Here is an 87861-nt window from a genome sequence, read left to right as displayed (position 1 = left end):
CCCCACTTATCAGAGCCAAGCTGTACATGGGCGCCATAGTCGCCAAAGAGCGCAACCCCGACGTGAAAGCGCTGTATGAACGACTACTGGCACGCGGCAAAGCCCGAATGAGCGCCTTGGGCGCTGCCATGCGCAAACTGCTGCAGATCGCCTATGGCGTGCTCAAGACGCAGCGACCTTATCAACCACGACAGGCCCTTTAGAGGACCTGTTGTGATTGATGGGAGAGATGGTATCTACATCCGGTCCCTAGGCGCTGCGCTAGGCCAGGCGCAGCGGCAGGTGCAGGGTGATGATCACCTCGCCCGCGCCATTGGCGAAGCGCGCCTCGCCACCAAAGCTTTCGCTGAGCGCCTTGACGATGGGCAGTCCCAGGCCCCAGCCGCGCTTGTCGCTGCGGGTGGAGATGAAATAGGGCGTGGCCAGGTTGGCCAGGACCTCGTCGGGAAACTGCCCCAGGTTGCGCAGCTCCAGCATGACCTGATCGCCAGCCAGCCATTGCCGCACCTGGATCGGCGTTCCCGTGTCGCCATGCTTGGCGGCGTTGAGCACCAGGTTGTCGAAGATGCGCAGGAAGGCGTATCTGTCCCACAGCACCTCCAGCTCCGGGTTCTCCAGTTGCAGCTCGAGGTGATTGCCGAATTGCAGCCGTAGATTGGCCGCGGCGTCGTTCAGCAGCGGACCCAGCACCAGCGGATCGCCGCTGAGACGGACACCGCCGCCCAGGCTCATGTGGCTGATGTCCAGCACGTCGGTGATCATCTGGTTCATGCGCTGCAGGTTGTCGTGCAAGGTCTGCAGCAGATCGTCGGTGCGTCGCGCCGGGCTGCGCTGCATCAGGTTGACCACCATGGTGGCGGCCGTCAGCGGCGAGCGCAGGTCGTGGTTGAGCGATCTCATGAAGCGTTCCAGCATGACCTTTTCCGCCTGCAGGTTCTCGCTGCGGGCGATGGCCGAATTGCGCTGCTGCTCCATGTGCCCGACCCGGGAGCTGGCCTTGAGCAGGGCGCCGACGGTGGCCAGCACCTCTTCCGGATTGATCGGGTGGGTCAGGTAGGCCTGGGCCCCGGTGTTGAAGCCCTGGGCCTTGTCCTTGCCGGAGACGAAGGTGGCCGAGATGTTGATGATGGCCGGCAGCCGACCCCAACCGCACCTGTGCTCGATGGCCTGGATCAGCTCGAAGCCGGTGGTGTCCGGTAGATTGACGTCGATGATCACCAGTTCGACGGATTCGTCGATCAGCGCCAGGCCAGCGGCTCCGCTGGCCGCTTCCAGCACTTCGTAGTGGGTCTGGCTGCCGAGGATCTTGCGCAGCACATAGCGATTGGCCTCGGTGTCATCGATGATGACGATACGGCGCTGGGCACTAGTCATCGGACAGGCTCCGCGCCAGCGCACAGACCTCGGCCAGCAGCCGCTCGGCGTGATCGGGGGCGTGCTTGAATAGGATGGCGTGGCAGTAGTCCTGCAGGCGTTGGCGACCCGCCTCGTCCAGGGGCTGGGCGGTGTTGATCAGCACCCGTCGGTGCATGCTCCAGTCCATGCTGGCGAGCAGATCCTCACCGTTGATGTCGGGCAGGTCGAGGTCGAGGATGATGATGTCCGGGCGTACCGCATTGAGCCGATCCAGGCTGCTGCGGGCGCTGTCGGCCTCCAGCAGCACGGGATTGAGCCGTTCGAGGGTACGACGGACCAGATAGCGATCCCCTTCGTTGTCTTCGATCACCAGCACGGTGAGGCCGCTGAGATCGGGTTCCGGTTCGGCAGCGCGGTGACTGGCGTAGTGGCGCGGCAGGCGCAGGGTGAAGCGACTGCCGCGGCCGACCTCGCTGTCCAGGGACAGCTCGCCGCGCAGCAGCACGGCCAGGCGCTGCGCCAGGGGCAGACCCAGGCCGGTGCCTTCGATATGGGTCAGGTGCGGCGAGCGGATCCGCTCGAATTCCTCGAAGATCTTCTGCTGATCCGCGGCGGCGATGCCGATGCCGCTGTCTTCCACCAGGAATTCCAGGCTGGCGTCGTCCGGCTGGAACACCTGGATACGCACCTGGCCCCGAGGGGTGTACTTGAAGGCGTTGGAGATCAGATTGCGCAGCACCTGGAACAGCCGGCTCTCATCGGTATCCAGCAGCACCTCGGCGGGCGGCGGGGCGACGCTGAAACTGACCTGGGGATAGCGCGGCGCCAGGGCGGCGGCGAACTGTTCCAGGCGGTCGACGAAGGGCCCCAGCGGGAAGGGCTGGGGCACGATGGTCAGGCGACCGGACTGCACCTCGGCCAGGGCCAGCAGCTCGCTGACCAGATTGGCCAGTTCCAGCGCCGCATCGCTGATGAAGCGCACCTGGCGCTGCTGTTCGGCATTGAGCGCCCCGTCCACGCCGCTGGCGAGCAGCTTGGCGACGTTCTCGATGATGTTGATCGGGGTGCGGAATTCATGGGTCATGTTGGAGAAGAAGCGCGTCTTCGCCTCGCTGGCCTCCTTGAGTTCCTGGGTGGCCTTTTCCAGTTCGGAATAGAGCGCCACCACCCCCTGATTGGTGTTTTCCAGTTCCTTGTTGGTGACCTCCAGTTCCGACTGGCGCAGTTGCAGTTCGGTGTTGGTCAGCAGCAGTTCTTCGCTCTGCAGGCGGATCTGCTGATAGGGATCCGGTGGCGGACTGCCTTGCAGGTCGGCCGTCAGCGCCTGGAGCAGGTCAGCGTGGGGAAAGGGCCGTGGCGCCTGGTACTTGCGGGCGGTGATGCAGGTGCCGGCGGGGGAGGTCTGGATGTCGAAGTCGTCGAACAGCCGCTGGGCGCCGCGCAGGCCGATACCCATGCCGGTGTTGGAGCGATAGCTGCCCGCGCGGATGGCGTCCATCTCGGCGATACCCGGGCCCTGGTCGACCGCACGCACCTCCAGGCCGCGCAGGCGCTGGCCGTCATCTCGCAGCAGGGCGAAGTCGAAATGCCCGCTGCCGGCGTACTGATGGATGTTGCGCGCCAGTTCGGAGACCGCGGTGGCCAGACGGATCTGCTCCAGCACCGGCCATTCCAGAGCCGCGGCCAGGCGCTTGGCGGCCTGGCGGCAATGCACGATGTCCTGCTCGCTGCGCAGGGCGAGGGTCAGCAGGGGCAAGACGTCAGACATGCTTGAGTACCAAAACGGTGGCATCGTCGGCGGAGCGCCGGAAGTCGCGATGCAGAAGGGCGGCGATCAGCGCCGGATGGCGCGCCCCGAGCCCGGAGTGCTCGCCCAGGCCTACCTTGGACGTCAGTCCATCGGAGTTCAGCACCAGCAGGGTGCCGGGTGTCCAGGGGTAGGTATAGGTCTGGATCCGTCCGATCCGGTAGCCCAGGGTGCCATTGTTGGACACCAGGCTGCGCGAGGTGTTGCCGAGCAGGCGCCCGGCGATGTTGCCGATGCCGCAAAAGCTCACCTGGCCCTGATCGGGGTCCAGCTCGGCCAGGGCCAGGGCGGCGCCACGGGTGTCCATCAGCGCCTGGTGCAGGTTCTCCATCAGTCGCTGCAGCGGCAGGTGCGCGCCATGGCGCAGGAACAATTCTCGCGCCCGGCGACTGGCCGTGGCGGCTTGCCGGCCGTGTCCCAGGCCATCGCAGACCAGCAGGCGGCGCCCGCTGACCGCCCAGGTGTCGCCGCAGACCTCTTCCTCGGGATGCGGCGTGCACAGGGCGCCATGCTGCAGCCGGCTGCTGGGCGTGCCCGCCAGATGAAAGCGGGCCAGCACCACGGTGCCCTGACCGGGTCGCGAATGGATGTCGAACACATCGGCCTGCCGGCGGATCGCCCCCAGGCCGGCACCCAGCGTCGCGGCCGTGCTGTAGTGATCGCTCAGGCAGCGGGCGACGTCGTGCATGCCCGGGCCGCGATCCACCGCCAGGACATCGAGCACGCCTTCGCCGCTCAGGGTGGCCAGGAGTTCGCCATGTCCGGCATGCCGAACCAGGTTGTAGCCCAGCTCCTGGGCGACGATGGTCAGGCGCCCGAGCAGGGTTTCATCGGTGGTGACGGTGCCGGCCAGGCGGACCAGGGCGCGCCGGGCGGCATCTACATGGACCGTGGTGGTCACCGGCAGCACCAGGCTGCACGGCTGGTCGTTCATCGCCACTTCCAGAGCTCGACGGTGGTGCCCTGGCCGGGCTGACTCTCGATGTGGAAGTCGTCCACCAGCCGCCGCGAACCGGAGAGCCCCAGACCCAGGCCCTTGCCCGAGGTGTAGCCGTCGACCATGGCGCGGTCGAGGTCGGCGATGCCCGGACCCTGGTCACGGATCACCAGGCGGATCGCCGGCTTGCCGGCGCGCAGTGTCTCCTCGATCAGGCATTCGCCGCCCAGTCCGTAGACCAGGCCGTTGCGCGCAATCTCGCTGGCCGCGGTGACGATCTTGGTCTGGGAGATCAGGCCCAGGCGGATGGCTTCGGCGACCTTGCGCACCTGCTGACGGATCAGCACGATGTCAGTCTCCTGGCGGAGTGGAAGCGTCTGTGTCTTCGCCACCCTCTGACTCCTCCAGCGATTCGTCCGCGGCGACCATGGCTTCCAGCCGGCGCATGCCCTTTTCCATGTTCAGCGCCGTGGCGATGCCCTCCAGCGACAGCCCCAGTTCCACCAGGGTGATGGCCACCGCCGGCTGCATGCCGACCACGATCACCTTGGCATCGAGGATGCGCGAGACCTGGGCGATGTGGGACAGCATCCGGCCAATGAAGGAGTCGACGATTTCCAGGGCCGAGATGTCGATGAGCACGCCCTTGGCCTTGTGGCGGACGATCTTCTCGGTGAGGTCTTCCTGCAGGTCCAGCGCCAGCTGGTCGTGCATGTCCACCTGGATGCTCAGCAGCAGGAAGGGGCCGAGCTTGAGAATCGGAATCCGGTCGATCATGGCGCGCTCCTAGCCCTTGGCGGGGGCGGCCAGGCGCACGCCCTGCTGGCGCAAGGCCAGGCGGAAGGCATCGGCCAGCGACGCCTTGGTGATCACATCGCCCAGGTCCACGCCCAGATGGACGATGGTGGCGGCGATCTGCGGGCGGATGCCGCTGATGATGCACTGGGCGCCCATCAGCCGGGCGGCGGTCACCGTCTTGAGCAGGTGCTGGGCGACCATGGTGTCCACCGTGGGCACGCCGGTGATGTCGATGATGGCGAGGTCCGATTCGGTCTGGACGATCTTTTCCAGCAGCGACTCCATCACCACCTGGGTGCGGTTGCTGTCCAGCGCGCCGATCAGCGGGATGGCCAGGATGCCGTCCCACAGTTCCACCACCGGGGTGGACAGTTCCAGCATGCTTTCCTGCTGCTCGCGGATCACCGTCTCGCGACCGTTCACATAGCTTTCCATGCTGTACAGACCGAGGTCGTCGATCAGCCGGGTGGCGGCCCAGATTTCGGCGAGGGGATCGTCGCATTCGTTCTGGATCAGGGTGAACAGCGGCTCCTTGAGCGAGAAGACGAAGGTCGCCGTCTGCGACGGCGTCAGGCCGGCACGACTCTGGTCGAAGGAAAACCGCTCCAGCAGCGCGCGCACCGGCTGCCAGTGCGGCTCGCGCAGATCCCCCAGGCCCTGGGCGGCGGCCACGGTGATGCGCCGCAACAGCTCGGCGGAGTTGGCCAGGATGGTGGTTTCGTCGAGCAGGTCGATGCGCATGCCGGCCGCGCGCTGGGCGCCGATCCAGGCGTCGAGCAGCGCCCGCTCGTGGGTGCGCAGCAGCTCGACCAAAGCGGTACTGTACATGGGGGTTCCTAGGTGACGAAGAGGGCGGCTCAGGAAGGGCCGACCGGACGAAGAGGGTGTGGGAAAGAGATGGCAGGCGCGAATGGGGACCCGGCGCTACGGCCAGGTCCCCGAGAGATCACATGTCCATCTTTTCCTTGGTGATCTTGCCGGTCTTGGCGTCGGCATGGAAGTCATACTTCATACCATCTTTCTTCATGCCTTCGCCTTCCCACTGACCGTCATCGGCTTCGATCTTGGTGATCGAGGTGTAGCCCTGCTCCATGAGCTTGGACTTGACGTCGTTCATGGGCATCCAGTCGGCGCCGGGCTGGTCGGCCAGGGCCGCGGTGCTGGCCAGGACGGAACAGGCAAACAGGGAAGCGAGCAGCTTGGATTTCATCGCGAGACCTCGTCGTGGTGGTATGTCCTGACCTTGGACCACCACCACGTGCGACAGATCCGTCTGGCCCAGGCGTTAGACTGACGATTCTTCGACCAGGTGTGGCAACAGCCCGGCAGGGGCCTTGGCGCTCTTGGGCTTGGCTTTGCGCGACTCATAGGGGCGGCTGGCCAATCGCCAGAGGTCCCGCCAGCGTTCGGCGAGGGCGGTGGGCTTGTCCAGATAGAGACGCAGGCCCAGGGAAAAGGCCTTCAGCTGCAAGCGCTCGCGCTGCTGGGCCAGGCTCTCGCCAATGGCCAGGCGGGTATTGCTGGCGCCGAACAGCGTCGGCTCGCTTTCCAGCAACAGCTGCATCACCGCCAGGTCGTGATCGTCGCCCAGGTATTCCGACAGACGCTTGAGGCTCTTCTGGCGCGTCTTGAATTCCGCTGGCCAGGCCGCGGCGAGCAGCTGGGTGTGATACCAGTGATCCTTCACCCGCTTGCGCCAGTCGTGCAGGGTCTCGTCGGTGGGCTTGTCGCGGGCGGTCTTGAGCGCCTGACGCCCGGCCTTGTAGTTGTCTTCCAGGCCACGGGCGAACAGCCCGAAGCCCTTGCCGGAGAGCTTCCAGCCAGCCACTTCCTCGCGCAGGGCGGTCAGTTCCTCAAGCAACTCGGGATGGCCGCTGGCTGCGGCGATCTGCTGGTCGGCGCGCTCCTGTAGGCGCTGGCGCACCCGCTTCATGGCCGGCGAAGCGAACCTCTTGCGGTCGGACTCACCCAGCTTGTCCCAGCTTTCCACCAGGGCGGCGCTGTCGCGTAGCGACGACAGCTGGCGGCCCAGGTCGCGCAGGCGCCGATTGCGACTGGCGAAGGCGCGCTTGCCCAGGGCGCCGTGCAACAGCCGCAAGAGGGCGCGTAGTTCCTTGAGTCGCTTGCGCGTCTCGTGGACGCCTTTGGGGGTACCGCTCGCCAGGGACGTCTCAGCCTGTACCAGACGATCCGTCACCACGCGGCGGACTTCCTCGTCAGCTGCTTGCCGCGCATCGAAACGAAAGGCCATCGAAATCTCCTCAATAGGTGGACTGCAGACCCGCGCTACGCGGGAGCGTAACGGTAAGAAAGACCTCCACGACAGCGGGAGATGCCAAATTTCATCTAAACGTCATATTTCCTTCATGAGATCTAGCAGCGGGCACCGCCTGCCGCCTGGCCGGTCAGAAGGGCTATAGTTGCCCGACCACCAGAGCGAGGAGATCCGGATGTTCGAAGCCGCCGAAAACGAACACCTGCTCGACGAGGCCACCTACGACGCCAAGCTGCCCAAGCTGCGCGAAGCGTTGCTGGCCGCCCAATACGAACTCAAGGCGCAGGGCCGTTTCCCGGTGATCGTACTGATCAATGGCATCGAGGGTGCGGGCAAGGGCGAGACGGTCAAGCTGCTCAACGAGTGGATGGATCCGCGCCTGATCCGCGTCGAGACCTTTCTGCAGCCCACCGTCGAGGAGCGCCAGCACCCGCCGGCCTGGCGCTACTGGCAGCGCCTGCCGGGCAAGGGTCGGACCGGCGTCTTCTTCGGCAACTGGTACAGCCAGATGCTGCATGGGCGGGTCAACAAGGCGCTCAGTCGCGTCGAACTGGATGCCGCCATCGGCCAGGCGGAGCGTTTCGAGCGGATGCTCGCCGACGAGGGCGCGCTGATCCTCAAGTTCTGGTTCCATCTTTCCAAGCCCCAGCTCAAGCAGCGCCTGAAGCACCTCAAGAACGATCCTCGCCTGGGCTGGAAGCTCAGTCCGCTGGACTGGCGCCAGGCCAAGGTCTACGACCGCTTCGTCAAGGAGGGCGAGCGGGTGGTGCGGCGGACCCATCACGACTACGCCCCCTGGCACGTGGTGCCCGGTTTCGACGAGCGCTTTCGCAGCCTGACCGTCGGCACCGTGCTGCTCAAGGCGCTGCAGCGCGCCCTGGCCAACAAGCCGCGCAAGCAGCGCCGGGCCGCCGCCGTGCTGCCGCCGCCGGTGGATGGCCGCGGCGTGCTGGAGGCCATGGACCTGAGTCAGCGCCTGGACAAGGCCGATTACGAAGACCAGCTGCTCGCCGAGCAGGCCCGCCTGGCGCGGCGCCTGCGCGACAAGAAGTATCGCCGTCATGCCCTGGTGGCGGCCTTCGAGGGCAACGATGCCGCCGGCAAGGGCAGCGCCATCCGCCGCGTCACCGGCGCCCTGGATCCGCGCCAGTACCGCATCGTCCCGGTGGCCGCGCCCAGCGACGAGGAACTCGCCCAGCCCTATCTCTGGCGCTTCTGGCGGCACATTCCGCGGCTGGGCAATTTCACCATCTTCGATCGTTCCTGGTACGGCCGGGTGCTGGTGGAGCGGGTCGAGGAGCTGACACCGGTCGCCGACTGGCAGCGGGCCTATGGCGAGATCAACGACTTCGAGGAGCAGCTCCACGACGCCGGCATCGTGCTGGCCAAGTTCTGGCTGGCCATCGACCAGGACACTCAGCTGGAGCGCTTTCGTGCCCGCGAGGAAACGCCCTTCAAGCGATTCAAGATCACCGAGGACGACTGGCGCAATCGCGACAAGTGGGACCTCTACAGCCAGGCCGTCAACGACATGGTGGTGCAGACCAGCACCGCCATCGCGCCCTGGACGCTGGTGGAGGCCAACGACAAGCGTTTCGCGCGGGTTAAGGTGCTAAGGACACTCAACGAGGCGCTAGAAAGGGCGTATGACAAAGGTTGAAAGGCTGCTGCCTGTGGGCTAGGCGCTTCGCTTCATACCTATCTCACGACGTTTATCGTAGACGTGCAGGCGCGGAGAATGCGCCCCTTTCCAGAAGGGTGAGCGGAATCGTTGCGTAGGGGGTTGAGCGGCATGGATGCCGCGAGAGTCGCGAGGGCCATGGATGGCCCTTCGTGGCGTGCCCCTGGAGCGGCGATGGAGCGAACGAACCCCGGCGCAGCCGGGGCCGATGGAGGGGCAAGCGTTTTTGGTTACTTTTGCCGCGACTGGCAAAAGTGACTCGCCCGGGTGGGCGAAATTAAAGGCTTCAGCAGGCACGCTAATCAGCTGAATAGCGCAAGCCAGGCAACCACCAAATCCTAGAAACGAAAAAGCCCCGCCGAAGCGGGGCCTTTCTGCAACCGGATCAGTCGTTAGACGACTTGAACCTGGTCAGCTTGCATACCCTTCTGGCCTTTGACAGCCACGAAAGTGACCTTCTGGCCTTCGCTCAGGCTCTTGAAGCCGGCGCTTTCGATGGAGCGGTAGTGCACGAACAGGTCGGCGCCGCTTTCCGGGGTGATGAAGCCGTAGCCTTTCTCATCGTTGAACCACTTGACGGTGCCATTTTCACGATTGGACATGAGTATCTCCAGGTGTAGGGGGAACAACCACGTTAGCGAGACATTCGCTAGCGGGACTGTAATGCGAGAGTGAGACGAGCCAGGAGATGAAAATGAAGCAACATCAAGCAGGTATCGAGTAACTATTGCAGTAGCAGTGCCCACACCATACTCGCTTTCGCGAGCTTGTATAGCCCTGATTCGCATATTTGTTGACCAGTGGCGCTGCTTGCGCTGCCAGGGCGTCTCACTCAGGCTACGGATTCCCCTGCTCGAAAGAGACTCCGCATGGACAAGCTGCACCGGATCAAGGGGGCCTGGCCCTACCTGATCGCCGTCTTTCTCAACGCCTTCGTCGATCTTGGCCACAAGATCGTCATCCAGAACACCGTGTTCAAGGTCTATGACGGTTCCACCCAGGTGGTGCTGACCGCCCTGGTCAACGGCATGATGCTGCTGCCCTTTATCCTGCTGTTCAGTCCCTCCGGCCATGTAGCCGATCGCTTCGCCAAGGTGTGGGTGCTGCGACTCGGCGGCTGGGCGGCGGTGGCCATCACCCTGGGCATCACCCTGGCCTACTATGCCGGGCTGTTCGAACTGGCCTTCGCCATGACGCTGTTGCTGGCCATCCAGGCGACCTTCTATTCGCCGGCCAAGTACGGCTACATCAAGGCGCTGTTCGGCAAGCAGCGGCTGGCCGAGGGCAATGGCCTGGTGCAGGCCAATTCCATCATCGCCATCCTGGCCGGCACCGTGGTCTTCACCGCCTTCTTCCAGCTGCACCTGGGCGAGGGCCATGCCACGCCCCATGCGATCCTGCAGGACATCGCGCCGCTGGGCTGGCTGCTGGTGCTCTGCAGCCTGGCCGAGGTGGCGTTGCTCTATCGCCTGCCGCTGCTGGAAGAGCCCAAGCCGCGCGAGCCCTTCGACTGGCATGCCTATCTGCGGCTGCAGACCGCCCGGCGCAACCTGGCGGTGATCGGCGAGAATCCGGTGATCCGCCTGTCGATCATCGGCCTGGCGGTGTTCTGGTCGGTGGGCCAGGTGCTGCTGGCGAGCTTTCCGGCCTATGCCAAGGATCACCTGGGCATCGACAACGTGCTGCTGTTGCAAGGCATCCTGGCCTGCGCCGGCATCGGCATCGCCTTGGGCTCGGCGCTGGCCAGCCGGGCCTCCCGCGGGCGCATCGAGACCGGGCTGATCCCGGTGGGCGCCCTGGGCATCGCCCTTGGCCTGTGGTGGCTGCCGGCGCCCAGTTCGGCGCTGGTGCATGCGCTCAATTTCATTTTCATCGGGCTGATGGGTGGGCTGTTCATCGTGCCGCTCAATGCTCTGATCCAGTTCCATGCCCGTGAGGACCAGCTCGGCACGGTGCTGGCGGCCAACAACTGGGTGCAGAACGTCGCCATGCTGAGCTTTCTGGTGCTCACCGCGGTGATCGCTCTGCTCGGCCTGGACAGTCGCTGGCTGTTGCTGCTGATCGCCGCCGTGGCGCTGATCGGCGGCGCCTACACGGTGTGGAAGCTGCCCCAGAGTCTGGTGCGTTTCCTGCTCGGTCTGATGGTCACCCGGCACTACCGCATCCAGGTCCAGGGCCTGCAGAACCTGCCGGCCCAGGGCGGGGTGCTGCTGCTGGGCAATCACATCAGCTGGGTCGACTGGGCCATGGTGCAGATCGCCAGTCCGCGCCCGGTACGCTTCGTGATGCTGCGCGCCATCTACGAGCGCTGGTACCTGAAGCCCTTTCTCAAGGCCATGGGCTGCCTGCCCATCGCCCAGGGCAGCGGCGCCGGCGCGGCGCTGGAGCAGGTGGCCGGGCTGCTGAGCGCCGGCGAAGTGGTCTGCCTGTTTCCGGAAGGGGCGATCAGCCGCACCGGTCAGCTCGGCGAATTCCGCCGCGGCTATGAAAAGGCCTGCGAGCGGGTCGGTCCCGAGGTGCAGATCGTGCCCTTCTACCTGCGCGGCCTCTGGGGCAGCCAGTTCTCGCGCTCTTCCAGCAAGCTCAAGGAGCTGCGGGACAGCCCGCTGCACCGCGAGGTGGTGGTGGCCTTCGGCAAGGCGTTGCCCAAGGACACTCCGGCCGATGTGCTCAAGCGGCGGATCTTCGAGTTGTCGATTCGCTCCTGGGAGCGCTACATGCAGGGCCTGCCGTCGCTGGCCGATGCCTGGGTCGCCAGCGTCAAGCGCCGGCCCAATGGCCTGGCGCTGATCGACGACCTGGGCGCGCCGCTCAAGGCCGCCCAGGCGCTCACCGGCGCCGCCTGCCTGGCGCGGCGGATGCGCAAGCGGCCCGAGGCCAATCTCGGCCTGCTGCTGCCGACCAGCAGCGGCGGCATGCTGGCCAACATGGCGGTGCTGCTGGCCGGCAAGACCCTGGTCAATCTCAACTACACGGCCACGCCCGAGGCGCTGGCATCCGGCCTGGACCAGGCCGGTATCCGTACCGTCTACACCTCCAAGCGCTTTCTCGACCGCCTGCGCAAACGCGGCCTGCCGGTGGACGAGTTGCTGGCCGGACGCGAGGTGGTGGACCTGGAAGAGCTGCGCGCCGGCATCGGCAAGGCCGAGCTACTGGCCAACTGGCTGGCGGTCTGGCTGTTGCCCACCGCCATGCTGCAGGTGCTGGTGAGCCGCGCCCACGATCCCGCGGCCACCGCCGCCATCCTCTTCTCCAGTGGCAGCGAGGGTACGCCCAAGGGGGTGATGCTCAGCCACAGCAACCTCATGGCCAATCTCAAGCAGACCTCGGACGTGCTCAACACCCAGGACGACGACGTCTTCATGGCCTCGCTGCCGCTGTTCCACGCCTTCGGCCTCACCGTGACCCAGTTCCTGCCGCTGATCGAGGGGGTGCCGGTGGTCTGCCAGGCCGATCCCACCGACGTGGCCGGCATCGCCAAGGCGGTGGCCACCCATCGCGCCACGGTGCTCTGCGGCACCTCGACCTTCCTGCGGCTGTTCGTGCGCAACACCAAGGTGCATCCGCTGATGCTGGAGAGTCTGCGCATCGTGGTGGCCGGTGCCGAGCGCCTGGATCCGGCGGTGCGCGAGGCCTTCAAGCTCAAGTTCAACCAGGACATCTACGAAGGCTACGGCGCCACCGAGACCGCGCCGGTGGCGTCGGTCAACCTGCCCGACGCCCTGGACGTCAGCTACCTGCAGGTGCAGCGTGGCGGCAAGCTCGGCACCGTGGGCATGCCGCTGCCAGGGACCGGCTTCAAGATCGTCGACCCCCAGACCCTTGCCGAATTGCCCACCGGCGAGGCGGGCATGGTGCTGATCGGCGGACCGCAACTGATGCAGGGCTACCTGAACGATCCCGAGCGCACCGCCAAGGCGATCCGCGAGATCGACGGCGAGCGCTGGTACGTGACCGGCGACCAGGGTCGGCTGGACGAGGACGGCTTTCTCACCATCGTCGACCGCTATTCGCGCTTCGCCAAGATCGGCGGCGAGATGGTCAGCCTGGGCGCCGTGGAGCAGGCCCTGGCCAAGGCGGTGGCCGATCCGGAGATCGAGCTGCAGGCGGTCAATCTGCCGGATGCCAGGAAGGGCGAGCGCATCGTGGTGCTGCATACCGGCACCCTGGACGGCGCGGCGGTGGAAAAGACGCTGCTGGCCCAGGGGGTGAGCGGACTGCTGCTGCCCTCGGCTTGGCTGGCGGTGGACAGCCTGCCGAAACTGGGGACCGGTAAGGCCGACGTGGCCGGCGCGAAACGTCTGGCGCAGACGCGGTTGAGCGAGGCGGGGGAGGCCTAGGCGATAAATCGTCCATCCGGCGCCGGTGAACCCTAAAGCCTGACGCCGTTTGGCCGATCATGAGGAGGCTAATCTTTTTTTCGAGGTCTTCCCGGTGAAGCTACGCTCCCTCAACATCGCCCCGCGGGCCCTGGTTGCCTTTGGTTTCTTCGCCCTGCTGGTGATCGGCCTCGGGCTGTTTTCCCTGGGCCAGAATCGCGTCATCAAGGAGGGCGAGGAGCAGATCGTCGGCAACGTGATTCCCAGCGTCCAGGTCATCGGCGAGATCCGCGCCGACCTGCTGAGTCTGCGCATGCACAACCAGGGCCTGATGCTGGCGACCTCCAACGCCGAGACCCAGGCCGTGCACAAGGCCATAGACGCGGCCAAGGCCACCCTGGAGCAGCACGTGCGCCAGTTCGACGCCCTGCTGCTGAGCGACAACGGGCGTGAGGTTTACACCCGCTTGACCGGCCAGCTGACCACCTACCTGGACAACCAGAACCGCTATCTCAAGGCGCTGGACGACCAGAACGACGCCGAGTTGCTCAAGCTCGCCGGTCAGGACGGCGAGATGGCCCGTAGCGGCAATGCCCTGAGCGCCACCGTCAACGAACTCGCCGGGCTGGTCGATGGCAAGGTCACGCGTCTGGCCGCTGCTTCCATGGCCAGCTACCACAACGCCATCGCCATCACCGTGGCGGTGATGGTGGCGGCCCTGGCCGGTACCCTGCTGCTGGCCTGGCGCTTCACCCGCAGTCTCACCGGGCCGCTGGAAAAGGCCCTGGCGGTGGCCGAACGCATCGCCGCCAATGACCTCAGTCGGTCGGTCGAGCAGGACGGGCGTGACGAACCCGGCCGGCTGCTGGCGGCCATGGCGCGGATGCAGGACAACCTGCGCGGCACCCTGGAGCGGCTGACCCTGTCGTCCACCACCCTGGCGTCTACCTCCGAGGAGATGTCGACGGTCACCGAGACCGGCCTGCGCGGCATTCAACGGCAGAACGACGAACTGGCCCAGGCCGCCACCGCCGTCAACCAGATGACCGCTGCGGTGGAGGAGGTGGCGCGCAATGCCGCTGCCGCCAGCGCCGCCGCCCAGGATTCGCGCACCTCGGCCGATCTTGGCCAGCGCCGGGTCGAGGAGACCCTCACCACCATTCACGCGCTGCACACGGCGGTGACCTCCAGCAGCGGCGAGATCGACGGCCTGGCCGCCCAGGTGCAGCGCATCAGCGGGGTGCTCGACGTCATCCGCGGCATCGCCGAACAGACCAATCTGCTGGCGCTCAACGCCGCCATCGAAGCCGCGCGGGCCGGCGAGGCGGGCCGCGGTTTCGCCGTGGTGGCCGACGAGGTACGCGCCCTGGCGGCCCGCACCCAGCAATCCACCGGTGAGATCGAAGACATGATCGGCGCCATCCAGGGTGGCGCGGGCAAGGCGGTGGACGCCATGGCCACCAGCAATCAGCAGGCCGGTGCCTGCCTGACGGTGGCCGCGGCCGCCGGCGAGGCCCTGGCCGAGATCGGTCGCCACATCGTGCAGATCACCGAGCGCAACCTGAGCATCTCCGCTGCCACCGAAGAGCAGGCCCAGGTGGCCCGCGAGGTGGATCGCAACCTCACCAGCATTCGCGACCTGTCCACCCAGAACGCCGCCGGGGCCGGGCAGACCGCGGCCGCCAGCACCGACCTGGCGCGTCTGGCCGGTGACCTGAGCGGTGCGGTGCGACAGTTCCGCTTGTAGGCAGCACAAGACAGCGCAGGCGTGCCCCGCCTCAGCGGCGCGGTGCGCTCAAGGCACCAGCGCCAGGGCCGTGCGCAGATCGACCACCAGGACATCCAGATAGCCACCCTGCAGCGCACCGCGGATGGCGTTGACCTTGCGCAGGCCGCCGGCCAGGCCCACCACGCGGTCGATCTCCAGCAGTTGCGGCAGGTCCACCGCGACCACGGTCTCTTCACTGTCGTCCAGCACCGGCCGGCCCTGGGCGTCGAAGTACCTGAGGCAGATGTCGCCCACCGCGCCGCGGGCGGCCAGCACTTCCAGCATGGCCTCGCCATGGTAGTTGCCGCTGTTGCGTAGGAGCTGCGAAGGCTCCAGCTCGCCGATGCCGACCAGGGCCACGGTGAGCCGGGCGAAGCGTTCGGTGACCTCGCGTACCTCGTCCAGTTGCAGGATGCGCTGGCGACTCTCGGGTGACTGCTCGATGCTCTGGGACGGCAACAGATAGGCCGGGCAACCGAGCAGATTGGCCAGTTGCTGGGTCAGCAGGGTGGCTTCGAAAGCCCCTTTGTTGCCGACCCCGCCGAGCAGCTGCACCACCTCGGTCGCGCCCTGGCGACTGCTGCCCCGGTGCATGTGGCCAACCATGGCGCGGATGGTGGAGCTCCAGGAAGAGATGCCGATGTGGTCCTTCTCGGTGACGCTGGTTTCCAGGTAATGGGCGGCGGCCGAGCCGATGGCCTGCTTGATGGCCTCTTCGTCATCGCCGGTGGGCTCCACCACGATGGCCTGGCGGATGCCGTAGCGCTGCTGCAGCTGACGCTCCAGTTCCAGGTGGAAATTGCGTGGTCGCTGCACCGAGATGCGCACGATGCCTTCCTTGAGCGCTCGGCTCAGGGCGCGGCTGACGAAGGATTGCGACAGGTCGAGCTGTTCGGAGATCTGCGACTGCTTGAGTCCCTCTTCGTAGTAGAGGGAGGCGATCTTGGTCAGCAGGCGTTGTTCTTCGAGGTTACTCATCCAGATTCCCGGTACCAGCGGCTAGGTCGCGCCCAGGGTCGCCAGGCCGGCCTGGCCATGACGAACCGCCGAAAAGCAGGCACGTACCTGTTAGAAAGGCGCATTTTCCCGCTATTTTCCCTCAGCCTCTCGCTGGACGCCAAGGCTTTTGCGGCCTGGGCGCCCAGGGGGCGATCTCAGGACATGATGAGGCCACCGTCCACATTGATCGCCTGGCCGGTGATGTAGGCTGCGTCCGCCGAGGCCAGGAAGGTCACTAGGCCGGCCACGTCGGCCGGGGTGCCGGCGCGCTTCATGGGGATGTTGCCGACCCATTCGGTCATCAGCTCGCCCTGGCCATAGCGCTTTTCCGGGGTGGAGAGGATCTCGCCCCAGACCCGGTCGTTGTAGTCCCACATCTCGCTTTCGATGATGCCTGGGCAGAAGGCATTGACCGTGATGCCATGGCGTGCCAGTTCATGGGCCAGGCTTTGGGTGATGCCAATGACGCCCATCTTGCTCGCCGCATAGTGAGGCGTGTAGATGAAGCCCTGGCGACCCTGGCCGGAGCTGGTGTTGATCAGGCGTCCACCACGCCCGGCGGCGACCATGTGCCTGGCCGCCTCGCGGCAGCACAGCCAGACGCCGGTAGTGTTGACCTGCAGGATGCGGTCGAAGTCTTCCCGCGGCATGCGATCGAAGGCGTCGATGGTGATGATCCCGGCGTTCTGCACCGAGACGTCGATGCGGCCGAAGCGGGCTTCGGCCTGGGCATAGAGGTCGGCCACCGCCGCCTCGTCGGTGATGTCCACCACCAGCGGCAGGACTTCGGCCCCAGTATCGGCCACCAGCCGTGCAGCGGTCTCATGCACCCGCTCGGCATTGGACACCAGCACCAGATTGGCACCCTCACGACCGAAGCGCTCGGCGATACCCTCGCCGATGCCCCGGCAACCGCCGGTGATGACCACGGTTTGATCTGCGAAGCGACGTTCCACGTGAAACCTCCTAAAGTCTGGCGGCAGCCCGGCGCAGGCTGGCTGTGCCGAATCGCCAGCGACGTGTTACCAGCAGACGAAACCACCATCGACGATGAGATCCACCCCGGTACAAAAGGATGCGGCCGGGCTGCAGAGGAAGATCGCCGGACCGACCATTTCCTCCACCTCGGCCATGCGGCCCAGCGGGGTGGTCTGCTCGAAGATCTTGACCTGGTCGGCCACCTCGGGACGGGTGTTCATCGGCGTGGCGGTGTAGCCGGGGCTGATGCAGTTGACGCGGATGCCGCGCTCGGCCCACTCCATCGCCAGGCTCTTGGTCAGGTGGATGACCCCGGCCTTGGAGGTGTTGTAGTGGGCCTGCAGGAGGCCGCGGTTGACGATGCTGCCGGACATGGAGGCGATGTTGACGATGGCGCCCTTGCCGCGCGGCAGCATGACCCGCGCCTGGGCCTGGCAACTGAGCATCACCCCGGTGAGGTTGATGTCGAGCATGCGCTGCCAGCGCTCCAGTTCCAGCTCCTCGGCCGGCTGGGCGTTGGCGATGCCGGCGCTGTTGACCGCGAGACTCAGGGGGCCGAGCTCGGCCTCGGTACGGGCCACGGCGGCTTCCAGGTCGGCGGCGCTGGTCACCGACCCTTCCAGGGCCAGGGCGCGGCGGCCGTGGGCCTGTATCCGCGCGACGGTACCGGCGAGGTCGCGACTGCCGGGCAGGTCGAAGCAGGCCACCTGGGCGCCGGCCTCGGCCAGTCCGACGGCGATGGCCTGGCCGATGCCGCTGCCGGCACCGGTGACGAAGGCGGTCTGGCCGCCGAGATCGAAGAGACGCATGGGAAAACTCCTAGTCAGGCGGTCGCCAGTTCCATCACGGCCACCGGAGTGGCCTGTTCACGTTCGAGAATGCCCATCTGCTGGCCACGGCTCATCACCATGACCCGATGCGACAGGCCGAGGACCTCGTCGAGGTCCGAGCTGACCACGATCACCGCCATGCCGGTGGCCGCCAGTTCGGCGATCACCTGGTAGATGGCGGCGCGGGCGCCGACGTCGATGCCGCGGGTGGGCTCGTCGAGGATGAAGACCTTGGGATTGCGCGCCAGCCACTTGGCGATGATCACCTTCTGCTGGTTGCCGCCGGACAGGGCGGCGATGGCCTGCTCCGGCTGGCCCTTGACGCCGAGCCGCGCCACCGCCTTGCGGGCGAAGGCGCGCAGGCCGCCGGGCGAGACCCAGCCGCCACCGGCGAGCAGGTCGGTGTTGCCATAGATGAGGTTTTCCTCGATGGCGTGATCGACCACCACGCCCTGCTGCTTGCGATCCTCGGGCACCAGCACGATGCCGGCATGGATGGCGTCGTAGGGACTGGCGAAGCGGCAGGCCTGGCCTTCCAGCACCAGTTCGCCGGTGACCTGTTCGGCCGCGCCGGCGATGGCGCGGACCAGCTCGGTACGCCCCGCGCCGACCACCCCGGCCACGCCAAAGACTTCGCCCGCGCGCACGCTGAAATCGATGTGCTTGAGCGGCATCTCGCGGCAGCTCAGACCCTTCACCCGCAGCACCTCGCGGGTAGCGGGCGCTGCCATGGCCGGGAAGATGCGTTCCACGCTGCGGCCGACCATCTCTTCCACCAGTTGCCGCACCGGCACCTGGGCGGTGGCGTGCAGGGCGATCTGGCGACCGTCGCGCAAGACCAGCACCCGGTCGGCGATGCGCGCGATCTCTTCCAGGCGATGGCTGATGTAGATGAAGGACACGCCCTCGGCCTTGAGCCGCTCGACCTGGGCGAACAGCAATTCGGTCTCTTCGCCGCCCAGGGCCGCGGTGGGTTCGTCGAGGATCAAGAGGCGCGCCTTGAGGGTCAGCGCCTTGGCGATCTCCACCAGCTGCTGGGCGGCCACACTGAGGCCAGCCACGGTGCGCGTGGCGGGTACCTTCACGCCCAGGCGATCCAGCTGACGCTGGGCCTCGGTTTCCATGAAGGCTCGATCGATGCGGCCGCCGCGCATGGGCAGGCGACCGACGAACATGTTCTCGGCGATGGTCAGCTCCGGCAGCAGGCGGATTTCCTGGTGAATCAGGCCGATGCCGGCGGCCAGGGCGGCGCCGGGAGAATCCGGAGCGTAGTCGCGCCCCAGCCAGGTCATGCGCCCACCGGTCTCGGGCGGCACCAGGCCGGCGATGATGGACGACAGGGTGGACTTGCCAGCGCCGTTCTCGCCGAGCAGGGCCAGGACTTCACCGGGCTGGATATCGACGTCCACCCCGCTCAGCACCTCGATGCCGGCGTATTTCTTGCCGATGTTTCTCAGGCTGAGGGCGGCGGGCTGTTCCAGGGGCATGGCGGCGGACATGGGGCCTCCGAAGGGGGGGGCTGAACCGGTGCCTCCATTGCAAGGCACATAAGGCATGGGCTGGATGCGGCGGGCGCTGCCCGCCACTGGCCAGTCCTACTGTTACGGATGGTTCTCGATGAAGGGGGCGACGTTATCCTTGGTGGTCAGGATCGCCTCCTGCAGCTGCTCCTTGGGTACCTGCTTGCCTTCCTTGAGCGCCACCGCCGATTCCAGGGCCAGGCGCCCCATCTTGCGGGTCTGCTGGGTCATGGTGGCGGACAGGGTGCCGGCGGCCACCGCCTTGAGGCCGGCCACGTCGCCGTCGAAGCCGACGATGGTCACCGGATGGTCGAGGTTGGCGACCTTGACCGCCTGGGCAGCGCCAAGGGCCATGGCGTCGGCGCGACCAAAGAAGACGTTGATGTTGGGGTCACGCTGGAGCATGTCCTGGGCCACGGCGAAGCCCTTGTCCTGGGCCCACTCGGCAGGCTGCTGGGCAACCACCTTCAGCTCGGGAAACTTGGCCAGGCCTTCGGCAAAGCCCTTGGCGCGATCGTTTTCCGGCGTGGTGCCGATCTGGCCCTGGAGGATGGCTACGCGGCCCTTGCCTTCGGTGACCTTGCCGACGTATTCGGCCAGGGTGCGGGCGGCGGCGACGCTGTCGCTGGCGATGAAGGTGTCACCCGGGGCATCGGGGGCGTTGCGGTCCACCGCCACCACCGGGATGCCAGCGGCCTTGGCTGCCTTGACCGGGACGCCGGCGGCGGTGGCGCCGGCTGGGATATAGATCAGGGCGTCGACCTGGCGGGTGATCAGATCCTGGATCTGGTTGACCTGGGTCGCCGAATTGCCTTGGGCGTCCACGGTGATGACCTTGATGCCCTTGGCCTTGCCCTCGGCCTCGACGGCCTGCTTGATCTGGTTGAAGAAGTCGGCCTGCAGGTTGGCCACGGCCAGCCCCACGGTGAGTTCCTTGGCCTGGGCATTGAAGGCAGCGGTGCAGGTCATGGCGGCGAACAGGGTACTGAGCAACAGCTTCTTGGGGGTCAGCATGGATGGCACTCCGTTGTTATTGTTGTACTGCGGTGACGAGACGAAGCAGAGCAGACCTAGCGCTGCCCGTTACGGCGGCGCAGGGTGTCCAGGGTGACGGCCAGGGCGATGACGATGCCGATGATCACCTGCTGCACGAAGGGCGAGACCCCCAGCAGATTCAGGCCATTGCGCAGCACGCCGATGATCAGCACGCCCACCAGGGTGCCCCCGACGCTGCCGACGCCGCCGCTGAGGCTGGCACCGCCGATCACCACCGCGGCGATGGCATCCAGCTCCATGGACAGGCCGGCGCTGGGCTGGGACGAATCCAGCCGCGCCGCCATGGCCACCGCGGCCAGGCCCGCCAGGGCGCCGCTCAGGGCATAGATCCAGATGGTGAGGGTGCGCACCTTGATGCCCGACAACCGCGCCACCTCGGCGCTGCCGCCCATGGCATAGAGATTGCGGCCACCGGCGCGAAAGCGCAGGAACACCCAGGCCACCAGCAGCATCAGCAGGAAGAGGCCGACGGTGACCGACAGGAAGCCGAAGTGCCGTACCGTGGCCAGGCTGGTGAACCAGTCCGGAAAACCGACGATCTGGCGGCCGTCGGTAAGGATGTTGGCCAGACCCCGGGCCACCGACATCATGGTCAGGGTGGCGATGAAGGCGGGCAACCGTGCCTTGGCGATGAGCATTCCCGACACCAGGCCGCACACCAGACCGCCGAGGATGGCCGCGGGAATCGCCAGGCCCAGCGGCCAGCCGATGTCCTGATAGAGCCAGCCCAGCAGCATCATGGAAAAGGCCAGTACCGAGCCCACCGACAGGTCGATGCCACCGATGACGATGACCAGGGTCATGCCGATGGCCAGGATGCCGAGTACCGTCACCTGATCGAGGATGTTGAGGGCGTTGCGCACGGAGAAGAAATACTCCGAGGCGAAGGAGAACACGGCGATCAGCAGCGCCAGACCGATCAGCGGACCGCCGACGTTGCGGGGCAGGCGTAGCGCCAGGCGGGCGAGTGGCTTGGCGGGTGGCGAGGCGGCCGGGGCTTTGGCGTCCACGAGCTTCTCCTGGGGTTATTGTTCTTGTGTATGGCTCGCCTGAATATTTATGCGTGCCTGATTTTTAATTCAGACTCCGCCTGTTCCAAGTGGAAGTCAAGCGCCTTTTCATCGCCACCTTCTGAACGCGATGGCCTCGGCAATCCCGCATCCAGCCGCGCATCCTACCTGCTCGACAAGGTGATGACGTCGTTCCGTCGCTATTGACGCCCCCCCGGATTGAGGTCTAAATGATAAATAAATTTTCAGTGACGAATAAATATTCATAAGACGCCCACTGAAACTTCGGCAGGCGTCTGCTCCACTGCAGCTTCGGATACCCGAGGGGGTCGCCTGATGAATCCGTTCCAGTACGACGTCGCGCAGATTCGCGAAAAGGCCCGGCTGATCCGCCGGCGCGTCATCCAGCTCAACGCCGGCTCGCCTGCCGGCGGCCATACCGGGGCGGATCTGTCGGAGACCGACATCCTCGCCACCCTCTATTTCCGCCTGCTCGACGTCGCCCCGGAACGCCTCGCCGATCCCCAGCGCGATATCTACATCCAGAGCAAGGGCCACGGCGTCGGCGGCCTCTACTGCTGCCTGGCCGAAGCCGGCTACTTCCCGCCGGAATGGCTCGACACCTACCAGCACTTCGATTCCCACCTGCCGGGTCATCCGGTACGGCAGAAGACCCCCGGCATCGAGCTCAACACCGGCGCCCTCGGCCATGGCCTGCCGGTCGCCACGGGGATCGCCCTGGCCGCCCAGCGCGATGGCAGTCCGCGCCGCGTCTATGTGCTGACCGGCGATGGCGAACTGGGCGAGGGCTCCAACTGGGAGTCGGCGCTGACCGCCGCCAAGTATCGGCTGGACAACCTCACGATGATCGTTGACCACAACCGCCTGCAACTGGCCGGCCCCACCGCCGAGATCCTGCCGCTGGAGCCCCTGGCCGAGAAGTGGCGCGCCTTCGGCTTCCATGTGGTCGAGTGCGACGGCAATGACGTCGCCCAGCTGGTAGAGGCCCTGGAGGCCCTACGCGAACACCGCGGCCAGCCCCAGGTGCTGATCGCCAATACCGTCAAAGGCAAGGGGGTTTCCTTCATCGAGGGCAAACCCGAATGGCACCACCGGGTGCCCAAGGGCGACGAGATCGCCGCTGCACTGGAGGAGCTCGACCATGGCCACTGATACCCAGACCCCGGGCGAAGCCCATCTCGCCAGCATCATGGTCGAGGCCTTCATCGCCGCGGTGGACGCCGGCGTCGACCTGGTCCCGGTGGTCAGCGATTCCACCTCCACGGCCAAGATCGGCCCCTTCGTCAAACGCTTCCCGGAGCGCCTGGTCAACGTCGGCATCGCCGAACAGACCCTGGTCGGGGTGGCCGCCGGCCTGGGCCTCGCCGGCAAGGTGGCGGTGACCTGCAACGCCGCGCCCTTTCTGATCTCCCGCGCCAACGAACAGGTCAAGGTGGACGTCTGCTACAACAGGTCCAACGTCAAGATGTTCGGGCTCAACGCCGGGGCCAGCTATGGTCCCCTGGCCAGTACCCACCACAGCCTCGACGACATCGCCGTGATGCGCGGCTTCGGCAACGTGGAAATCTATGCCCCGGCCGACGGCGCCGAGTGCCGGCAGATCGTCGAGCACGCCCTGGCCCACGACGGCCCGGTCTATGTCCGCCTGGATGGCAAGGCGCTGCCCGATCTGCACGGCCCCGACTATCGCTTCGTCCCCGGTCAGGTCGACGTGCTGCGCCAGGGACACGACGTCAGCCTGGTGGCCCTGGGCTCGGTGGTCCATGAGGCGGTGGACGCCGCCCGTTTGCTGGCCGAGCAGGGCATCAGTGCCCAGGTGATCAACCTGTCGTCGATCCGTCCGCTACAGCGTGAAGCCCTGCTGGAAGCCCTCTGCGCCGCCCGCGACGGGGTGGTCACGGTGGAAGAACACAATGCCAACGGCGGGGTGGGCAGTCTGGTGGCCGAGGTCATGGCCGAGGCCGCCCTGGGCGTGCCGCTGATCCGCCTGGGCATCGCCGATGGCGAGTATGCTGCCGCCGGCGCGCGCGGGCCGACCCGCGCCAAGCACGGCATCGACGCTGCCGGTATCGTCGCTGCGGTGCAGCGCCTGCGCTGATACGCCGGCGCCTAGGACAAGAACAACAACAGGAGCTGCCATGGCCGCCGAACCGCTGATCCTCGCCCTCGACGAGGGCACTACCAATGCCAAGGCGATCCTGGTGGATCGCGCCGGGCGGGTCGTGGCCCGCGGGTCCCGGCCGCTCACGGTCGAGCATCCCCAGGCGGGCTATGCCGAGCAGGATCCCCTGGCCATCTGGCAAGCCCTGCAGGGCGCCATCGGCGATTGCCTGGCCCAGACGGATGCCCCCCTGGCAGCCATCGCCATCAGCAATCAGCGCGAATCCGCCCTGGCCTGGGAGCGCAGCAGCGGCCAGTTGCTCGGTCCGCTGGTGAGCTGGCAGTGCAAGAGATCCCAGCCGCAGTGCGAAGCCTTGCACGCCGCCGGTCACGGCGAGACGATCCTGCAGCGCAGTGGCCTGGCGCTGGATCCGATGTTTTCCGCCGGCAAGTGGCGCTGGCTGCTCGAGCAGATCCCCGACGGCACGGCCCGCGCCGCCGCCGGCGAGATCTGCCTGGGCACCGTGGACAGCTGGCTGCTCTGGCAACTCAGCGGTGGCACGAGCTTTCTCATCGACGCGGCCAATGCGGCCCGTACCCAGTTGCTTGACCTGCGCGGTGGTGACTGGGATCCGCAGCTGCTGGGTCTGTTCGGCATTTCCCGGGCGGCGCTGCCGGAGATCCGCTCCAGTGCCGGCTGCTTCGGCGAGACCCGTGCCCAGGGTCCGTTACCGGCCGGTCTGCCGATCCTGGCAATGATCGGCGATTCCCATGCGGCCCTGTTCGGCCAGGGCGGTTTCGTCCCGGGCAAGGTCAAGGCCACCCTGGGCACGGGTTCTTCGCTGATGACACCCATCGCTGAGCCGGTGGTGTCCGCCCATGGCCTGGCTACCACCCTGGCCTGGCGCCTAGGGGATACCCCGACCTTTGCCCTGGAAGGCAACATCGTCCACACCGGCGCCGCCGTGGGCTGGACCGCGCGCCTGCTGGGCGGGGCCGGAGAGCTGGAGACCCTGGCCGCGGAAGCCGCGGCGCTGCCGGACAACGGTGGCGTCTATTTCGTCCCGGCGCTGGGAGGCCTGGGCGCGCCGCACTGGCGGGCCGAAGCCCGTGGGCTGTTCTGCGGTCTGGCCGAGAACTGCGGGCGGGCGCACCTGATGCGCGCGGCGCTGGAAGCCATCGCCTACCAGATCCGCGACGTCTTCGACGCCATGCAGCAGGACAGTCCGGCGCCTTTGGACGAACTCTGGGTGGATGGCGGCGCCACGCGCAACGAATGGCTGCTGCAATTCCAGGCCGATCTCTTGCAGCGGCCGGTGATCTGCAGCCTGTCGCCGGAGGTCTCGGCGCTGGGCGCCGCCCATCTGGCCGGCCATGCCCTCGGCTGGTGGCAGGACGCCGCGGCCCTGGCCGATCTCGAACGGCCACGTCGCCGCTATGAGCCGCGGGCTAATGCCGTACCCGAGCTCTACGCCGGTTGGCGCCAGGCCCTGGCGCGAACGCTGCTGTAGAGACCGTAGGTTGGGTTGAGACGACTCCATTGGCGAAGCCCAACAACAGGGATTCGATCCGGGCACCGTTGGGCTTCGCTGCGCTCAACCCAACCTACGACGGCCCGTACCGCCTGGCTCAGGTCGGCAGGGTCATGAAGATCTGGGTGCCCTGACCGGGGCGGGAGACCACGCCGATGCGACCGCCGTGCTGGCGGATGATTTCCTTGCACAGGGCCAGGCCCAGGCCGGCGCCGCCCTTCTGGCTACCGATCTGCACGAAGGGCTCGAACACTCGGCCCTGCTGGGCATAGGCGATGCCTTCGCCATTGTCCTGCACCGCCATCAGCAGCTGATCGTTCTGGCGCAAGGCCTGGATGACGATACGGCCGCCGGCCGGGGTATGGCGCAGGGCATTGCTCAGCAGGTTGTCGAACACCCGGCCCAGTTGTTTGGGATCCAGGCTGACCCGCGGCAGCGGCGTGTGCAGCAATTCGACGGCCAGCTCGACATCGCGCTCGCGGGCCTCGTCGGCATGACGACCACGGGCTGCCTCCAGCAATTCGCCGATTTCGCTCGGCAGCTTTTCCGGGCGCTGCAGGCCGCTCTGGTGGCGGGAATAGTCCAGCAGGTCGTTGATCAGCTGCACCAGGCGATGGGTTTCCTCGTCCACCGTCTGCAGCAGAAAGGCCTCGCGGGAATCCGGCGCCACCTTGAGGCGTTCGCGTAGCAGACCAAAGGCCATGTGCATGCCGGTGACCGGAGTGCGCAGTTCGTGGGAGGCGCGCAGGACGAATTCGTTACGCACCCGATCGAAGGCGCGCTGCTCGGTGACATCGCGCAGCACCATGAGCGCCCCGACGCTGCGGCCGTCGGCGTGGTTGACCGGGGTCAGACTCCAGGCCAGCAGCCGCACCTCGTCGTCGACGCGGATCTCCAGGTCCTCGGGCGCCGCATCCAGGGCGCCACCGGCCAGCACCCGTTGCACGCTCGCCTCGATTTCCGGGCGTTCCAGGGCGGCGATCAGGGATTCGCCCAGGTGGTTCTCGTTCCAGCCCAACTGGCGGCAGGCCACCGGGTTGGCGTGCTCGATGTTGCCCTGGGGATCGAGGATCACCAGGCCGTAGTCGATGCTGTCGAGCACCGCCTGCAAGCGCCGTTGCCCCGCCACTAGAGCCTCGACATTGGTCTGGCTGAGACGGTGCAGGGCCTGGGCCATGTTGCCGAAGCGACGACTGAGCAGGGTGAATTCGGCGATCTGGGAGGTGGGCAGCTGGACGTCGAAATTGCCCTGGCTGATGCGCTCGGCGGCCTTGGCCAAGCCGTCGATGGGACCGGTGAAGCGCCGGGCGATGCCGTTGGCGGTCACCACCCCGGTGACCAGGATGGCCACGCCGATCAGCGCTAGTAGCATGGCGATGATCACCGCCCGGTCATGGGCCTCGTCTTGCATGCGCTCCAGGGTCACCACATAGCTTTTCTGCAGGTCGTAGATGCGATTGCGCAAGGCGTCGAGGGTCTGCTGGAAACCCGGGTCGGCGCGCAACTGGTTGTAACCGCCCGGCGGCGACCGCAGGTAATCGGCGAAACGCTCATAGCGTTGCTTGACGTCTTCCAGCACGGCCAGCTGTTCGGGCTTGTGCATCTCGCCCTGGACCAGTTGCAGATTCTGCTCGAAGCGTTGCTGGGCGGCGACCAGGGATTGCTGATCCGGGGCGCCATCGAGCATCTGGAACAGGCTGTTGCTCAGCTCCTGACGCATGTTCAGCGTCAGGTTGATGAAGTCTAGGTTGCTGCGGGTCTGGACGCTCTGCTCGCGGGCCAGATGCAGGACACTGACCAGGCCCACCAGCAGCCCGATGAGGGCCACGGCGATCAGCGCGGAGATGCTGAGAAAGAGGCGGGTGTGCAGCTTGATCGGCAGTTTCATAGCCCGTACTGCTTACGTTTTCGATAGAGCGTGGAGGCGTCGATGCCCAGGGTCTTGGCGGCCTGGTCGAGGGTCTCGCTGGTGGCCATCACCGCGGCGATGTGGGCGCGTTCCAGGGCTTCCAGACTCAGCGCTTCGCCGACCCGCGGCGCGCTGGCGGCGCTGCTGGTGGCCGGGCTGTCACCCAGGCCCAGGTGATTGACGTCCACCAAATCCTGGCCACAGATGATGCTGGCCCGTTCGATGACGTTGCGCAGCTCGCGGACGTTGCCCGGCCAGCCATAGTTGCGCAGGGCGTCCAGGGCCGCCTCGCTGAAGCCGTGGGCAGGACGGTTGTAATCCTTGACGAAGCGGGCGAGGAAGCGCTCGGCGAGATCGACGATGTCTTCCTTGCGTTCGCGTAGCGGCGGCAGGGTGAGCACGATGACATTGAGACGATAGAGCAGGTCTTCGCGGAATTCGTTTTCCGCCACCATCTGTTCCAGGTTGCGGTTGGTGGCTGCGAGGATGCGCACGTCGGCACGGCGCGTCACCGGATCGCCGACGCGCTCGTATTCCTTGTCCTGGATGAAACGCAGCAGCTTGGGCTGCAGGGCCAGGGGGAAGTCACCGATTTCATCGAGAAAGAGGGTGCCGCCATCGGCCTGGCTGACCCGGCCGAGGGTGCTCTCGCTGGCCCCGGTGAAGGCGCCGCGGGTATGGCCGAACATCTCGCTTTCCATCAGGTCGGCGGACAGCGACGGGCAGTTGATGGTGACGAAGGTCTTCTTGGCGCGCCGACTCCAAGCGTGGATGGCCCTGGCCAGTTCGCCCTTGCCGGAGCCAGATTCACCGAGGATCAGCACGTTGGCGTCGGTGGTGGCGACCTGCCGGGCGGTTTCCAGGATGCTCATCATTGCCGGGCTGCGCGAGTCCAGGCCGGCGCTGGACTTGCGCACCTCGCCTTCGAGGGCTTCCAGGCGCGCCGAGAGCTGGCGGAATTCCAGCTGCTTGGCCGCGGCCATGCGCAACTGATCGGGGCTGCAGGGTTTCACCAGGTAGTCGGCGGCGCCGGCTTGCATGGCGTCCACCGCGGTATCGATGGCCGAGTGGGCGGTGACGATCACCACCCGCATCCAGGGCGCCTGGATACGCATCTGCTGCAGCACGTCCAGACCGTTGTCCGCACCCAGGCGCAGATCGAGAAAGCAGAGATCGTAGACCTGCCGCAAGAGCAGGGCTTCGGCCTGAGCCGCGCTGTTGGCCGTGGCCACGCTGTAGCCAGCGTCTTCTAGACAGAAACGAAAGGTCCGCAGGATGGCGGCTTCGTCGTCCACGAGGAGGATGCGACCGCTGGTTTGTTCCATGACGGGAAAACTCCGGGCCCAAAGGGCCGAAACGCACTAAAGGGCAGGGCTGGCAATTAGTCCATGATACATCGTGCAAGTTGCAATCCGCTGGGCCACTAGGCGATTCATCGAAGCCACCAGTGATGTCGTGCAGAACGCAACCCGATGGGCTGAACAGGGGAAAAATCTGCTTTTTTGGCCGGGTGACAGGAAGCTCATGGCCACTTTTGCCGCTGCGCCTGGTAAACGAACAACCGGCCGCCCTCCAATACCCCTCTGGCCATCATGCAAAACGCAATGCTCCAGACGTTGCACCTTGCAAGGTGCATGTGTGGCTACACCCGATGAAAAACATAAGTCATTGTTTTATAAGATAAAAAAGCTTTTCGAAAAGCTGGCACGCAGTCTGCAATCTCCTTGGCAAGCCGGCCTTAGGGCCAACGGACTGCAGGAGAGACCCGATGATCAGCCAGACCCTTCGCAAGCACTTGGTAGGTACTGCGCTCTTCGCTTGCTTCGCCAGCGCTGCCGTCGCTGCCCCCCAGGGCCAGGACGTCAGCCGCGAACAGGCACTCATCGCCTCTACCCGCATCGCTGCCCAGGCCATGGTGCCTGCAGCCAAGCCGCTGGCAAGTCAAGGTCGTGGGGAACTCAAAGCCATCCCGGCACAGTCCAACGGTGACCGTCTGGTGAAGCAGACCCGCTGGGTATTCTGAGGTCATGACCATGATGTGGATGCTGCTGGTGATTGGGTTGTTCGCTGCAGTGATGGTCATGAGCATCGGTATGTTGCTCAGTGCTTTGATGATGGGTCGTGCGCTCAATCAGACGCACAACCTCAATGGTCTGGATCTCGATCTGACCGCTGTGGAACCATGGATGGCGAGTCTGGATACCCAGGATTTCGCTAATAAAACCAATGCTCGCTGGACAGGTGCTGTCGTCCGCTGAGTGCACTTGTAATACATAGGAGAAACACCATGCTGAGCTGGGCTATCACTTTCCTGATCATCGCGATCATCGCAGGCGTCCTGGGTTTCGGTGGCATCGCCGGTACCGCCACCAGTATCGCCAAGATCCTGTTCGTGCTGTTCCTGGTGTTGTTCGTGGTGTCGTTCTTCATGGGTCGCCGTCGTCCCTGACGCCAGCCCCATGAGCAAGACAGGCTGCCGGTCGTGACGACCGGCGGCTGAGGCTCTGTCATCGGATTGCAGCTTTAAGCCGATTCAATGAGCAACCTCGAAGTCGTCTCCTAACCCGAGACGCAAGGGCCACATGGTCGGGACGCTCTGCAGTTAGGGAGGGTTCCAAGAGTACAGGGAGTACTTTCGCACTCGTAGCGGACTGGGCTGGTTACGACCACACCCCTGAATTCGACCGGTTTCGTCGTCAACGAAACCCGCCGACGTCAGGGGTGTTGTCGTTTCAGAGCAAGGAAAAAACGACCGGGCGGAACGTACTCAGCCCTGCCAGAAGGCATCCCACCAGGTGCGCTCACCGCGAGCGTCTTCCAGGACGACGGTACAGGTGGTGCCGGCTGCGAGCAGCAGCCCCTCCGGTAGCGGATCCAGAGCGATGCGCACCGGTACCCGCTGGGCCAGGCGTACCCAGTTGAAGGTGGGGTTCACGTCGGCGGTGAGTTCACGGCTCTGGGGATTGTCGCGGTCGTAGATACCGCGGGCGATGCTTTCCACATGGCCCTGCAGCGTCTGGCCGCTCATCAGCCGCATCTCGGCAGCGGCGCCCACCCGTACGTGGGGCAGCTTGGTCTCTTCGAAGTAGCCATAGACCCAGAACGAGTGGGCATCGATGACGGCCAGCTTGGGCGCGCCGGCAGCGGCGTAGTCGCCCTTGAACACCGACAGGTTGGTCACATAGCCATCGACCGGCGCCAGGACCCGGGTGCGCTTGAGGTTGAGGCGTGCCGCTTCCAGCTGGGCCTGCGCCTGGCGCAGATCGGCCTCGGCAGCCAGGGCGGCGGCGCTGGCGTCTTCGCGGTTCTCGCGGGAAACCACCAAGCTGTCGATGTCGGCACGGCGCCGGGCATTCTGCTGGCGCATGGCGAGGGTGGCCTTGCGGGCGGCGACCGAGGCCTCGGCCTGGTGTACGGCGATCTCGTAGTGCTCCGGATCGATCTGCAGCAGCAGGTCGCCCTTATTGACCCACTGGTTGTCGCGCACGGCGATCTCGGTTACCAGGCCCGCCACGTCGGGCGCGATGGTGATGACCTCGGCGCGAACCCGGCCGTCACGGGTCCAGGGGTCGTTCATGTAGTGCACCCAGAGCAGCCGCCCTAGGATCAGTGCCAGACAGACCACCAGCAGGGTAAAGAGCACGCCGAAGAGTTTCTTGAGGATCATGGCAGGAGTCCTAGTGTGGTGGTTCAGGAGTTCGCACAAGAATTGGCGAGTGATTTTTAGGTCTGGGCTAGGCGCCGCGACGAGTCATAGCAGGGCTATGGCGAGGAGTGGCAACGACGTCCGGGCCGAAAAAGCGCCGCCAAAATTGTGTAGATAACTTCTGGAACACCACACTAGCGATAAACGCACAGCGCCAGGGCGCAGTAGAGGCAGATGAACAGGGCCAGGCGCAGCAGCGCCGGATGCCAGACGACGTGATAGAGGCCGACCGCGGCCAGCACCCGGTCAAGCGCCCAGGCGAGCAGGGCGGCGACCAGGAACAGCACCGTCACGGTGGGCAGGTAGAGGCCATGGAAGGCGATTTCACGGGGCATGGGAGATCTCGTGATAGCGGGCCAACGGCCCCTGGGGATCGAGCAGGGCGCTGCGGATGAAGTGCAGATCGCTCTGCACCTGGCGCAGGGGCGACTCGTCATAGGGCAGTTCCGGCGGTTCGGCCACGGCTGCCACGGTGGCCAGGGCAGCGTCCACGGCAGCCAGGGCCCGACGCAGGTTTTCCGCTCCGGGCTTGAGGAAGAGGCGCACCAAGGCGCGACCGAGGACGCGGATGGCCTGGCGCCAGGCGCTGTGCTCGGCATAGCGGGGCGCCCCAGGCAGGCGTAGCTGCAACTGGCGCAGCTCGATCACCGCGTGACCGATTTCCAGTACGCAGAAGGCCCAGCCGATCAGGCGCCGCTGCGCCTCGCCCCGCCCGGCGCTGACGCCATAGGCCTGGGTGAGCAGATCGCGGGTCTGGCCCTCGAAGGCCGGCGCCAGGTGTGGCAGGGGGGCGCTGACCGCCCGCACCAGCTGCTGGCGCAGGTCACGCTCCAGGCGGCGCCACAGCCAGGGGCTGTTGGGTGGCAGCAGCACTGCCGAGACCGCCGCGGTGATCACCATCGACAAGACCACGGCGATGCCGTTGTTGATGAAGGCGTAGGCGTCGTAGACCGGCGGATTGTCGGGGATCGAGGTGAAGCAGAAGAACACCAGGCAACCCAGGCCATAGCCCATCCAGCCCGGCCGCAGGGAAATCCAGGTGCCCAGCATGAACACCGGTGCCAGGGTCAGCAGCAGCAGCGGCAGGCCGGTGATCCAGGGAAAGACGAAGAAGGTCAGGAAGAAGCCCAGCACCACGCCGCCACTGGCGCCAACGGCCATCTGCAGGGCGGTGCGCTTGGGATCGGGCGAGGCCGAGGCCAGCGCCGAGACCGCCGCGGCGTTGAGCGCCAGCATGCCGCCACTGGGATAGGCGCTGGCGATCCAGAACGCGCCCAGCACCAGCACCAGGAAGGCGCTACGGATGCCAGTGACCGCTGCGCCCAGGGCGTTGGCCTTGGCCACGAAGCGCGGCTTCCACTGCTCGCGACTGTGCCGCGGCGCCGCCAGGGAAGCATGGGTCTGCAGGTAGTCATGCCATTCGCCGGTGAAGCGGAAGAGCAGCTCTACGGCCGTCTCGAAGTCCCGCCGATCCAGCTCGCTCAGGAGCGGCAGCTCGGCGCGCAGGGCGCGAATGCGCGGTCGCAGGGCCTGGTGCAGGGCGTCCAGCCGGGCGGCAGCGGCGGGCGCGGCGCTGTCGCTGAGGGACTGGCCCCGCCACTCCTCGAAGAGGTCGAGCAGCGGCGCCCAGAGGCGTTCCAGCGCTGCCAACGGCGCCGCGGCTTCACGCTCGCGCAGCCGCATCAGCAAGCGGCTCAGCGCATGCAGGCGGGTGGTGAGACCCATGAATTCGGCATTCAGCCGCGCCAGACGTCCGCTGCGCATGCGCATGTGCGGATCTTCGAAGGCCGAGGCGCTGCGCAGGCTTTCCAGCCCTACCGCCTCGGCCGCCAGGCGCACGCCCGCGGCTTCCAGGGTGGCGCGGTCGAGGCGGCCACGCAGGACATCGGCGGCCAGCCCGGCGAAGCCGCCCATGCGCCGATAGAGGGTCGCGCGCATGGCCGTGGCGCTGGTCTGCGGAAAGACCGCGGCGCTCACCGCGCCGCTGCAGAGCACGCCCAGGGTGATGGCCAGTACCCGCATCACCGCCGACATGAAGGCGGTATCAGCGTTCAGGGCGGCGGGAATGCCGATCAGCGCGGCGGTATAGCCGGCCAGCATGCAGGCATAGCTGCGGAAGTCGCGGTAGCGCGCCGATCCGGCTACGCAGAGCCCAATCCACAGGGCCAGGAAGATCAGGAAGGGCACCCGTTCCTGGGCGAATAGGGCGATCAAGACCAGCATCACCGCCAGCCCCAGCAGGGTGCCCATCACCCGGTAGAAGCTCTTGGCCAGCACCTGACCGCTCTGCGGCTGCATGACGATGAAGACGGTGATCACCGCCGAACTCGGATGCGGCAGTTGCAGGCGCATGGCCAGCCACAGGGTCAGGCTGGCGGCGAGCAGCACCTTGGCCTGGTACAGCCAGAGGCTGCCATCGCTGCGCGCCCAGGCGCCCAGGGCCTGGCGCAATGGCGAGTGGGTGGCCGCGTGGGTACTCACCGCGCGGCCCGCTCGACGGCCACGCGGGCCGGCACCAGATCCTGGTCGGCCGGCCCGCGTTCGAGGTCCGCGCCGCCGCCGAGGGCGACCAGGGCGCCGGCCTGGGCGGCCAGGCGCAGGGCGTGTACCTGGGCGGTGACGCGCTGCTGGGCGAACAGCCGGGTCTGGGCGTCGAGTACGTGCAGGTAGTCGGTCAGGCCGCGACGGAAAGCCTCGCGGGCGATGTCGTAGGTGCGCTGGGCTTCCTGGCTGGCCTGGTCGGCAAGGGTGGCCTGCCTGGCCGCCGAGTCGGCTTTGATCAGGGCATCGGAGATGTCCTTGAGGGCGTCCACCAGGGTCTGGTTGTAGGCGCTGACGGCCAGGTCGTAGGCTGCCGATTCCGCGCCGAGGCGTCCGCGCAGGGCGCCACCGTCATAGATCGGCAACGAAAAGGCGGGGCCGATGAAGGAGCCGGTCTTGGCGTGGGTCAGCATCTCGCTGAGACGGCCCAGGGTGAGGAACTGGCCGACGTTGGCCACCAAATCGATATTGGGATAGAAGCTGGCGCGGGCCACGTCCACGCCCTTGGCCGCCGCGGCGATCTGCCAGCGGCGCGCCACCACGTCGGGACGCTTGCCGACCAGTTCCAGTGGCAGTGCACTGGGCAGGCGCGGTGCGGCGCCCAGGGTCAGTCGCGGTCGCTGCAGGCGGGCGCCGGCACCCGGGCCCTTGCCCGCCAGGGCGGCGAGCTGGTTGCGATCCAGCGCCAGGGTCTCGTCCAGGGCTTCCAGCTGACGCTCGGTCTCGGGCAGCAGGGCACGCGCCTGGCTGACCTCGAACTGGGTGCCGAGGCCACCGTCCAGCTGGCGCTGGGCCAGGTCGGCCAGGTGCCGCTGCTGTTCCAGGGTGGCGGCGAGGATGTCGCGCTGGTCATGGTGCAGGGCGAAGCCGATATAGTTGCGGACGATGTTGCCGGTCAGCTCCAGCTCGGCGGCGCGTACCTCGGCGGCGGCCTGGTGGGCCTGGTCCAGGGCCTGGGCGCTGGCATCACGCTCGCGACCCCAGAAGTCCAGGGCGTAGCTCAGACCCAGCTCGGCATTGTTGTTCCAGGTGGTGCGATCGGCCAGCTCGCCAGGACCATAGAAACCGTCGGTGGGCCAGCTGTAGCGCTTGAAGGCGCCCTTGGCCTCCGCCTGCAGGGCCTCGCGGGATTCGGTCAGGCCGGCCAGGGACTCGGCGCGGCGCACCCGGGCGGCGGCCGTGGCCAGACGCGGGTTATCGGCCAGGGCACCGCTGATCCAGGCGTCCAGCTGGGGATCGCCATAGGCGCGCCACCACTGGCGCTCGGGCCAGGTGGCCTGCCCGGCGGCAGCGCGGATGGCAGCGTCGGTGGCCAGCGCCTGATCGTCGAGGCGCTGCGCCTGGGGCGCGTTGTGACCGGTACCGATGCAGCCGGCCAGCAGGGTCGCCAGGGCGACCACCGTGAGCGCAGGCCAGGCTCTGCTAGAGAAAGGCGACACTTGGGGGTCCGTTTGCAACAGGGCCATACTCCGGATTCGCGTCAGAGAAGCGCGGCGGGTCGGCGGGATGAGCTGGAACTGAAGAGGACGCCAGCGGACAAGGAGGCCGCTGGGGTTACCATTAGGCTGCTAACGATTCTATAAAATTCCAGGAGGGTCGATTAGCGCGCCAACCGGCGAATCTTTGTTTCACATACTGAAATAATGTGGAAAATGGCGCTTTCGTCAGACTGTCGAGGCGGCATGGACACCCTGCACAACATGCGCGTTTTCGTCGCCGTGGTGGAAAGCGGCAGCTTTACCGGCGCGGCCCAGACGTTGCAGACCACCACCGCCCATGTCTCCCGGGCGGTGGCCCATCTGGAAACCCATCTGCGTACCCGCCTGTTGCACCGCACCACGAGACGCATCGCCCTGACCGAGGCCGGCCAGCGCTACCTGGCGCGTTGCGAGCAGATCCTCGCCTATGTCGAGGAAGCCGAAGCCGAGGCCGGTCATGCCCAGGCCCGGCCCGAGGGACGGCTGCGGGTGCACAGCATGACCGGCATCGGCCAGCACTATGTGATCCGCGCCATCGCCGGCTATCGCGCCCTGCATCCCGAGGTGCGCTTCGACCTGACCATGGCCAACCGTATCCCCGATCTGCTGGAGGAGGGCTTCGACCTGGCCATCGTGGTGGCGGCCGAGTTGCCCGATTCCGGCTTCGTCTCCCAGCAGATCGGCCACACCTACAGCATCCTCTGTGCTTCGCCCGCCTATCTGCAGGAACACGGCCAGCCGCAGACGCCGGCGGAGCTGGCCAACCACGCCTGCCTGAGATTCATCAGCCCGGTGGTGTCCTTCGACCGCTGGCACTTCGAGGGTCCCAACGGCCCGGAAACCTATCGCATCGGCGAGACCCCCTTCCAGGTCAATGTCGGCGACGCCATGACCGAGGCCCTGCGCCAGGGCCTGGGCATTGGTGTGCTGCCGCTCTATTCGGCAGTGGACGGCCTGCGCGATGGTAGCCTGGTGCGGGTGCTGCCGGCCTATCGCCTGCAGCGGCTCAACGCTTATGCCCTCTATGCCTCGCGGCAGTACCTGGATGCCAAGATCCGCACCTGGGTGGCCTATCTGCGCGAACAGATCCCCGGTGCGCTGGAGGCGGACGAGGCCTTCGTGCGCGCTGTCAGCGAAGTCGTCGGACAATCGCATTGAGCTCGACGGGGCGCTTGGACTAAGCTCGGGAGAGACCCGGCTGCGTGCCGGATCATAGTTAGTAAGCTATTGAAATATCGCCCGGTATTGCGGTCCTGAGGGCGACAGGACGGCTGCTCGACGGCACGCTCCACTCGCGTCGAGGTCCATGTCCCGAAGTCGGTGGCCATGCCGACGGACCGCCGTGCAGGACGGCCGGATCACGCAGGCGGTCAGGGACCGCCGTCAGTACCACGGGAGTCCAATGAGCGCCCCAGCAGGACCCACTCTGAGATTCGCCGACCAGCCGCTCAAGGGCATCGCCCTGATCTGTCTCGCGGTCTGGCTGTTCGCCTCCCACGATGCCCTCTCCAAATACCTGTCCGGCTTCTATCCGGTGGTCATGGTGGTCTGGGCCCGCTACCTCTCCCACACCCTGCTGATGATGGGGATCTTCATCCCACGCTCGGGCTTGGCGGTGATCCGCACCAAGCGGCCGGGATTGCAGGTGCTCAGGGCGCTGTGCCTGATCGGCTGCAGCCTGTTCTTCACCACCGGGCTGCGCTACCTGCCCATGGCCGAGGCCACCGCGGTCAACTTTCTCGCCCCGCTGATGGTGACGGCGCTGTCGGTGCCGCTGCTCAAGGAAACCGTGACCCGCAGCCAGTGGGCGGCGGTGCTGGCCGGCTTCATCGGGGTGCTGATCATCGTCAGGCCGGGCGGCCAGCTGTTCACTCCGGCGGTGCTCTTGCCGGTCTGCTCGGCGGTGTGCTTTGGCCTCTACCAGCTGCTGACGCGCCTGCTCAGCGGCATCGACAGCCCCACCACCAGCAACTTCCTCACCGGCATCATCAACACCCTGGTGCTGAGCAGCGTGGTGCCCTTCTTCTGGGAGATACCCACCCTGGGCCACGGCTTCATGCTGGCCCTGCTTGGCTTCTTCGGCATGTCCGGTCATCTGCTGCTGACCCAGGCCTTCCGCTACGCGCCGCCGGCGTTGCTGGCGCCCTTCAGCTATGGCCAGATCGTCACCGCCGGCATCATCGGCTATTTCGTCTTCGGCCATGTACCGGACAGCGGCGCGCTGATCGGCATCCTCATCATCTGTGCCAGCGGCCTGGCGGTGGCCTGGCAGCAGAGCCGCAAGGCGTCCAAGGCCAAGCAGGCCCGGGCGGTGCCGGCAGCGCAGCCCGAGGCGCTGCCGGAGGTGGTGGCCGATGCCGCCGCGGGCACCCCGGCTCAGCGCAGCCCGTAGTCGGCGATGATCCCGACGAGGATCGCCAGACCCGCCCAGTGGTTGTGCAGGAAGGCCTTGAAGCACACCAGGGGATCACGATTGCGGGTGACGTGGAATTCCCAGGCGAAGCAGCCCGCCGCCACCACCAGGCCCAGGTAGAAGGGCAGGCCCAGGCCGAAGCGACCGCCGGCCAGCGCCAGGCAGAGCAGGGTGAGGCCTTGGAGGGTGGCGATGATCACCCGGTCGGCATCGCCGAACAGGATGGCGGTGGACTTCACGCCGATCTTGAGATCGTCCTCGCGGTCGGCCATGGCGTAGTAGGTGTCGTAGCCCACCGTCCAGATCACGTTGGCGACGAACAGCAGCCAGGCCGCCGCCGGCAGCTCGCCGGTCTCGGCGGTGAAGGCCATCGGCATGCCCCAGGAGAAGGCCGCGCCCAGCACCGCCTGGGGGTAGTAGGTGTATCTCTTCATGAAGGGGTAGAGCGCCGCCACGCCGAGGGCGCCGAAGGACAGCCAGACGGTGGTGGCGTTGGTGCAGAGCACCAGGCCGAAGCTGAGCAGCACCAGCACGGCGAAGAACAGCAGGGCTTCCTTGGGCGAGATGCGCCCGGTGGCCAGGGGGCGATTCTTGGTGCGGGCGACGTGGCCGTCGAAGTTGCGGTCGGCGAAGTCGTTGATCACGCAGCCGGCCGATCGCATCAGCACCACGCCGAGCACGAAGATCAGCAGATTCTTCAGGCTCGGCACGCCCTCGGCGGCGATCCACAGCGCCCAGAGCGTGGGCCAGAGCAGTAGATAGATGCCGATGGGCCGGTCCAGTCGGGTCAGCTGGACGAAGTCCCAGATGCGCTCGCGACGGGGGCGCGTGGCGATGACCCGGGCACTGGGCTCGGGGCCGCGGGGGGCGGCAGGACGGCGATCACGGGGGCGGGAGGCGTGCTTTTTCATCGGACGACTGCGTGGCGAAGGGCCCGACGATTATAGGGGCCCCGTGGCGCCAACGCTGCCACGCTGATGATTCGGCTAGCCTTCGCGCCTGGCGTGGGGCCAGAAGGCCGGCAGGAAGACCTCGCCCACCAGGATCGCCAGGGGGCCGCGCCTGAACACCGAGCGCCGGGCCCAGCAGGGTGTTGCTGCCGCCCCTGCGGGCAGCCAGGTCAGCGGATAGCGACAGGCCTCCAGCGGCCCGCGAACGAAGGCCGGCGCCTGGAACAGCCAGTGGCCGAGGGGCCGCTCGCCCAGTGCCGCCAGATCGAAATCCGCCGCTTCCAGGGCCGTGCGCGCCGCCACGCTGCGGGCGAAGACCCAGGCCTCGCCGCCACCGCGCAGCCAGACCTCGCGCACCCAGCCGGGGCTGGCCGCCGGGACCTCAAGCGCCTTGCTCTCGTCCAGGCGCAGGGGCTGCCAGCCCTGGGCGATCACCTCGACGGCGAAGCGCCCGCCACTGAGGGCGGTCAGCCGTTCGGTGAGGGAACCGCGGTCTGCATAGAGCCAGCCGAGCGGTGCCTCCCGGTAATCCGGCGCCTGGCTGGCCGCCACGTGGGTCAGCCAGCGCGGGGCGCCGTCACAGGCCCCAGACATTACCCAGGGTGCTCAGCAGGGAGGGCTGGGTGCCTTGCTTGCCGAGATAGCCGAGGATCACCTGGGCGAACTGGCTGGTCATGCCGCTGTTCATGCCCAGGGCGTTGAAGGTCTTGTCGACGTCCTGGCGGCTGTCGACATTGCCCAGCAGGCTGCCCAGCGGACTCTGCTTGGCGTCCTGGCCACCCCCGCCGAGCAGACTGCCCAGCCCACCCAGTTGCGCCAGGCCGCCGGTGGCGTTGGCGCCGGCCAGCTGGTCCAGTCCCGGCACGGCTTTGGCCAGTTGGCGATAGTCGTTGCCCACCAGCTGATTCTTGGCCAGGCCGAGCAGGGCGCCGGTGCCGCCCACCGCCTGCTGCGGGGTGACATTGAGCTGGGTGGTCAGGGCCTGCAGCAGGCCCTGGGCCTGGGGCGTGGCGGCCGCCGCGGCGGTGGCCTTGGCGTTGTTGTTGCCATTGGCGCTGTTGTAGGCGTTGACGGCGTCGTTGAGGTTGAAGGCGAAGACCGGGCTGGCGGCGAGCACCAGCGGCAGGGCGAGAACGGACAGACGCATGGGCGGACTCCAGCAGCTTGCGTGAAAGGTCAGAGAATAACCCGACAGCGATGACCACCGCCTGAACGACGTCCCTGCAGGGAGCGGACGCTACGGTTATCATCGCCGTTTTGCCGGGAGAACACCGATGCTCAACGGGTTGTGGCTGAGCTTCTTCATCGTCGCCGGGATCAGCGCCTTCGGGCAGTGGCTGGTGGCTGGCAACGCCGGGGTCTTCGCCGCCATGGTGGAGAGCCTGTTCGCCATGGCCAAGCTGTCGGTGGAGGTCATGGTGCTGCTGTTCGGCACCCTGACCCTCTGGCTCGGCATCCTGCGCATCGCCGAGAAGGCCGGACTGGTGGACGCCCTGGCGCGGTTGCTCGGCCCGCTGTTCGCCCGGCTGATGCCAGAGGTGCCGCGCGGTCATCCGGCACTGGGGCTGATCACCCTCAACTTCGCCGCCAATGGGCTGGGCCTGGACAACGCCGCCACCCCCATCGGCCTCAAGGCCATGCGCGCGCTGCAGGAGCTCAACCCCAGCAGCACCACCGCGAGCAATGCGCAGATCCTCTTCCTGGTGCTCAACGCCTCCTCGCTGACGCTGCTGCCGGTGACGGTGTTCATGTACCGGGCCCAGCAGGGCGCGCCGGACCCGACCCTGGTGTTCTTGCCGATCCTGCTGGCCCACACCTGCGCCAACCTGGTGGGGCTGTTCTCGGTGGCCTTCATGCAGCGGCTGAAACTCTGGGATCCGGTGGTGCTGGCCTGGATCGGCGGGGGCGCCCTGGCCTTTGGCGTCTTCGTCGCCTTTCTCTTCACCCTGACCGCCACGGCGCTGGCCGGACTGTCATCGCTGCTCGGCAACCTGACCCTGTTCGGCATCATCCTGGCGTTCATGATCCTGGGCGCCCTGCGCAAGGTGCCGGTCTACGAAGCCTTCGTCGAAGGCGCCAAGGAAGGTTTCGACGTCGCCAAGTCGCTCTTGCCGTACCTGGTGGCCATGCTCTGCGCGGTGGGGGTACTGCGCGCCTCCGGCGCCCTGGAGGCCATCCTCGAAGGCATCCGCCATGCGGTGACCTTTCTCGGCTGGGACACCCGCTTCGTCGAGGCCCTGCCCACCGCGCTGGTCAAGCCCTTCTCCGGCAGCGCCGCCCGCGCCCTGCTGATCGAGACCATGCAGACCCATGGCGTGGACAGCTTTCCGGCGCTGGTGGCGGCCACCATCCAGGGCAGTACCGAGACCACCTTCTATGTGCTGGCGGTGTACTTCGGTGCGGTGGGCATCCAGCGCGCCCGCCATGCGGTGGGCTGCGCCCTGCTGGCGGAATTCACCGGGGTCACGGCATCGATCCTGATCTGCTACTGGTTCTTTGGTTGAGCCTTGGGCTCCATGTCGACCATCCAGTCGTTTTGCACCATGCGCCGCTGACGGCGCGAGGTCAGCTGCTGGGTCTGCCAGTCCTCGGCGATCAGCGCACAATAATTGCCGTCGTGCTGGCCCAGGCGAAAGCGCCGGCGCACCCCGATGGGATCGTGATCCGAGCCATAGAAGGCCACCGCACGGATCTCCAGGCCCTCGAACACCCAGCCCTCGGGCGGCCGGTGGTTGTCCAGGGTCAGGCCGTTGTGCTCGGCGGCGCGGCGGATCAGGCCCTGGAAGGTGCCGATGTGGGTGAAGTCGCCGGTGTTGAGCGGTCCCTGGTGGGTCGCCTCGCCCAGCACCAGATCGGGATCGAAGTCATCCTGGCCGCTCTCGCGGATATCGGTGACATCGGTGTAGAGCGTCTCGCGGTTGGTCTTGAGGATCACCGTGAGCTGGTTGATGAACACCGGCTCGGCGCTCATGTTCGACAGCAGGCAAAGGGCGCCCACGCCCTTTCCAGCGCCGCGGTTGATGATCAGCCGCGGCTGGCGCTGGCGCTTGTAGTTGTTGAGCAAGAGCTGGGCATAGAGCACCCAGACGCCCAGGGTGCAGCACTGGGCGAAGAGCGTGAGGACTTGAGAGTTGTCTTTCAACCACTGGAACATGGGGGCACTTCACGGCAAGGAATGACCATCGGAAAGACCGTTCGGGTTCCAGGTTCCACCGCTTCGCTGGCCAAAGGATCGCGCTGAGAACATCGCCACAGCTCGGGCGTCCAAGCCTGAGAGGTCATCACGCCAAGGAAAATCGCCATGCTGCGTCTATCGCTACTCTGCTGTACCGCCCTGTTGAGCTCGGCTGCGCTGGCCGAACCCCTGTCCTGCGACCAGCTCAAGGCCGAGATCGAGGTCAAGATCCAGTCGGCCGGGGTGACCGCCTATACCCTCGAAGCGGTTCCCAACGCCGAGGTACGCGATCCCAACATGGTGGTGGGCAGCTGCGCCAACGGTACCCACAAGATCCTCTATCAGCGCAACGACTGATCCTCGGCCCGGAGGACGGACCGTTCATCCGCTGGATGCTTGTACAGTTGCGCTTGGCTTAGTACTGTTTGCGCATACAGTATTTAGCCAAGAGGGTAATGCCATGTCGCCGTTCGCCCGGATTCGCCAAGCTCTGTCCCTTGCCCAGCCCGCGCCGCGCTGGATGGAACGCGAGGATTTCCTGCGCATGAGTCGCCAGCTGCGCGAGCAGAAGGGTCGCCCGGTCGCGCGTCGTAGCCAGGATCGCGATCAGGATGATTGGGTCAGCGTACCCGCCTAGCGGGTCCTGGGCTGACCCGCTCGCTCTTCCTGGCGACGGGGGTCAGAAGGGCGAGCAGATGCCCCGCTGGGAGCTCACCAGTTCGCGCTGGTCGTCGTAGAGGGTGATCTCGCCCTGGCCGAAGGTGTGTTCGGCCGCCAGTCGATAGCGCCGGCCGGCCTGGAAATCCCCATAGTCCAGTTCCAGATAGCATTGGATCTGCAGAGGTTCGTTCCAGCCGAAACGTGGTCCGAAGCCACTGCCGCCATAGAGTTCGTAGCGATAGCTCACCTTGAGGCTGTGGCTGCCGGGGGCGAGCTGGAAATAGCGGCCGTCGTCGAGACGTCTGCCATCCTGGGACTCGGCCAGCAGCGAGGCGCCTACCGCGGGTTCGCGCAGCTCCAGATCGACCCACGCCTGCTGGGGATCGACCGGGGGCAGCGGCGTGGTGCAGCCGCCGAGCAGCAGCAGCAGAGGAAGCAGCAGGCGCAGACGCATGGATGGCGACTCGCGGCAGGGAGATCAGCCGAGTCTACACGTCGCCGCAACGACTGGCAGTGCTGCGCGCCACTTCCTGGTTGCGTTCGTCATAGAGGCGCGCCCAGGGTCGCCAACCGGTCTGGCCGGCTTCCAGGCGATAGCGCTCGCCCGCGGCGAAGGCCCTGTAGTTGAGGGTCACCAGGCAGGTGCGCGCCAGCGGATCGGCCACCTGGGCGCCGATGTTGGTGGGCTGCACCTCGAACTGGTAGCGTACCTGCAGATCGTGGTTTCCTGGCCAGACCTGGAAGTAGCGTTTGTCTTCGAGATCCTTGCGATCGGCGCGCAGGGCTTCCAGCTTGGCCTTGCCGTCGCTGTCCAGATCGATCCAGGCCTGCGCCGGATCGGGCTTGGGCAACGGCCACAGGGAACAGCCCCCCAGGAACAGCACAGGCAACAGCAGGCACAGTCTACGCATGACGGCTACAACTCCGGGCAGGGAAGGGTGCGCCACCCAGTCAGGCACCCTGCCTGCGCAACGCGCGAGCCGTTGGCTGGCGCTGCTGTCCCTCTTGATCGGACTGAGCGGTTGTACCTCGGTCGGGTACTACGCTCAGATGGTACAGGGCCAGTGGGCGCTGATCCGTGATCGCGAGCCCATTGCGACGGTCGTCGCAGATCCCGCGCGGCCCGTCGCCCTGCGCGAACGCCTCGCTGCCGCCGCGGGGGCTCGACGCTTCGCCAGTGCCGAATTGGCTCTACCGGACAACGCCAGCTATCGCGGTTTCGTCGAACTCAAGCGACCCTTCGTACTGTGGAATGTCTTCGCCACCGCCGAATTCTCCACCCGACCCACCACCCACTGCTTTCCCATCGCCGGTTGCGTGGCCTATCGCGGCTACTACCGGGAAGCCAAGGCCCGAGCTGAGGCGCAGCGGCTGCAGGCGCAGGGTCAGGACACCTACGTCGGCGGCGTGCCGGCCTATTCGACCCTGGGCTGGTTCAGCGATCCGCTGCTCAGCAGCATGCTGCGCTGGGATGACGACCAGGTGGCGGCGACCATCTTCCACGAGTTGGCGCACCAGCGCTTCTATCTGCCCGGCGATACCGCCTTCAACGAATCCTACGCCACCTTCGTCGAGGGCGAAGGTCTGCGACAATGGCGCGCCAGTCGTGGCCTGCCGCCGCCGGAGGCGGGGCGCGAGGCCCGCTATCAGCAATTTCGCGCTCTGCTGCTGACTACCCGCGACGACTTGGCCAGGCTCTATGCCCAGCCGTTGGCGCTGGTGGCCATGCGTGCGGCCAAGGCCCGGCGTTTCGCTCGATTGCGTGCTGACTATCAGCGCCTGCGCGCCACCCCGGCCTGGCGTGACGAGCGTCGCTTCGATGGCTGGATGAGCCAGCCACTCAACAACGCGCGGCTGGTGCCCTATGGCCTGTACGAACAGTGGGTGCCGGCCTTTGCCGCCCTCTATCGGCAGCACCCGGGCAACTGGCCGGCGTTCTTCCACCGGGTCCGGCTGCTGGGCGAACGCCCGGCGGTCGAACGTGAGCAGGCGCTCAAGGCGCTGCTCGACCAGGCAACACCGCAGCCCTAGCGCGGTGCCCGCCAGTTGGACCAGGCGGCGACCAGACCCAGCGCTGCCGCCAGGGCCAGTCCCAGGCGCGGGGCCAGGCCGCCATCCAGATGCAGCAGCAGCGCCAGGGCCGCGGCGCCCAGGGCCATGCCAGTCTGCCGGGCGGTAGCCTGGACGCCGCCGGTGGCACCGTTGCGACCGAGCGGGGCAGCGGTCAGCATGATCCTGTTGTTGGGCACCTGGAAGAAGCCGAAGCCAACACCCCCGACGATCAGGCAGGGAACCAGCAGCGTGGTGGAGTGTTCCAGCGGCATTACCGCGGCCGCCGCCAGCCCTAGGGCGATCCCCAGCCCCCCGAGCATGCACAGCCGCTGCGGCGGATGGCGGTCGGCCAGCCGCCCGGCCACTTGCGCCGAGACGGCCACGGTGAGCGGCCAAGCCAGCATCAACAGGGCCACTTGCAAGGGCACCAGTCCGAGCTGGTGCTGCAGATAGAAGGGCAGGGCGAGAAAGCAGAGCATCTGCGCGGCAAAGGAGCAGACCGAGGCCAGCACCGAATGGCGCATGGCCGGCAGCCCCAGCAGGTCCACTGGAAGCAGGGGCGCCGGCAGGCCGCGCTCGCGGCGCACCAGCAGCACCAGGCTGGCCGCGGCTAGCAACAACAGGGCCACCCCCTGCAGCGGCGCGCCGCCGAGCCGCTCCAGACCGCCGATGCCGGCGCAGAACAGCAGGGCGTTGAGCAGCACGCTGACGGGATCGAGACGGCGTTGCGCGTGGGGGCTGTCGGGCAGGTTGCGCACTAGTAGGCCGACCAGGATGGCCAGGGGTACGTTGATCGCGAACAGCCAGGGCCAGCCGCCCAGCGCCAGGATGGCCGCGCCCAGGCTGGGCGCGGCCGCCGAACCCAGGGCTACGCACAGGGCGTTGATGGCGATGCCCCGCCCGAGGCGGGCGCGTGGATAGGACAGCCGCACGATGCCGGCGCTGACGCACATGATGGCGGCGGCGCCGACCCCCTGCAGCGCTCGGGCAGCCACCAGGCTGGCCAGATCCGGCGCCAGGGCGCAGCCCAGGGAGGCCAGGCCGAAGATGCCGACGCCAGTGGCGAATACCGGACGCAGGCCCAGCCGCTCGGCCACCGCGGACAGCGGAAACAGCAGGGCGACCAGGCTCAGCTGGTAGGCGCTGACGATCCACACCGCCGCGGCGGCGGACACATCCAGGGCCTCGGCGATGCTAGGCAACGCCAGGTTGGCGATGCCGCTGTCCAGCACCGTCATGCTGATGGCCAGCAGCAGGGCGGCGACCGCCCGGTAGCGTCGGGGTCGCGGCAGGCCATCGGCGAGGGGGGCGCTGGTAGTCAATCCTCGACCTTCACATGCTGGTCGCTCTCGCCGAGCTTCCAGTAGCCGGCGGCCTTGACCCAGTCCCGCGGCAGACCCTTGGCCAGCAGCGCCTGACGCGCGGCGCGGGCCTGGGTCGCCTCACCGGCGATCCAGGCATAGCCTTCGCCCGCGGGCAACTTCAGCTGCTCCAGGGCCTGCACCAGGGCATCGGCCTCGGTTTCGCGATAGACCCAGCGGATATCGGCGGCGGCGGCGGTAGGCAGGGCGATTTCCAGGCCGGGACGGGCCACTTCGGCGATGACCTGCACCTTCACCCCTGCGGCCAGTTGTTCGAGGCGCCGGGCGATGGCGGGGAGGGCGGTCTCGTCACCGGCCAGCAGGTACCAGTCGAAGTCCTCGGGCGGCACCAGGGCGCCCTTGGGGCCACCGATGATCAGCTCGGCACCCGGCTGCGCCTGGCGTGCCCAGGTGGTCAGCACCCCGGCTTCATGCAGATAGAAGTCGATGGCCAGTTCGCCACGGGCGGCATCGTAGTGGCGCGGGGTGTAGTGCCGACCGACCAGCTGCTCGGGATTGGCGGCGCGGATCGGGGTGGTGTCGGCGGGGACGAACAGCTTCACGTGCTCGTCGAAGGCCGCGCTCTGGAAGTCGGCCAGGTCGCTGCCGCCAAAGGTCAGGCGCAGGAGGTCACCACCGAGCGCTTCGCGGCGAACGACGGTCGCCCAGCGGCGCTTGAGGTCGAAGCGCACGCGCTGGAAAAGGTGAGGGGCACTGGCATCGCCCTCGCGGCTGTGAAAAGATGTCGCCATTGCGGAGGTACCATTCATTGAGGTTCCTCACTATATTCGAGGTAAGTAGTTGTCATGTCAACCGCCGCCGCCATTGCCGAAGCCCTGATGGATCTGAAACGGCAGATGCGCCAACAACTGGATGAGACCCTCAAGGCCTCCGGACTTTCCTTTGCCCGCTACAAGGTGCTCAAGGTGCTGGAACGCCTGGGACCCTGCCGCCCGGGCGAGGTCGCCGAACAACTGCGCCATGCGCCGCGCACCCTGACCGATGCCTTCGACGCCCTGGAGCGCGATGGCCTGGTGCGTCGCGAACCCCATCCCCAGGACAGGCGCGCCTTGTTGGTCCACCTAACCGAGCAGGGGCGTCAGGCCCTGGATCAGGCCCAGGCGCCCCGGACCCAGGCGCTGGAAGCGGTCTTCGCGCCTCTGGATGCAACTGAGCAGGCACAACTGCTGGCCTATCTGGAGCGCGTCCGTATTCGTCGTTGAGTGGCGGGCGAACTCCTTGGCGGTCGTTGCGCTCGAAAGAAGGACCCTATCGAGGAGAGCCTGCCATGAGTGACCAGCGTTCCGATGCCCACCTGGGCAAGACCCCACCCAACGAACCCGCGCTCGATGAAGCGGGACGCCCCGTGGATGTGGTGAAGAAAGACATGGAGCAGCCGGAATCGACGCCGACCGATGGCATCGACAAGGTCCTCACGCCTACCGATATCAAGACCAAGGAACAGGAAGCCGAGGCGCTCAAGCGCAAGAACGCCGAGGTCGAGCGCAAGCTGGAGCGCTGATGCTCCACGTGGAACCTCGGCTGGCCGAGGTATCCATAGCGTCCTTGCCTCGAAGCTGGCCATAGCCAAAGCCAAGGCTCCTCATAGTGCCTTTGCACTGGCTGCGAAGAGGTGAGGCGCCTAGCCTGGGCGCTGATCATCCTTCTTGGCGTCAGGCGCACCCATGGACCAGGCCACCTTCATCGAGCAACTTGCCCGCGAGGGTTTCCAGCCACCGGTACTGGTCGAGCGCGATGCCCTGGGCAGGCTGGAACCCCATGCCCACCCCTTCGAAGCCAGGGCGTTGGTAATCCAAGGTGAGCTGCGTATCCGTAGCGCCGCTGGCGAACGCCACTACGGCGTCGGTGACATCTTTCAGCTCGCCGCCCAGGAGCCGCATTCCGAGGTCTTCGGCCCCACGGGCGTGCGTTACCTGGCAGGTCGGCGACCGGCCTAGCCTTCGCTGTCGTTCTTCTCGATGTCCTTGCGTTGGCGGTTGAGGATCACGCAACCGTAGATGCCGCCGCCCAACAGCAACACGGCGAGGATGGAAAAGAGGGTCATGAAGATGGAGTCGTTCATCGTACTCTCCGAAAGCGGGGTCGGAGCAGTCTAGCGACTTGCGGACAGCTCGGCGAACAGGCTCTGGAACAGGGTGTTGCCGATGCCGGAGCGGCATCGGCAGACGCCTCAGACCCTTAGCCTTCGAGCGTGGCGTTCAGGTTGATCTTGGCGCCCTTGAGCACCTTGGACACCGGGCAACCTTCCTTCGCCTGGTTGGCGATGGTGGTGAACTGCTCCTGGGTGGCGCCGGGGATCTTGGCCTTCATGGTCAGATCGATGGTGGTGATCTCGAAGCCGTCGCCGACCTTGTCCAGGGTCACGTCGGCCTTGGTCTCGATCCGCTCGGGAGTCAGGCCGTTCTGGCCCAGCAGCATGGAGAAGGCCATGGAGAAGCAGCCGGCATGGGCCGCGCCGATCAGTTCTTCGGGATTGGTGCCCGGCGTGCCTTCGAAACGGGTGTTGAAGCCGTAGGCATTGTCCTTGAGCGCGCCGCTCTCGGTGGAGATATGGCCCTTGCCATCCTTCAGACCGCCTTGCCAGACCGCGGAAGCATATTTCTTCATGGAGCGTCTCCGGTTGTAGGTTAGGAATCCATCTAGAACCAGGCGGCAGCCGGTAAGTTCGTTGCAGTCGATCCGGGAACTGCGTGGTCAACCTCTTTCGACCATCCCTGGAGGCCCCCATGAACTATCGCACTCTCGGCCGCACCGGTCTGAAGATTTCGCCCCTTTGCCTCGGCTGCATGACCTATGGCGTGCCCGAGCGCGGCAATCATCCCTGGACCCTGCCGGAAGATCAGAGCCAGCCGCTGCTGAAGAAGGCCCTGGATCTGGGCATCAACTTCTTCGACACCGCCAACAGCTACTCCGACGGCACCAGCGAAGAGATCGTCGGCCGCTTCCTCAAGGCCAACGCCGTGCGCGAGGAGATCGTGCTGGCGACCAAGGTGTACTTCCCGTTGCGTGACAGACCCAATGTCGGCGGCCTGTCGCGCAAGGCCATCTTCGCCGCCATCGACGCCAGTCTGCAGCGCCTGGGCACCGACTATGTCGATCTCTACCAGATCCATCGCTGGGACTATCACACGCCCATCGAGGAGACCCTGGAGGCCCTGCACGACGTGGTCAAGGCCGGCAAGGCGCTGCACATCGGCGCCAGCAGCATGTACGCCTGGCAATTCGCCAAGGCGCTGCACACCGCCGAGCGCCATGGCTGGACCAGATTCGCCACCATGCAGAACCACCTCAACCTGCTCAACCGCGAAGAGGAGCGGGAGATGCTGCCGCTGTGCCGCGACGCCGGCGTTGGCGTGATCCCCTGGAGTCCGCTGGCCCGTGGCCGCCTGACCCGCGACTGGGACGCCAGCACGGCGCGTACCGAAAGCGATGCCTTCGGCAAGACCCTCTATACCGCCAGCGAGGAATCCGATCGGCAGATCGTCGCCGCCGTAGCCCGCATCGCCGAAGTCCGCGGCGTACCGCGCGCTCAGGTGGCGCTGGCCTGGCTGCTGCAGAAGCCGGGCATCGACGCGCCCATCGTCGGCGCGTCCAAGCCGCAGCATCTGGAAGACGCGGTGGCGGCGCTGGAGCTGCACCTGAGCGACGAAGAGATCGCCGCCCTGGAAGCGCCCTATGTGCCGCATCCGGTGGTGGGGTTCAGCTGAGACGGGGCCTTGCCCTCACCCCAGCCCTGTCCCGGAGGGAGAGGGGGAAGAGCGCATCGGTGCGGTTGGATGAGCGCTGGTGCCCCAGACCCTCCAGAGCTTGCCGCACTCTTTGAAGTGAGGGGCTTTCAGGCGTACCCGAATCTCACCTTGCAAAGCCGAGGACCGCTCTGCTCCCCTCTCCCTGAGGGAGAGGGGCCGGGGGTGAGGGCGTCCGGACTCAGGCGTACTGGTCGGCGATCTGGCGTTCGGCGCTGGCCAGGGCCGCGCGCTTGGCTTCGTCGCCATAGGCCAGGCCTTCGGCGCGGACGATCTGGACATCGGTGATGCCGAGGAAGCCCAGCAGCAGCTGCAGATAGTCCTCGTGGGCGATGCCGGTGGGCTTGCCGGCATGGATGCCGCCCGCGGTGGCGACGATGATCGCCTTCTTGTCGCCACACAGGCCTTCCGGACCGGCTTCGCTGTAGCGGAAGGTGGTACCGGCCACGGTGATGCGGTCGATCCAGGCCTTGAGCTGGGTCGGAATGGTGAAGTTGTACATGGGCGCACCCAGCACCAGTACGTCGGCGGCGAGGAATTCCTGCAGGGCGCGGGCATTGCGCTCCGCTTCGTCGCGCTGTTCGGCGCTGCGCTGCTCGGCCGGGGTGGCCCCAGCGGCCAGGCTGGCGCCGGAGAAGTGCCCGAGGGCGTCGTGGGCGAGGTCATGGTAGATGACCTCCAAACCCGGCGTGGCGGCCTTGAGCGCGTCAACGACCTTGGCGGTCAAGGCGCGGGAGGCGGAGTGATCGCCGAGGATGCTGGAATCGATGTGCAAGAGTTTCATGGCGGTAGTCCTGTAGGGTTCGACGCGATGAGCCCAGACTACCGATAAGACGATCTCCTGATTAGACGGCTAAAATGCGATGCATCGTCCCATGGATAGGACAATCGCTCATGCAAGATCTCAATGACCTCGCCTACTTCGCCAAGGTGGTGGAGGCCGGTGGCTTCGCCGCCGCCGGGCGGCTGCTGGGCATTCCCAAGTCGCGGCTGTCCCGCCGCATCGCCGAGCTGGAGACCCGTCTGGGCGCGCGCTTGTTGCAGCGCACCACCCGCACCCTGACCCTCACCACCCTGGGCGAGCGCTATCTGGTGCACTGCCAGGCGCTGTTGCGCGAGGCGGAAAGCGCCGCCGAAACCGCCGCCAGCCTGTCCAGCGAGCCGCGTGGACCGCTACGAGTGTCCTGCCCAGTGGCCCTGGCGCAGCAGTATCTTCCCGAGGTGGTGACGCGGTTTCTTACCCGCTATCCCCAAGTGCAGCTGGACATGCTGCTAGTCAACCGGCGGGTGGACATCATCAACGAAGGGGTGGACGTCGCCATGCGCGTGCGGGACGTCGACGACGAAGAGCCAGGCTTGGTGGTGCGGCGGCTGCGCCAGGCTTCCGTGGTGTTGGTGGCGGCACCCGAACTGCTCGCCGGACGACGGCTGGATACCCCGGAGGCCTTGCTAGGCCTGCCCTTGCTGGGCGCCCTGGAGGTGGATCGCAAGGTACACCTGCGTCTGGCAGGACCTCAGGGCGAACGTCGCGAGCTGATACTGGAAGCGCGTCTGGGCATCGATGACTTCGGCGTGCGCAAGGCCGCCGCCCTGGCCGGGCTCGGCTATACCCTGCTGCCATTGCCCTATTGTCAGGCCGAGCTGGCCGAGGGCCGCCTGCAACGTCTGCTGCCGGACCGGTCGATCCCCGGTGGCCATCTCCAGGCCGCCTATGCGCACCGCCGCGGCCAACTGCCGGCAGTGCGCGCCTGGCTGGAGCACTTGGAAGAGAATTTTCGGGATCAGCATGGCGTGCCAGTCTGATCTATAAACCCGCTTAGTCTTTATTTGGTCTGTATTTGGTTTTTTACTGTGCCATCGATAAGCTAATGGCCATGCCATGACGCCTGTGCCATCCCTCTGGAAGGGAAGCTCAGGCTTTCAGCTCAGGAGGACATCCGATGAAAACCGAAACCATCAGTTATCTGAAGCGCCACGCGGCCAATCTCGATCTTGACGAACCCATGGTCGTCACCCAGAACGGGGTACCAGCGTATGTCATCGAGTCCTACGAGGAGCGCAAACGTCGCGACGAGGCCATTGCCCTGGTCAAGCTTCTAGCCATGAGCTCGCGTGAGGACAATGAGGGGCAGTACCAGACTGCTACGCAGGTAAAAGATCGCTTGGCTGGGCGTTTCTCTGGAGATTGAATGAACCTGGCTCTACGTTTTACTGAATGCGCTGTCCTCAGCCTCGAAGATCAGGTCCATCATCTGACCGATCACAGCAACCAGCAGAATGCGCTTGCCAGGATCACCGGGCTGATCGACGCCATCGAGAGTCAGCTACCAGCAGCGCCCCTGGCTTTTCCCGTCAGCCGCCAGGCCAGTGAATTGGGCGTCCTGCATTACCGTGAATTCAATCATGACGGCTTCCGGGTCTTTTACGAGATCAAGACTACAGAGCAGGCGGTGGTGGTACTGCTCGTGCTCAGACAGAAGCAGAGCGTGGAAAAGGCGCTGATCCGCTACTGCCTGTTGCGTTAGACCACCGTCGCCCAGGCCGAGGCGAGCAACAGCGCCGCCATCCCCAGGTTGAAACCACGCCAGGCGCGCTGCGATCTCAGGCCATGCGCCGCGACCTGGCCGAGCAGTGCCCAGAGACCCAGGCAGGGTACGGACACCAGCAGGAACACCAGGGCCAGGACCAGCACCTGCCGCCAGAGGTCGGCGCCGGGCTCGGCATAGACCGTGACCACCGCCAGCGCCATGCTCCAGCTCTTGGGGTTGAGCACTTGCAGGCCGGCGGTGCCGCCGAAGCCCAGGCGGGCGCTGTCATCCTTGACCGCGGGCGCGCCGGCGCGGGCCAGTTGCCAGGCCAGCCAGCTCAGCCAGAGCACCCCGGCCCAGGCCAGGCCGCGCTGCCAGTCGGGATGTCGGGCCAGGGTCTGGCCGAGACCGAAGCCCACCACCAGGACCAGGGCCACCGCGCCCAGGCTACCGCCCAGCACCAGGGGCAGACTGGCCCGGGCGCCGTGGCGGGCACTGTGGCCGAGGATGAGCACATTGGTCGGCCCGGGGGTGATGGAGGCGACCAGGGCGAACAGCAGGAAGGGCAACAGGGACATGGGAAACTCCTGGTTTGGAGGGAGCCCCAGGGTCGCAAGCCTGCCGCTAGCGGTCTGGAAGATTCGAGCAGCGCGCCCGATAGGCCGCCGGGGTCAGGCCATAGGCGCGGCGAAACCAGCGGCCCAGGTGACTCTGGTCGGCGAAGCCCAGGGCGGCGGCGGTCTCCGCCGGCGACAGGCCGTCGGCCAGCAGGCGGCGTGCCCGCGACAACCGCAGCTGTACCAGATAGGCGTGGGGCGCCAGACCAAAGGCCGCCTTGAAGGCGCGAGTCAGGCGAAATCTGTCCACGCCAGCGGCCTGGGCCAGTTCCTCCAGACCGATGTCCTCGTGGTGATGGGCCTGCAGGAAGTCGCGGGCGCGCAAGGCCACCTGGGGCAGCCGTGGATCGCCGGCCTGGGGCGCCCGCCATTGCAGGTGCGGCAAGAGGCGCAGCAGCAGGGCGTCCAAGGCGCTCTGGCGGACGATGCGCAGCTCCGGACGACTCATGACCTCATGGGCCCAGGCCACCGCGCGGTGCAACTCGGCCTGCTCCACCAGGGTCCGGGCGAAGCCCGGTTCGCCCAGGGGCCGAGCATCACCGTGCAGGCCTTGCAGCTCGCGCGCCAGCCACTGGGGATCGAGGTAGAGCATGGAATAGGTGAAGCCCTCGGCTTCCGGCGCCTGGCCGTCGTGCAACTCGCCGGGCTCCAGCAGAAAGACCTGCCCCGGGGTGCTCAGGTGGCGCTGGCCCCGACAGTGGAATTGCTGCAGGCCCTGCTCGGTGTAGCCCACCAGATAGGCGTCGTGCCAGTGCGGGTCATAGGCATGGCCCTCGAAATGGGCGCGCAGGGTCTCGATGCCGGTGTCGGCGTCCTGCTGCAACTGGATCCAGTGATCGTCGGCCATGGCGAGAGAAGGGGATCTGTGGGCTTTCCAGTCTAGCTACGGACCCGGCGCCGGTCTGGAAGATTCGTGCAGCCTAGTGTGGTGTTTCAGAAGTTCGCGCAAGAATTGGCGAGTGATTTTTTGGCGGTTCGGCGTTCCGACTTGGGCTAGGCGCCGCGACGAGTCATAGCAGGGCTATGGCGAGGAGTGGCAACGCCGCTCAAGCCGAAAAAGCGCCGCCAAAATTGTGCAGTTAACTTCTGAAACACCACACTAGCGCCCCAGCCGCGCGGGCAGCTCCTGTGCCAGATGGCGGATCAGTTCGGAAAGCCGACGCGGCACATGGCGCTGTTGGCGGTGCACCGCATAGATGGCTGCAGCCGGCGCCTCATGATCGGTCAGCACTGGCACCAGGGCGCCACTGGCGATCAGCTCGGCCACGTCCCATTCCGATCTCAGGATCAGTCCGTGGCCCTCCAGCGCCAAGCGCACCACCACCTCGCCATCGTTGCTGCTGAGACTGCCGCGCACCTTCTGGGCGAAATGCTGACCGTCCCGGGTGAAGCGCCAGACGGCGTAGTCGCCCGCGTCCTGGCGCAAGACCAGGCAATTGTGCCGCGCCAGGTCCGCCACGCTTTCCGGCACGCCGGCCCGGGCCAGGTAGGCGGGGGCGGCGCAGAGCAGGCGGCGGTTGTCCAGCAGGCGGTGGGCGATGACCCGAGCGTCCGGTGGCTCGCCGACACGGATATCCAGGTCGAAGGGCCCTTCCAGCAGATTCACCGGATGGCTGGAGAGGTGCAGATTGACTTCCAGCCCGGGATGGCGGTGGGCGAAGTCCGACAGCAGCGGCGCCAGGTGCCGGCGGCCGAAGCCGAAGGTGGCGTTGAGATTGAGCACCCCGCTCAGGGGCGCATCGGGCCTTCCGACGGCAGCCTCCAGGTCTTCCAGCTGGGTCAGCAGCGGTCGGGCGCCTTCCAGATAGCGCAGGCCTTCCGGCGTCAGGTCCAGCCGCCGGGTGGTCCGGCGGATCAATTGCACGCCCAGGCGGCGCTCCAGGGCAGTGAGTCGCTTGCTGACGGCCGCCAGGGACAGCCCCAACTCCCGGGCAGCGGCGGTCAGGCTGGGGTGGCCGGCCAAGCGGACAAAGAAGGCAAGGTCGTCAGCGGACAAGATTCTTGATCCCAGGTTAAGAATGGCTTTCCCTGCGACGGGATTGTACGCCTCCCGCGCGAGACTACACTGGGTCCATCCCACCCAGACTGCCGGAGAAAAGCCATGCAAGCGTCCAGGCCCCATAAGATCGCGGTCATCGCCGGTGACGGCATCGGCAAGGAAGTCATGCCCGAAGGCATCCGCGTGCTGGACGCCGCCGCCCAGCGCTTCGGCATCGCCCTGCAGTGGGATCACTTCGACTTCGCCAGCGCCGAGTACTACCAGGCCCACGGCAAGATGTTGCCGGACGACTGGTTCGAGACGCTCAAGGACTACGATGCCCTCTATTTCGGCGCCGTCGGCTGGCCGGACGTGGTGCCCGACCACATCTCCCTCTGGGGCTCGCTGCTGCAATTCCGCCGCCGCTTCGACCAGTACGTCAACCTGCGGCCCTGCCGGCTGATGCCCGGGGTCAAGGCGCCCCTGGCTAATCGCCAGCCGGGCGACATCGACTTCTATGTGGTGCGCGAGAACACCGAGGGCGAGTACTCCAGTGTCGGCGGCATCATGTTCGAAGGCACCGAACGCGAGGTGGTGATCCAGGAAACGGTCATGACCCGCCACGGCACCGACCGCATCCTCAAGTTCGCCTTCGATCTGGCCCAGCAGCGGCCACGCAAGAAGCTGACCTCGGCCACCAAGTCCAATGGCATCGCCATCACCATGCCCTGGTGGGACAAGCGCGTGGAGGAGATGGGCAAGGCCTATCCGGACGTGGCGGTGGACAAGTTCCACATCGACATCCTCACCGCCAACTTCGTCCTGCACCCGGACTGGTTCGACGTGGTGGTGGCCAGCAACCTGTTCGGCGACATCCTCTCCGACCTGGGCCCGGCCTGCACCGGCACCATCGGTATCGCGCCTTCGGCCAACATCAACCCGGAACGCAATTTCCCCAGTCTGTTCGAGCCGGTGCACGGCTCGGCGCCGGACATCGCCGGCCGCGGCATCGCCAATCCCATCGGCCAGATCTGGTGTGGCGCCATGATGCTGGAGCATCTCGGCCATGCCGACGCCGGCGCTGCCGTGGTGGCGGCCATCGAGGCCGTGCTGCGCCAGGGTCCCGAACAGGCGCCCCTGACCCGCGACCTCGGCGGCCAGGGCAACACTGAGAGCCTGGGTCAGGCCATCGCCGCGGCTCTGGCCTGAGATGGACGGCCTCTTTGCGGGCTTCGAACAGCGGCGGCTGAACGTCGGCGGCGTCGAGATCAATTACCGCGTCGGCGGTCAGGGGCCTGCGCTGCTGCTGCTCCACGGCCATCCCCAGACCCATGTGATGTGGCATAAGGTGGCGCCGCGGCTGGCCGAGCGCTTTACCCTGGTGGCCGCCGATCTGCGCGGCTATGGCGACAGCGCCAAGCCCGACGCGGGCACGGAGGCCTACAGCAAGCGCACCCTGGCGGGGGATAACGTCGCGCTGATGCGCCTGCTGGGTCACGACCGCTTCGCCGTACTGGCCCACGACCGCGGCGCCCGGGTCGCCCATCGCCTGGCGCTGGATCATCCCGCGGCGGTGGAGCGGCTGATGCTGCTGGACATCGCGCCGACCCTGGCCATGTATCGGCAGACCGACGAGGCCTTCGCCCGGGCCTATTGGCACTGGTTCTTCCTGATCCGCCCGGCGCCGTTGCCCGAGCGGTTGATCGAAGCCGATCCGGAAGGCTATCTCAAGGGCGTGATGGGTACGCGCAGTGCCGGCCTGGCCCCCTTTCCACCGGAAGTGCTGGCCGAATACCTGCGCTGCCTGAGCCTGCCTGGCACCGCCCGGGGCATCTGCGAGGACTACCGCGCCAGTGCCGGGATCGACCTGGAGCACGACCAGGCCGACCTGGATGCCGGGCGCCGGCTGGAGCTGCCACTCCGCGTGCTCTGGGGCGCCGAAGGCACTGTCGGGCTCTGCTTCGATCCACTGGCCGAATGGCGTCAGGTGGCCACCCAGGTCAGTGGTTGCGCCTTGCCGGGTGGCCATTACCTGGCGGAGGAATTACCGGATCTGGTCGTGGCAGAAGCGCTGGCCTTCTTTGGTTGAGTCGATGATCGCAAAGGAGTGTTGCGTCATCTGGCTGTAACAAAGTGTGACGTCATCGAGGTCGAGTCGGTCTATTCGTGAAATTTTCGTGAAAAGAGACCTCGATGAACGCTCCCCTCTTCACCGCCTCCTGGCAGTGGCGTCGCCTGGCGCTGTGCCAGGCTCTGGCCCTGAGCCTGCTGCTGCTCTGGCTCATTCCCACCGTTCGTACCCAGTTGCTGGCGTTCGATGCCGGGCTATTTCACGCCCTCAATGCCCCTCTGGCGCATTCCACCGGCTGGCTCTATCTCTGGACCTTCTTCAGCTTGCGGCCAGTGGATGCCCTGGTCGGCTTGGTACTGCTGGCCTTGCTGGTTCGCGGCGGCTGGGCCTATCCGACCCATCAGGTACGGCCGGCGCTGGCGACCTTCATCGGCCTGCTGGTGATCCTGCTGATCGTGCGGACCTTGCTGACCAAGGGCATCGAAGCCTGGGGCCTGCAGCATTCCAGCCCGTCCGACGTGCTCCCGGGCGCCTATCTGCTCAGCGATCGCTTTCCCGGGCTGGAGCACGGCTGGGAATTGAAGGACAGGTCCGGCGCCAGCTTTCCCGGCGACCACGCCTCGGTGCTGCTGCTCTGGGCGCTGTTCATGGCGCACTTCACCCGCGGCGGACGCCGCCTGGTGGTGGCTGCGCTGGCGGTGCTGTTCATGCTGCCGCGCCTGGTGGCCGGTGCCCACTGGGGTTCGGATGACTACATCGGTGGTCTGGCGCTAGCCCTGGGCGTCATCAGCCTGGGCCTGCACACGCCACTGGCCGCCGCCTTTGCCCGCCAGGGCGAGCGCCTGCTGACACCCCCTTTGCGGGGCCTGGGACGGCTGCCGCTGCTGGGCCGGCTGAGTCTGCTGCGGTCCTAGCGTTCGCTAGGCACGCGTCGGGGCCAGGGCCGGCAGCAATTGCTGGTCGATGGCCTGGCGCACCGCCGGCAGCAGCGCCGCGCTGCCGGACAGCAACTCCTGGATCAGTTGGCGCAGGGCCTGGGCACGCTCTTGGTTGAGCCCGGTCACGGCCTGGCGACAGGCTTCGTCCGCGGTTGCCGCGGGCGTCACGTTGAAACCCAGCGCACGCAGGCGGTCGCGGAAGTCGTCCTGGTCGATCAAGTCGGCGATCATCATGGCACTGCCCTCTCAGGTGGAATGCCTGGATTCTCCCATTGGCGTCGCAGACGGCAAGCCAGGCTGGCGTCGCCGCATAGCCCGATGTCGTTTTTGGAAAGCGCCTCGCCGGCCAGCCAGGCAATGTAGGTTTATTACGACGCCCTGCCTGGACAATCTGCCGCAGGGTCAAAACCGACGTTCGCCGTTAGAATGCGCCCTATCCACGATATTTTGCGGTTGTTCGCCTCCAGAGCCGAGCAATCCACGGTTACACACTGAGGCCCATCAGGGCGTTTGAACCTCTTCCGTCTCCAGCGGTTGAGGTTTTTTTTTGTCTTTTGACAGGTTGGCCGCGGGTGCCAAGCCCAGTTCGCCGCCGAGAAAGCGCTCCAGGGCACAGCGCAGGGCTTCGGCGCGCCGACCCGGGGCGCGCAGGGCGCCATGCAGCAGGCCCGCGCCCTCCCATAGGCGAATGGGCGTCCCTCCGGCGCGCAAGGCGGCCGCATAGGCGCGGCCGTGGTCAGCCAGGGGATCGCGCTGCGCCACGGCGACCAGGGCGGGCGCCAGCCCGCTGAAATCGCCAGCCTGCAGCGGCAAGGCGAGGGGATCCCGGCGATCTTCCGGGCGGGGCAGATAGGCATCCAGACAAGCCCGCCAGTCGGTCGCGCTCAGCAGCGGTGCCTGGGCCTGATGGCGCTCGCTGGGCAGCCCCCGATCCGTCAGCGCGGGATAGATCAGTACCTGAGCCCGCGGCTGGGCGCGACCCTGTTGGCGCAGCGCCAGGCACAGGGCCGCGGCGAGAGTGCCGCCGGCACTGTCACCGGCCACCGCCAGCCGGCGCTCGTCCAACCCCAGTGCCTGAGCCTCACGTTGCAGCCAGTCCCAGGCCCGCCGGACATCGTCCAGGGCCGCAGGATAGGGATGCTCCGGCGCCAGGCGATAGTCCACCAGCAGCACCGCCAGCCCCAGTCGCCGCGCCAGCCGTGCCGCGAGAAAGCCGTGGGAATCCAGGTCGCCGAGCATCCAGCCGCCGCCGTGCAGATAGAGCAGGGCGGGGCGGTCAGCGGCGGACTCTCGCGGCGCCACCAGCCGCAACGGTACGGCGCCGGCGCGGTGATCGCTGACCGCCAGGCCCCTGTAGTCAGCCGGCGCCAGGGCGGCGCAGAGCCGCGCATAGGCCTGGCGCTGTGCCTGGAAGTCTGGATCGGTAGTGGCGAAGGCCTGGCTGGCTGCGACGAAGGCGGCCATGTCCGTCGACAGCGGCGGCGCCTTCATGGGCGGGGCGGGGGCAGGCCAATGACCCGCCCGACATGCTCTGGCCAGAGCTCCTCCCGCTGCGCCGCCAGCCGGGTCGCCAGCCAGTCGTGCACCCGCGGCGCGAAGGGTGCCGAGCGGGGACCGTCCAGGTGGACGTGCAGCAGCAGCTGCTCGGAGGCGGCCAACAGGTCGGCCTGGCCCTGGTGATGGAGGCCGAAGTGCAGGTGCAGGCGCTTGGCGTCCAGGGCCAGGAATCTCACCCGCACCTCCAGCTGGGCGTCCGCCTTCACCTCGTGGAGGAAGTTGAGGTGGCACTCCAGGGTGAATAGCGAGTGCCCGCTGGCCGCGCGGCCGGCGGCGTCCAGGCCCATGGCGTCCATCAGGGCGTCGGTGGCGTGGCTGAAGATCAGCAGGTAGTAGGCGTCGCGCAGATGGCCGTTGTAGTCGACCCACTCGCGGGCGACCGAAGTACGGTGGATGATCATGACCGCTCCTAATCCAAGATGCCGTGGCGCGCCTTGCACCCGGCGATGGCCGCCTGCACCGCCAGCAGGCAGTCGTCGCGATAGCGCTCCAGCGCCGCCAGTTCCAGGTCGCCCTGCTGGGCCCGGGTCCCCTCGACCACGGCGTCGATCAGGCCGTCGGTCAGCTCCGGGGCTTCCAGGTAGGTCCAGGGCAGCTTCAGCGCCGGGCCGAATTGCTTCATGAAGTGGCGCATGCCCGCCGGGCCGCCGGCCAGGGTGTAGGTAAGGAAGGTGCCCATGAACGACCAGCGCAGGCCGGCGCCGTAGCGGATGGCGTCGTCGATCTCGCCGGTGGTGGCGACCCCGTCGTTGACCAGGTGCAGGGCCTCGCGCCACAGGGCTTCGAGCAGGCGGTCGGCAATGAAGCCAGGCACCTCCTTGCGCACCCGCAGCGGCCGCATACCCAGCTCGCGATAGAAGGCCTCGGCGCGCGCCAGGTTGGCCGTCGAGGTCTGGCTGCCGCCCACCACCTCCACCAGCGGCAGCAGATAGACCGGATTGAACGGGTGGCCCACCAGGCAGCGCTCGGGGTGCAGGGCTTCGGCATAGAAATCGCTGGGCAGCAGCCCCGAGGTGCTGGAGCAGATCAGGGCGTCGGGTCGCGCCGCACGACTGACCCGGGCATGCAGTTCGCGCTTGAGCTCCAGGCGTTCGGGGGCGCTTTCCTGGATGACGTCGGCGCTGGCGACCGCGGCGTCCAGATCGGTATGGAACGTCAGGCGGTCCAGGCTGGCACCGGGCGCCAGGCCCTGGGCCTCCAGCGCCGGCCAGGCATTGGCCAGGCGGGTGCGCAGGGCGGCTTCGGCGCCGGGCGCCGGATCCCAGGCGCGCACCTCCAGGCCCCGGGCCAGGGCCCGGGCGATCCAGCCGGCGCCGATCACGCCGGTCCCAAGGGCGGCGAAGACGGCGCTCATCGGGCACCTCCCAGCTGCATCTTCGTCCGGCCCTCGGCGGGGCTCAGGGCGCGCCCGCCCAGGCGTTCGATGATCTGGATGACCCGCTCCACCAGGCTGCCGTTGGTGGCGTGGACGCCCCGGTCCAGCCAGAGATTGTCTTCCAGGCCGACGCGCACGTTGCCGCCCAGCAGCATGGCCTGGGCGGCCATGGGCATCTGCATGCGGCCGATGCCGAAACCTGCCCAGCAGGCGCCCGGCGGCAGGTTGTCGACCATGGCCTTCATGGTGGCGGTGTCGGCCGGGGCGCCCCAGGGAATGCCCAGGCACAGCTGGAACAGCGGGTCCTGCAGCAGGCCTTCCTTGAGCAACTGCTTGGCGAACCAGAGATGGCCGGTGTCGAAGATCTCCAGTTCCGCCTTCACTCCCAGTTCGGTGATGCGCCTGGCCCCCGCGCGCAGTTGCGCGGGGGTGGAGACATAGATGAAGTCGCCGTCGCCGAAGTTGAGGGTGCCGCAATCCAGGGTACAGATGTCCGGGCGCAACTCTTCGATGTGCAGCAGGCGGGTGAGGGGACCGACCAGGTCCGAGCCGGGGCCGAAGTCGGTGGGTGTCTCGCCTGGCCCTATCTCCAGGTCACCGCCCATGCCGGCTGTGAGGTTGACGATGATGTCGACGTCCGCCTCGCGGATGCGCTCGACCACCTCGCGATAGAGGGCCACGTCGCGGCTGGGCTTGCCGGTGGCGGGGTCGCGCACATGGGCGTGCACCACGGTGGCGCCGGCGCGGGCGGCCTCCAGGGCGGCTGCGGCGATCTCTGCCGGGGTGACGGGAACATGGGGATTGCGGCCTACGGTATCACCGGCGCCGGTCAGGGCGCAGGTGACGATGACATCGGTGTTCATGGGGTCTGTCCTTGGGCGATCAGAGCTTGAGAGCAGCGGCGGGCTGGCCAGCGCGGGTGGTCACGCCCTGGAGGAAGGCGTCGAGGCGTTGCGGGTTGTTCTTGAGCCAGGCACGGGCGGCGTCCTTGGGTGCGGTGCGTTCCAGGATGGGGGCCATCACGGCGCTGACCTCGGCACTGTCCATGTGCAGATTGGCGAGCAGGCGCTGGACGTTGGGGCAGCGCTGTGGATAGTCGGCGGTGGTCACCACCGAGACCGTGGCCTGGCCTTCGTTGGGGCCGAAGACGTCTTCGCTGCCGGTCAGGTAGTGCATCTTGATCTGTAGATTCATGGGGTGCGGCTTCCAGCCGAAAAAGACGATCCATTCCTTGCGTTTCTCGGCCCGGCGCACGGCGGTGAGCATGCCCGCCTCACTGGACTCCACCAGCTGGAAGTCCTTGAGGCCGAAGCGGTCGGTCTTGATCATCTCGGCGGTGCCACGGTTGGCGCCGCTGCCCGGCTCGATGCCGTAGATCTTGCCGCCGAGCCTGTCCTTGAAGCGGGCGATGTCGGCAAAGGTCTTCAGGCCCCCCTCGTAGACGTACTCGGGCACCGCGAAGGTGGACTGGGCATCGGCCAGCAGCGGCGGGGTCAGCACCTTGACCTGGCCCTTGTCGACGAAGGGCTGCACCACCGGCTGCATGGTCGGCTGCCAGTAGCCGAGGAAGACATCCAGATTCTTGTCGCCCATGGCCGCCATGATGATCTGCTGGGAGGCGGTGGTCGGCTTCACGCCGTAGCCGAGGCCTTCGAGCATGACCTCGGCCAGGGCACTGGTGGCGACCACGTCGGTCCAGCCGACGATGCCCATCCGTACGGTCTGGCAGCTGTCGGGATCGGCGGCGCGGGCGCTGCCGAGGGTGGCGGCCAGCAGGCCGCAGGCGAGGAGGGTGGTGCTGAGGGTCTTGTTGGGCATGGCGAACTCCCTGGAGCGGCGGGCGGGGATGACTGCCGGTTGCCTTCTACCCTAGGCGCCTCGCCTGCCAGGCATGCGTAGCCCGACGACCTGAATTTGCACCCTGGCGACCTTCTTGCTTGCACAAGTCAATCGTTACCGGGGACGCCCCACCCATGCCGCAGTCCTTTGCCTTTCTCCTGCTGCCCGGCTTTTCCGCCCTGGGCTTCATCGCCACCCTGGAACCCCTGCGGGTGGCCAATCGATTCCGTCCGGGCAGCTATGACTGGCGCATCCTCGGACGTGACGGGGCGGCGGTGACCGCCAGCAACGGCATGTCGGTCAATGTCGACGGCGGCCTCGACGCCCTGGAGCCGGGCACCACCCTGTTCGTGGTGGCCGGTTTCGAGCCCCTGGGCCATTACGACGACGGCCTCGCCAGCTGGCTGCGCCAGGTCGCCCGCCACGGCCATCCCCTGGGCGGCATCGACACCGGTGCCCTGGTGCTGGCCCGTGCCGGGCTGCTGGACGGCCACCGGATCACCCTGCATTGGGAGGCGGTGGCGGCCTTTCGCGAAGCCTGGCCGCAACTGGAAGTGACCGGCGAGCTGTTCGAGATCGACCGCGGTCGCATCACCTGCGCCGGCGGCACCGCCAGTCTCGACCTGCTGCTGGAGCTGATCGGCCGCAGCCACGGCAGCGCACTGGCGGTGCAGGTCTCCGAGCAATTCGTGCTCGGGCGCATCCGCCCGCCGCGCGAGCACCAGCGGCTGCAGGTGGCGCAGCGCTACGGCATCGCCAACCGCAAGCTGATCCGGGTGGTGGAGCGCATGGAGCGCCATACCGAGACGCCCCTGGGCACCCTGGAACTGGCCGCCGGCATCCAGGTGACCCGCCGCCAGCTGGAGCGGCTGTTCCGCCTCCATCTGCAGACGACCCCCTCCACCTTCTATCTGCAGCTGCGCCTGGACCGGGCGCGCCAGCTGCTGCAGCAGGGCGAGGCCAGCGTGCTGGACGTGGCCCTGGCCTGCGGTTTCGAATCCGCGTCCTATTTCTCCCGCTGCTACCGCCAGCGCTTCGGCCTGAGTCCACGGGAGGATCGGCCTCGCCGCGAGGGCCGGCTGTCGGCGGGCGAGCTCGCCGCGGTCGCTGACCGGTAGCGCGACCCTGGCCTGACGCTTCTGGTGATACCCCTGTCGTTTTTGCATCCGGTCGGCCAGGACCCCGGGGCTATGCTGGCCTCGAATCGCCGGCACCCGTTCCGGCGCGAGACCAACGCCGGAGCCTGTCATGAATGCCACCGAACTCCACGCCGACAGCATCGTCATCGACGGGCTGATCATCGCCAAGTGGAACCGCGAACTCTTCGAAGACATGCGCAAGGGTGGCCTGACCGCCGCCAACTGCACCGTCTCGGTATGGGAGGGCTTCCAGGCGACGGTCAACAACATCGCGGCGAGCCAGAAGCTGATCCGCGAGTGCAGCGATCTGGTGGTCCAGGTGCGCACCACCGCCGAAATCCGCCAGGCCAAGGCCCAGGGCAAGACCGGCATCCTGTTCGGCTTCCAGAACGCCCATGCCTTCGAAGACCAGATCGGCTACGTCGAGATCTTCAAGCAGCTCGGCGTGGGTATCGTGCAGATGTGCTACAACACCCAGAACCTGGTGGGCACCGGCTGCTACGAGCGCGACGGCGGTCTGTCCGGCTTCGGCCGCGAGATCGTCGCCGAGATGAACCGCGTCGGCATCATGTGCGACCTCTCTCACGTCGGCTCCAAGACCAGCGAGGAAGTCATCCTCGAATCCAAGAAGCCGGTCTGCTACTCCCATTGCCTGCCGTCCGGCCTGAAAGAGCATCCGCGCAACAAGTCGGATGCGGAACTCAAGTTCATCGCCGACCACGGTGGCTTCGTCGGCGTGACCATGTTCGCCCCCTTCCTGGCCAAGGGCATCGACTCGACCATCGACGACTACGCCGAGGCCATCGAGTACGTGATGAACCTGGTGGGCGAAGACGCCATCGGCATCGGCACCGACTTCACCCAGGGCCACGGCCACGACTTCTTCGAGTGGCTGACCCACGACAAGGGCTACGCCCGTCGCCTGACCAGCTTCGGCAAGATCGTCAACCCGCTGGGCATCCGCACCGTGGGCGAATTCCCCAACCTGACTGAGACCCTGCTCAAGCGCGGCATGCCCGAGCGCACCGTGCGCAAGGTCATGGGTGAGAACTGGATGCGCATCCTCGGCGAAGTCTGGGGCGAGTAGTGAATACCTCTGGAGCCTACTGCGCACACCGCTAGCGGCGTCGCGTCCTCGCGCCAGGTTCGCCGTACCTCGGTACTGCTCTCACCTGGCGCTGCGGGGCTCCTTGCCAGCGGCGCGTTCGCTACGGCTCCACGGGCATTCACCCACACCTTTTTTTAGATACGTATTAGCGAATCGGAGCTCCACACATGGCCAGCCACGCCCCCGAAATGCCCATCCAGGTCGACGACGAAACCGGCGTCTGGACCACCGACGCCCTGCCGATGCTGTACGTACCCCGGCACTTCTTCGTCAACAACCACATGGGTATCGAAGAAGTCCTGGGCGCCGACAAGTACGCCGAAATCCTCTACAAGGCCGGCTACAAGTCGGCCTGGCACTGGTGTGAAAAGGAAGCCGAGTGCCATGGCATCCACGGCGCCGCGGTGTTCGAGCACTACATGAAGCGCCTGTCGCAGCGCGGCTGGGGCCTGTTCGAGACCCAGAAGCTCGACCTGGACACCGGCTACGCCGAGGTCAAGCTCAAGCATTCCGCTTTCGTCTACGTCTACGGCAAGGTCAATCGCAAGGTGGACTACATGTTCACCGGCTGGTTCTCCGGCGCCATCGACCAGATCCTGGCCGCCAAGGGCAGTGCCATCCGCACCGTCACCGTCCAGGAATACAGCGGTTCCGAAGAAGGCCACGACGACGGCCTGTTCGTCACCCGGCCGAAATAACGCCCCGCCCCCGGGTGGCCAGCGACCCGCTCGCCGCCGCCCCAGCGACACCCAAGAGCAAGAGCGCGGCTCAAGACCGCGCACCAGCCGATCGAGGAGAAGGTCATGGCCTTCGAAGCAATGTTCCAGCCGATCCAGATCGGCAAGCTCACCATCCGCAACCGCGTGCTGTCCACGGCTCACGCCGAGGTCTACGCCACCGACGGCGGCATGACCACCGACAGATACGTCAAGTATTACGAAGAGAAGGCCAAGGGCGGCATCGGCCTGGCCATCTGCGGGGGTTCCTCGGTGGTTGCCATCGACAGCCCGCAGCACTGGTGGAGTTCGGTCAACCTCTCCACCGACCGCATCATTCCGCACTTCCAGAATCTCGCCGACGCCATGCACAAGCATGGCGCCAAGATCATGATCCAGATCACCCACATGGGCCGGCGCTCGCGTTGGGACGGCGGCCACTGGCCGACCCTGATGTCGCCGTCGGGCATCCGCGAGCCCGTGCACCGGGCCACCTGCAAGACCATCGAGCCGGAAGAGATCTGGCGGGTAATCGGCAACTTCGCCCAGGCCGCACGCCGGGCCAAGGCCGGTGGCCTGGACGGCGTCGAGCTGTCCGCCGTGCACCAGCACATGATCGACCAATTCTGGTCGCCGCGGGTGAACAAGCGCACCGACGAATGGGGTGGCAGCTTCGAGAACCGCATGAGATTCGGCATGGAAGTGCTGAAAGCCGTGCGCGCAGAGGTCGGTGACGACTTCTGCGTCGGCATGCGCATCACCGGCGACGAATTCCACCCGGACGGCCTGTCCCACGACGACATGAAGCAGATCGCCAAGTACTACAGCGACACCGGCATGCTCGACTTCATCGGCGTGGTCGGCTCGGGTTGCGACACCCACAACACCCTGGCCAACGTCATTCCCAACATGACCTATCCGCCGGAGCCCTTCCTGCACCTGGCCGCGGGCATCAAGGAAGTGGTCAACGTGCCGGTGCTGCACGCCCAGAACATCAAGGACCCCAACCAGGCCACCCGTATCCTGGAGGGTGGTTACGTCGACATGGTCGGCATGACCCGTGCCCACATCGCCGACCCGCACTTGATCACCAAGATCAAGATGGGCCAGATCGACCAGATCCGTCAGTGCGTCGGCGCCAACTACTGCATCGACCGCCAGTACAACGGCCTGGACGTGCTGTGCATCCAGAACGCCGCCACCAGCCGCGAATACATGGGCCTGCCGCACATCATCGAGAAGTCCACCGGGCCCAAGCGCAAGGTGGTCATCGTCGGCGGCGGTCCGGCCGGCATGGAGGCCGCCCGCGTCTCGGCCGAGCGCGGCCATGACGTCACCCTGTTCGAGAAGCAGGAGCAACTCGGTGGCCAGATCACCTTGGCCTCGCGCGCCCCGCAGCGCGACCAGATCGCCGGCATCACCCGCTGGTACCAGCTGGAGCTGACGCGCCTGGGCATCGACCTGCGCCTGGGCACCGCTGCCGATCCGGCGACCATCCTCGACCTGCGGCCGGATATCGTCATCCTGGCCAACGGCGGTCACCCCTTCCTGGAGCAGGTCGATCACTGGCATGCCGCCGAGGGCCTGGTCGTCAGCAGCTGGGACATCCTTTCGGGCAAGGTCGAGCCGGGCAAGAACGTGCTGGTGTACGACACCATCTGCGAATTCACCGGCATGTCCGTGGCCGACTACCTGGCCGACAAGGGCGCCCAGGTGGAAATCGTCACCGACGACATCAAGCCGGGCGTGGCCATCGGCGGGACCACCTTCCCGACCTACTACCGCAGCCTCTATCCCAAGGAAGTGATCATGACCGGCGACCTGATGCTGGAAAAGGTCTACGCCGAGGGCGACAAGAAGATCGCGGTACTGGAGAACGAATACACCGGCGCCCGCGAGGAGCGCGTGGTCGACCAGGTCGTCATCGAGAACGGCGTACGGCCGGACGAGGGGCTCTACTACGCCCTCAAGGAAGACTCGCGCAACAAGGGCCAGATGGACATCGAGGCGCTGTTCGCCATCGAGCCGCAGCCTGCGCTCGGCGAGACCGGCAACGGCTACCTGCTCTACCGGATCGGCGACTGCGTGGCCCAGCGCAACACCCACGCCGCCATCTACGACGCCCTGCGCCTGTGCAAGGACTTCTAAGACGGCCTAATCGCTGCTCGAAAATTCGCGGCCATGGGCCGCTCCTACAGGCTCCGAACGTACCTCGTAGGAGCGGCCCATGGCCGCGATAGCTCACCTTCTGCGGCCCCCAGCGCTTCGCTACCCTGGCCGCGCCTGCGGGGCCCGCCCTGTGAGGATAGATCGATGTTGAACACCATCCTCCCCATCCTGCTCTTCGCCGCCCTGGCCCTCACCGTGATCGGCGCCGTGCGCCGCTTCAGCCTCTGGCGGCAAGGGCGTCCGGCCGAGGTCGACTGGCTCGGCGGGCTGTTGAAGATGCCGCGGCGCTACCTGGTGGATCTGCACCACGTGGTCGACCGCGACAAGTACATCTCCAAGACCCACGTGGCCACTGCTGGCGGCTTCGTCCTGGCAGCGCTGCTGGCCATCCTGGTGCACGGCTTCGGCCTGCACAGCCGCATCCTCGGCTGGGCGCTGCTGGCGGCCACCGCCTGCATGTTCACTGGCGCCCTGTTCGTTGCCAAGCGCCGTCGCGATCCGCCGGCGCGGCTGTCCAAGGGCTCCTGGATGCGCTTGCCCAAGAGCCTGCTGGCCTTTGCCGCGAGCTTCTTCATCGCCACCCTGCCGGTCGCCGGCATCCTGCCAGCGGACTTCGGTGGCTGGCTGCTGGCCGCGGTGTTGGCGGTGGGCGTGGCCTGGGGCGTATCCGAGATGTTCCTCGGCATGACCTGGGGCGGCCCCATCAAGCACGCCTTCGCCGGTGCCCTGCACCTGGCCTGGCACCGTCGCGCCGAGCGCTTCAGCACGCCGCACAACGCCAGCGCCGCGCGCTCCAGTGGCCTCAAGGCCCTGAACCTGCACGATCCCAAGGCGCCGCTGGGCGTGGAAAAGCCCGCTGACTTCACCTGGAACCAGCTGCTCGGCTTCGACGCCTGCGTCCAGTGCGGTCGCTGCGAGGCCATGTGCCCGGCCTTCGCCGCCGGCCAGCCGCTCAACCCCAAGAAGCTGATCCAGGACATGGTGGTCGGCCTCAAGGGCGGCAGCGATGCCCATTACTTTGGCTCGCCCTATCCGGGCAAGCCGGTCGGCGAGCACGCGGGTGGTCCGCACCTGCCCATCGTCGCGCGTCAGGGCAAGGCCCTGGTGGACGCCGAGACCCTCTGGTCCTGCACCACCTGCCGTGCCTGCGTCGAGGAATGCCCGATGATGATCGAGCACGTCGATGCCATCGTCGACATGCGTCGTCACCTGACCCTGGAGCGCGGCGAGACGCCGAACAAGGGCGCCGAGGTGCTGGAGAATCTCATCGCCACTGACAACCCCGGCGGCTTCGCCCCCGGTGGTCGCCTGAACTGGGCCGCCGACCTGGACCTGCCGCTGATGAAGGACAAGGGCCAGGCCGAGGTGCTGTTCTGGGTCGGCGACGGCGCCTTCGACATGCGCAACCAACGCACCCTGCGCGCCTTCGTCAAGGTGCTCAAGGCGGCCAAGGTGGACTTCGCCGTGCTCGGCCTGGAAGAGCGCGACAGCGGCGACGTGGCCCGCCGTCTGGGTGACGAGGCCACCTTCCAGCAACTGGCCAAGCGCAACATCGAGACCCTGAGCCAGTATCGCTTCCAGACCATCGTCTCCTGCGATCCCCACAGCTTCCACATGCTCAAGAACGAATACGGCGACCTGGGTGGCCACTACCAGGTGCAGCACCACAGCACCTTCATCGAGACCCTGCTCAGCCGTGGCTCCCTGCATCTCGGGCAGCATGCCCTGGCCGAGCAGGGCGCCACCATCACCTATCACGATCCCTGCTACCTGGGCCGCTACAACGGCGAGTACGAGGCGCCGCGCGCGGTACTCAAGGCGCTGGGCATCGCGGTCAAGGAGATGGAGCGTTCCGGCTTCCGTTCGCGCTGCTGCGGCGGCGGCGGCGGAGCGCCCATCACCGATATCCCTGGCAAGCAGCGGATTCCCGACATGCGCATGGCCGACATCAAGGAAACCGGCGCCGAGCTGGTGGCCGTGGGCTGCCCTCAGTGCACCCTGATGCTGGAAGGCGTGGTCGCCCCGCGTCCGGAGATCAAGGACATCGCCGAGCTGGTGGCCGAAGCCATCGTCGAGGCACCGGTGGACAGCAAGCCGGCCGCCGCACGGCGGCCAGTGGCGGAGGCCTTGTCGTGAGTGCGGCTGGTGGTCCCCTCACCCTGACCCTCTCCCCGGGGGGAGAGGGGATGGCTACCTGCGTCCGGGCAGTCCAGTCGCTTTTCACCCCCTCACCCCTCAGGGTAGAGGGCTGGGGTGAGGGGGCCACCACGCCCATCGCCCAACATTCCCACACGGAGCGCACAGCATGAGCATCATTCGTCGCGACCCGCGCCGCGAGCGGATCGCGCGCAACCGTCTGCATCCGCTGCACGCAAGTATCGCCAGCAGTGCCGATGCCGAAAGCCGCTGGATGGGCCCCAATGGCCTGGTCCGCAAGAATCCCCACGCCGCGGCCGCCGGCTTCGTTGGCCCCCAGGGCGTCAAGCGTATCGACCGCAGTGGCGCCCAGCAGGGCGGCGGCCGTCGTGGCGCTGCCCAGGCAGTGGAAGAACAGCTGCCCCTGCACCGGATCGCCGAGCCGGCCTTCTACATCGCCGTGGTGCCGGACCTGGTCAGCGGTCGCCTGACCGCCCACGACCGCGACCTGCTGGGCCTGGCCCGGCAGCTGGCCGGCGCCGAGGGCGCGGTGCTGGCGGTGGTCTTTGGTGAGGTCAAGGAAACCGCCTTCGACACCGCCGGGGTGGATCGCCTGCTGCATCTGGAAGGCGAGCAATTCCAGGGCTATGCTCCCGAACAGCGGGTACTCGCGCTGCGCGCGGTCAACAACGAACTGCAGCCGCGCCACTGGCTGCTGCCCGACAGCCGCAGTGGTGGCGGTGAACTGGGTCGGCGCCTCGGCGCTGCCCTGCACGAGCGGCCCGCCACCCGTGTCTGGCAGGTCAAGGACGGCATGGTCACCGGCCGCGCCGGTGCCGGTCGCCAGGATCTGCAGCAGCCGCTGCCGCGCCTGGTCCTGGCCCTGCCGGAGTGCGCGGAGCCGGTCGGCGAGACCCGTCACGAAGTCCTGCCCGTGCAGCTGGAAGGCAACATCGCCCGGCACCTGTCGCGCATCGAGGATCTCGGCCCGGTGGCGGTGGATCCCATGCAGATCCCCCTGGGCGAAGCCGAATTCATTCTTTCCGGTGGCAATGGCATCCGCGACTGGGAGCTGTTCCACAGCACCGCCGCGCTGCTGGGTGCCACCGAGGGCGCCTCGCGGGTAGCGGTAGACGACGGCCATATGCCGCGCAACCGCCAGGTCGGCGCCACCGGTACCTGGGTCACCGCCCGGGTCTATCTGGCCGTGGGCATCTCCGGCGCCGTGCAGCACCTGCAGGGCATCGCCAGCTGCGACAAGGTCATCGCCATCAATACCAATCCGGGCTGCGACATGGTCAAGCGTGCCGATCTGTCGGTGATCGGCAACGGTGACGCCATCCTGGCCGCCCTGGCGCGGCTGGTCGAACAACAGCGGGCAGGGGAGTTGCAGGATGTCGCCTGAGCAGAAGCTGCCGTCGCTGGACGGCGTCAAGGTCGTGGCCCTGGTGTCCGTTGGCGCCCATCCCACCTCCGGGCGGGCCCGGCGGGCGGAACAGGATGCCCGCGCAGTGGAACTCGGCCTGCGCCTGGTGGGTGACAAGCTGCGCGTGCTGCACGCCGGCGATCCCGCCGAAGAGGCCCTGCGCGGCTATCTGGGCATGGGCGTGCCGGCCCTGCACGTACTGGAACAACCGGCGGGTGCCGATGCCCTGCCAGCCCTCGGCGACACCCTGCGCGAGGTCGGTGCCGGCCTGGTACTGACCGGTAGCCAGGCGGAGACGGGCGAGGGCTCGGGTTTGCTTCCCTATCTGCTGGCCGAGACCCTCGGCTGGCCGCTGGTGGTCGGCCTCGCTGCGGTGGAAGCCGTGGAAGGTGGCCAGGCCACGGTGCTCCAGGCCCTGCCACGGGGTCAGCGGCGGCGGCTGCGGGTACGGCTGCCCTTTGTCGCCAGCGTCGACAGCGCCGCTCCCGCGCCGCGACAAAGCGCCTTCGGCCCGGCCCGGCGTGGCGAGCTGCAGGTGGAAACCACCGAGGTGGTGCAGGACAGTCTGTTCGAAAACGGCGAATTGCAACCGGCCAAGGCGCGCCCCAAGCGCCTCAAGGTGATCAAGGCCAAGACCGCCGCCGACCGCTTCAAGGCCGCCACGGCCAAGGCCTCCGGCGATGGCGGCCAGGTCCTCAAGGACCTGACTCCGGAAGCGGCAGCGGCGGCCATCTTCAAGGTATTGCGCGAAGAAGGCGTGGTGCGCTGAAGCCCTATCCCCTCTCCCTCTGGGAGAGGGGATAGGGTGAGGGCACCTTCGGCACCCCATCCGCAGGTGGAAAAGGCTGCGCCGTTTTCCACGCTACGGGGCTACCACGACCTGCGGGACCCGTAGGTTGGGCTGAGCCTGCGAAGCCCAACGATCCCAACCTCCAGCGCCCATCAGTGCGCCTCGTCCCAATTGCCACCCACCCCCGACTCCACCAGCAGCGGCACGTCCAGCTCGCCGGCGCCGCTCATCAGCGGTAGCAGGCCCTCGCGCAGACGCTCCACCTGGTCTTCGCGGACCTCCAGCACCAATTCGTCGTGTACCTGCAGGATCACCCGGGCGTCCAGCTCCGGGGTCGACTGCAGCCAGGCGTCCACCGCGATCATGGCGCGCTTGATGATGTCCGCCGCGGTGCCCTGCATGGGCGCGTTGATCGCCGCCCGCTCGGCGGCGCGACGCAGGCCCTGGTTCTTGGAGTGGATGTCCGGCAGGTACAGCCGGCGGCCATAGAGGGTCTCCACATAGCCCTGGTCCACCACCTGGGCGCGGGTGCGCTCCATGTAGGCCAGCACACCGGGATAGCGCTGGAAATAACGATCGATATAGGCCTGGGCCTCGGCCCGGCCAACGCCGATCTGCTTGGCCAGGCCAAAGGCGCTCATGCCGTAGATAAGGCCGAAGTTGATGGCCTTGGCGCGGCGGCGATCCTCGTTGCTGACCTCTTCCAGCGGCACACCCATCACCTCGGCGGCGGTGGCGCGGTGCACGTCCAGGTCGTTCTGGAAGGCGTGCAGCAGCCCTTCGTCCTGAGCCAGGTGGGCCATGATGCGCAACTCGATCTGCGAATAGTCCGCCGCCAGCAGGCGATAGCCCTGGGGCGCGACGAAGGCCTGGCGGATGCGCCGGCCCTCGGCGGTGCGGATCGGGATGTTCTGCAGATTCGGATCGCTGGAAGACAGCCGCCCGGTCGCCGTCACCGCCTGGTGGTAGCTGGTGTGGATGCGCCCGGTGCGCGGATTGATCTGCTGCGGCAGCTTGTCGGTGTAGGTGCTCTTGAGCTTGCTCATCTGCCGGTACTGCATCAGCACCTTGGGCAGCGGGAAGTCCTGGTCGGCCAGTTCCTGCAACACTGCCTCGGCGGTGGAGGGCTGGCCGGAGGCGGTCTTGCTGACCACCGGCAGGCCCAGCTTGACGAAGAGGATCTCGCCCAGCTGCTTGGGTGAACCCAGGTTGAATTCCTGGCCGGCCAGCTCATAGGCCTCCTTTTCCAGGGCGATCATCTTTTCGCCCAGCTCGCGGCTCTGCACCCCGAGCAGCGCCGAATCCACCAGGGCGCCGTTGCGCTCGATGCGCGCCAGTGCCGGCACCAGCGGCATCTCGATGTCGCGCAGCACCGACGCCAGGCCCGGTACGGCTTCCAGCTTGGGCCAGAGCGTCTCGTGCAGGCGCAGGGTGACGTCGGCATCCTCGGCGGCATAGGGCCCGGCCTGCTCGATGGCGATCTGGTCGAAAGTCAGCTGCTTGGCGCCCTTGCCGGCGATGTCCTCGAACCGGATGGTGCTGTGGCCCAGGTACTTGAGCGCCAGGCTGTCCATGTCGTGACGGGTGGCGGTGGCATCCAGCACATAGGATTCGAGCATGGTGTCGAAGGCGATGCCCTGGATGCCGATGTCGTAGCGCGTCAGCACATTGAGGTCGTACTTGCCGTGCTGCATGACCTTGAGCTTTTTGGGATCCTCCAGCAGCGGTTTGAGCGCCGCCAGCACCGGCTCCAGCGCGAGTTGGGTCGGCGCGCCCATGTAGCTGTGGGCCAGGGGCACATAGGCGGCCTGGCCCGGCGCCACGGCGAAGGACAGCCCTACCAGCTCGGCGCGCTGGGAGTCGATGCTGGTGGTCTCGGTGTCGAAGGCGAAGCAGTCGGAGGCCTGCAGCCGCGCCAGCCAGGCGTCGAAATCGGCCTGTTCCAGCACCGTGTCATAGTGGGTTTCCACCTGGGTGGTGGCGGCATCCTCGGCCAGCGGCAGGGGCGCACCCTGGCGTTTGGTGTCGCGGATCAGCTCATCCAGCCAGGACTTGAACTCCAACTCCTGGTAGAGCGCCATCAAGGCTTCCACATGGGGCTCGCCCACTGTGAGCTCGTCGAAGGTCAGCTCCAGCGGCACGTCCAGCTTGATGGTCGCCAGCTGGTAGGACAGGTAGGCCTGCTCGCGATGCTGGTCCAGCTTGGCGGCCAGCGACTTGGCGCCGCGCAGGGGCAGGGCGGCCACGGCGTCGAGGTTGGCGTAGAGGGTATCCAGGCCACCGCCGATGCCATTGAGCAGCCCGGCGGCGGTCTTCTCGCCCACCCCCGGCACCCCAGGAATGTTGTCGATCTTGTCGCCCATCAGCGCCAGGTAGTCGATGATCAGCTCGGGGCCGACGCCGAACTTGGTCCTGACCCCTTCCACGTCCAGCACGCTGCCGCTCATGGTGTTGACCAGGGTGACATAGGGGCAGACCAGTTGGGCCATGTCCTTGTCGCCGGTGGAGATCACCACCGGGCGCTCGGCGCTGGCGCAATGACGGGCGAGGGTGCCGATGACGTCGTCGGCCTCCACCCCTTCGATGGCCAGCAGCGGCAGGCCCAGGGCGCGGATGCAGGCGTGCAGCGGCTCGACCTGGCCGCGCAGGTCGTCGGGCATGGCCGGGCGCTGGGCCTTGTAGTCGGCGAAGAGCGCGTCGCGGAAGGTCGGCCCCTTGGCGTCGAAGACCACCGCGAAGAGGCTGTCCGGATACTGGCGCCGCAACGAGAGCAGCATGTTGAGCACGCCCTTCACCGCGCCGGTCGGCTTGCCGGTGGAGGTCATCAGCGGCGGCAGGGCATGGAAGGCGCGATAGAGATAGGAGGAACCGTCCACCAGGACGAGAGGGGCGTGGCTCATGGTCTAAACCTTTGTCGTGGCGTGTGCGGCGTCTGTCCGGCCAGTCTCGACGACAACTGGGCCGGATTCTAGAATCGACCACTCGCTCCGTTCAAAAGGTCAAAGGTTACCATGGGTGCTCGTCGCTTCCTCTTCGCCGCGTTGCTGCTGGCCCCGCTGGTGCAGGCTGCGGAACCACTGCCGCCGGGGGAAAAGCCCCTGCCTGACGAGATCAAGGTGATCCGCTACCAGGCCGGTGACCAGACCATCGAGGAGACGCGCATCCGCGGCGTGCTGCAGTCCACCCGGGTCATCCCCAAGCACGGCGCGCCCTACGAGCTGGTGCCCGCCGATGGCAGCAGCACCGCCGCCAACGACAAGCCGACCCTGCACGTTCCCAGCTGGCGACTGTTCAGCTGGTAGGCGCAGGGCGCCTGGACCGGTAAACTGCGCGCCGCTCGCACACTCTCCCGCCAGGCCCCGTCATGTCCGTCTTCACGCCCCTCGATCGTCCCACCCTCGAAGCCTTTCTCGCGCCCTATGGCCTGGGCCGGCTGCGGGATTTCCGGGGCATCGCCGAGGGCTCGGAAAACACCAATTACTTCATCAGCCTGGAAGGCGGCGAATTCGTCCTGACCCTGGTGGAGCGCGGTCCGGTGGCGGAAATGCCGTTCTTCATAGAGCTGCTCGACGTCCTCCACGACGCCGACCTGCCGGTGCCCTATGCGGTACGCACCCAGGATGGCCAGGCCCTGCGCCAGCTGGCTGGCAAGCCGGCGCTGCTGCAACCGCGCCTGGCCGGTCGCCACGAGCGTGCGCCCAATCCCCATCACTGCAGCGAAGTCGGCCACCTGCTGGGGCATCTGCACCGGGCCACTGCCGGCGAGCGGCGCATCGAGCGTGCCAGTGATCGTGGCCTGGCCTGGATGCTGGCCGAAGGCGAGCGCCTGGCGCCAAGCCTGGACGCCACGGCCCGGCCGCTGCTGGAGCGCACCCTGGGGGAGATCCGCGAGCTGCTGAGCGAGCAGCCGCCGCTGCCCGAGGCCAATCTGCACGGCGATCTGTTCCGCGACAACGTGATGTTCGATGGTCCGCAGCTGTCCGGCGTCATCGATTTCTACAACGCCAGTTCCGGTTGGATGCTCTATGACCTCGCCATCACGGTGAACGACTGGTGCTCCACCGAGAGCGGCGCGCTGGACCTGCCGCGCGCTCGGGCGCTGCTGGCGGCCTATGCCGCCGATCGCCACTTCACGCCGCGCGAAGCCGAATTGTGGCCGGTGCTCCTGCGCGTCGCCTGCGTGCGCTTCTGGCTGTCCCGGTTGATCGCCGCCCAGGCCTTTGCCGGCCAGGACGTGCTGATTCATGACCCGGCCGAATTCCAGCAGCGCCTGGCGGCGCGCCAGCAGACCCCGCTGGAATTGCCGCTAACCCTGTAGCCACGGTTCCACGTGGAACCTCTGCGCTGAGCTACAGCTGCAACCGCCGCTCGATGGCGGGCTGCGGCTGCCCCTGCCGCTGCCAGCTCAGCCTTGCGTCGATCAGACTGCCGGGCGCGGCGCCCAGGCGCGTGGTGACCGGGCAACCGTCACCCCTGGCCTCGCCGGCCTGACGGGTGCGGGCGACACCGCCGGGGCCCTGCACTTCGACGATGAGTTCATAGCTCAGAGGCGCTTCTTCCCCGGCGAAGCACAGTTCTACCTGAGCGCCCGCCGGTTGCGGCTGTAACTCCAGACGGGCGCTGGCCGCGGCGCCGCCCGCCAGGGGCAGGAGGGCCGCGAGCAGCCAGGCGGCGCGCGTCACCGCTGGTTGATGGTGGCGCTGTTGCCGAAGCCGCTCTGCGAGATCCGCGCGCTGTCGTTGAAGCCGTTGAAGTTGGCCGAGGTCTGCAGGATGCTCGCGCGGTTGCTGTCGCCGACCTGGCTGACGCTGGCCGTGCTGATGGCGCTGGTGACGTCGAGGCGCGCCTCGTTGCCGTTGCCGCTCTGGACGATGCTGGTCTGGTTGCTGTCGCCCTGGACGGTGACGCTGGCCAGGTTGTCGTCGCCGGTGGAGCTGCCGCTGAAGCGATTGCCGCGGCCGGCCTGGTCGACGTTCAGGGTGTTGCGATTGCCGTCCTGGGTAAAGGTCAGTTCGTTGAACTTGCCGGAGGAGAGCACCGTGGCAACGTTGGCCTGGCCGCGCTGGGTCAGCTCCACGGTGTCGACCGAGTAGCCCTGCTGGGTCAGGTCGATGCGGTTGTCGGTGCCGGACTGGGCGAGGGTGGCCGTCACGGCATCGCCGCTCTGGTCGACGCGCACCTGGTTGTTGTCGCCGTTCTGCTCCAGGGTCAGCTGGGCGCTGGAGGCCGACTGGACCAGGGTGCCGCTGTTGCTGCCCATGGAGGTGAGGGTGGCCTGGTTGCCGAAGCCGTCCTGGGTCAGGGTGTGGACGTTGCTGCCGCCCTCCTGGCGCAGGCTCGCCACGTTGCCCTGGGCATAGCCATAGATGTCGCCGCCCTGGGTGATGGTGGCACTGCTGGCGCCGGTCTGGACCACCTTGATCTCGTTGCTTTCGCCCTGCAGCTGATAGAGCGCCGCGCTGTTGCCGGCGCCGCTCTGGTCCAGGGTGATGGTACCGCTGTTGCCATTCTGCTGGACGGTGGCGGTGCTGTTCTGGGCAAGGGCGTTGGCGGCCACGAGGGCCAGCGTCAGGGCGGCCAGGGGCCTGAGTAGAAACATCTGTCTGATCTCCATGAGTGCCATCAGCGGTACTGGCGTACCACCGTGTTCTGGTTGCTTCCGTACTGGACGATGCGGCTGGACAGGCCCGAGCCGTGCTGTTCGATGCGGGCGTTGCCCTGGACGCCAAGTTGCAGGATGTCGGCCTGGTTGCCGCTGCCGACCTGCTCGATGCGCGCGACGTTGCCGTAGCCACCCTGGAGGATGACTGCGCTCAGCTCCGTGCCATCCTGGAGGATGCTGGCTTCCTGGGTGGCGCCACTCTGGGCGATTTGAGCGCGCAGTGCGGTGCCGCGCTGGTCGATGAGCGCCTGGTTGTCTATGCCGAGCTGGCGGATGGCGGCATCCCGCTGGGCCGCCGGTGCCTGACCCAGATCGCCGGTCTCCATGAGATCGGCGGCCGATGCCAGGGCGTTCAGGCCGAGTGCCAGGGCTAGGACCACGGTCAGGCCGCGGGTTGGGCTGCGCATCTCTGTCACCGTCATTGCCTGAGTTTCTCCGCCTGGCATTGTCCGGAGCCGCCTGGCCCATCGCTATCGCTCCAGGGAGCGAATCCCGCGGGCCTCGCGGCTTAATCCCTAGCGCCGGGTCGGCTCCAGGTACTTGGTCAGCGCCGGGTCACGGGGATCGCGACCGTCGGCCACCAGCCACAGCCGGCGCTCCACGCCCTGGGCAACCAGATGGGCGACCGCCGCCTCGATGGCGGAGAGCACGCACAGCTGCGCCGGCTCGTTGGTGGTGTAGCCGGATTCGGCTTCGAGCAGCTTCTTGAATTCGATGAACTTAAAGACGCCGGCCTGGCGCCCGATGGAATAGATGGTCTTGGAAGTCATGACATTGGCCAGCACCCGGCCGCTGCGGGTGTCGATGGCGCGCAGATTGACCGTGACCTGATCCACCCGGTACTCCTCGGACAGGCCGATGCCCAGGTAGCGCGCCCCTTCGCCGCCGCTGCGGACGTTGGTGTCATAGGCCACCACGCCGCCTTCCAGCAGCAGGTTGGCCGCCTGCAGCGACGGCAGCGCCTGCTGCAGATTCTCCGGCAGGTCCGGCTTGTTCTGGGTGGCGCGGATGATCTTGCGTTCGGTCAGCAGGTTCTGCAGACCCTCGCGTTCGAGCACCACGAACCAGCCACTGGCCTGCAGGGCGTCCACCAGCATGCTGCCGGCGCCCTGGGTCACAGCGGTGGAAAAGGAACTGGCCGGATTGGGCTTGTACTGCCCGGTCTGGTCGCGGAAGCCGTAGACGGCGGCCACCAGCGGTCCCTTGGGTGGCGGCAGCGCCAGCAGGTCGTAGTAGGTGGAGGCGCGCGGCGTCAGGGTCGGAGCGGCGTTCTGTTCGGCAGGCATGGGGTCGCGTACGCAGCCGGTCAGGACGAGGGCGGCGGTCAGGGCCGCCGCCAGGGAAAAGGCGTTCATGGCAGGCATCCGTGCTCAGGGTTGGTTGAAGCCGTTGACGGAGATTTCCGAAATCTCCCCGGTCCCGCGGTCGGTGATCTGCACGGTCAGGTTGCCGGAGTCGTCGACGATGTTGACGATGAACTGGTCGGTGGACAGGGTGCCCGAGTTGCCGTCCTTGATGTCGGTCAGCACCTGGGACAGCAGCCGCGATTCCAGCTGGCTGGTGAAGCGCTCCAGGGGCGACTGGCTGCTGGCGCTGCTGCGCAGGTCGGGATCCTTGTGACGATCCTGGGCGGTGGCGTTGTTCAGCAGGTAGGTGCCATTGAGCGGATTGCCGCCGAAGGACGGATTCACCGGCGAGTAGACCAGCTCGGTCGCCAGGGCCGGGGCGACGCCCAGGGTGCAGAGCAGGGGCAGGGCCTTCCAGGCGTGCGCGTTCATAACTCGTCCTTTTCCATGTCGAAAGTGTCCTGCAGCAGGTTTTCCAGGCGGCGGCGGGTGATGCCCTCGTGGACCTGATCCGCGGCGGCGTAGGCGGCATCCTTGAGTTCGCTGTTGTTGGGCGGAATGAACTGCCGATAGAGCAGCCGCTGCTCGTACTCCACCCAGACCAGGCTGCCCCAGCGCGCCGAGGGCCGTTCGCGCACCACCAGGTTGAAGTCCAGGTCGGTGGTGTCGGTGAGGCGGTCGGCGAAGTGGCGATAGAAGTCGTGGCCGAAGCGGGAGATGGTGTTGTCCACCAGCAGTCCCTGAATGATGTCGCCCTCGGCCCGCAGCGGGCCGGCCAGCAACAGCCCGAGCAGCAGCCAGGCGGCTTTCATCCCGGTAGATCCTGCCCGGCATGGAAGCGCAACGCCGCCTCGGCGCGGTTGGCGGCGCCGGTCTTGCGCAAGAGGTTGTGCATGTGGCTCTTGACCGTGTGGGTGCTCAGGCACAGCGCCTCGCCGATGGCGGCGTTGGACAACCCGCGGCCGACCAGCCGGAGGATCTCCCGCTCGCGGCGGGTCAGGCCGTCGGCGGCGATGCTGGGGCGCTCACGAGAGCGGCGCAGCAGGTGGGCCAGGATGGCGCGGGGCAGCCAGTCCTCGCCGGCCAGCAGCGCACCGAGCCCTTGCAGCAACTGGTCGCGGCTGGCCTGGGGGGCGAACACGCCCTGGATGGCGGGAAAGCGCTCGACCCAGGGCAGGGCCTGTTCGACGCTGGCATTGAGAAAGGCCACGGTGACCGCCGGCGCCAGGCCTTCCAGCCAGCGTTCCAGTGACGCCTCGGGCACGCTGCCGAGATCGACCAGCACCAGGCTGGTCTCGCCGGCCGCTTCCAGCTCGCGAGCGCAGCTCAGCTCGATGCCGTGGCGCTCTTCCAGAAAGGGTTTGAGCAATTCCGCCAGGAGGACGTTTCTCGTCGTCAGGCAGACCTTGCTCGCAGGTATCGCGCGCATGTCCATATGGGCTGTCTCATCATCCGTTGCGCGCACGCTGAGACAAATCGCCGGGAGCGACAAGAAAAAATTGACCGATTTCCAGCGACTTACCGGCTCTGTGGACCGCTTGGCAGATTGCCCGTCGATCAGCCGACGGCAGCTAGCTCCAAAGACTTAGCTCTCTGGATGGAGCGGGAAATCCAGGCGCTCCGAAGGCGGCAGCGCCTGGACGCTCGAGCGCGGCCTCAGCGGGTGAGGGTGACCTTGCGCAGATGGCGCGGCTGGTCCGGATCCTGCCCGCGGGCTTCGGCCAGCAGCGCAGCCATGCGATAGAAGCTTTGGATCGCCAGCAGGCCGTCCAGGTCCGGATGGCCGGCGACGGCGAGGGGCAGATCGCGCTCGGCGACCTCGTCCGGGGCGGCCAGCAGCACCCGGGCGCCGCGGCCGCGAAGGTCCCGCGCCAGTTGCAGCAAGCCGGCCTGCTCGGGGCCACGCAGGGCAAAGATCAGCAGCGGATAGCCACGTTCCACCAGTGCCAGGGGGCCGTGCTGCAATTCGGCGCCGCTGAAGGCCTCACCCTGCAGCGCTGAGGTTTCCTTGAGCTTGAGCGCGGCCTCCTGGGCGATGGCGAAACCGGGTCCGCGACCGACCACCATGCAGCGTTCGGCGTCGCGCAGTACCGGCAGCGCCGGCGCCCAGCTCAGCTCGGCCGCGCGATCCAGCGCCGCGGGCAAGGCGGCGCCGGCGGCGAGCAGGATCTCGTCCTGCTGCCAGTGGGCGATCAGCCGGGCCGCGGCGGCCAGGGTGGCGATGAAACTCTTGGTGGCGGCGACGCTGTGTTCGGGACCGGCCTGCACGCCGATGGCGTGGCGACAGGCCAGGGCCAGGGGCGAGTCGATCTCGTTGACCAGGGCCGCGGTGCGGGCGCCGTAGCGATCCAGCGCCGAAAGGGTCTCGATCAGATCGGGACTGCGTCCGGATTGGGAAAAGCCCAGGGCGAGCTGCCCTTCGACGCGCAGCGGCGCCTGGCGCAGGGTCACCAGCGACGGCGGCAGCGACAGCACCGGCAGCCCCAGGTGGGCCATGGCCAGGTAGGCGAAATAGCTGGCCGCATGGTCCGAACTGCCACGCGCCACGGTCAGCGCCAGCTGCGGCGGCTGGGCTCTGAGGTCGTCGGCCAGAGCCGCCAGGGCCTGGTCGATGGTCGCCAGTTGGCGAGCGACCGCCGCACCGCTAGCGGCGGCCTCTGCGAGCATGAGCGAGGTCAAGAGGGTCTCCTTGCGCGAACGCCTGTTACACGACGTCTGTTGCATGACGCCTGAGTCCCTTACTCTGCCACTCCCGGTCAGGCGCGACCAGCCGACCTTGGCCTAGTCGCCTTCGTCCGCCGCACCGCCGGTGAATTGCAGGTCATGCTTGCGCAGCTTGTCGGACAGCGTCTTGCGCGGCAGGCCCAGGGCTTCGGCCAGGCTGCGCAGGGAGGCGTGGGGCCGGGCCAGTTCGCGCTGAATGAGTTCGCGCTCGAAGGCCTCGACCTGCTCGCCCAGCCCGGCGGCCAGGGCGGCCACGGGCGGCGCCGCCATGGGCGCCAGGGGCGCATAGGCGCTGTTGTCCAGGGCCAGCTCCAGGCCCAGGGCGAAGCGCTCGGCGGCGTTCTGCAGTTCGCGTACGTTGCCCGGCCAGCTGTGGGCGATCAGCGCCGCGCGCTGCTCGGCATCGGCCTCGCGCACCGGCGTGCCATGGCGCTCGGCGGCGGCCAGGGCGAAGTGGCGGAACAGGGGCAGAATGTCCTCGCTGCGCTCGCGCAGGGCGGGGATGCGCAGGGTGGCGACATTGAGCCGGTAGTAGAGGTCGGCACGGAAGCGGCCCTGGTCGGCAGCCTGGCGCAGGTCTTCCTTGGTGGCGGCGACCACCCGGATATCCAGCGGGATCTGCTGGTTGGAACCGAGGCGCTCGACCTTGCGCTCCTGCAACAGGCGCAGCAGCTTGACCTGGACATCCAGGCTCATGCTCTCGATCTCGTCGAGAAAGAGGGTGCCACCGCTGGCGTATTCGAACTTGCCGATGCGGCGCTTTTGGGCGCCGGTGAAGGCGCCCTGTTCATGGCCGAAGAGTTCGCTTTCCACCACGGATTCGGCGAGGGCACCGGCGTTGATGGCGACGAAGGGGCCGTCACGGCGATTCGACAGGTCGTGCAGCGCGCGCGCCACCACCTCCTTGCCAGCACCGGTCTCGCCGTGGATCAGCACATCGGCCTGGGTCGCGGCGAGGGCGCCGATCTGGTCGCGCAGCCGGGCCATGCCCGGGGTCTGGCCGATCAGCCGGGTCTGCAGTTCATGGCGCTCGGCCAGGGCCAGGCGCAGGCTGCGGTTCTCCAGCACCAGATGGCGGGCGCCCAAGGCGCGGCGCACGCTGTCGATCAGGGCGTCGTTGGCGAAGGGCTTTTCCAGGAAGTCATAGGCGCCGGCGCGCATGGCCTGCACCGCCAGGGGCACGTCGCCATGGCCGGTGATCAGCACCACCGGCAATTCGGCGTCGCGCTGGTGCAACTGGGCCAGCAACTCCAGGCCATCGATGCCAGGCATGCGGATATCGCTGACCACCACCCCGGGCCAATCGCGCACGGCCGCCAGCTCCAGGTCCCGGGCATCGGCCAGGGTCGTCACCTTGAAGCCGGCCAGGTCCAGGGTCTGGCTCAGTGCCAGGCGCAGGTGGGCGTCGTCGTCGATCAGCAGGATCTGGCTGGCGGGATCGAAGGGGGGCAGGGCACTCATGACAAAGACCTAAGGTAGAGGGGCTTGGCGATCATCCGCGGACTTCTTCCTGGGGCACCGAGGCGACCCCCGGCTTGCCGTGCTGCAGGTAGAGGCGTACCTCGGCCCCGCCCTCGGCGTGGTTGGACAGGTGCAGGTGGCCACCCAGGGTCCGCAACAGGTTATCGCAGATCGCCAGGCCCAGGCCGAGCCCCTGGGCGGTGGCCTTGGTGGTGAAGAAGGGTTCGTGGGCACGGGCCAGGGCTTCGCTGGAAAAGCCCGGACCGTTGTCTCTCAGGATCAGGGTCACACCGCGCTCATCGAGGCTGGTGGTCAGCCACAGTCGGCGGGTGCTGGTCTTTTCCGCCAGGGCGTCGAGGGCATTGCTCAGCAGATTGCTGATGATCTGCCGCAGGCGGGTTTCGCCGGCCTGCACCCACAGCGGCGCATCGGGCAGGTCGCGGATCAGCTCCACCTGCATGGCCCGGCGCCGCGCGGCGACCAGCGCCAGGGCGTCTTCCAGAGCGCCCTGCAGGACCACGCTCTCCGGTGCGCGGCGGGCACCGCGGGCATAGGCCTTGAGGTGGGCGATGATGTTGGCCATCCGCGTGGTCAGCTCGCCGATCAGCTTGAGATTGCCACGGGCGTCGTCCAGGCGATCGTGGTCGAGCAGCACGACGGCGTTTTCCGTGTAGCTGCGAATGGCCGCCAGTGGCTGGTTGAGTTCGTGGCTGATGCTGGCCGACATGGTCCCCAGCGCCGACAGCTTGCCCGCCTGCACGGCTTCGTCCTGGGCGCGCATGAGTTCGCGCTGGGCCTGTTCGCGGTCGTGGACCTCCTGTTGCAGCCGGGCGTTGAGCGTCTGCAGGTCGCGGGTGCGTTCCTCCACGCTCAGCTCCAGGTCGCGCTTGGCGCGGGCATCCAGTGCCAGGCGCTCGATGAAATGGCGCCGCCGCAGGGTCATGACCACCAGCAACAGCAGCAGCGCCAGCAGGGTCGCCGCGCCGACGTAGAGCGCACTGCGCACCTGGCGCTCGACCATCTCCCGTGGTGCCAGGATCCGGGCGGTCCAGCCCACCTCGTCGAGGTTGCGGGTCTGGGTCAGCCAGTCGCCAGGCACCAGGGTCAGGGGGGCGGGATTGGTGGTGGGGTAGGGCCGGTTGGCATTGACCTGCTCGCGCTGGCGCTCGTCCAGCGGATGGGTGGCGCGAAAGCGCCAGGCATCGTGTGAGGTAAGGATGACCACGCCCAGGTCATCGGTCACCAGCAGTTGTTCGGGGGCGTTGCCCCAAAGCCGCTCCGCGCTGTCCAGATCGACCTTGACCACCACCACGCCAATGGCCCGCGCGCCGTCGCGCACGGCGGCGGCAAAGTAGTAGCCGCGCTTGCTGGAGGTGGTGCCGAGACCGAAGAAGCGCCCCGGCTGGCCTTGCATGGCCGCCTTGTAATAGGGCCGGAAGGAAAAGTCGCGACCGACGAAGCTGTCTGGCTGGCGATAGTTGGAACTGGACAGGCAGGTGCCGTCATCCTGCATCAGGTAGATGACATCGGCCCCGGTCCGCTGGCGGATGTCTTCCAGCATCTGGCTGGCGGCGTCCTGGGCGCTGCCGTCGCCTTGTCCTTCCAGGGCATGGCGCAGCACCGGCAGATCGCCCAACAGGTCCGGCAGCACCTCGTAGCGCCGCAGGGTGCCCAGCAGGTTGGCGACATAGAGGTCCAGCGTCTGGCCGTTCTGCTCGGCCAGTTGCGCCTCGTAATAGTGCTGGGCCGCATAGCGCAGCGGAATCAGCAGCAGCGTCAGACCCAGGGCCAAGAGCAGCAGACTGCTCCAGCGGGGGCGCTTGGGAAGGTGAGGACTCTTGGGCATGCGCGGCTACTGTAGGGGGCGTCCCGGCATTATGCCCAAGCCGGCCCCTGGCGAAGAGCTCGCCAGACTGTTAACGCCTTGGCAGTCGACTGAAATATTTTGTTACCGATAACCCTGGCTGTGGAAAGGGACACGGTTTTGCCGGGCGAAAGGCGGCTAACTGAGGCTGCAATCAGCCACCGAAGGAGTGACTTCCATGAAAAGCACCACCCTCTGCCTGACCCTCGCCGGCCTGCTGGCCACCTCTGCCGCCTTCGCCCAGACGGCGCCCACCGACTCGGCCACGCCGCCTGCCGCGACCAGCAGCAGCCCGGCCAAGACCGGCAAACAGGCCACCACCCACCACAAGAAGGTGGCCCACAAGAAGGCCCACAAGGCCAGCACCAGCGGCAGCTGATCCACGGCGCGGCACCTCCCTGCGCGGGAGGTGCCTAAAGGGGAGTGAATCCGTCCAGAGGAGTCCTCCCCATGCGCAAGTCCCTGTTGCTTCCCACTTTGATCCTGGGTCTTGGCCTGTCCGGTGCCGTCCTGGCCCAGACCAGTCCGACCAATCCCCCGGCCACTCCCGCGCGGCCCGATCCCACCAGCAGCCATGGCATGGAAAAGGCGCCCAGTACCGGTGTCGGTGCGGCCGACAATGGCTCCAGCAGCGGTTCGGGCAGTGATACCGGCACCGACCACGTGAAGAAGCCGAAGACCCAGCACAAGGATCACTAAGGCATCCCGCCCATTCCCCCGGGGAATGATCCAATGAGCAAAGATCGCTTGAGCAGCCCGCGTGGGCATGTCGAAATCGGCTTCTAGCCTGAGCCAGGAGCCGCTCCCATGACCGCCGCGCCGCTGCTTTCCCCGGACCTGATCCGCACCCGCTTTTCCCAGGCCATGTCGGCGATGTACCGCCAGGAGGTGCCCCAGTACGGCACCCTGCTGGAACTGGTCGCCGAGGTGAACGCTGACCAGCCGGGCTTCGCCGGGGATTCCGCGGAGCGTTTGGATCTGGAGCGCCACGGTGCCATCCGCGTCGGCACCGCCGCCGAACTGGCCACCCTGCGCCGCCTGTTCGCCGTGATGGGCATGCAGCCGGTCGGCTACTACGACCTCAGCGTGGCCGGGGTACCGGTGCATTCCACCGCCTTCCGTCCGGTAGCGCCGGCCGCCCTGCAGATCAATCCGTTTCGCGTCTTCACCTCGCTGCTGCGCCTGGAGCTGATCGAAGACGCCGAGCTGCGCCAGTTGGCCGAAAAGGTCCTGCACGAGCGCCGCATCTTCACCCCGGGCGCGCTGGAGCTGATCGAGCGCGCCGAGGCGCAGGGTGGTCTCACCGACGCGGAAGCCGCTGCCTTCGTCCAGGAAGCCCTGGAGACCTTTCGCTGGCACCGCGAGGCCAATGTCGACGCCAACCTCTATCAGCGCCTGCACGATGCCCATCGGCTGATCGCCGACGTGGTCTGCTTCAAGGGTCCGCACATCAACCACCTGACCCCGCGCACCCTCGACATCGACGCCGTCCAGGCCCGGATGCCCGCCCGTGGTATCGCGCCCAAGGAAACCATCGAGGGCCCGCCCCGCCGCCAGTGCCCCATCCTGCTGCGGCAGACCAGCTTCAAGGCGCTGGAAGAACCCATCCTCTTCCAGGGCGAGGTCCAGGGCTCGCACACGGCGCGCTTCGGCGAGATCGAGCAGCGCGGCATAGCCCTCACCCCGGCCGGTCGCCAGCGCTACGACGAACTCCTGCAGGAGGTCCGCCAGCGCAGCAAGGCGGCTGGCAGTGACTACGCAACGGTATTGGCCGAGGTGTTCCAGGCGCTGCCCGACAACTGGGACGAGCTGCGCCGCCAGGGCCTGGCCTGGTTCCGCTATCGCGCTGTGGCCGGCAGCCAAGCGGCTAGCGATAGCCGCGATCCCGACGCCCTGATCGCCGCCGGCCAGCTCCTCGCCGATCCCATCACCTACGAAGACTTCCTGCCGGTCAGCGCCGCGGGCATCTTCCAGTCCAACCTGGGCGCCGGCAGCCAGCAGGAATACCAGAGCGGCGGCAATCGCGCCGCCTTCGAAGCCGCCCTGGGCGCGCCAGTGCTCGACGAGATGGCGCTGTACGAACGCCAGCAGCAGGAATCCCTGGACACCGCCCTGGCTGCCCTCGGCCGCCCCGCCTAGAATGGCGGCTCCCGCGTCGGCGGCCCCTGGCCCCGACGCCCGCCCCCGGCAGGCAGCCACGATGTTCACCAAACTCGATCCGACCGACTGGCAGCTCATCTACCTGCTGCAACAGAACGCCCGCGCCTCCAACGCCACCCTGGCCCGCCAGCTGGGCCTGGCGCGCACCACCGTGGTCACCCGCCTCGCGCGCCTGGAGCGTGACGGCATCATCCAAGGCTATGGCCTGCGCCTGGGCTCGGAACTGGAACAGGCCGCCGTGCGCGCCTACTGCGCCATCAGTGTCCTGCCGCGCAGCACCGCCGGCGTCATCCGCGCCCTGGAAAAGATGGTCGAGGTCGAGGAAGTCTCCTCGGTCAGCGGCCAGTTCGACTACCTGGCCTTCCTGCGCTGCACCACCCACGAAAAGCTCGACGAACTGCTCGACCGCATCGGCAACCTCGACGGAGTCAAGCAGACCCAGACGTCGATTATCCTGAATCGGAAGATCGATCGGCGTCGTTCGACCTAGGCGAGCGCTCCTATTCCTGCCGCCTAACCTGCCACGCCGGTCGAAAGCGGCTCCTGTCCGATCAGCACGATGCCGGGTGAGCCGATGGCGGTTGCATCGCCGTTTTGAGCGAAGGCCCCATCCCTGCCAAGCGCTGCGCCGACATAGGTGGGGTGGGTCGTCGACAGACCATCCCAGACCGCCGAGGCGCCAGCGCCGACACCATAGGCCGCACCTGCGTGCTGACCGTCCTTGAACGTTGCACCGCTACCAGCGGAGGCCGTCGTGATCAGGGTTCCATCACTGGCAAGCACCGCGGTCAGGTCATAGTTGAAGGCCGCCGCGACGTTGCCCAGCTTGTCGAACAGCACCACGGCATCCTCCTTGCCGAGGCCGGGCCCGTCGACGCTGACCACTGGGGTAGCACCGCTCAAGCCCCATGCCGTCTTGAACGCGTTCAGGTTCGCCGCAGCCACATCGGCGACCACCAGGGTCGCACCGGCGGCGAGAACGACATTGCCGTCGAGCGTGACCGCCGAAGAGAACTGACCGGCTTCGTCCGTCATGCGCCAGCCGCTGAGATCGATGCTGGTCGAGCCGTAGTTGTACAGCTCGAAGAAATCGCCGCCCTTGGCGTTGGAATTGACCTCGGTGATCAGCAGGCTGTAGTGCGGCCTGGCGGCAGTCGCGAAGCTGAGGTCCATAGCGGCCACGGCATTGCCCGCATGATCGACGACCGCACCCGCCTGTACCTCCAGGTGGTAGCTGCTGCTCGCCTGCAACCTGTCC

At 67.1% G+C, this 87861-nt stretch carries 91 protein-coding genes and 1 pseudogene (1 of these 92 cut by a window edge); 39 read left to right on the top strand and 53 right to left on the bottom strand.

The annotated features are described in order from the left end of the window. A pseudogene (locus FEZ61_RS19090) lies at positions 1 to 203 on the top strand (IS110 family transposase); the annotation flags it as partial. A gap of 58 nt (positions 204 to 261) precedes the next feature. On the opposite strand, the gene FEZ61_RS19085 reads toward FEZ61_RS19090, so the two are convergent. The 8 genes from FEZ61_RS19085 to FEZ61_RS19050 all read right to left on the bottom strand — a co-directional run bounded on the left by FEZ61_RS19085 (position 262) and on the right by FEZ61_RS19050 (position 7149). Beyond that, a complete protein-coding gene (locus tag FEZ61_RS19085) occupies positions 262 to 1374 on the bottom strand; it encodes a response regulator (protein WP_173150013.1) in 1113 nt (370 codons plus the stop codon). Continuing rightward, positions 1367 to 3124 (bottom strand): ATP-binding protein, encoded by a 1758-nt coding sequence (locus FEZ61_RS19080; protein WP_173150011.1) that lies wholly within the window; start codon positions 3122 to 3124, stop codon positions 1367 to 1369. Before FEZ61_RS19080 ends, FEZ61_RS19085 begins: the two co-directional genes overlap by 8 nt. Next, on the bottom strand, positions 3117 to 4097 hold the full coding sequence (locus tag FEZ61_RS19075) for a SpoIIE family protein phosphatase (protein ID WP_017641527.1): 981 nt from the start codon (positions 4095 to 4097) through the stop codon (positions 3117 to 3119). The genes FEZ61_RS19080 and FEZ61_RS19075 overlap by 8 nt, the downstream gene beginning before the upstream one ends. Next, positions 4094 to 4447 (bottom strand): ATP-binding protein, encoded by a 354-nt coding sequence (locus tag FEZ61_RS19070; protein WP_017641528.1) that lies wholly within the window; start codon positions 4445 to 4447, stop codon positions 4094 to 4096. The genes FEZ61_RS19075 and FEZ61_RS19070 overlap by 4 nt, the downstream gene beginning before the upstream one ends. A 4-nt stretch (positions 4448 to 4451) precedes the next feature. Next, a complete protein-coding gene (locus FEZ61_RS19065) occupies positions 4452 to 4874 on the bottom strand; it encodes an STAS domain-containing protein (protein WP_236712155.1) in 423 nt (140 codons plus the stop codon). Between the two features lie 12 nt (positions 4875 to 4886). Next, positions 4887 to 5726, bottom strand: coding sequence for an STAS domain-containing protein (locus FEZ61_RS19060; RefSeq protein WP_017641530.1), 840 nt, complete (start codon positions 5724 to 5726; stop codon positions 4887 to 4889). A 118-nt stretch (positions 5727 to 5844) separates the two neighbouring features. Next, positions 5845 to 6108 carry a PepSY domain-containing protein gene (locus FEZ61_RS19055; protein ID WP_007160186.1) on the bottom strand — a complete coding sequence of 88 codons (264 nt, stop codon included), beginning with the start codon at positions 6106 to 6108 and terminating at the stop codon, positions 5845 to 5847. Positions 6109 to 6183: 75 nt separating this feature from the next. Beyond that, a complete protein-coding gene (locus tag FEZ61_RS19050) occupies positions 6184 to 7149 on the bottom strand; it encodes a CHAD domain-containing protein (protein WP_173150008.1) in 966 nt (321 codons plus the stop codon). Between the two features lie 199 nt (positions 7150 to 7348). On the opposite strand from FEZ61_RS19050, the gene pap reads away from it, so the two are divergent. After that, positions 7349 to 8833 (top strand): polyphosphate:AMP phosphotransferase, encoded by a 1485-nt coding sequence (gene pap, locus FEZ61_RS19045; RefSeq protein WP_093253731.1) that lies wholly within the window; start codon positions 7349 to 7351, stop codon positions 8831 to 8833. A gap of 413 nt (positions 8834 to 9246) precedes the next feature. Here the strand turns inward: pap and FEZ61_RS19040 are convergent, their stop codons facing one another. Beyond that, on the bottom strand, positions 9247 to 9456 hold the full coding sequence (locus FEZ61_RS19040) for a cold-shock protein (RefSeq protein ID WP_007160189.1): 210 nt from the start codon (positions 9454 to 9456) through the stop codon (positions 9247 to 9249). Positions 9457 to 9723: 267 nt separating this feature from the next. Here FEZ61_RS19040 and FEZ61_RS19035 point away from each other — a divergent pair, with 267 nt between their 5' ends. Continuing rightward, positions 9724 to 13194 (top strand): acyl-[ACP]--phospholipid O-acyltransferase, encoded by a 3471-nt coding sequence (locus FEZ61_RS19035; protein ID WP_173150007.1) that lies wholly within the window; start codon positions 9724 to 9726, stop codon positions 13192 to 13194. Between the two features lie 94 nt (positions 13195 to 13288). Then, positions 13289 to 14920: a methyl-accepting chemotaxis protein gene (locus FEZ61_RS19030; RefSeq protein WP_068384351.1), complete on the top strand. Its 1632-nt coding sequence runs from the start codon at positions 13289 to 13291 to the stop codon at positions 14918 to 14920. A gap of 48 nt (positions 14921 to 14968) precedes the next feature. On the opposite strand, the gene FEZ61_RS19025 is transcribed toward FEZ61_RS19030, so the two are convergent. The 6 genes from FEZ61_RS19025 to FEZ61_RS19000 form a co-directional block, all read right to left on the bottom strand. Continuing rightward, a complete protein-coding gene (locus tag FEZ61_RS19025) occupies positions 14969 to 15919 on the bottom strand; it encodes a sugar-binding transcriptional regulator (protein WP_007160193.1) in 951 nt (316 codons plus the stop codon). A gap of 176 nt (positions 15920 to 16095) precedes the next feature. Next, positions 16096 to 16896, bottom strand: a complete 801-nt coding sequence (locus FEZ61_RS19020) for an SDR family oxidoreductase (protein WP_173150005.1) — start codon at positions 16894 to 16896, stop codon at positions 16096 to 16098. Between the two features lie 66 nt (positions 16897 to 16962). Further along, a complete protein-coding gene (locus FEZ61_RS19015; protein ID WP_027600543.1) occupies positions 16963 to 17727 on the bottom strand; it encodes an SDR family oxidoreductase in 765 nt (254 codons plus the stop codon). Positions 17728 to 17741: 14 nt separating this feature from the next. Beyond that, positions 17742 to 19247, bottom strand: coding sequence for a sugar ABC transporter ATP-binding protein (locus FEZ61_RS19010; protein ID WP_173150003.1), 1506 nt, complete (start codon positions 19245 to 19247; stop codon positions 17742 to 17744). A gap of 102 nt (positions 19248 to 19349) precedes the next feature. Continuing rightward, a complete protein-coding gene (locus FEZ61_RS19005) occupies positions 19350 to 20282 on the bottom strand; it encodes a sugar ABC transporter substrate-binding protein (protein ID WP_173150001.1) in 933 nt (310 codons plus the stop codon). Positions 20283 to 20338: 56 nt separating this feature from the next. Further along, complete coding sequence (locus FEZ61_RS19000; RefSeq protein WP_173149999.1) at positions 20339 to 21334, bottom strand: ABC transporter permease; 996 nt, start codon at positions 21332 to 21334, stop codon at positions 20339 to 20341. Between the two features lie 336 nt (positions 21335 to 21670). Here FEZ61_RS19000 and FEZ61_RS18995 point away from each other — a divergent pair, with 336 nt between their 5' ends. The 3 genes from FEZ61_RS18995 to FEZ61_RS18985 are packed head-to-tail and all read left to right on the top strand — an operon-like array spanning position 21671 to position 24966. Continuing rightward, positions 21671 to 22507 carry a transketolase gene (locus tag FEZ61_RS18995; RefSeq protein WP_173149997.1) on the top strand — a complete coding sequence of 279 codons (837 nt, stop codon included), beginning with the start codon at positions 21671 to 21673 and terminating at the stop codon, positions 22505 to 22507. Continuing rightward, positions 22497 to 23453 (top strand): transketolase C-terminal domain-containing protein, encoded by a 957-nt coding sequence (locus FEZ61_RS18990; protein ID WP_173149995.1) that lies wholly within the window; start codon positions 22497 to 22499, stop codon positions 23451 to 23453. The genes FEZ61_RS18995 and FEZ61_RS18990 overlap by 11 nt, the downstream gene beginning before the upstream one ends. 40 nt (positions 23454 to 23493) lie before the next feature. Next, positions 23494 to 24966 (top strand): FGGY-family carbohydrate kinase, encoded by a 1473-nt coding sequence (locus FEZ61_RS18985; RefSeq protein ID WP_173149993.1) that lies wholly within the window; start codon positions 23494 to 23496, stop codon positions 24964 to 24966. A 118-nt stretch (positions 24967 to 25084) separates the two neighbouring features. On the opposite strand, the gene FEZ61_RS18980 is transcribed toward FEZ61_RS18985, so the two are convergent. Both FEZ61_RS18980 and algB read right to left on the bottom strand, forming a co-directional pair. After that, positions 25085 to 26875, bottom strand: a complete 1791-nt coding sequence (locus FEZ61_RS18980; RefSeq protein WP_017641544.1) for an ATP-binding protein — start codon at positions 26873 to 26875, stop codon at positions 25085 to 25087. Further along, positions 26872 to 28221, bottom strand: a complete 1350-nt coding sequence (gene algB / locus FEZ61_RS18975) for a sigma-54-dependent response regulator transcription factor AlgB (RefSeq protein ID WP_173149991.1) — start codon at positions 28219 to 28221, stop codon at positions 26872 to 26874. The genes FEZ61_RS18980 and algB overlap by 4 nt, the downstream gene beginning before the upstream one ends. A gap of 443 nt (positions 28222 to 28664) precedes the next feature. On the opposite strand from algB, the gene FEZ61_RS18970 reads away from it, so the two are divergent. Genes FEZ61_RS18970 through FEZ61_RS18960 form a run of 3 tightly spaced genes read left to right on the top strand, consistent with a single transcriptional unit; the run spans position 28665 to position 29345 of the window. Further along, positions 28665 to 28919 carry a hypothetical protein gene (locus FEZ61_RS18970; RefSeq protein WP_007160204.1) on the top strand — a complete coding sequence of 85 codons (255 nt, stop codon included), beginning with the start codon at positions 28665 to 28667 and terminating at the stop codon, positions 28917 to 28919. 10 nt (positions 28920 to 28929) lie between these two features. Then, complete coding sequence (locus tag FEZ61_RS18965) at positions 28930 to 29154, top strand: hypothetical protein (RefSeq protein WP_173149989.1); 225 nt, start codon at positions 28930 to 28932, stop codon at positions 29152 to 29154. Between the two features lie 29 nt (positions 29155 to 29183). Further along, on the top strand, positions 29184 to 29345 hold the full coding sequence (locus FEZ61_RS18960) for a DUF1328 domain-containing protein (RefSeq protein WP_007160206.1): 162 nt from the start codon (positions 29184 to 29186) through the stop codon (positions 29343 to 29345). Positions 29346 to 29663: 318 nt separating this feature from the next. Here FEZ61_RS18960 and FEZ61_RS18955 read toward each other — a convergent pair whose 3' ends face one another. From FEZ61_RS18955 to FEZ61_RS18940, 4 genes are all read right to left on the bottom strand, one after another. Next, positions 29664 to 30563 carry an HlyD family secretion protein gene (locus tag FEZ61_RS18955; protein ID WP_017641547.1) on the bottom strand — a complete coding sequence of 300 codons (900 nt, stop codon included), beginning with the start codon at positions 30561 to 30563 and terminating at the stop codon, positions 29664 to 29666. A gap of 173 nt (positions 30564 to 30736) precedes the next feature. Further along, positions 30737 to 30937, bottom strand: a complete 201-nt coding sequence (locus tag FEZ61_RS18950; protein ID WP_007160208.1) for a DUF1656 domain-containing protein — start codon at positions 30935 to 30937, stop codon at positions 30737 to 30739. Beyond that, positions 30927 to 33083 carry an FUSC family protein gene (locus FEZ61_RS18945; RefSeq protein WP_173149987.1) on the bottom strand — a complete coding sequence of 719 codons (2157 nt, stop codon included), beginning with the start codon at positions 33081 to 33083 and terminating at the stop codon, positions 30927 to 30929. The genes FEZ61_RS18950 and FEZ61_RS18945 overlap by 11 nt, the downstream gene beginning before the upstream one ends. Further along, the gene (locus tag FEZ61_RS18940; protein WP_346342870.1) at positions 33080 to 34582 is read right to left on the bottom strand and encodes an efflux transporter outer membrane subunit; all 1503 of its coding nucleotides are present in this window, start codon (positions 34580 to 34582) and stop codon (positions 33080 to 33082) included. Before FEZ61_RS18940 ends, FEZ61_RS18945 begins: the two co-directional genes overlap by 4 nt. Before the next feature lie 243 nt (positions 34583 to 34825). On the opposite strand from FEZ61_RS18940, the gene FEZ61_RS18935 reads away from it, so the two are divergent. Both FEZ61_RS18935 and FEZ61_RS18930 read left to right on the top strand, forming a co-directional pair. Beyond that, positions 34826 to 35779, top strand: a complete 954-nt coding sequence (locus FEZ61_RS18935) for a LysR family transcriptional regulator (RefSeq protein WP_017641550.1) — start codon at positions 34826 to 34828, stop codon at positions 35777 to 35779. A 244-nt stretch (positions 35780 to 36023) separates the two neighbouring features. Then, positions 36024 to 37013 (top strand): DMT family transporter, encoded by a 990-nt coding sequence (locus FEZ61_RS18930; RefSeq protein WP_064307143.1) that lies wholly within the window; start codon positions 36024 to 36026, stop codon positions 37011 to 37013. Here FEZ61_RS18930 and ubiA read toward each other — a convergent pair. The 3 genes from ubiA to FEZ61_RS18915 form a co-directional block, all read right to left on the bottom strand. After that, a complete protein-coding gene (gene ubiA, locus FEZ61_RS18925) occupies positions 36998 to 37945 on the bottom strand; it encodes a 4-hydroxybenzoate octaprenyltransferase (RefSeq protein WP_178121618.1) in 948 nt (315 codons plus the stop codon). The genes FEZ61_RS18930 and ubiA overlap by 16 nt on opposite strands. A 75-nt stretch (positions 37946 to 38020) precedes the next feature. Beyond that, positions 38021 to 38578 (bottom strand): chorismate lyase, encoded by a 558-nt coding sequence (locus tag FEZ61_RS18920; protein WP_173149985.1) that lies wholly within the window; start codon positions 38576 to 38578, stop codon positions 38021 to 38023. Then, positions 38562 to 39131, bottom strand: a complete 570-nt coding sequence (locus tag FEZ61_RS18915) for a DUF2780 domain-containing protein (protein ID WP_017641554.1) — start codon at positions 39129 to 39131, stop codon at positions 38562 to 38564. The genes FEZ61_RS18920 and FEZ61_RS18915 overlap by 17 nt, the downstream gene beginning before the upstream one ends. Before the next feature lie 127 nt (positions 39132 to 39258). Between FEZ61_RS18915 and FEZ61_RS18910 the strand changes: the two genes are divergently transcribed. After that, on the top strand, positions 39259 to 40488 hold the full coding sequence (locus FEZ61_RS18910; protein WP_017641555.1) for a spore maturation protein: 1230 nt from the start codon (positions 39259 to 39261) through the stop codon (positions 40486 to 40488). On the opposite strand, the gene FEZ61_RS18905 is transcribed toward FEZ61_RS18910, so the two are convergent. Further along, positions 40470 to 41138, bottom strand: coding sequence for a hypothetical protein (locus FEZ61_RS18905; RefSeq protein ID WP_017641556.1), 669 nt, complete (start codon positions 41136 to 41138; stop codon positions 40470 to 40472). The genes FEZ61_RS18910 and FEZ61_RS18905 overlap by 19 nt on opposite strands. A gap of 147 nt (positions 41139 to 41285) precedes the next feature. On the opposite strand from FEZ61_RS18905, the gene FEZ61_RS18900 reads away from it, so the two are divergent. Both FEZ61_RS18900 and FEZ61_RS18895 read left to right on the top strand, forming a co-directional pair. Continuing rightward, positions 41286 to 41516, top strand: a complete 231-nt coding sequence (locus FEZ61_RS18900; protein WP_093253662.1) for a DUF1161 domain-containing protein — start codon at positions 41286 to 41288, stop codon at positions 41514 to 41516. A 103-nt stretch (positions 41517 to 41619) separates the two neighbouring features. Continuing rightward, on the top strand, positions 41620 to 41796 hold the full coding sequence (locus tag FEZ61_RS18895) for a hypothetical protein (RefSeq protein WP_017641558.1): 177 nt from the start codon (positions 41620 to 41622) through the stop codon (positions 41794 to 41796). Between the two features lie 42 nt (positions 41797 to 41838). Here the strand turns inward: FEZ61_RS18895 and FEZ61_RS18890 are convergent, their stop codons facing one another. Both FEZ61_RS18890 and FEZ61_RS18885 read right to left on the bottom strand, forming a co-directional pair. Continuing rightward, the gene (locus FEZ61_RS18890; RefSeq protein ID WP_173149983.1) at positions 41839 to 42273 is read right to left on the bottom strand and encodes a hypothetical protein; all 435 of its coding nucleotides are present in this window, start codon (positions 42271 to 42273) and stop codon (positions 41839 to 41841) included. A 34-nt stretch (positions 42274 to 42307) separates the two neighbouring features. Further along, on the bottom strand, positions 42308 to 42730 hold the full coding sequence (locus FEZ61_RS18885; protein ID WP_093253652.1) for a hypothetical protein: 423 nt from the start codon (positions 42728 to 42730) through the stop codon (positions 42308 to 42310). Between FEZ61_RS18885 and FEZ61_RS18880 the strand changes: the two genes are divergently transcribed. Next, the gene (locus tag FEZ61_RS18880) at positions 42729 to 43850 is read left to right on the top strand and encodes an aminopeptidase (RefSeq protein WP_256562929.1); all 1122 of its coding nucleotides are present in this window, start codon (positions 42729 to 42731) and stop codon (positions 43848 to 43850) included. The two genes, FEZ61_RS18885 and FEZ61_RS18880, sit on opposite strands and share 2 nt — an antisense overlap. Here the strand turns inward: FEZ61_RS18880 and FEZ61_RS18875 are convergent. Beyond that, a complete protein-coding gene (locus FEZ61_RS18875) occupies positions 43847 to 45193 on the bottom strand; it encodes an MFS transporter (RefSeq protein WP_173149981.1) in 1347 nt (448 codons plus the stop codon). The two genes, FEZ61_RS18880 and FEZ61_RS18875, sit on opposite strands and share 4 nt — an antisense overlap. Beyond that, the gene (locus tag FEZ61_RS18870; RefSeq protein WP_173149979.1) at positions 45190 to 45984 is read right to left on the bottom strand and encodes a siderophore-interacting protein; all 795 of its coding nucleotides are present in this window, start codon (positions 45982 to 45984) and stop codon (positions 45190 to 45192) included. The genes FEZ61_RS18875 and FEZ61_RS18870 overlap by 4 nt, the downstream gene beginning before the upstream one ends. A gap of 54 nt (positions 45985 to 46038) precedes the next feature. Between FEZ61_RS18870 and FEZ61_RS18865 the strand changes: the two genes are divergently transcribed. The 3 genes from FEZ61_RS18865 to FEZ61_RS18855 all read left to right on the top strand — a co-directional run bounded on the left by FEZ61_RS18865 (position 46039) and on the right by FEZ61_RS18855 (position 47190). After that, positions 46039 to 46455, top strand: coding sequence for a MarR family transcriptional regulator (locus FEZ61_RS18865; RefSeq protein WP_093253638.1), 417 nt, complete (start codon positions 46039 to 46041; stop codon positions 46453 to 46455). A gap of 65 nt (positions 46456 to 46520) precedes the next feature. Beyond that, entirely contained in the window at positions 46521 to 46754 is a 234-nt protein-coding gene (locus tag FEZ61_RS18860; RefSeq protein ID WP_064309094.1) for a hypothetical protein, read from the top strand. A 163-nt stretch (positions 46755 to 46917) separates the two neighbouring features. Next, positions 46918 to 47190, top strand: coding sequence for a cupin (locus FEZ61_RS18855; protein WP_093253635.1), 273 nt, complete (start codon positions 46918 to 46920; stop codon positions 47188 to 47190). Here FEZ61_RS18855 and FEZ61_RS24645 read toward each other — a convergent pair. Beyond that, positions 47187 to 47315, bottom strand: coding sequence for a hypothetical protein (locus FEZ61_RS24645; protein WP_017641567.1), 129 nt, complete (start codon positions 47313 to 47315; stop codon positions 47187 to 47189). The two genes, FEZ61_RS18855 and FEZ61_RS24645, sit on opposite strands and share 4 nt — an antisense overlap. A gap of 116 nt (positions 47316 to 47431) precedes the next feature. After that, entirely contained in the window at positions 47432 to 47860 is a 429-nt protein-coding gene (locus tag FEZ61_RS18850; protein WP_017641568.1) for an OsmC family protein, read from the bottom strand. A 119-nt stretch (positions 47861 to 47979) separates the two neighbouring features. On the opposite strand from FEZ61_RS18850, the gene FEZ61_RS18845 reads away from it, so the two are divergent. Further along, the gene (locus FEZ61_RS18845; RefSeq protein ID WP_173149977.1) at positions 47980 to 48960 is read left to right on the top strand and encodes an aldo/keto reductase; all 981 of its coding nucleotides are present in this window, start codon (positions 47980 to 47982) and stop codon (positions 48958 to 48960) included. 220 nt (positions 48961 to 49180) lie between these two features. On the opposite strand, the gene FEZ61_RS18840 is transcribed toward FEZ61_RS18845, so the two are convergent. Continuing rightward, the gene (locus tag FEZ61_RS18840; protein WP_173149975.1) at positions 49181 to 49783 is read right to left on the bottom strand and encodes an FMN-dependent NADH-azoreductase; all 603 of its coding nucleotides are present in this window, start codon (positions 49781 to 49783) and stop codon (positions 49181 to 49183) included. A gap of 110 nt (positions 49784 to 49893) precedes the next feature. Between FEZ61_RS18840 and FEZ61_RS18835 the strand changes: the two genes are divergently transcribed. The 3 genes from FEZ61_RS18835 (at position 49894) to FEZ61_RS18825 (ending at position 51524) form a co-directional block, all read left to right on the top strand. Further along, the gene (locus FEZ61_RS18835; protein WP_173149973.1) at positions 49894 to 50802 is read left to right on the top strand and encodes a LysR substrate-binding domain-containing protein; all 909 of its coding nucleotides are present in this window, start codon (positions 49894 to 49896) and stop codon (positions 50800 to 50802) included. A gap of 137 nt (positions 50803 to 50939) precedes the next feature. Then, positions 50940 to 51188, top strand: a complete 249-nt coding sequence (locus FEZ61_RS18830) for a type II toxin-antitoxin system Phd/YefM family antitoxin (RefSeq protein WP_064309100.1) — start codon at positions 50940 to 50942, stop codon at positions 51186 to 51188. Further along, on the top strand, positions 51189 to 51524 hold the full coding sequence (locus FEZ61_RS18825) for a type II toxin-antitoxin system RelE/ParE family toxin (RefSeq protein WP_064309101.1): 336 nt from the start codon (positions 51189 to 51191) through the stop codon (positions 51522 to 51524). Here the strand turns inward: FEZ61_RS18825 and FEZ61_RS18820 are convergent. From FEZ61_RS18820 to FEZ61_RS18810, 3 genes are all read right to left on the bottom strand, one after another. Further along, positions 51521 to 52105: a LysE family translocator gene (locus FEZ61_RS18820; protein WP_093253615.1), complete on the bottom strand. Its 585-nt coding sequence runs from the start codon at positions 52103 to 52105 to the stop codon at positions 51521 to 51523. The two genes, FEZ61_RS18825 and FEZ61_RS18820, sit on opposite strands and share 4 nt — an antisense overlap. A gap of 46 nt (positions 52106 to 52151) precedes the next feature. Beyond that, positions 52152 to 52991, bottom strand: coding sequence for an AraC family transcriptional regulator (locus tag FEZ61_RS18815; protein WP_173149971.1), 840 nt, complete (start codon positions 52989 to 52991; stop codon positions 52152 to 52154). A 252-nt stretch (positions 52992 to 53243) separates the two neighbouring features. Continuing rightward, a complete protein-coding gene (locus FEZ61_RS18810; RefSeq protein ID WP_093253609.1) occupies positions 53244 to 54140 on the bottom strand; it encodes a LysR family transcriptional regulator in 897 nt (298 codons plus the stop codon). A gap of 105 nt (positions 54141 to 54245) precedes the next feature. On the opposite strand from FEZ61_RS18810, the gene FEZ61_RS18805 reads away from it, so the two are divergent. The 3 genes from FEZ61_RS18805 (at position 54246) to FEZ61_RS18795 (ending at position 57107) form a co-directional block, all read left to right on the top strand. After that, entirely contained in the window at positions 54246 to 55331 is a 1086-nt protein-coding gene (locus FEZ61_RS18805) for a tartrate dehydrogenase (RefSeq protein WP_173149969.1), read from the top strand. 1 nt (position 55332) lies between these two features. Continuing rightward, positions 55333 to 56211 carry an alpha/beta hydrolase gene (locus FEZ61_RS18800; RefSeq protein WP_093253596.1) on the top strand — a complete coding sequence of 293 codons (879 nt, stop codon included), beginning with the start codon at positions 55333 to 55335 and terminating at the stop codon, positions 56209 to 56211. A 104-nt stretch (positions 56212 to 56315) separates the two neighbouring features. Then, complete coding sequence (locus FEZ61_RS18795; RefSeq protein ID WP_173149967.1) at positions 56316 to 57107, top strand: phosphatase PAP2 family protein; 792 nt, start codon at positions 56316 to 56318, stop codon at positions 57105 to 57107. 6 nt (positions 57108 to 57113) lie between these two features. Here FEZ61_RS18795 and FEZ61_RS18790 read toward each other — a convergent pair whose 3' ends face one another. From FEZ61_RS18790 to choX, 6 genes are all read right to left on the bottom strand, one after another. Further along, positions 57114 to 57365, bottom strand: a complete 252-nt coding sequence (locus FEZ61_RS18790) for a hypothetical protein (RefSeq protein ID WP_093253588.1) — start codon at positions 57363 to 57365, stop codon at positions 57114 to 57116. Between the two features lie 267 nt (positions 57366 to 57632). Further along, positions 57633 to 58622 carry an alpha/beta hydrolase gene (locus tag FEZ61_RS18785; protein WP_242455195.1) on the bottom strand — a complete coding sequence of 330 codons (990 nt, stop codon included), beginning with the start codon at positions 58620 to 58622 and terminating at the stop codon, positions 57633 to 57635. Next, on the bottom strand, positions 58619 to 59089 hold the full coding sequence (locus FEZ61_RS18780; protein ID WP_173149965.1) for a thioesterase family protein: 471 nt from the start codon (positions 59087 to 59089) through the stop codon (positions 58619 to 58621). The genes FEZ61_RS18785 and FEZ61_RS18780 overlap by 4 nt, the downstream gene beginning before the upstream one ends. Before the next feature lie 8 nt (positions 59090 to 59097). Next, positions 59098 to 60042: an L-carnitine dehydrogenase gene (locus tag FEZ61_RS18775; protein ID WP_173149963.1), complete on the bottom strand. Its 945-nt coding sequence runs from the start codon at positions 60040 to 60042 to the stop codon at positions 59098 to 59100. Beyond that, positions 60039 to 60926 (bottom strand): 3-keto-5-aminohexanoate cleavage protein, encoded by an 888-nt coding sequence (locus FEZ61_RS18770; protein ID WP_017641584.1) that lies wholly within the window; start codon positions 60924 to 60926, stop codon positions 60039 to 60041. The genes FEZ61_RS18775 and FEZ61_RS18770 overlap by 4 nt, the downstream gene beginning before the upstream one ends. A gap of 19 nt (positions 60927 to 60945) precedes the next feature. After that, on the bottom strand, positions 60946 to 61881 hold the full coding sequence (gene choX / locus FEZ61_RS18765) for a choline ABC transporter substrate-binding protein (protein ID WP_173149961.1): 936 nt from the start codon (positions 61879 to 61881) through the stop codon (positions 60946 to 60948). A 155-nt stretch (positions 61882 to 62036) separates the two neighbouring features. Here choX and FEZ61_RS18760 point away from each other — a divergent pair, with 155 nt between their 5' ends. The 7 genes from FEZ61_RS18760 (at position 62037) to FEZ61_RS18730 (ending at position 71365) form a co-directional block, all read left to right on the top strand. Next, positions 62037 to 63020 carry a GlxA family transcriptional regulator gene (locus FEZ61_RS18760; protein ID WP_173149959.1) on the top strand — a complete coding sequence of 328 codons (984 nt, stop codon included), beginning with the start codon at positions 62037 to 62039 and terminating at the stop codon, positions 63018 to 63020. Positions 63021 to 63150: 130 nt separating this feature from the next. Further along, complete coding sequence (locus FEZ61_RS18755) at positions 63151 to 64128, top strand: dipeptidase (protein ID WP_017641587.1); 978 nt, start codon at positions 63151 to 63153, stop codon at positions 64126 to 64128. Positions 64129 to 64316: 188 nt separating this feature from the next. Further along, positions 64317 to 64847: a DUF5943 domain-containing protein gene (locus FEZ61_RS18750; RefSeq protein WP_007160248.1), complete on the top strand. Its 531-nt coding sequence runs from the start codon at positions 64317 to 64319 to the stop codon at positions 64845 to 64847. A gap of 105 nt (positions 64848 to 64952) precedes the next feature. Next, positions 64953 to 67013: a dimethylglycine demethylation protein DgcA gene (dgcA, locus tag FEZ61_RS18745; RefSeq protein WP_173149957.1), complete on the top strand. Its 2061-nt coding sequence runs from the start codon at positions 64953 to 64955 to the stop codon at positions 67011 to 67013. Between the two features lie 165 nt (positions 67014 to 67178). After that, complete coding sequence (gene dgcB / locus FEZ61_RS18740) at positions 67179 to 69170, top strand: dimethylglycine demethylation protein DgcB (protein WP_173149955.1); 1992 nt, start codon at positions 67179 to 67181, stop codon at positions 69168 to 69170. Between the two features lie 169 nt (positions 69171 to 69339). Further along, positions 69340 to 70575, top strand: coding sequence for an electron transfer flavoprotein subunit alpha/FixB family protein (locus FEZ61_RS18735; protein ID WP_173149953.1), 1236 nt, complete (start codon positions 69340 to 69342; stop codon positions 70573 to 70575). A gap of 16 nt (positions 70576 to 70591) precedes the next feature. Next, on the top strand, positions 70592 to 71365 hold the full coding sequence (locus FEZ61_RS18730) for an electron transfer flavoprotein subunit beta (RefSeq protein WP_173150027.1): 774 nt from the start codon (positions 70592 to 70594) through the stop codon (positions 71363 to 71365). 173 nt (positions 71366 to 71538) lie between these two features. On the opposite strand, the gene polA is transcribed toward FEZ61_RS18730, so the two are convergent. After that, the gene (polA, locus tag FEZ61_RS18725; RefSeq protein ID WP_173149951.1) at positions 71539 to 74286 is read right to left on the bottom strand and encodes a DNA polymerase I; all 2748 of its coding nucleotides are present in this window, start codon (positions 74284 to 74286) and stop codon (positions 71539 to 71541) included. Positions 74287 to 74397: 111 nt separating this feature from the next. Between polA and FEZ61_RS18720 the strand changes: the two genes are divergently transcribed. Then, positions 74398 to 74688: a DUF2782 domain-containing protein gene (locus FEZ61_RS18720; RefSeq protein ID WP_027597317.1), complete on the top strand. Its 291-nt coding sequence runs from the start codon at positions 74398 to 74400 to the stop codon at positions 74686 to 74688. A 62-nt stretch (positions 74689 to 74750) separates the two neighbouring features. Next, positions 74751 to 75704 (top strand): homoserine kinase, encoded by a 954-nt coding sequence (locus tag FEZ61_RS18715; RefSeq protein WP_173149949.1) that lies wholly within the window; start codon positions 74751 to 74753, stop codon positions 75702 to 75704. 31 nt (positions 75705 to 75735) lie between these two features. Here the strand turns inward: FEZ61_RS18715 and FEZ61_RS18710 are convergent, their stop codons facing one another. From FEZ61_RS18710 to FEZ61_RS18665, 10 genes are all read right to left on the bottom strand, one after another. Continuing rightward, positions 75736 to 76068: a hypothetical protein gene (locus FEZ61_RS18710; RefSeq protein ID WP_173149947.1), complete on the bottom strand. Its 333-nt coding sequence runs from the start codon at positions 76066 to 76068 to the stop codon at positions 75736 to 75738. Further along, positions 76065 to 76985 carry a hypothetical protein gene (locus FEZ61_RS18705; protein WP_242455194.1) on the bottom strand — a complete coding sequence of 307 codons (921 nt, stop codon included), beginning with the start codon at positions 76983 to 76985 and terminating at the stop codon, positions 76065 to 76067. The genes FEZ61_RS18710 and FEZ61_RS18705 overlap by 4 nt, the downstream gene beginning before the upstream one ends. Before the next feature lie 23 nt (positions 76986 to 77008). Beyond that, positions 77009 to 77455 (bottom strand): curli fiber surface-exposed nucleator CsgB, encoded by a 447-nt coding sequence (locus FEZ61_RS18700; RefSeq protein WP_064309123.1) that lies wholly within the window; start codon positions 77453 to 77455, stop codon positions 77009 to 77011. A 108-nt stretch (positions 77456 to 77563) separates the two neighbouring features. Then, positions 77564 to 78403, bottom strand: coding sequence for a CsgG/HfaB family protein (locus FEZ61_RS18695; RefSeq protein ID WP_017641598.1), 840 nt, complete (start codon positions 78401 to 78403; stop codon positions 77564 to 77566). A 15-nt stretch (positions 78404 to 78418) separates the two neighbouring features. Beyond that, positions 78419 to 78826, bottom strand: a complete 408-nt coding sequence (locus FEZ61_RS18690; protein WP_017641599.1) for a curli assembly protein CsgF — start codon at positions 78824 to 78826, stop codon at positions 78419 to 78421. Beyond that, positions 78823 to 79206, bottom strand: a complete 384-nt coding sequence (gene csgE, locus FEZ61_RS18685) for a curli production assembly/transport protein CsgE (protein WP_017641600.1) — start codon at positions 79204 to 79206, stop codon at positions 78823 to 78825. Before csgE ends, FEZ61_RS18690 begins: the two co-directional genes overlap by 4 nt. Beyond that, positions 79203 to 79823, bottom strand: a complete 621-nt coding sequence (locus FEZ61_RS18680; protein ID WP_231355428.1) for a LuxR C-terminal-related transcriptional regulator — start codon at positions 79821 to 79823, stop codon at positions 79203 to 79205. Before FEZ61_RS18680 ends, csgE begins: the two co-directional genes overlap by 4 nt. A gap of 227 nt (positions 79824 to 80050) precedes the next feature. Further along, positions 80051 to 81061, bottom strand: coding sequence for an SIS domain-containing protein (locus tag FEZ61_RS18675; protein ID WP_242455200.1), 1011 nt, complete (start codon positions 81059 to 81061; stop codon positions 80051 to 80053). Positions 81062 to 81175: 114 nt separating this feature from the next. Continuing rightward, complete coding sequence (locus FEZ61_RS18670; protein ID WP_173149939.1) at positions 81176 to 82579, bottom strand: sigma-54 dependent transcriptional regulator; 1404 nt, start codon at positions 82577 to 82579, stop codon at positions 81176 to 81178. 31 nt (positions 82580 to 82610) lie between these two features. Further along, the gene (locus tag FEZ61_RS18665; protein WP_173149937.1) at positions 82611 to 84425 is read right to left on the bottom strand and encodes an ATP-binding protein; all 1815 of its coding nucleotides are present in this window, start codon (positions 84423 to 84425) and stop codon (positions 82611 to 82613) included. Between the two features lie 196 nt (positions 84426 to 84621). Between FEZ61_RS18665 and FEZ61_RS18660 the strand changes: the two genes are divergently transcribed. The 4 genes from FEZ61_RS18660 to FEZ61_RS18645 all read left to right on the top strand — a co-directional run bounded on the left by FEZ61_RS18660 (position 84622) and on the right by FEZ61_RS18645 (position 87093). After that, on the top strand, positions 84622 to 84822 hold the full coding sequence (locus FEZ61_RS18660; protein WP_017641605.1) for a hypothetical protein: 201 nt from the start codon (positions 84622 to 84624) through the stop codon (positions 84820 to 84822). A gap of 71 nt (positions 84823 to 84893) precedes the next feature. After that, positions 84894 to 85142 carry a hypothetical protein gene (locus FEZ61_RS18655; protein ID WP_017641606.1) on the top strand — a complete coding sequence of 83 codons (249 nt, stop codon included), beginning with the start codon at positions 84894 to 84896 and terminating at the stop codon, positions 85140 to 85142. Between the two features lie 108 nt (positions 85143 to 85250). After that, positions 85251 to 86582 carry a VOC family protein gene (locus FEZ61_RS18650; RefSeq protein WP_173149935.1) on the top strand — a complete coding sequence of 444 codons (1332 nt, stop codon included), beginning with the start codon at positions 85251 to 85253 and terminating at the stop codon, positions 86580 to 86582. A 61-nt stretch (positions 86583 to 86643) separates the two neighbouring features. After that, positions 86644 to 87093, top strand: coding sequence for an Lrp/AsnC family transcriptional regulator (locus FEZ61_RS18645; protein ID WP_173149933.1), 450 nt, complete (start codon positions 86644 to 86646; stop codon positions 87091 to 87093). Between the two features lie 23 nt (positions 87094 to 87116). On the opposite strand, the gene FEZ61_RS18640 is transcribed toward FEZ61_RS18645, so the two are convergent. After that, positions 87117 to 87861: the final stretch of a DUF4214 domain-containing protein gene (locus FEZ61_RS18640; RefSeq protein WP_346342871.1), read on the bottom strand. It continues 1937 nt past the right edge of the window; 745 of the gene's 2682 nt are visible here — the last part of the coding sequence; the start codon falls outside the window, past its right edge — the gene reads right to left on this strand; it ends in the stop codon at positions 87117 to 87119.

Origin of the sequence: Pseudomonas sp. MS15a(2019), from assembly GCF_013277805.1 — a bacterium.
Lineage (GTDB): Bacteria > Pseudomonadota > Gammaproteobacteria > Pseudomonadales > Pseudomonadaceae > Chryseomonas > Chryseomonas benzopyrenica.
This window is presented reverse-complemented; position numbering and strand designations above follow the sequence as displayed.

Bases quoted from the DNA above. Each gene is read 5' to 3' on its own strand.
- FEZ61_RS19025 (WP_007160193.1), bottom strand. From the start codon at position 15,919: ATGAGTAACCTCGAAGAACAACGCCTGCTGACCAAGATCGCCTCCCTC.
- FEZ61_RS18935 (WP_017641550.1), top strand. From the start codon at position 34,826: ATGGACACCCTGCACAACATGCGCGTTTTCGTCGCCGTGGTGGAAAGC.
- FEZ61_RS18965 (WP_173149989.1), top strand. From the start codon at position 28,930: ATGATGTGGATGCTGCTGGTGATTGGGTTGTTCGCTGCAGTGATGGTC.
- FEZ61_RS18770 (WP_017641584.1), bottom strand. From the start codon at position 60,926: ATGAACACCGATGTCATCGTCACCTGCGCCCTGACCGGCGCCGGTGAT.
- FEZ61_RS18705 (WP_242455194.1), bottom strand. From the start codon at position 76,985: ATGTTTCTACTCAGGCCCCTGGCCGCCCTGACGCTGGCCCTCGTGGCC.
- FEZ61_RS18970 (WP_007160204.1), top strand. From the start codon at position 28,665: ATGATCAGCCAGACCCTTCGCAAGCACTTGGTAGGTACTGCGCTCTTC.
- FEZ61_RS19055 (WP_007160186.1), bottom strand. From the start codon at position 6,108: ATGAAATCCAAGCTGCTCGCTTCCCTGTTTGCCTGTTCCGTCCTGGCC.
- FEZ61_RS18825 (WP_064309101.1), top strand. From the start codon at position 51,189: ATGAACCTGGCTCTACGTTTTACTGAATGCGCTGTCCTCAGCCTCGAA.
- FEZ61_RS18690 (WP_017641599.1), bottom strand. From the start codon at position 78,826: ATGAACGCGCACGCCTGGAAGGCCCTGCCCCTGCTCTGCACCCTGGGC.
- polA (WP_173149951.1), bottom strand. From the start codon at position 74,286: ATGAGCCACGCCCCTCTCGTCCTGGTGGACGGTTCCTCCTATCTCTAT.
- FEZ61_RS18785 (WP_242455195.1), bottom strand. From the start codon at position 58,622: ATGAAGGCGCCGCCGCTGTCGACGGACATGGCCGCCTTCGTCGCAGCC.
- FEZ61_RS18835 (WP_173149973.1), top strand. From the start codon at position 49,894: ATGCAAGATCTCAATGACCTCGCCTACTTCGCCAAGGTGGTGGAGGCC.
- FEZ61_RS18950 (WP_007160208.1), bottom strand. From the start codon at position 30,937: ATGCCCCGTGAAATCGCCTTCCATGGCCTCTACCTGCCCACCGTGACG.
- FEZ61_RS18830 (WP_064309100.1), top strand. From the start codon at position 50,940: ATGAAAACCGAAACCATCAGTTATCTGAAGCGCCACGCGGCCAATCTC.
- FEZ61_RS18670 (WP_173149939.1), bottom strand. From the start codon at position 82,579: ATGAGTGCCCTGCCCCCCTTCGATCCCGCCAGCCAGATCCTGCTGATC.
- FEZ61_RS18755 (WP_017641587.1), top strand. From the start codon at position 63,151: ATGAATGCCACCGAACTCCACGCCGACAGCATCGTCATCGACGGGCTG.
- FEZ61_RS18695 (WP_017641598.1), bottom strand. From the start codon at position 78,403: ATGAACGCCTTTTCCCTGGCGGCGGCCCTGACCGCCGCCCTCGTCCTG.
- FEZ61_RS18905 (WP_017641556.1), bottom strand. From the start codon at position 41,138: ATGTTCCAGTGGTTGAAAGACAACTCTCAAGTCCTCACGCTCTTCGCC.
- FEZ61_RS18870 (WP_173149979.1), bottom strand. From the start codon at position 45,984: ATGGCGACATCTTTTCACAGCCGCGAGGGCGATGCCAGTGCCCCTCAC.
- FEZ61_RS18665 (WP_173149937.1), bottom strand. From the start codon at position 84,425: ATGCCCAAGAGTCCTCACCTTCCCAAGCGCCCCCGCTGGAGCAGTCTG.
- FEZ61_RS18880 (WP_256562929.1), top strand. From the start codon at position 42,729: ATGACGGCTACAACTCCGGGCAGGGAAGGGTGCGCCACCCAGTCAGGC.
- FEZ61_RS18815 (WP_173149971.1), bottom strand. From the start codon at position 52,991: ATGGCCGACGATCACTGGATCCAGTTGCAGCAGGACGCCGACACCGGC.
- FEZ61_RS18655 (WP_017641606.1), top strand. From the start codon at position 84,894: ATGCGCAAGTCCCTGTTGCTTCCCACTTTGATCCTGGGTCTTGGCCTG.
- FEZ61_RS18790 (WP_093253588.1), bottom strand. From the start codon at position 57,365: ATGATGATCGCCGACTTGATCGACCAGGACGACTTCCGCGACCGCCTG.
- FEZ61_RS19080 (WP_173150011.1), bottom strand. From the start codon at position 3,124: ATGTCTGACGTCTTGCCCCTGCTGACCCTCGCCCTGCGCAGCGAGCAG.
- FEZ61_RS18920 (WP_173149985.1), bottom strand. From the start codon at position 38,578: ATGTCTGGGGCCTGTGACGGCGCCCCGCGCTGGCTGACCCACGTGGCG.
- FEZ61_RS18850 (WP_017641568.1), bottom strand. From the start codon at position 47,860: ATGAAGAAATATGCTTCCGCGGTCTGGCAAGGCGGTCTGAAGGATGGC.
- FEZ61_RS19035 (WP_173150007.1), top strand. From the start codon at position 9,724: ATGGACAAGCTGCACCGGATCAAGGGGGCCTGGCCCTACCTGATCGCC.
- FEZ61_RS18915 (WP_017641554.1), bottom strand. From the start codon at position 39,131: ATGCGTCTGTCCGTTCTCGCCCTGCCGCTGGTGCTCGCCGCCAGCCCG.
- FEZ61_RS18680 (WP_231355428.1), bottom strand. From the start codon at position 79,823: ATGCGCGCGATACCTGCGAGCAAGGTCTGCCTGACGACGAGAAACGTC.
- ubiA (WP_178121618.1), bottom strand. From the start codon at position 37,945: ATGAAAAAGCACGCCTCCCGCCCCCGTGATCGCCGTCCTGCCGCCCCC.
- FEZ61_RS18660 (WP_017641605.1), top strand. From the start codon at position 84,622: ATGAAAAGCACCACCCTCTGCCTGACCCTCGCCGGCCTGCTGGCCACC.
- FEZ61_RS19010 (WP_173150003.1), bottom strand. From the start codon at position 19,247: ATGTCCGCCGCCATGCCCCTGGAACAGCCCGCCGCCCTCAGCCTGAGA.
- FEZ61_RS18890 (WP_173149983.1), bottom strand. From the start codon at position 42,273: ATGCGTCTGCGCCTGCTGCTTCCTCTGCTGCTGCTGCTCGGCGGCTGC.
- dgcB (WP_173149955.1), top strand. From the start codon at position 67,179: ATGTTGAACACCATCCTCCCCATCCTGCTCTTCGCCGCCCTGGCCCTC.
- FEZ61_RS18820 (WP_093253615.1), bottom strand. From the start codon at position 52,105: ATGTCCCTGTTGCCCTTCCTGCTGTTCGCCCTGGTCGCCTCCATCACC.
- FEZ61_RS18885 (WP_093253652.1), bottom strand. From the start codon at position 42,730: ATGCGTAGACTGTGCCTGCTGTTGCCTGTGCTGTTCCTGGGGGGCTGT.
- FEZ61_RS18750 (WP_007160248.1), top strand. From the start codon at position 64,317: ATGGCCAGCCACGCCCCCGAAATGCCCATCCAGGTCGACGACGAAACC.
- FEZ61_RS24645 (WP_017641567.1), bottom strand. From the start codon at position 47,315: ATGAACGACTCCATCTTCATGACCCTCTTTTCCATCCTCGCCGTGTTG.
- FEZ61_RS18900 (WP_093253662.1), top strand. From the start codon at position 41,286: ATGCTGCGTCTATCGCTACTCTGCTGTACCGCCCTGTTGAGCTCGGCT.
- FEZ61_RS18675 (WP_242455200.1), bottom strand. From the start codon at position 81,061: ATGCTCGCAGAGGCCGCCGCTAGCGGTGCGGCGGTCGCTCGCCAACTG.
- FEZ61_RS18995 (WP_173149997.1), top strand. From the start codon at position 21,671: ATGAATCCGTTCCAGTACGACGTCGCGCAGATTCGCGAAAAGGCCCGG.
- FEZ61_RS18840 (WP_173149975.1), bottom strand. From the start codon at position 49,783: ATGAAACTCTTGCACATCGATTCCAGCATCCTCGGCGATCACTCCGCC.
- FEZ61_RS18845 (WP_173149977.1), top strand. From the start codon at position 47,980: ATGAACTATCGCACTCTCGGCCGCACCGGTCTGAAGATTTCGCCCCTT.
- FEZ61_RS19050 (WP_173150008.1), bottom strand. From the start codon at position 7,149: ATGGCCTTTCGTTTCGATGCGCGGCAAGCAGCTGACGAGGAAGTCCGC.
- FEZ61_RS18805 (WP_173149969.1), top strand. From the start codon at position 54,246: ATGCAAGCGTCCAGGCCCCATAAGATCGCGGTCATCGCCGGTGACGGC.
- FEZ61_RS18980 (WP_017641544.1), bottom strand. From the start codon at position 26,875: ATGAAACTGCCGATCAAGCTGCACACCCGCCTCTTTCTCAGCATCTCC.
- FEZ61_RS19040 (WP_007160189.1), bottom strand. From the start codon at position 9,456: ATGTCCAATCGTGAAAATGGCACCGTCAAGTGGTTCAACGATGAGAAA.
- algB (WP_173149991.1), bottom strand. From the start codon at position 28,221: ATGGAACAAACCAGCGGTCGCATCCTCCTCGTGGACGACGAAGCCGCC.
- csgE (WP_017641600.1), bottom strand. From the start codon at position 79,206: ATGAAAGCCGCCTGGCTGCTGCTCGGGCTGTTGCTGGCCGGCCCGCTG.
- FEZ61_RS18990 (WP_173149995.1), top strand. From the start codon at position 22,497: ATGGCCACTGATACCCAGACCCCGGGCGAAGCCCATCTCGCCAGCATC.
- FEZ61_RS18735 (WP_173149953.1), top strand. From the start codon at position 69,340: ATGAGCATCATTCGTCGCGACCCGCGCCGCGAGCGGATCGCGCGCAAC.
- FEZ61_RS18985 (WP_173149993.1), top strand. From the start codon at position 23,494: ATGGCCGCCGAACCGCTGATCCTCGCCCTCGACGAGGGCACTACCAAT.
- FEZ61_RS18715 (WP_173149949.1), top strand. From the start codon at position 74,751: ATGTCCGTCTTCACGCCCCTCGATCGTCCCACCCTCGAAGCCTTTCTC.
- FEZ61_RS18960 (WP_007160206.1), top strand. From the start codon at position 29,184: ATGCTGAGCTGGGCTATCACTTTCCTGATCATCGCGATCATCGCAGGC.
- FEZ61_RS18930 (WP_064307143.1), top strand. From the start codon at position 36,024: ATGAGCGCCCCAGCAGGACCCACTCTGAGATTCGCCGACCAGCCGCTC.
- FEZ61_RS19075 (WP_017641527.1), bottom strand. From the start codon at position 4,097: ATGAACGACCAGCCGTGCAGCCTGGTGCTGCCGGTGACCACCACGGTC.
- FEZ61_RS18780 (WP_173149965.1), bottom strand. From the start codon at position 59,089: ATGATCATCCACCGTACTTCGGTCGCCCGCGAGTGGGTCGACTACAAC.
- FEZ61_RS18910 (WP_017641555.1), top strand. From the start codon at position 39,259: ATGCTCAACGGGTTGTGGCTGAGCTTCTTCATCGTCGCCGGGATCAGC.
- FEZ61_RS18895 (WP_017641558.1), top strand. From the start codon at position 41,620: ATGTCGCCGTTCGCCCGGATTCGCCAAGCTCTGTCCCTTGCCCAGCCC.
- FEZ61_RS19005 (WP_173150001.1), bottom strand. From the start codon at position 20,282: ATGCTGACCCCCAAGAAGCTGTTGCTCAGTACCCTGTTCGCCGCCATG.
- FEZ61_RS19060 (WP_017641530.1), bottom strand. From the start codon at position 5,726: ATGTACAGTACCGCTTTGGTCGAGCTGCTGCGCACCCACGAGCGGGCG.
- dgcA (WP_173149957.1), top strand. From the start codon at position 64,953: ATGGCCTTCGAAGCAATGTTCCAGCCGATCCAGATCGGCAAGCTCACC.
- FEZ61_RS18855 (WP_093253635.1), top strand. From the start codon at position 46,918: ATGGACCAGGCCACCTTCATCGAGCAACTTGCCCGCGAGGGTTTCCAG.
- FEZ61_RS18645 (WP_173149933.1), top strand. From the start codon at position 86,644: ATGTTCACCAAACTCGATCCGACCGACTGGCAGCTCATCTACCTGCTG.
- FEZ61_RS19015 (WP_027600543.1), bottom strand. From the start codon at position 17,727: ATGCGTCTCTTCGATCTCGGCGGCCAGACCGCCTTCGTCACCGGTGCC.
- FEZ61_RS18720 (WP_027597317.1), top strand. From the start codon at position 74,398: ATGGGTGCTCGTCGCTTCCTCTTCGCCGCGTTGCTGCTGGCCCCGCTG.
- FEZ61_RS18760 (WP_173149959.1), top strand. From the start codon at position 62,037: ATGCCGCAGTCCTTTGCCTTTCTCCTGCTGCCCGGCTTTTCCGCCCTG.
- pap (WP_093253731.1), top strand. From the start codon at position 7,349: ATGTTCGAAGCCGCCGAAAACGAACACCTGCTCGACGAGGCCACCTAC.
- FEZ61_RS18650 (WP_173149935.1), top strand. From the start codon at position 85,251: ATGACCGCCGCGCCGCTGCTTTCCCCGGACCTGATCCGCACCCGCTTT.
- FEZ61_RS18700 (WP_064309123.1), bottom strand. From the start codon at position 77,455: ATGCGCAGCCCAACCCGCGGCCTGACCGTGGTCCTAGCCCTGGCACTC.
- FEZ61_RS18795 (WP_173149967.1), top strand. From the start codon at position 56,316: ATGAACGCTCCCCTCTTCACCGCCTCCTGGCAGTGGCGTCGCCTGGCG.
- FEZ61_RS18775 (WP_173149963.1), bottom strand. From the start codon at position 60,042: ATGAGCGCCGTCTTCGCCGCCCTTGGGACCGGCGTGATCGGCGCCGGC.
- FEZ61_RS18860 (WP_064309094.1), top strand. From the start codon at position 46,521: ATGAGTGACCAGCGTTCCGATGCCCACCTGGGCAAGACCCCACCCAAC.
- FEZ61_RS18865 (WP_093253638.1), top strand. From the start codon at position 46,039: ATGTCAACCGCCGCCGCCATTGCCGAAGCCCTGATGGATCTGAAACGG.
- FEZ61_RS18800 (WP_093253596.1), top strand. From the start codon at position 55,333: ATGGACGGCCTCTTTGCGGGCTTCGAACAGCGGCGGCTGAACGTCGGC.
- FEZ61_RS18955 (WP_017641547.1), bottom strand. From the start codon at position 30,563: ATGATCCTCAAGAAACTCTTCGGCGTGCTCTTTACCCTGCTGGTGGTC.
- choX (WP_173149961.1), bottom strand. From the start codon at position 61,881: ATGCCCAACAAGACCCTCAGCACCACCCTCCTCGCCTGCGGCCTGCTG.
- FEZ61_RS19085 (WP_173150013.1), bottom strand. From the start codon at position 1,374: ATGACTAGTGCCCAGCGCCGTATCGTCATCATCGATGACACCGAGGCC.